The 114,980-nt window shown below is 60.7% G+C and carries 108 protein-coding genes, 4 tRNA genes, 3 pseudogenes and 2 riboswitches (2 of these 117 running past the window's edge); of the genes and pseudogenes, 78 read left to right on the top strand and 37 right to left on the bottom strand.

The genetic code is table 11. The features are described from left to right. The 3 genes in view from FYJ43_RS03230 to FYJ43_RS03240 are tightly spaced (each overlapping or abutting the next) and all read left to right on the top strand, a layout consistent with a single transcriptional unit that may run on beyond the window. Positions 1-79: the end of an energy-coupling factor ABC transporter substrate-binding protein gene (locus FYJ43_RS03230; RefSeq protein WP_154561854.1), read on the top strand. The gene continues 356 nt to the left of window position 1, outside the view; the window shows 79 of its 435 coding nt (coding positions 357-435); the start codon falls outside the window, past its left edge; its stop codon occupies positions 77-79. Continuing rightward, positions 76-921, top strand: a complete 846-nt coding sequence (cbiQ, locus tag FYJ43_RS03235; RefSeq protein ID WP_154561856.1) for a cobalt ECF transporter T component CbiQ — start codon at positions 76-78, stop codon at positions 919-921. Before FYJ43_RS03230 ends, cbiQ begins: the two co-directional genes overlap by 4 nt. Beyond that, positions 918-1,754 carry an energy-coupling factor ABC transporter ATP-binding protein gene (locus FYJ43_RS03240; RefSeq protein WP_154561858.1) on the top strand — a complete coding sequence of 279 codons (837 nt, stop codon included), beginning with the start codon at positions 918-920 and terminating at the stop codon, positions 1,752-1,754. Before cbiQ ends, FYJ43_RS03240 begins: the two co-directional genes overlap by 4 nt. A 43-nt stretch (positions 1,755-1,797) precedes the next feature. On the opposite strand, the gene cbiT is transcribed toward FYJ43_RS03240, so the two are convergent. Continuing rightward, positions 1,798-2,394 carry a precorrin-6Y C5,15-methyltransferase (decarboxylating) subunit CbiT gene (gene cbiT, locus FYJ43_RS03245; RefSeq protein ID WP_154561860.1) on the bottom strand — a complete coding sequence of 199 codons (597 nt, stop codon included), beginning with the start codon at positions 2,392-2,394 and terminating at the stop codon, positions 1,798-1,800. Positions 2,395-2,455: 61 nt separating this feature from the next. Further along, positions 2,456-2,541: riboswitch (adenosylcobalamin (AdoCbl) riboswitch) on the top strand. Positions 2,542-2,594: 53 nt separating this feature from the next. Here cbiT and cobO point away from each other — a divergent pair. Genes cobO through cobA form a run of 3 tightly spaced genes read left to right on the top strand, consistent with a single transcriptional unit; the run spans position 2,595 to position 6,415 of the window. Continuing rightward, a complete protein-coding gene (gene cobO / locus FYJ43_RS03250; RefSeq protein WP_154561862.1) occupies positions 2,595-3,206 on the top strand; it encodes a cob(I)yrinic acid a,c-diamide adenosyltransferase in 612 nt (203 codons plus the stop codon). Then, on the top strand, positions 3,206-5,629 hold the full coding sequence (locus tag FYJ43_RS03255; protein WP_154562218.1) for a cobyrinate a,c-diamide synthase: 2,424 nt from the start codon (positions 3,206-3,208) through the stop codon (positions 5,627-5,629). The genes cobO and FYJ43_RS03255 overlap by 1 nt, the downstream gene beginning before the upstream one ends. Positions 5,630-5,638: 9 nt before the next feature. Beyond that, a complete protein-coding gene (cobA, locus tag FYJ43_RS03260; protein WP_154561864.1) occupies positions 5,639-6,415 on the top strand; it encodes a uroporphyrinogen-III C-methyltransferase in 777 nt (258 codons plus the stop codon). Positions 6,416-6,419: 4 nt separating this feature from the next. Here cobA and FYJ43_RS03265 read toward each other — a convergent pair whose 3' ends face one another. Continuing rightward, the gene (locus FYJ43_RS03265) at positions 6,420-7,172 is read right to left on the bottom strand and encodes a cobalt-precorrin-6A reductase (RefSeq protein ID WP_154561866.1); all 753 of its coding nucleotides are present in this window, start codon (positions 7,170-7,172) and stop codon (positions 6,420-6,422) included. Positions 7,173-7,198: 26 nt separating this feature from the next. Then, positions 7,199-7,319, top strand: a riboswitch (adenosylcobalamin (AdoCbl) riboswitch). A 76-nt stretch (positions 7,320-7,395) separates the two neighbouring features. Here FYJ43_RS03265 and cobT point away from each other — a divergent pair. From cobT to FYJ43_RS03310, 8 genes and pseudogenes are all read left to right on the top strand, one after another. After that, positions 7,396-9,066, top strand: coding sequence for a nicotinate-nucleotide--dimethylbenzimidazole phosphoribosyltransferase (gene cobT / locus FYJ43_RS03270; RefSeq protein WP_154562220.1), 1,671 nt, complete (start codon positions 7,396-7,398; stop codon positions 9,064-9,066). Then, a complete protein-coding gene (locus FYJ43_RS03275) occupies positions 9,063-9,902 on the top strand; it encodes an adenosylcobinamide-GDP ribazoletransferase (protein ID WP_154561868.1) in 840 nt (279 codons plus the stop codon). Before cobT ends, FYJ43_RS03275 begins: the two co-directional genes overlap by 4 nt. Then, on the top strand, positions 9,899-10,681 hold the full coding sequence (locus FYJ43_RS03280; RefSeq protein ID WP_154561870.1) for a helical backbone metal receptor: 783 nt from the start codon (positions 9,899-9,901) through the stop codon (positions 10,679-10,681). The genes FYJ43_RS03275 and FYJ43_RS03280 overlap by 4 nt, the downstream gene beginning before the upstream one ends. A 51-nt stretch (positions 10,682-10,732) precedes the next feature. Further along, a tRNA-Thr gene (locus FYJ43_RS03285) sits at positions 10,733-10,808 on the top strand. 264 nt (positions 10,809-11,072) lie between these two features. Beyond that, the gene (locus tag FYJ43_RS03290; RefSeq protein WP_326833268.1) at positions 11,073-11,399 is read left to right on the top strand and encodes a PadR family transcriptional regulator; all 327 of its coding nucleotides are present in this window, start codon (positions 11,073-11,075) and stop codon (positions 11,397-11,399) included. A gap of 2 nt (positions 11,400-11,401) precedes the next feature. Continuing rightward, the gene (locus FYJ43_RS03295; RefSeq protein WP_154561872.1) at positions 11,402-12,118 is read left to right on the top strand and encodes a DUF5808 domain-containing protein; all 717 of its coding nucleotides are present in this window, start codon (positions 11,402-11,404) and stop codon (positions 12,116-12,118) included. Positions 12,119-12,618: 500 nt separating this feature from the next. Continuing rightward, positions 12,619-12,998: pseudogene (locus FYJ43_RS12205) on the top strand (hypothetical protein); the annotation flags it as partial. A 74-nt stretch (positions 12,999-13,072) separates the two neighbouring features. Continuing rightward, positions 13,073-13,552 carry a hypothetical protein gene (locus FYJ43_RS03310; protein ID WP_154561874.1) on the top strand — a complete coding sequence of 160 codons (480 nt, stop codon included), beginning with the start codon at positions 13,073-13,075 and terminating at the stop codon, positions 13,550-13,552. Between the two features lie 151 nt (positions 13,553-13,703). Here the strand turns inward: FYJ43_RS03310 and FYJ43_RS03315 are convergent, their stop codons facing one another. Genes FYJ43_RS03315 through FYJ43_RS12210 form a run of 3 tightly spaced genes read right to left on the bottom strand, consistent with a single transcriptional unit; the run spans position 13,704 to position 15,738 of the window. Beyond that, the gene (locus FYJ43_RS03315; RefSeq protein WP_195839868.1) at positions 13,704-14,186 is read right to left on the bottom strand and encodes an S-ribosylhomocysteine lyase; all 483 of its coding nucleotides are present in this window, start codon (positions 14,184-14,186) and stop codon (positions 13,704-13,706) included. A 37-nt stretch (positions 14,187-14,223) separates the two neighbouring features. After that, positions 14,224-15,405 (bottom strand): mannose-6-phosphate isomerase, class I, encoded by a 1,182-nt coding sequence (gene manA, locus FYJ43_RS03320; protein WP_154561878.1) that lies wholly within the window; start codon positions 15,403-15,405, stop codon positions 14,224-14,226. A 48-nt stretch (positions 15,406-15,453) separates the two neighbouring features. After that, entirely contained in the window at positions 15,454-15,738 is a 285-nt protein-coding gene (locus FYJ43_RS12210) for a DUF3263 domain-containing protein (protein WP_326833269.1), read from the bottom strand. A 99-nt stretch (positions 15,739-15,837) separates the two neighbouring features. Between FYJ43_RS12210 and FYJ43_RS12560 the strand changes: the two are divergent. Both FYJ43_RS12560 and groL read left to right on the top strand, forming a co-directional pair. Further along, a pseudogene (locus FYJ43_RS12560) lies at positions 15,838-16,101 on the top strand (hypothetical protein); the annotation flags it as partial. Continuing rightward, the gene (groL, locus tag FYJ43_RS03335) at positions 16,056-17,690 is read left to right on the top strand and encodes a chaperonin GroEL (protein WP_154561884.1); all 1,635 of its coding nucleotides are present in this window, start codon (positions 16,056-16,058) and stop codon (positions 17,688-17,690) included. The pseudogene FYJ43_RS12560 and the gene groL, both read left to right, overlap by 46 nt. 178 nt (positions 17,691-17,868) lie before the next feature. Here the strand turns inward: groL and FYJ43_RS03340 are convergent, their stop codons facing one another. Together FYJ43_RS03340 and FYJ43_RS03345 are read right to left on the bottom strand one after the other, a co-directional pair. Beyond that, positions 17,869-18,945: a transaldolase family protein gene (locus FYJ43_RS03340; protein WP_154561886.1), complete on the bottom strand. Its 1,077-nt coding sequence runs from the start codon at positions 18,943-18,945 to the stop codon at positions 17,869-17,871. A 100-nt stretch (positions 18,946-19,045) separates the two neighbouring features. After that, positions 19,046-19,789 (bottom strand): GntR family transcriptional regulator, encoded by a 744-nt coding sequence (locus FYJ43_RS03345; RefSeq protein WP_326833270.1) that lies wholly within the window; start codon positions 19,787-19,789, stop codon positions 19,046-19,048. 211 nt (positions 19,790-20,000) lie between these two features. Between FYJ43_RS03345 and iolC the strand changes: the two genes are divergently transcribed. From iolC to iolD, 4 genes are read left to right on the top strand one after another with little or no spacing between them, the layout of a single operon-like run. Further along, positions 20,001-20,990 carry a 5-dehydro-2-deoxygluconokinase gene (gene iolC, locus FYJ43_RS03350; RefSeq protein WP_154561888.1) on the top strand — a complete coding sequence of 330 codons (990 nt, stop codon included), beginning with the start codon at positions 20,001-20,003 and terminating at the stop codon, positions 20,988-20,990. Then, positions 20,987-21,874 (top strand): Cgl0159 family (beta/alpha)8-fold protein, encoded by an 888-nt coding sequence (locus FYJ43_RS03355; protein ID WP_154561890.1) that lies wholly within the window; start codon positions 20,987-20,989, stop codon positions 21,872-21,874. Before iolC ends, FYJ43_RS03355 begins: the two co-directional genes overlap by 4 nt. Further along, positions 21,871-22,743, top strand: a complete 873-nt coding sequence (gene iolB, locus FYJ43_RS03360; RefSeq protein WP_154561892.1) for a 5-deoxy-glucuronate isomerase — start codon at positions 21,871-21,873, stop codon at positions 22,741-22,743. The genes FYJ43_RS03355 and iolB overlap by 4 nt, the downstream gene beginning before the upstream one ends. 2 nt (positions 22,744-22,745) lie before the next feature. Further along, positions 22,746-24,644, top strand: coding sequence for a 3D-(3,5/4)-trihydroxycyclohexane-1,2-dione acylhydrolase (decyclizing) (gene iolD, locus FYJ43_RS03365; RefSeq protein WP_154561894.1), 1,899 nt, complete (start codon positions 22,746-22,748; stop codon positions 24,642-24,644). A 132-nt stretch (positions 24,645-24,776) separates the two neighbouring features. Here the strand turns inward: iolD and FYJ43_RS03370 are convergent, their stop codons facing one another. Next, complete coding sequence (locus FYJ43_RS03370) at positions 24,777-25,004, bottom strand: hypothetical protein (RefSeq protein ID WP_154562226.1); 228 nt, start codon at positions 25,002-25,004, stop codon at positions 24,777-24,779. 287 nt (positions 25,005-25,291) lie between these two features. Here FYJ43_RS03370 and FYJ43_RS03375 point away from each other — a divergent pair, with 287 nt between their 5' ends. The 4 genes from FYJ43_RS03375 to FYJ43_RS03390 all read left to right on the top strand — a co-directional run bounded on the left by FYJ43_RS03375 (position 25,292) and on the right by FYJ43_RS03390 (position 31,455). Then, the gene (locus FYJ43_RS03375; RefSeq protein ID WP_154561896.1) at positions 25,292-26,785 is read left to right on the top strand and encodes a CoA-acylating methylmalonate-semialdehyde dehydrogenase; all 1,494 of its coding nucleotides are present in this window, start codon (positions 25,292-25,294) and stop codon (positions 26,783-26,785) included. A gap of 361 nt (positions 26,786-27,146) precedes the next feature. Continuing rightward, positions 27,147-28,358 carry a Gfo/Idh/MocA family protein gene (locus tag FYJ43_RS03380; RefSeq protein WP_154561899.1) on the top strand — a complete coding sequence of 404 codons (1,212 nt, stop codon included), beginning with the start codon at positions 27,147-27,149 and terminating at the stop codon, positions 28,356-28,358. Positions 28,359-28,502: 144 nt separating this feature from the next. Next, positions 28,503-30,110, top strand: coding sequence for an MFS transporter (locus tag FYJ43_RS03385; protein ID WP_154562228.1), 1,608 nt, complete (start codon positions 28,503-28,505; stop codon positions 30,108-30,110). Between the two features lie 214 nt (positions 30,111-30,324). Next, the gene (locus FYJ43_RS03390; protein WP_154561901.1) at positions 30,325-31,455 is read left to right on the top strand and encodes a zinc-binding dehydrogenase; all 1,131 of its coding nucleotides are present in this window, start codon (positions 30,325-30,327) and stop codon (positions 31,453-31,455) included. A gap of 149 nt (positions 31,456-31,604) precedes the next feature. Here the strand turns inward: FYJ43_RS03390 and FYJ43_RS03395 are convergent, their stop codons facing one another. Then, positions 31,605-32,468, bottom strand: a complete 864-nt coding sequence (locus FYJ43_RS03395) for a TIM barrel protein (RefSeq protein ID WP_154561903.1) — start codon at positions 32,466-32,468, stop codon at positions 31,605-31,607. Positions 32,469-32,666: 198 nt separating this feature from the next. Between FYJ43_RS03395 and iolG the strand changes: the two genes are divergently transcribed. From iolG to FYJ43_RS03410, 3 genes are all read left to right on the top strand, one after another. Then, a complete protein-coding gene (iolG, locus tag FYJ43_RS03400; RefSeq protein ID WP_154561905.1) occupies positions 32,667-33,653 on the top strand; it encodes an inositol 2-dehydrogenase in 987 nt (328 codons plus the stop codon). 212 nt (positions 33,654-33,865) lie between these two features. After that, on the top strand, positions 33,866-34,657 hold the full coding sequence (locus FYJ43_RS03405; protein WP_154562230.1) for a CPBP family intramembrane glutamic endopeptidase: 792 nt from the start codon (positions 33,866-33,868) through the stop codon (positions 34,655-34,657). A 4-nt stretch (positions 34,658-34,661) separates the two neighbouring features. Then, a complete protein-coding gene (locus FYJ43_RS03410) occupies positions 34,662-35,348 on the top strand; it encodes a copper homeostasis protein CutC (RefSeq protein WP_154561907.1) in 687 nt (228 codons plus the stop codon). A gap of 13 nt (positions 35,349-35,361) precedes the next feature. Here the strand turns inward: FYJ43_RS03410 and FYJ43_RS03415 are convergent, their stop codons facing one another. From FYJ43_RS03415 to FYJ43_RS12460, 4 genes are all read right to left on the bottom strand, one after another. Next, positions 35,362-36,189 (bottom strand): serine hydrolase, encoded by an 828-nt coding sequence (locus FYJ43_RS03415; protein WP_326833271.1) that lies wholly within the window; start codon positions 36,187-36,189, stop codon positions 35,362-35,364. Positions 36,190-36,399: 210 nt separating this feature from the next. Next, positions 36,400-38,058 carry a DNA repair helicase XPB gene (locus FYJ43_RS03420; RefSeq protein ID WP_154562234.1) on the bottom strand — a complete coding sequence of 553 codons (1,659 nt, stop codon included), beginning with the start codon at positions 38,056-38,058 and terminating at the stop codon, positions 36,400-36,402. Between the two features lie 121 nt (positions 38,059-38,179). Then, positions 38,180-40,309 (bottom strand): helicase-associated domain-containing protein, encoded by a 2,130-nt coding sequence (locus FYJ43_RS03425; protein ID WP_154561909.1) that lies wholly within the window; start codon positions 40,307-40,309, stop codon positions 38,180-38,182. Then, positions 40,306-41,061, bottom strand: coding sequence for a hypothetical protein (locus FYJ43_RS12460; RefSeq protein ID WP_326833272.1), 756 nt, complete (start codon positions 41,059-41,061; stop codon positions 40,306-40,308). The genes FYJ43_RS03425 and FYJ43_RS12460 overlap by 4 nt, the downstream gene beginning before the upstream one ends. Positions 41,062-41,223: 162 nt before the next feature. On the opposite strand from FYJ43_RS12460, the gene nagB reads away from it, so the two are divergent. The 3 genes from nagB to FYJ43_RS03445 all read left to right on the top strand — a co-directional run bounded on the left by nagB (position 41,224) and on the right by FYJ43_RS03445 (position 43,321). Further along, positions 41,224-42,009, top strand: a complete 786-nt coding sequence (nagB, locus tag FYJ43_RS03435) for a glucosamine-6-phosphate deaminase (protein ID WP_154561911.1) — start codon at positions 41,224-41,226, stop codon at positions 42,007-42,009. Positions 42,010-42,137: 128 nt separating this feature from the next. Then, the gene (locus FYJ43_RS03440; protein WP_195839870.1) at positions 42,138-42,521 is read left to right on the top strand and encodes a cold-shock protein; all 384 of its coding nucleotides are present in this window, start codon (positions 42,138-42,140) and stop codon (positions 42,519-42,521) included. Next, positions 42,521-43,321: a DUF3027 domain-containing protein gene (locus tag FYJ43_RS03445; protein ID WP_154561915.1), complete on the top strand. Its 801-nt coding sequence runs from the start codon at positions 42,521-42,523 to the stop codon at positions 43,319-43,321. The genes FYJ43_RS03440 and FYJ43_RS03445 overlap by 1 nt, the downstream gene beginning before the upstream one ends. Positions 43,322-43,349: 28 nt before the next feature. Here the strand turns inward: FYJ43_RS03445 and FYJ43_RS03450 are convergent. Further along, positions 43,350-43,614, bottom strand: a pseudogene (locus FYJ43_RS03450) (DUF2530 domain-containing protein). A 15-nt stretch (positions 43,615-43,629) separates the two neighbouring features. On the opposite strand from FYJ43_RS03450, the gene FYJ43_RS03455 reads away from it, so the two are divergent. Continuing rightward, positions 43,630-45,141, top strand: a complete 1,512-nt coding sequence (locus FYJ43_RS03455) for an NCS2 family permease (protein WP_326833274.1) — start codon at positions 43,630-43,632, stop codon at positions 45,139-45,141. Here FYJ43_RS03455 and FYJ43_RS03460 read toward each other — a convergent pair. Continuing rightward, positions 45,116-45,826, bottom strand: coding sequence for a hypothetical protein (locus FYJ43_RS03460; protein WP_154561917.1), 711 nt, complete (start codon positions 45,824-45,826; stop codon positions 45,116-45,118). The two genes, FYJ43_RS03455 and FYJ43_RS03460, sit on opposite strands and share 26 nt — an antisense overlap. A gap of 309 nt (positions 45,827-46,135) precedes the next feature. Between FYJ43_RS03460 and FYJ43_RS03465 the strand changes: the two genes are divergently transcribed. Next, on the top strand, positions 46,136-46,975 hold the full coding sequence (locus FYJ43_RS03465) for a hypothetical protein (protein ID WP_154562242.1): 840 nt from the start codon (positions 46,136-46,138) through the stop codon (positions 46,973-46,975). Here the strand turns inward: FYJ43_RS03465 and serC are convergent. After that, on the bottom strand, positions 46,972-48,135 hold the full coding sequence (serC, locus tag FYJ43_RS03470; RefSeq protein ID WP_326833275.1) for a phosphoserine transaminase: 1,164 nt from the start codon (positions 48,133-48,135) through the stop codon (positions 46,972-46,974). The genes FYJ43_RS03465 and serC overlap by 4 nt on opposite strands. A gap of 47 nt (positions 48,136-48,182) precedes the next feature. On the opposite strand from serC, the gene FYJ43_RS03475 reads away from it, so the two are divergent. The 5 genes from FYJ43_RS03475 (at position 48,183) to FYJ43_RS03495 (ending at position 53,517) form a co-directional block, all read left to right on the top strand. After that, complete coding sequence (locus FYJ43_RS03475; RefSeq protein ID WP_154561919.1) at positions 48,183-49,313, top strand: N-acetylglucosamine-6-phosphate deacetylase; 1,131 nt, start codon at positions 48,183-48,185, stop codon at positions 49,311-49,313. 125 nt (positions 49,314-49,438) lie between these two features. Further along, complete coding sequence (locus FYJ43_RS03480) at positions 49,439-50,161, top strand: metal-dependent transcriptional regulator (RefSeq protein ID WP_326833314.1); 723 nt, start codon at positions 49,439-49,441, stop codon at positions 50,159-50,161. Positions 50,162-50,181: 20 nt separating this feature from the next. Further along, positions 50,182-51,258, top strand: a complete 1,077-nt coding sequence (locus tag FYJ43_RS03485; protein WP_154561921.1) for a hypothetical protein — start codon at positions 50,182-50,184, stop codon at positions 51,256-51,258. 50 nt (positions 51,259-51,308) lie between these two features. After that, positions 51,309-51,746, top strand: a complete 438-nt coding sequence (gene trxA, locus FYJ43_RS03490; RefSeq protein ID WP_154561923.1) for a thioredoxin — start codon at positions 51,309-51,311, stop codon at positions 51,744-51,746. Between the two features lie 166 nt (positions 51,747-51,912). Continuing rightward, positions 51,913-53,517 carry an MFS transporter gene (locus FYJ43_RS03495; protein WP_326833315.1) on the top strand — a complete coding sequence of 535 codons (1,605 nt, stop codon included), beginning with the start codon at positions 51,913-51,915 and terminating at the stop codon, positions 53,515-53,517. Between the two features lie 64 nt (positions 53,518-53,581). On the opposite strand, the gene FYJ43_RS03500 is transcribed toward FYJ43_RS03495, so the two are convergent. Further along, positions 53,582-53,654: transfer RNA gene (locus FYJ43_RS03500), tRNA-Arg, on the bottom strand. Between the two features lie 204 nt (positions 53,655-53,858). Here FYJ43_RS03500 and FYJ43_RS03505 point away from each other — a divergent pair. Both FYJ43_RS03505 and FYJ43_RS03510 read left to right on the top strand, forming a co-directional pair. After that, positions 53,859-55,256 (top strand): UTP--glucose-1-phosphate uridylyltransferase, encoded by a 1,398-nt coding sequence (locus FYJ43_RS03505; RefSeq protein WP_154561925.1) that lies wholly within the window; start codon positions 53,859-53,861, stop codon positions 55,254-55,256. Further along, positions 55,253-55,624: a hypothetical protein gene (locus tag FYJ43_RS03510; protein ID WP_326833276.1), complete on the top strand. Its 372-nt coding sequence runs from the start codon at positions 55,253-55,255 to the stop codon at positions 55,622-55,624. Before FYJ43_RS03505 ends, FYJ43_RS03510 begins: the two co-directional genes overlap by 4 nt. Positions 55,625-55,717: 93 nt before the next feature. On the opposite strand, the gene FYJ43_RS03515 is transcribed toward FYJ43_RS03510, so the two are convergent. From FYJ43_RS03515 to FYJ43_RS03530, 4 genes are all read right to left on the bottom strand, one after another. Continuing rightward, positions 55,718-56,086, bottom strand: coding sequence for an MscL family protein (locus FYJ43_RS03515; protein WP_154561927.1), 369 nt, complete (start codon positions 56,084-56,086; stop codon positions 55,718-55,720). Positions 56,087-56,188: 102 nt separating this feature from the next. Continuing rightward, positions 56,189-56,758, bottom strand: coding sequence for an SAF domain-containing protein (locus tag FYJ43_RS03520; protein WP_326833316.1), 570 nt, complete (start codon positions 56,756-56,758; stop codon positions 56,189-56,191). Between the two features lie 163 nt (positions 56,759-56,921). Next, positions 56,922-57,224: an FmdB family zinc ribbon protein gene (locus tag FYJ43_RS03525; RefSeq protein ID WP_154561930.1), complete on the bottom strand. Its 303-nt coding sequence runs from the start codon at positions 57,222-57,224 to the stop codon at positions 56,922-56,924. Between the two features lie 77 nt (positions 57,225-57,301). Next, positions 57,302-57,889 (bottom strand): 5-formyltetrahydrofolate cyclo-ligase, encoded by a 588-nt coding sequence (locus FYJ43_RS03530; protein ID WP_326833317.1) that lies wholly within the window; start codon positions 57,887-57,889, stop codon positions 57,302-57,304. Positions 57,890-57,999: 110 nt separating this feature from the next. Here FYJ43_RS03530 and FYJ43_RS03535 point away from each other — a divergent pair, with 110 nt between their 5' ends. From FYJ43_RS03535 to FYJ43_RS03555, 5 genes are all read left to right on the top strand, one after another. Continuing rightward, positions 58,000-59,307, top strand: coding sequence for a MoeA family protein (locus tag FYJ43_RS03535; RefSeq protein ID WP_154561931.1), 1,308 nt, complete (start codon positions 58,000-58,002; stop codon positions 59,305-59,307). Positions 59,308-59,374: 67 nt separating this feature from the next. Beyond that, positions 59,375-60,019: a GNAT family N-acetyltransferase gene (locus FYJ43_RS03540; RefSeq protein WP_195839891.1), complete on the top strand. Its 645-nt coding sequence runs from the start codon at positions 59,375-59,377 to the stop codon at positions 60,017-60,019. 81 nt (positions 60,020-60,100) lie between these two features. Then, positions 60,101-60,895 (top strand): hypothetical protein, encoded by a 795-nt coding sequence (locus FYJ43_RS03545; protein ID WP_326833277.1) that lies wholly within the window; start codon positions 60,101-60,103, stop codon positions 60,893-60,895. A 23-nt stretch (positions 60,896-60,918) separates the two neighbouring features. Then, positions 60,919-61,932, top strand: coding sequence for a TlpA family protein disulfide reductase (locus FYJ43_RS03550; protein WP_154561932.1), 1,014 nt, complete (start codon positions 60,919-60,921; stop codon positions 61,930-61,932). 48 nt (positions 61,933-61,980) lie between these two features. Next, a tRNA-Ala gene (locus FYJ43_RS03555) sits at positions 61,981-62,053 on the top strand. On the opposite strand, the gene FYJ43_RS03560 is transcribed toward FYJ43_RS03555, so the two are convergent. From FYJ43_RS03560 to FYJ43_RS03585, 6 genes are all read right to left on the bottom strand, one after another. Then, complete coding sequence (locus FYJ43_RS03560) at positions 62,027-63,736, bottom strand: recombinase family protein (RefSeq protein ID WP_154561933.1); 1,710 nt, start codon at positions 63,734-63,736, stop codon at positions 62,027-62,029. The genes FYJ43_RS03555 and FYJ43_RS03560 overlap by 27 nt on opposite strands. A gap of 343 nt (positions 63,737-64,079) precedes the next feature. Beyond that, positions 64,080-64,688: a hypothetical protein gene (locus FYJ43_RS03565; RefSeq protein WP_407643718.1), complete on the bottom strand. Its 609-nt coding sequence runs from the start codon at positions 64,686-64,688 to the stop codon at positions 64,080-64,082. A gap of 12 nt (positions 64,689-64,700) precedes the next feature. Beyond that, entirely contained in the window at positions 64,701-65,144 is a 444-nt protein-coding gene (locus FYJ43_RS03570) for a single-stranded DNA-binding protein (protein ID WP_154561934.1), read from the bottom strand. Between the two features lie 93 nt (positions 65,145-65,237). Then, entirely contained in the window at positions 65,238-66,989 is a 1,752-nt protein-coding gene (locus tag FYJ43_RS03575) for a TraM recognition domain-containing protein (protein ID WP_154561935.1), read from the bottom strand. A 26-nt stretch (positions 66,990-67,015) separates the two neighbouring features. Then, positions 67,016-67,561 carry a hypothetical protein gene (locus tag FYJ43_RS03580; RefSeq protein WP_154561936.1) on the bottom strand — a complete coding sequence of 182 codons (546 nt, stop codon included), beginning with the start codon at positions 67,559-67,561 and terminating at the stop codon, positions 67,016-67,018. Then, positions 67,561-69,045, bottom strand: a complete 1,485-nt coding sequence (locus tag FYJ43_RS03585) for an ATP-binding protein (protein ID WP_326833278.1) — start codon at positions 69,043-69,045, stop codon at positions 67,561-67,563. Before FYJ43_RS03585 ends, FYJ43_RS03580 begins: the two co-directional genes overlap by 1 nt. On the opposite strand from FYJ43_RS03585, the gene FYJ43_RS03590 reads away from it, so the two are divergent. The 7 genes from FYJ43_RS03590 (at position 69,019) to FYJ43_RS03615 (ending at position 77,367) form a co-directional block, all read left to right on the top strand. After that, on the top strand, positions 69,019-69,546 hold the full coding sequence (locus tag FYJ43_RS03590; RefSeq protein ID WP_326833279.1) for a helix-turn-helix transcriptional regulator: 528 nt from the start codon (positions 69,019-69,021) through the stop codon (positions 69,544-69,546). The two genes, FYJ43_RS03585 and FYJ43_RS03590, sit on opposite strands and share 27 nt — an antisense overlap. 199 nt (positions 69,547-69,745) lie before the next feature. Further along, complete coding sequence (locus tag FYJ43_RS12415; RefSeq protein ID WP_326833280.1) at positions 69,746-70,111, top strand: relaxase domain-containing protein; 366 nt, start codon at positions 69,746-69,748, stop codon at positions 70,109-70,111. Next, the gene (gene mobF, locus FYJ43_RS12420) at positions 70,098-73,244 is read left to right on the top strand and encodes a MobF family relaxase (protein WP_326833281.1); all 3,147 of its coding nucleotides are present in this window, start codon (positions 70,098-70,100) and stop codon (positions 73,242-73,244) included. The genes FYJ43_RS12415 and mobF overlap by 14 nt, the downstream gene beginning before the upstream one ends. A gap of 251 nt (positions 73,245-73,495) precedes the next feature. Next, the gene (locus tag FYJ43_RS03600) at positions 73,496-74,239 is read left to right on the top strand and encodes a hypothetical protein (RefSeq protein ID WP_154561937.1); all 744 of its coding nucleotides are present in this window, start codon (positions 73,496-73,498) and stop codon (positions 74,237-74,239) included. A 2-nt stretch (positions 74,240-74,241) separates the two neighbouring features. Next, positions 74,242-75,423, top strand: coding sequence for a helix-turn-helix domain-containing protein (locus tag FYJ43_RS03605; RefSeq protein WP_154561938.1), 1,182 nt, complete (start codon positions 74,242-74,244; stop codon positions 75,421-75,423). 18 nt (positions 75,424-75,441) lie between these two features. Continuing rightward, positions 75,442-75,681 (top strand): DUF2188 domain-containing protein, encoded by a 240-nt coding sequence (locus FYJ43_RS03610; protein ID WP_154561939.1) that lies wholly within the window; start codon positions 75,442-75,444, stop codon positions 75,679-75,681. Positions 75,682-75,756: 75 nt separating this feature from the next. Further along, the gene (locus FYJ43_RS03615) at positions 75,757-77,367 is read left to right on the top strand and encodes a DUF6119 family protein (RefSeq protein WP_154561940.1); all 1,611 of its coding nucleotides are present in this window, start codon (positions 75,757-75,759) and stop codon (positions 77,365-77,367) included. A gap of 42 nt (positions 77,368-77,409) precedes the next feature. Here FYJ43_RS03615 and FYJ43_RS03620 read toward each other — a convergent pair whose 3' ends face one another. Beyond that, positions 77,410-77,847, bottom strand: a complete 438-nt coding sequence (locus FYJ43_RS03620; protein WP_154561941.1) for a hypothetical protein — start codon at positions 77,845-77,847, stop codon at positions 77,410-77,412. 148 nt (positions 77,848-77,995) lie between these two features. Here FYJ43_RS03620 and FYJ43_RS03625 point away from each other — a divergent pair, with 148 nt between their 5' ends. After that, positions 77,996-79,207, top strand: a complete 1,212-nt coding sequence (locus FYJ43_RS03625) for a metal-dependent hydrolase family protein (protein WP_154561942.1) — start codon at positions 77,996-77,998, stop codon at positions 79,205-79,207. Between the two features lie 279 nt (positions 79,208-79,486). Then, on the top strand, positions 79,487-80,701 hold the full coding sequence (locus tag FYJ43_RS03630; RefSeq protein WP_154561943.1) for an amidohydrolase: 1,215 nt from the start codon (positions 79,487-79,489) through the stop codon (positions 80,699-80,701). Positions 80,702-80,749: 48 nt separating this feature from the next. Here the strand turns inward: FYJ43_RS03630 and FYJ43_RS03635 are convergent, their stop codons facing one another. Further along, the gene (locus tag FYJ43_RS03635; protein WP_154561944.1) at positions 80,750-82,156 is read right to left on the bottom strand and encodes an MFS transporter; all 1,407 of its coding nucleotides are present in this window, start codon (positions 82,154-82,156) and stop codon (positions 80,750-80,752) included. A 32-nt stretch (positions 82,157-82,188) separates the two neighbouring features. Between FYJ43_RS03635 and FYJ43_RS03640 the strand changes: the two genes are divergently transcribed. Next, entirely contained in the window at positions 82,189-82,653 is a 465-nt protein-coding gene (locus tag FYJ43_RS03640) for an RrF2 family transcriptional regulator (RefSeq protein ID WP_154561945.1), read from the top strand. 7 nt (positions 82,654-82,660) lie between these two features. Here the strand turns inward: FYJ43_RS03640 and FYJ43_RS03645 are convergent, their stop codons facing one another. From FYJ43_RS03645 to FYJ43_RS03655, 3 genes are all read right to left on the bottom strand, one after another. Then, positions 82,661-83,680 (bottom strand): magnesium and cobalt transport protein CorA, encoded by a 1,020-nt coding sequence (locus FYJ43_RS03645; RefSeq protein ID WP_154562266.1) that lies wholly within the window; start codon positions 83,678-83,680, stop codon positions 82,661-82,663. 101 nt (positions 83,681-83,781) lie between these two features. Continuing rightward, a complete protein-coding gene (locus tag FYJ43_RS03650) occupies positions 83,782-85,266 on the bottom strand; it encodes a uracil-xanthine permease family protein (protein WP_154561946.1) in 1,485 nt (494 codons plus the stop codon). An 80-nt stretch (positions 85,267-85,346) separates the two neighbouring features. Further along, positions 85,347-86,876, bottom strand: coding sequence for a dolichyl-phosphate-mannose--protein mannosyltransferase (locus FYJ43_RS03655; RefSeq protein WP_154562262.1), 1,530 nt, complete (start codon positions 86,874-86,876; stop codon positions 85,347-85,349). A 108-nt stretch (positions 86,877-86,984) separates the two neighbouring features. Here FYJ43_RS03655 and rsmI point away from each other — a divergent pair, with 108 nt between their 5' ends. Genes rsmI through FYJ43_RS03680 form a run of 5 tightly spaced genes read left to right on the top strand, consistent with a single transcriptional unit; the run spans position 86,985 to position 91,204 of the window. After that, positions 86,985-87,857 (top strand): 16S rRNA (cytidine(1402)-2'-O)-methyltransferase, encoded by an 873-nt coding sequence (rsmI, locus tag FYJ43_RS03660; protein WP_326833282.1) that lies wholly within the window; start codon positions 86,985-86,987, stop codon positions 87,855-87,857. After that, positions 87,857-88,765 carry a TatD family hydrolase gene (locus FYJ43_RS03665; protein ID WP_326833283.1) on the top strand — a complete coding sequence of 303 codons (909 nt, stop codon included), beginning with the start codon at positions 87,857-87,859 and terminating at the stop codon, positions 88,763-88,765. Before rsmI ends, FYJ43_RS03665 begins: the two co-directional genes overlap by 1 nt. Continuing rightward, positions 88,762-89,658, top strand: a complete 897-nt coding sequence (rsmA, locus tag FYJ43_RS03670; protein WP_326833284.1) for a 16S rRNA (adenine(1518)-N(6)/adenine(1519)-N(6))-dimethyltransferase RsmA — start codon at positions 88,762-88,764, stop codon at positions 89,656-89,658. The genes FYJ43_RS03665 and rsmA overlap by 4 nt, the downstream gene beginning before the upstream one ends. A gap of 23 nt (positions 89,659-89,681) precedes the next feature. Then, positions 89,682-90,653 (top strand): 4-(cytidine 5'-diphospho)-2-C-methyl-D-erythritol kinase, encoded by a 972-nt coding sequence (locus FYJ43_RS03675; protein WP_154561948.1) that lies wholly within the window; start codon positions 89,682-89,684, stop codon positions 90,651-90,653. Then, complete coding sequence (locus tag FYJ43_RS03680; RefSeq protein WP_154561949.1) at positions 90,650-91,204, top strand: MarR family winged helix-turn-helix transcriptional regulator; 555 nt, start codon at positions 90,650-90,652, stop codon at positions 91,202-91,204. Before FYJ43_RS03675 ends, FYJ43_RS03680 begins: the two co-directional genes overlap by 4 nt. On the opposite strand, the gene FYJ43_RS03685 is transcribed toward FYJ43_RS03680, so the two are convergent. Next, positions 91,186-91,818, bottom strand: a complete 633-nt coding sequence (locus tag FYJ43_RS03685) for a TetR/AcrR family transcriptional regulator (protein WP_154562270.1) — start codon at positions 91,816-91,818, stop codon at positions 91,186-91,188. The genes FYJ43_RS03680 and FYJ43_RS03685 overlap by 19 nt on opposite strands. Positions 91,819-91,960: 142 nt before the next feature. Here FYJ43_RS03685 and FYJ43_RS03690 point away from each other — a divergent pair. The 8 genes from FYJ43_RS03690 to pth all read left to right on the top strand — a co-directional run bounded on the left by FYJ43_RS03690 (position 91,961) and on the right by pth (position 98,427). Beyond that, a tRNA-Gln gene (locus FYJ43_RS03690) sits at positions 91,961-92,039 on the top strand. Positions 92,040-92,127: 88 nt separating this feature from the next. Then, positions 92,128-93,426, top strand: a complete 1,299-nt coding sequence (gene glmU, locus FYJ43_RS03695) for a bifunctional UDP-N-acetylglucosamine diphosphorylase/glucosamine-1-phosphate N-acetyltransferase GlmU (protein WP_326833285.1) — start codon at positions 92,128-92,130, stop codon at positions 93,424-93,426. Further along, a complete protein-coding gene (locus FYJ43_RS03700) occupies positions 93,423-94,391 on the top strand; it encodes a ribose-phosphate diphosphokinase (RefSeq protein ID WP_326833286.1) in 969 nt (322 codons plus the stop codon). The genes glmU and FYJ43_RS03700 overlap by 4 nt, the downstream gene beginning before the upstream one ends. Before the next feature lie 148 nt (positions 94,392-94,539). Continuing rightward, a complete protein-coding gene (locus tag FYJ43_RS03705) occupies positions 94,540-95,817 on the top strand; it encodes a hypothetical protein (protein ID WP_154561950.1) in 1,278 nt (425 codons plus the stop codon). A gap of 31 nt (positions 95,818-95,848) precedes the next feature. After that, on the top strand, positions 95,849-96,418 hold the full coding sequence (locus tag FYJ43_RS03710; RefSeq protein ID WP_154561951.1) for a hypothetical protein: 570 nt from the start codon (positions 95,849-95,851) through the stop codon (positions 96,416-96,418). A gap of 1 nt (position 96,419) precedes the next feature. Further along, positions 96,420-97,034, top strand: coding sequence for a hypothetical protein (locus FYJ43_RS03715; RefSeq protein WP_154562276.1), 615 nt, complete (start codon positions 96,420-96,422; stop codon positions 97,032-97,034). Positions 97,035-97,213: 179 nt separating this feature from the next. Next, positions 97,214-97,828 (top strand): 50S ribosomal protein L25/general stress protein Ctc, encoded by a 615-nt coding sequence (locus tag FYJ43_RS03720; protein ID WP_154561953.1) that lies wholly within the window; start codon positions 97,214-97,216, stop codon positions 97,826-97,828. Then, positions 97,825-98,427, top strand: a complete 603-nt coding sequence (pth, locus tag FYJ43_RS03725; protein ID WP_326833287.1) for an aminoacyl-tRNA hydrolase — start codon at positions 97,825-97,827, stop codon at positions 98,425-98,427. Before FYJ43_RS03720 ends, pth begins: the two co-directional genes overlap by 4 nt. Here pth and FYJ43_RS03730 read toward each other — a convergent pair. From FYJ43_RS03730 to FYJ43_RS03745, 4 genes are all read right to left on the bottom strand, one after another. Further along, entirely contained in the window at positions 98,395-98,937 is a 543-nt protein-coding gene (locus tag FYJ43_RS03730) for an NAD(P)-dependent oxidoreductase (RefSeq protein ID WP_154561955.1), read from the bottom strand. The two genes, pth and FYJ43_RS03730, sit on opposite strands and share 33 nt — an antisense overlap. A gap of 199 nt (positions 98,938-99,136) precedes the next feature. Then, a complete protein-coding gene (locus FYJ43_RS03735) occupies positions 99,137-100,192 on the bottom strand; it encodes a zinc-dependent alcohol dehydrogenase family protein (protein ID WP_154561957.1) in 1,056 nt (351 codons plus the stop codon). Between the two features lie 389 nt (positions 100,193-100,581). After that, on the bottom strand, positions 100,582-101,721 hold the full coding sequence (locus FYJ43_RS03740) for a PrsW family intramembrane metalloprotease (RefSeq protein ID WP_154562278.1): 1,140 nt from the start codon (positions 101,719-101,721) through the stop codon (positions 100,582-100,584). 150 nt (positions 101,722-101,871) lie between these two features. Continuing rightward, a complete protein-coding gene (locus FYJ43_RS03745) occupies positions 101,872-102,555 on the bottom strand; it encodes a GntR family transcriptional regulator (RefSeq protein ID WP_195839872.1) in 684 nt (227 codons plus the stop codon). Between the two features lie 139 nt (positions 102,556-102,694). Here FYJ43_RS03745 and FYJ43_RS03750 point away from each other — a divergent pair, with 139 nt between their 5' ends. The 11 genes from FYJ43_RS03750 to FYJ43_RS03800 form a co-directional block, all read left to right on the top strand. After that, on the top strand, positions 102,695-103,657 hold the full coding sequence (locus FYJ43_RS03750; RefSeq protein ID WP_195839873.1) for an ROK family protein: 963 nt from the start codon (positions 102,695-102,697) through the stop codon (positions 103,655-103,657). 15 nt (positions 103,658-103,672) lie between these two features. Next, positions 103,673-105,037 carry a sugar porter family MFS transporter gene (locus FYJ43_RS03755; protein WP_154561963.1) on the top strand — a complete coding sequence of 455 codons (1,365 nt, stop codon included), beginning with the start codon at positions 103,673-103,675 and terminating at the stop codon, positions 105,035-105,037. Beyond that, positions 105,034-105,837, top strand: a complete 804-nt coding sequence (locus tag FYJ43_RS03760; protein WP_154561965.1) for an alpha/beta fold hydrolase — start codon at positions 105,034-105,036, stop codon at positions 105,835-105,837. The genes FYJ43_RS03755 and FYJ43_RS03760 overlap by 4 nt, the downstream gene beginning before the upstream one ends. Further along, complete coding sequence (locus tag FYJ43_RS03765; RefSeq protein ID WP_229771622.1) at positions 105,837-106,775, top strand: alpha/beta hydrolase; 939 nt, start codon at positions 105,837-105,839, stop codon at positions 106,773-106,775. Before FYJ43_RS03760 ends, FYJ43_RS03765 begins: the two co-directional genes overlap by 1 nt. Then, a complete protein-coding gene (locus FYJ43_RS03770; protein ID WP_154561969.1) occupies positions 106,768-107,481 on the top strand; it encodes an N-acetylmannosamine-6-phosphate 2-epimerase in 714 nt (237 codons plus the stop codon). Before FYJ43_RS03765 ends, FYJ43_RS03770 begins: the two co-directional genes overlap by 8 nt. An 89-nt stretch (positions 107,482-107,570) precedes the next feature. Then, positions 107,571-111,158: a transcription-repair coupling factor gene (gene mfd, locus FYJ43_RS03775; RefSeq protein ID WP_326833288.1), complete on the top strand. Its 3,588-nt coding sequence runs from the start codon at positions 107,571-107,573 to the stop codon at positions 111,156-111,158. A 403-nt stretch (positions 111,159-111,561) separates the two neighbouring features. After that, positions 111,562-112,284 carry an ATP-binding cassette domain-containing protein gene (locus FYJ43_RS03780; RefSeq protein ID WP_154561971.1) on the top strand — a complete coding sequence of 241 codons (723 nt, stop codon included), beginning with the start codon at positions 111,562-111,564 and terminating at the stop codon, positions 112,282-112,284. Further along, positions 112,281-113,549: a DUF7224 domain-containing protein gene (locus FYJ43_RS03785; protein WP_154561973.1), complete on the top strand. Its 1,269-nt coding sequence runs from the start codon at positions 112,281-112,283 to the stop codon at positions 113,547-113,549. Before FYJ43_RS03780 ends, FYJ43_RS03785 begins: the two co-directional genes overlap by 4 nt. A 28-nt stretch (positions 113,550-113,577) precedes the next feature. Then, positions 113,578-114,165 carry a hypothetical protein gene (locus FYJ43_RS03790; RefSeq protein ID WP_154561975.1) on the top strand — a complete coding sequence of 196 codons (588 nt, stop codon included), beginning with the start codon at positions 113,578-113,580 and terminating at the stop codon, positions 114,163-114,165. Between the two features lie 64 nt (positions 114,166-114,229). Continuing rightward, complete coding sequence (locus FYJ43_RS03795; protein WP_154561977.1) at positions 114,230-114,754, top strand: hypothetical protein; 525 nt, start codon at positions 114,230-114,232, stop codon at positions 114,752-114,754. A gap of 8 nt (positions 114,755-114,762) precedes the next feature. Beyond that, a protein-coding gene (locus FYJ43_RS03800; protein ID WP_326833319.1) for a MazG family protein crosses the window boundary here: on the top strand, positions 114,763-114,980 show its start. The gene runs 421 nt beyond the window's last position; 218 of the gene's 639 nt are visible here — the first part of the coding sequence; its start codon is at positions 114,763-114,765; its stop codon lies off the right edge, out of view.

A 114,980-nucleotide genomic window follows, 5' to 3' on the forward strand; every position in this document is an offset into this window, starting at 1 on the left:
CTCCGACCTCCATAGTGTTGACGATGTGCCTGAGGCCGCCGTCATCACATCGGAAGCCAATGCGACTACCAAGTCATGACGATTACCTCTCTCGACGACGCCGCCTGGGATTCCCCCTGGCGGCGTCGTCCAGTCGGGGAAAAGGTTGCTCTGTCGGCAGCTCTTCTTCTGACTGCTCTGTGCACCCCATCAATGGAGTCCTCGCGGTGGGTAAGCCCGGTCGTGGGATCTGGTATTTGGCCTGGTGCCTTACTGGCTGGGATCGTCAGCGTCATTGTTATTTTGGGTCCAGCCCGCATTGCTGGACGAGTGCTGTGGCAGGCAGTCGTGGCCCCGCTCGTCTTCCTCATCATCGGCGGAATATCCGTTCTTGTTAGCCTTGGTTCCACCCCGGTCGGGACGGTCTGGTGGCATGCCGGATGGTTCAGTATTGGACCGGTCTCCACTGCCCAGGCGATGTCGCTGGTTGAACATGGCGTATGCGGCACCCTCACCCTCATGGTGCTGGCGGTCACCACCCCGATGGTCGACCTTCTGACGTGGCTGCGGAAGTTCCATATCCCTGATCCGTTGCTAGAGATCGCCTCCCTGACATATCGGCTTATTTTTGTGCTGCTTGACACCGTTGTGACGGCCAGCGAAGCCCAGCACGCCCGCCTCGGCGATTCCCCGGCTGGACGATTCGGTGGCCTCAACCGGCGTATGAATAACACGGCGGCATTGATGGGATCAGTGGGAATCCGGGCATGGACGAGGGCTAACCGCCTCAACGACGGATTGGTCAACCGAGGCTTTGAGTCCGCACTAGTCACCCTACCCATTACGCGCACCGGTTCGGTGCGCTACAAGATCGTCGTCGTCATTGTCGTTGTTGCCGTGTGGGCGATCAGCTGGACGACGACCGGAAGGATTTTCAGATGAGTGCCGACGTCTTGTTGTCCACTGACCACCTGTACGCCACCCACCCGGGCCGTCCTATGGTGCTCACCGACGTCAATGTCTCATTCAGCGCCGGGGTTCGCGTTGCGATTCTGGGAGCTAATGGGTCTGGAAAGACGACCCTCATGCGTTGCCTGTCCGGTTCACTTAAGCCTGCCAAGGGCTGCGTCATGAGGGGCAATACCGTGCTCGGCTACGGGCGTGCTCACCTGCGCGAGCATCGACGAGCCGTTCAGCTCGTCCTGCAAGACCCCGACGATCAGCTATTTAGTGCTGATGTCAGCCAGGACGTCTCTTTCGGCCCGATGAATATGGGCTTGGATGTTGACGAGGTGCGCGACCGGGTGTCCGAAGCCTTAGACCTACTTGGGGCAAGTCACTTGGCCGAGCGTGCGACGTATCAGCTGTCTTATGGTGAGCGCAAACGGATAGCGGTGGCCGGTGCTGTGGCCATGCGTCCTGATTTGTTGCTCCTTGATGAGCCCACCGCTGGACTTGATCCAGTCGGAGTTACTCAAATGCTCGAAGCTTTGGATAGGTTGCGCGATCACGGAACGACAGTGGCAATGGCTACCCACGACGTCGACCTGGCTTTGGCTTGGGCGGATGAGGCTCTCATCGTTGTTGATGGCGGAGTGCGTCAAGGTCCGATTGACGAATTGCTGGCGGATGCGTCCATTGTGAAGAAGGCTCATTTGCACCTGCCATGGCCCCTCGAGTTGGCTCGCCGCCTTGGCCTAGACGAGCGGCCCCGAACTATGGGCGAGGTCGCGGCGATGCTCTCACGTAGGCCTTCACCGAGCGTCGCACATTAACGCAGTTATCCCTAGCGGCCAGGATGATGCAGTATCGCCGCTGTCATTGTGTGCACTGCCATGTCCACGCCACGACGGTGCGGGCCGGCTTCCAGCCGCGCAGCCGACCGATGCTGTCAGCGGTCTCAACTCCAAGTCTCATCAGATCGCCGCCCAGATCGCGGTGTAAAGCCTCGATCAGCATCTCGGCTTCCATCGTCACCCCATGGACGACGAGGCGCCCCCCGATAGGGAGGCGAGCTCGACACTGGGTGACGAGGGTTTCGGTGACACCGCCACCGATGAAGATCGCGTCTGGGTCTGGCAGCCCGTCGGGTAGTCCCTGTGTCAGGTCGGCATCCACGACCTTGAACTGACCGGGCAAGGTGAGTGCAGCCGCATTGGTACGAGCGTTGGCGGCTCGTTCCGCCTTGCGCTCTACCCCGAGGGCCCGGCAACTCGGATCAGTGCGGCACCATTCCACTGCGATTGACCCGGCACCAGTCCCCAGATCCCACAGCAGCTGCCCTGGCATCGGCCGCAGGGCAGCCAGCGCAACCGCGCGTATTGGGTGTTTGGTGATGAGGCCGTCGTGAACGAAATGCTGTTCGTCCAAGCCAGGGGTACGTCCGAGAAGGGTGGTGTCAGGATCATGGGTCATGTGGGAAGCCTAGGGCAGTGTGGTGTGAGGACAACACGGCCCATATGACAGAATCGGATACGACCCGCGGGGAGGAATCCGGTGTGAATCCGGAGCGGTCCCGCCACTGTGAGCGCCTCAGCGCAAGCCAGGTCGATCCCGCTGGTCAGGTCGCGGAAGTCCCGCGACGCGACGGGCGCGGACCCGCAAGGAGGTTATTCATGCCGCACGCGCGCACTGGCGCCGAACCCAACGACGGACTGTCCACAAGGCAACGGCGGCTACGCCCGGTTTTGGCGGTGAACACCGGTGACGGCAAAGGAAAGACAACGGCAGCCGTAGGAACCGCCCTGCGTGCCTGGCATCAGGGATGGCGAGTTGGCGTCTTTCAGTTCGTGAAGTCCGGGCGCTGGCATGTCGGTGAGGAAGATGCTCTTCGGGCGCTCGGACAGCTGCACGACGAGACCGGCGTCGGGGGGCCTGTTACGTGGGAAGTGATGGGTACCGGGTGGTCGTGGGCGCGGTCTTTTGATGCTGGCAACCCTGAAGCTGCCGCCCGGGAAGGATGGCGTCACGTTGCTGGCCTGTTGGCTGACGAGGCGCTCGACTTTTACCTTCTTGATGAGTTCACGTATCCGATGGACTGGGGATGGCTTGACGTCGACGAGGTTGTCAAGGCCCTCGTTAATCGTCCGGGAATCCAGCATGTCGTCATTACTGGTCGTCGAGCACCCGATGCGCTCATCGACGCGGCCGACATCGTCACCGAGATGACGAAAATTAAGCACCCGTTTGACCTCGGCCAACGTGGCCAGGCAGGAATCGAGTGGTGATGCACCTTCCACGGATTCTCGTTGCTGCTCCGGCCTCAGGCGGCGGAAAGACAACCGTTGCTACCGGCCTCATGGCAGCGCTTCGTGCCAGTGGCCGGCGGGTTGCACCGTTCAAGGTCGGGCCAGACTACATTGATCCTGGATACCACTCGATGGCGAGCGGACGTCCTGGTCGCAACCTCGACTCCGTGATGTGCGGTGACGAGCTTATGGCACCTCTGTTAGCCCACGGGTTCATCACCCCCGACCCGGCCGATATTGCGGTCATTGAGGGGGTGATGGGGCTGTTTGACGGTCAGCTTGGGACTGGCCGAGGTTCAAGCGCCGAGATTGCCACAACGACGAAAACCCCGGTCGTTGTGGTCGTTGATACCGCTCATGCATCGCTTACCCATGCTGCCGTCGTCTCCGGGTTGGCGACGTTTGACCCCGACGTCACCGTCGCGGGAGTAATCCTTAACCGGGTGGCCTCTGCCCGTCACGGTGCCGAAGTCGCTCGCGGCCTGGACCGACTAGGCATTCCAGTACTCGGCCAGATCCCGCGCACTGAGTCGATCTTTGTGCCGTCACGTCATCTCGGCTTGGTGCCCGCAGCGGAATGGGAGGATTCCGCCGCCAAAGTTGCCGGATTGGGAGACCTCATTGCTGAGCATGTGGATCTCGACGCGGTGATGGACCTGGCTGCCGCTGCTGCGGACCTCGACGTCGAGCCGTGGGATCCGATGGCCGCGCTGGAATCTGTCGACTGGCACGCTCATTCTTTCGACGAGCCGCCACTAGTGGGTATTTTTGCCGGACGCGCCTTCACGTTCCGCTATCCCGAGACCACCGAGATGCTGACCGCTGCAGGATTCCGGGTCGTCGACGTCGATCCACTCAACGATCGACGCCTTCCTGACGGCATTCGCGGGCTGTATCTGGGGGGAGGCTTCCCCGAAATGCACGCAGCCGATCTGGAAACTAACTCGGAGCTGGCGGCCGATGTGCGGCGCCGCGCAGAGGCCGGGATGCCGATCGTCGCTGAGTGCGCCGGATTGCTGTATCTGTGTCGCCATCTTGACGGACACGAGATGGCTGGCGTGCTACCGATGGATGCGGCTATGGCAAAGCGGCTTACGATGGGGTACCGCGTCGCGACACGTGACTCCATCAGCGTCGTTGGCCACGAATTCCACCGCACCACGACGACTCTGCTGTCCGGTCTTGAGCCGGCGTGGCACATCACAATGCCCGACGGAGCCGATCGCGCCGAAGGAGCCTTGGCTGACCCAGCAGGAGTAGGACGGCCCACCATCCAGGCGTCGTACCTGCACCTGCATTGGGCCGGCCAGCCTGCCCAAGCAGCGTGGTTTTCTCGCGAGGTGGCCAGGTTCCACGCGAGCCGACGTGGCCGAGACGGTGAACCCGATCTCAACCATCACGGGGATCGCGACATTGCCGATGGTCTCATCGACCTGGCCGTCAACGTCCGCGTGGCCGAGCCTCCGCAGTGGCTGCGCGACGCCGTCACCTCTACCGAGCATGAGTGGGCTCGTTACCCTGACGCCACACCAGCTCGCGATGCCCTAGCCGTCATGCATGGGGTGCCAACCGACATGGTGCTGCCCACCGCTGGTGCCGCAGAGGCCTTCCCACTCATCGCGGCTCTTGAACCGCGTCGCGCAGTGATCGTCCACCCCCAATTTACCGAGCCAGAGGTTGCTCTGAGAGGGGCGGGCGTCAGCGTCAACCGGTACATTCTCAAAGCTTCCGACGGGTTCACTCTCGATCCGGCCCTGGTGCCCGATGACGCCGACCTTGTCATTATCGGGAATCCTACGAATCCCACTGGCAGGCTTCACCCTGCCACTGATCTCACAGCCCTGCGTCGTCCAGGAAGGATCCTCGTCGTGGACGAGGCCTTCATGGACGCTACCGATGAGTCCCAGTCTCTCATTGGAGGCGATATGGGTGATCTCCTCGTCCTACGTTCCCTGACGAAGACCTACGGGCTAGCTGGAATCCGGGCAGGATATGTCGTTGGCGATCGGCGACTCATCGCGCGACTGGCGGACCACCAGACTCCATGGTCGGTGTCAACCCCAGCTGTTGCAGCCATGATCGCCTGCACTAGTGACGAGGCCAGACGCTTCCGGGCCCAGCTACGCGATGATATCCCGGCCGCCCGCGCCGACCTCGTTGAGAGGCTCACAAATCTTGGATTGAGCGTCGTCGACTCCGAGGCCCCCTTCGTTCTTGTCAACACAGCATCCCTCAGCGGGAGCTCGATACGCCAACCCCTTGCTGACCGTGGTTTCGCGGTGAGACGGGGGGAGACGTTCCCTGGGCTAGGACCTACCTGGATCAGGCTCGCAGTGCGTGACTCGAACATCCACGCTGGGCTTGCTCACGCCATCTCCGATCTGACAACACACCGCAACTAAGGAAGACCAATGACCTATTCCGCAGATCTCGTTCCCGGCACTGTCACCCTTGTTGGTGGTGGCCCTGGTGATCCCGGATTGTTGACCGTCGCAGGGCTAGAGGCGGTGCGTCAGGCTGACGTCATCCTCTACGATCGGCTCGCCCCAGTGGCTGTCATGGATGAGAACCCCCACGCCGAGCGAGTTCCGGTCGGCAAAGTGCCGCGCGGGCCTTACGTTCCCCAGGAGCGCACCAACGAACTGCTCATCGAGCACGCTCAGGCTGGGCGGAAGGTCGTGCGCCTCAAAGGTGGTGATTCGTTCGTCTTTGGTCGCGGTGGAGAGGAGTGGCAGGCCTGTGCAGCTGCCGGTGTTCCGGTGCGCATCATCCCCGGTGTCACCTCATGTGTGGCTGGCCCCGAGCTCATGGGGGTTCCGCTGACCCACCGCCACATGGTGCAGGGATTCACCGTCGTGTCGGGCCACGTTGCACCTGGTGATACCCGTTCGGAGTTGGATTGGGCCCAAATCGCCAAAACCGGAACCACCCTAGTCATACTCATGGGCGTGGCCCATATTGATGACATCGCCGCGCGTCTCATCGACGGTGGGCTGGCCGGGGACACCCCAGTCGCTGTCATCGCTGACGCCTCTTTGCCCACTCAGCGCTCCCTGACGACGACTCTCGAAAAAGCCGCTGAGGATATGGCAACCGCCGGGATCAAACCGCCGGCTATCAGCATCGTCGGTGATGTTGCTGGGCTTGGCCTCGACGAGACCCGGATCCACGAACCATCTGATCACTGAGGCGTTACTTTTCGGCAGATGACGGCTCGTGATCGCGTACCCACTGCACCGCGTCATCGATCGTGCTGAGTTCATCCCCCCAACCGGGGGCTGAGCCACGTGACACCATGACGACGTGGACGCCGGTTTGCGCCGCCAACGTGAGTTTCGGGTCGAGGTCGGTGCCTCCGGAGTCCTTGGAGACGAGTGTGGCTACTCCCTGCGAAAAGATTTCGCGCTCGCGGTCGAGGGTGAATGGCCCGCGTTCCTGCAACACCGTCCAGCCGTCGGGAAGGTCCTCGGTCGGGGCGTCGACGCAGCGGACGATCACGTGGCGGGGGCCGAGTGGCAGGTAGTGGCTGATGGGTTGGCGTCCCACTGTCAACAAGATGGTGTCAGGCATCTCGACGAGAATTTGAGCAGCGCCATCGTGGTCGTTAACCCAATGCCAGCTGGCCGCTTCGGGTTGGGTTCGCCAACTTGGCGGTGCCAGTCGAGCTAGCGGAAGGTTGAGGTCGCGGCATGCGCGGGCGGCGTGGTCGTGCATTGTTGCGGCGAAGGGGTGGGAGGCGTCCACCATGACCTTGACCTCGTGGTGAGTCAGGAATTCCTTGAGCCCGTCGATGCCGCCGAAACCACCCAGCCGGGTTGGGCCAGGAATTGGGCGAGGAGATTTCGTGCGTCCCGCCAACGAGGTGCATAGGCTCACTCCTTCACCGATCAGTCGGGTTGCCAGCTGCCGGGCCTTCGTCGTACCGCCGAGAATGAGGACGTCCATGCGTCCATCAAACCAGCCTGTGGAACAATGAGCCTCAATCGCGGTGGAACACCGGTGAGAATCCGGGACGGTCCCGCCACTGTGACGCTCTTGGGCGAAGTCAGACCAGAACCGCGCACACCTGTCCCAGCCGGGGCAGGGACCACTACGGCGCACGTGCGTGGCGCCCGGGCTTGCGAGGACACAGGCTTGGGGGATGCGGCGGCGTCCCCGACGATGGAGCATGATGGCCCACTTGCCCGAATCCGTATCCACCGAGAGCCTGCTCGCACGCACAGTGCGAAGCATCCGAGGAGCTGACGCTAAAGCCGTGGAGGCGGCTCGAGCCCGTCAACAAGTACTTACCAAGCCCGAGGGGTCACTGGGGTTATTGGAGGACCTGTCGATTCGGTTGGCTGGAATGTACGGACAGGTGCCGGTCACTGTGCCGAGCAATCCCGTTGTCGGGCTGTTCGCCGGTGACCACGGGGTATGGGCGCAAGGTGTATCCCCGGATCCTCAGGAGATCACGACTCAGCAGATGGTCAATATGGCGGCTGGCGGGGCTGCTATCAGCGTGTTGTCGCGCCAGATGGGTGCGCAGTTGTGGATTACTGACGTCGGTGCTCGTCACGAAGTGGACGCCCCGATCCGCCAGCGGTGTGTGCGCCGCAGCACCGATGACATGTCTCAGGGACCGGCGATGAGCCTCGACGAGGCTGTCCAAGCCCTTGAGGTCGGCATTGAGACCGGGCTGGAAGCTGTCGGGGAGGGGGCGGACATCCTCGTCACTGGAGAGATGGGTATCGCCAACACCACCCCGGCATCGGCCCTCATTAGCGTCTTCACTGGATTGCCGCCTGCTGAGGTGACTGGTAGGGGAGCTGGGTCGGATGACCGCCGTCATCAACATAAGATCGGTGTTGTCGCTCGCTCCCTGCAGGTAAACCGGCCCGAGGCCGAGCATCCGGTCGAGGCGTTGGCCAAGGTGGGAGGCTTCGAGCATGCCGCTATGGCCGGTTTTATCTTGGCTGCGGCCGCGTCACGAATTCCCGTGCTTATTGATGGTGTTATTGCCTGTTCTGCTGCCTTGACGGCGACCGCTATCTGTCCCGAGGCGCGAGATTTTATTATCACTAGCCACGCTGGTGCCGAGCCGGGAATCACGGCGTCAACTGCTGCCCTCGGTTTGCCCGCTTTGCTGGACCTTGGCATGCGGCTAGGAGAGGGATCTGGTGCCATCTTGGCTCTGCCGATCGTGCAGGCAAGCGCCCACATCCTCAATGAGATGGCCACCTTCGACGACGCTGAGGTCACCGATATCAAGGTGACTGGGGAAACCGACATTCCTGACGATGTCGACACGAGTACTCCACCTTGTCGGGTACTCGTCCTGGGTGGCGCAAGGTCGGGTAAGTCGACATTTGCTGAGTCGCGGCTGCCCCGCGATTCTCGCGTGACGTATGTTGCGACGTCACAGCGCAATCCCGCAGACCCTGAGTGGGAGGAGAGAATCCGCCTGCACCAGGCCCGACGCCCGGCGGCGTGGCAAACCGTTGAGACCACCGACATTGCGTCGGTCTTACTGGCCGATGATGACGCCCCGGTGTTGGTGGATTGCCTTGGAGTATGGATCACGCGGATTCTTGACGAGGTTGGGGCTTGGGCTGCTGACGCCGACGACCGAAGCTGGCAAAACGACCTGGAAAGCCACGTCGACGAATTCATTGATGCCATCCGTCGTACCGGCCGTGACGTCATCTTCGTTTCCAACGAGGTCGGTATGGGGGTTGTGCCTGACACGCCGGCTGGACGACTCTTCCGCGACGAGCTGGGTCGACTCAATGCCGCCGTTGGTCAGGCCTGCGACGAAGTGTGGATGTGTGTCGCCGGGATTCCCAAGAGGTGGGCATGACCGACGACCGGCATACGAATCTTGAGAGGCTTGGGCCGCTGCGTGGAATCGCCGAGGCGGTGTCCCTCTTCACGATCTTGCCTGGACCGTACTTGAGCGACGTCGACCGTCCTCTGGCCCGCCGCGCCATTACTGCATTTCCGTGGTTGGGGCTGTGCCTGGGCGTCGTGGCGGGAGGAATCGTCGCCCTCGTGCTTGGGTTAGGGGCTGGGTCCTGGCTTGCTGGGATATTGGCGCTGTGCTGGCTGGCCGGGGCGACGGGTGGTTTCCATCTAGACGGGGTCGCTGACACTGCCGACGGTCTGGGGTCGAGGGCAACGTCGGAGAAAGCTCTGGCAATTATGAAGAAGTCTGATATTGGGCCGATGGGCGTCATCAGCATTGTGTTGGTGCTACTCATCGACGCCGCCGCGGTGGTGAGTCTGGCTGGAACAGCTGGGCCGGGGGCATGGTGGCGCGTGGCGATTGTGGTGGGACTGGGCCCGGCGTTGGGTCGTGCTGCCATTCTTTTTGCGACGATGACCGCAGTGCCATGTGCGCGCCCGGGAGGGTTTGGATCTTTAGTTGCGGGAGTGACGACGCCGAGGTCCGCAGCGATTAATCTCACCGCGTTAGGGTGCGTGTGTGCCTTGGCCGGGTTATTGGCCGGAGGCTGGGTGTGGTGTCTGGTGGCGATCGGTTGTGCCGGGGCGACCTTGCTCATCGCGCAAGGATGGATCCATCACTTGGTGAGACGCCTGTCCGGGATGACAGGCGACACCTTTGGAAGTATTAATGAGGTGACGCAAATGACGTTTTGGGTATTGACCTCGTTGACTTTGGCGGCCGTGTCATGATCGACGATCTCGGTGTCGAAGTGCCGGTGGCGGGGACTGTGCAACGGGTAGTGAGCTTGGTGCCGTCGATTACCGAAGCCATCGCAATGACGTGTCCGCATGTCTTGGTCGGATGTACCGATTACTGCATTCGTCCGGCCAATCTCACTGAGGTCGTGGGACATGACGTCGTGCGAGTCAGGGGGACGAAGAACCCCGACCGGGCGGCCATCATCGACCTAAAGCCTGACCTTGTCGTCGCCAATCAGGAGGAAAATCGCGAGCACGACGTGACCCTGCTACGCGAGGCAGGGGTGCCGGTGTGGGTAACGCGGATCGGCACCGTGCTAGAGGCGGTTTCCAGCATGAAACGGATGTTTGAGGAGGGACTCGGTAGCGAGCAACCACAGTGGCTTCGCGATGCTGACGAGGAGTGGGCACAGCCGTGGCATGGCGCGATCTGCAGTGCAGTTGTCGCGGTGTGGCGGGATCCCTGGATCTGTGTGGGGAAGGACACGTATATTGCCGATGTACTCAAGCGAGTGGGGGTGGAGCTCATTGACCTTCCGGGGGAGTCTCGGTATCCCCACGCCGAGTTGCCCCTGATCACGTCGGCTCATCCTGACCGCGTCATTCTTCCCGACGAGCCGTATCACTTTGGGCCCGACGATGTATCTGCTTTCCCTGGTCTTGATGTGCGACTGGTTGATGGCCAGAAGCTTGCCTGGTATGGCCCGTCCATGGTCGGTGCGCGGCAGTATTTAGCCCAGGCATTAGCCTGCGATACGGCGGTTAAATGACGCGCTCCCGGTAAATGTGCCACAATGTCCCACGTCGCCGTGAGGCGGCAGGCCTCTGTAGCTCAGTTGGTAGAGCGCCGCTCTTGTAAAGCGATGGTCGCGGGTTCGATTCCTGTCAGAGGCTCCACTGATCTTGGGCGTTGATACTGCTGCGCTGGTGTAGTGGTTTTCACGGGATTTGTTTTTCTCCGGGTATCTTGCGCCATGACCACAGCCCAGCGCGTGCCCTAGTGCGCCTGCGCCATACGACCTACTGCGGTGTCGTGCCAGATTGCGTCGGGTGCTTTCGGCGTCTGAGCGGGAGCGTTGTGGTAAGGTATCATGTAATACAAGTTACCTGGCTATACAAGTTTCTGATTAGACGAATCTCTGCTGATACAAGGAGGACCTGGTGACGGAGTCCCAGCTGCGTAAGGGAACTGTCGAGTTGATTGTGCTCGATTTGCTGGATTCTTCCTCGTCGTACGGCGGTCAGCTTCTCGATCGTCTTGTTGAGGAAGCTGGTGTGGAGGTGTCGTCTGGCACGCTCTACCCGCTGCTTGGCAGGCTGCGCAAGTCGGGGTTGGTGACGACGACATGGGAGGAGTCTCCGATCGGTCCTCCTCGAAAAATCTACGAGCTTACGCCTGCTGGTACGAAACGATTGAGTCAACTCAAAGCTGAATGGGACGTACTAGCCCAAGCAGTCACACGAATAACAGTACAAAAAGGGAGCTAGTGATGGCGTGGTTCACTAAAGGCGACGATGATCGCACATACATTTTCGGGCTTCCCCTTTCGAAATTATGGGAGGGGGATGCGAACGCACTTCTTGACACGTTCGAACCGGAAAATCCGCATCTTTTTGTCCCTAGAAGCTATGGCTTAGGTTGGACGATCAATTTTGGAAAGATCGCAGTCAAGGCTGGTTGGATTCGCCCGGATGACTCTATCCCTGATTTAGTTGACTTTATTCCAGATTCTGTACGCCGCTCAATAGTGTTGGCGCAAGTTGCTGGGAACGTCGCGCTCATAGCTAGCGCAGCGCAGGTAGCCAGACACGACTTTGTGGCAACAGGTTGGAGCCTAGGTGGGCTACCGAAAAGATACTCTCGGGGAAAGAATCTCGCCCTCGCAATGATTCTGACTGCCGGGGTTCTCACGGCTCTTCCCAGTGTCGTGAGGTGCCACGAAGCCGAGTCGCATGAGGCAATCAAGCTCAGCTATCACGCAGATCAATTGGGTTTCACTTCGGCGTCGGTAGTTGGGCTGGTGGCCGCTAATAGGAGCGCCGGTGCTTCAAACCAACGCCAGTTTGTCGCCGTTGTAGCGCCATTTTTAGGCTTGCTCGTCAGCGGAGGGGTGAAACTCACCTGCGTCAAAACTGCACTTCGTAACCTCAACAAGCAATTGCGAGCCGGGGTAGTAGGAGATGGAGGCATTGGCGAGCAACAGTGATGGTCTCACAATCGTCGGTGCGCTTAGTAGTCACGCGCGTTACGCTCATGGGGGCATTGGCGAGGGTTGTCGTTCTCCTGACCCGGTGGGGCGTTTTGGCGTTTTCTATGCACTGCACCAACGCGGCGAGCACGTCCTCGCTGCAGCAGAGGACGTGCCGAGCCCGAGCCGGACGCCCGCTACGTGCTGGCGGATCATCGTGCGGGCATGGTCGGCCAGCCCGTGACTTAGCCAATTGTGCCCACGATCTCGCCCTTCTCCTGCTTGGGCTACGTCGCCACTTGTGAGGACAGGATTGCCTTGCGCTGAGCCACCGTCAACTCCATCCATTCATCCTGAACCCACACGGGAACTTTGGGGTGACTCAACGAAGCACTCCACGCGGGCATGGTGGATAGCCAATGCGAAGCGTTGAAAAATCTTTGGATAGGGATAGCCTAGCACCTGGTAGATATTTCATATTCAAGTAGCGCAATTCAACTCACAATGAAGGTATCGATATGAGGATAAGGAAGTCCGTCTCGGCTGTGGTGGCGACGGTTATCGTTGCGGCCCTTTCAGTGGCACTGCTGGCTCGATGACTGTAGTTGCACATGCGGAGCCGATATCTAACAAGAGTCAAACGGTTACTTTAGCGACGCAGGCCTTGTTGGATCGCAACGATCTGGCCCATGGCGGCGGTGGTCGTGAAGTTGCGCGATGGCATGGTGGAATGCCAGTAGCGGAAGTGGCCAATTCTCACCAAGTATCCACGTATAGTTGGACATCATGGGGGCGCAGAGCCGCCCTTTTTGTGCTGCGCCATTCCGTGCACAAACTACCAGCCAAAATCAGGCCTTGGGCCAACAAAATCGCAGATGTTCTTGAGCAAACAGAGATATGGGAAAAGGCTCCTATTATTTTCACCTTGGGTAAAGCCGGGATCCCGTACGACGTTGCCAAGGCGGCTGCAGATTGGATCATTTTCTTCCTAGGCTGAGGTTCGACGTGGTAGTATCTAAGAAATTCGATGATTTGCTGGGGATGTTAGGCGCAATTGTCTTTTTTCTCGTCATCGTTATTCTTGTTATGTCCCCCTTCATTATGATTCCAGCGTTGTTCGCCTTGGTATTTCAGGAGTGCTATCTAGATTCGCCGTGGACGTGGGAGACTGTTGTCCTGGGCGGATTAGTGCTGTTCGCACTGGGGATGGGTGTTTCCTTGCTCATGGGGGTGTTGGCGAGGGTCGTCGCCCCCTTGACTCATCCTGTGGTTAACAAGGTCTTTAAAGGGGTTCTTGAGTTCCTTGTGCTGTGGTGGTTTTATTCTACTCTCATGCACCCAACTAGCTATGCCTTTTGGGCGAGCATTGTGGTGATGATTATGACCACTGCTACCGAACCCATTCTCGATAGGGCCATCGAACGGCAGAAGCACGCCTCCAACCAGTCTTGACCCGGTAGGGGCACTGGGTGCTTTCTGTGCGCCGAGAAATCCATGCCGATTTTCTACTGCTGTGGGGAAGGCAGCCCGATATCTTCGTAGTTGAGGGCGGTAGACGATGCAAGCGGTGTGTCTCGACGAGCTCGGTGTGGTGGCCGAATTGTCAGGCCATTACCTGTTCCCATTCGTCGCGGTGGTGCAGCATGGTGCGGGCGGCTTTTTGGGCACCGTCGATGGAATGGTTGGCTCCCCATCCGCACTGCACTTCGTTAGCGGCGGGGGTGGCGTCGAGTTCGAGGATGTCACGCAGGGTGGTCTCGACGAGTTCGCATGTGCCGGGGATATCTGGCTCGCCGACCATGATGAGGTAGAACCCGGTCTGGCATCCCATCGGCCCGAAGTCGACAACGGATTGTGAGTGGTTTCGTACGCACTCGGCGAAGGAATGTTCAAGCGAGTGCACCGCAGGCATCTCGAGATGGTCCTTATTGGGCTGGCAGAACCTCACGTCGTACTTGGTAAGGGTGTCACCAGCCGGCAGATGCTTCACATCGGCGACCCGGATAAATGGTGCCGCTACCTTGGTGTGGTCCAGGTTGAAACTTTCGACGTTCATCTTGTGTGCCATGAGCCCATCCTCTCGCATCGGTGCGAATTCCACATAGGTAACCAGTCAGCGACGGTCACAGCCCGGCTGCAGCAACAAATCCGTCGCAATTTCCGTCAACTTGCACTTGCTCGCCTGCCGGAATCCACATGGCCTGACCACGGACGATCTCGTCAGTGTTGTGAGAGCTTGAGCAAACCGCATACCCATCTGTAATGAGGAGTATTCGAGCTAAGTCGCTGGCCGGCATCATGACGGGACAGGTGGTGTCGAGGTCGAGCTGCCAGAGTCGGAACTGGTTGTCGACGCCCGGGAATACTCGCATTCCTGGGGCTACCTCCTGCGCCGCAATCATCCGTGGCTCCTGGGTCTGGAACGAGACAATGTGGATGAGGGAGTCGACGTCAATGTGCTTATTGGTGAGTCCGCCACGCACAACATTGTCGGAATCGGCCATGATCTCAATGCCCGTACCCGAAAGGTATGAGTGCATGAGTCCTGGGGGTACAGACAACGCCTGTCCCGGTTTCACATGAACGCGGTTGAGCATCAGTGCCGCAAGGATCGATGGATCTCCGGGGAAATACTCGTCGAGCTCGACGGCAGTGCGCGCGAACTCGCCCAGCGGTGTGTCTTCTCCCACATGGTTAACGGCTCCTGACACTACTTCGGTAACGATCTGACGCCGTAGGTCGTCGCCGGCGAGGCAGTCGAGAAAAGTTTCGGCGAGAGCGGCAGAGCCAGAACGTTCAGTGAGCGATCCCAATACGGGGTCTGTTGGTGTGCGGACGTCAAGCCCGTCAAAGAGTTGACGGGTCTCGTGGGGATCACGGAACCCACACAGCCCCTCGAAATCGGTGAGGGCGACGAGAATTTCGGGCTTGGGCCAGTCGTCGACGAAGGTGCGACGGGGGTCGTCAACATCGATACCGGCCTGGTTCTCGCGCAGGAATCCTGCTCGTGCCATCGCAGCGTCAGGATGAGCCTGCAGACTTAGCGGATGCCGTGCCGAGAGGATTTTGAGGAGAAAAGGTAAACGGGTGCCGAAGGCGTCGCGACTGCGATCCCCGAGTTCGTCGGGGTGGGCGTGGATGTAGTCAATGAGCGGTGTGCCGTCGAGGGTCGACGGTGAGGTTTCATGAGCCCCCAACCAGTACTCGGCCCAGGGCTTTCCATCAGTATCTTTCCCGAGGATGTCTGGGATCGCGTCGTAGGAGCCCCAGGAGTACGTCCGGACCGTTCCGGTCAGGCGTTTCATAGTCTGCCTCTCGTCTATGGTGTCGCATCGTTGGAGACGCCGTAGGTGTTATCCGAGTAATTGTGCGCTACGGGAGCGGCGTTGCTGGCTGCGAACCCGCTGGAGCCGTCCCACCAGGGACGGTGCGTACCGTGCGGCCCTCTCGTCGTCGATGAGCTCGTTGAGCCGCAGGTGGTATCGAGGCGATGACAGGCCAAGTCTGTCGCGAATGACGGCCTCCTTATCGACGCCCAGATTCCCGGTTTGCCAGGATCCCTCGAGGTCCAAAATCGCGCGGTCCGAGGCACACAGCTCGTCGGGTTCTGCGGATTCGGGGGTGCTGGAATCTGACACAGTGCCAGTGTAGGTGTCACTTCGCAGGTACGGCGTCGTTGCGGTCTCCAGGATCAGCAGAGTGAGCCATTTTCCGCCATGAAATCTTTGCACTCGTAGGGTGTGAGTGCTAAACATGTCATTGGCACTCGACAAGCGAGAGTGCTACCGCCCGAATCGGTGTTGCGAGCGCCGGTACGAGTGGTCGTCCCGGTGATGAGATCACCAGATCGTCCGTCGCGGGCATCACGGGGAATCACAACGCGGGGTCGCTCCCGCCACACCTATCTGACGTCCACGGGCTGCGAAGCCCACCGGAGCGGAGGAATCCCCCAAATATGGCAAAGCTCATCGAATTCAACATTGAGGCCCGCCGCGGGCTAGAGGCGGGTATGAATACCCTCGCCGACGCGGTCAAGGTCACCCTCGGCCCTAAGGGCCGCAACGTCGTCCTCGAAAAGTCGTGGGGCGCCCCCACCATCACCAATGATGGTGTCTCCATCGCCAAGGAGATTGAGCTCGACGATCCCTACGAAAAGATCGGCGCCGAGCTCGTCAAGGAGGTCGCTAAGAAGACCGACGATGTCGCTGGCGACGGCACCACTACTGCCACCGTGTTGGCCCAGGCCATGGTCCGTGAAGGTCTGCGCAATGTTACGGCTGGTGCTAACCCGATGGGCCTGAAGAAGGGCATCGAAACCGCCGTTGAGGCCATCAGCGCTCGTCTTTCCGATATGGCCATCGACATCGAAACCAAGGATCAGATTGCTTCCACCGCCTCGATCTCGGCCGCCGATCCCACCGTCGGTGAGATCATCGCCGAGGCCATGGATAAGGTCGGCAAGGAAGGCGTCATCACCGTTGAGGAGTCCAACACCTTCGGCCTGGAGCTTGAGCTCACCGAGGGCATGCGCTTTGACAAGGGCTACATCTCGCCCTACTTCGTCACTGACACCGAGCGTATGGAGGCTATCCTCGAGGATCCCTACATCCTTATTGTCAATTCCAAGATCTCGTCGCTGAAGGATCTCCTTCCCGTTCTCGAGAAGGTCATGCAGTCGGGCAAGCCGCTGTTCGTCATTGCAGAGGACGTCGAGGGCGAGGCTCTGGCTGGCCTCATCGTCAACAAGATCCGTGGCACCTTCAAGTCCGTTGCTGTTAAGGCTCCAGGCTTTGGTGACCGTCGTAAGGCCATGCTTAACGACATCGCCATCCTCACCGGCGGCCAGGTTATCTCCGAAGAGGTTGGCCTGTCTCTCGACGCCGTGACTCTTGACCTGCTCGGCCACGCCCGTCAGGTTGTCGTCACCAAGGACGAGGCGACCATTGTTGATGGTGCCGGGGATTCCGAGCAGATCGCCGGGCGCGTGAGCCAGATCCGTAAGGAGATTGAGAACTCCGACTCCGACTACGACCGCGAGAAGTTGCAGGAGCGCCTCGCTAAGCTCGCCGGTGGCGTTGCTGTCATTAAGGTGGGTGCTGCTACTGAGGTTGAGCTTAAGGAGCGTAAGCACCGCATCGAGGACGCAGTGCGCAACGCTAAGGCTGCCGTCGAGGAGGGCATCATCCCCGGTGGTGGTGTCGCCCTGCTGCAGGCCTCCAAGGCTGCCGAAATCGAGGGTCTGGAGGGTGATGAGCTCACAGGTGCACAGATCGTTCTGGCCGCCTGCGCTGCCCCGCTCAAGCAAATCGCTATCAATGCTGGTCTTGAGGGTGGAGTCGTAGCCGAGAAGGTTGCCGGTCTGCCCGCAGGACAGGGTCTCAACGCAGCCAGCGGCGAGTACGTCGACATGGTCGATAGCGGCATCATCGACCCGGCCAAGGTCACTCGTTCTGCTCTGCAGAACGCGGCCTCTATTGCGGCCCTATTCCTTACCACCGAAGCTGTCATCGCTGACAAGCCTGAGCCTGTCAAGGCTCCTGCTGGCGGCGGCGATATGGATGGTATGGGCGGCATGGGCGGAATGATGTGATCTCGCATCGCCTTCGCTGACGTGAAGTGGGGTGGTCCTCGTGGCCGCCCCACTTTGCTGTCTTGTCATAACTGTGCTGTCTTGGCATAAGCGTGGTGGCTGCCCGTGCGGTGCCCGTATACGTGAGCTGACCGTGGCAACCGCCACGGTCAGCTCAGCGTCGATCAGCTAAATCCCGTCAGATGGCCGGGGTGATGATGTCACGCACCAACGCGTCGAGATCAGCATCGGCTTGCAGGAACTGTCGAAGAGTCTTGCGAGTGGCGCCAAAGGTGTCGAACTCCTCGATCGTCATTCCGTCTGGTTCGTAGGCGCGCATGAACTCCGGGATCTTCTTAAGAGCATCGAGATGCTCAGCAGCAACTGGTTCGTCAATGCGTGGGACGGTCTGGTAGTCGGAGTCGTTGATGCGCTTCTGCCATTTGAACGGCGGGGAGACGACGAGGTCGCCACCGATGAGTTCGGACCACTGCAAGACGTTGCGGAATGCGGCGCACAGCACCCGGGAGTGGAACCCGCGCTCGACGAAGATCTGGTGGGCTCGTTTGATCGCGGCAATTCCGGCCCATTCCAGGTGTCCAGGGTCGATGAACAGCCGGTCACGCTCGGCTACCACCTTGAGCCAGTCGTCAAGGCGGCCAGCCATGATCGTCACCACAGGTCCCATCGTGTCGATGGGTTTGCCCTCGGCTATGCGGCGCTGCAGTCCCCGTTCGATGGCCTCTGCTGAATTGACTGCCTGAGCCACGGTGAAGGAGACCGTCACATTGACCGAAACGCCACGGTAAGTGGCCTCTTCGATGGCCTCGATGCCCACTGAGGTGCAGGGGATCTTGACGATAATGTTTGGCGCAAGGTTGCTGAACTCTTCGGCTTGGTCTGCCAGAGCTGTGGCATCGCGGTGCAGCCGCGGATCGGTTTGGATGGAGAGGCGCCCGTTTCGGCCCTTGTGCTCGACGAAAATCGGTTCAAGGAGCTTTGCGGCTTCGACCGACATATCTTTGATGGCCTGCCACCCGATCTGGGATTCTCCCCACGTGGGATTGTTCTCGGCAATAGCGCGAATGCGGTCTTCCCAGATGTCTGGGTGCTTCTTGATCGTCGTGTAACCGATAACTGGGTTGCACGTGGCACCGACACCGCCGAATGCAATGGACTGACGAAGTTCGTCTAGATCGGCTGAGTCGTTCCACAGCGCCGTCGGGGTGGTGCGGCACGCGTCAAGGAGTGGACCTGGGGTGTACTCGATGTTCATGGCAACTCCTGTGCGAGGTCTTTACCGGCGCCTCGTCGTCGCCGGCACAGCACTAGCCAACACCTGACTATTTGTCCTGTCAAATGACCTCACTGTGGAGTCAGGCATACACCGTGTTCTCGTAGGCGTAGATGGAGGCGCGGTATACGTGCTGCCCGAACTCGATAACGCGGTTGGATTCGTCGCACGCTGTGCGTTGCATCGTGAGCAGGGCAGCGCCGGGTGGTTCGTTGAGTAGACGTGCCTCCTCGGGGAGGGCGAGGCGTGCGCTGAATCGCTGATGGCCAACTGCGATGACGATGTCCCTGCTGCGCAAATAGTCATAAAAACCAGTCGTTGCAAGCTCTTCGGCGCTGGGTGCGAGCTCTACGGGCACCCAGTTCGTCATAATTGCCAGCGGTTCGTCTTGGGACATCCGTAACCGGCGGAAATGGGTCACTTCGGAGTTGCTGGGCAGGCCTAGTGCTGCGGCGACAGCTGGTGGGGCGATCTCCACTTTCCAGTCGAGCACACTGGTGCGTGGTCGCTGTCCAGATGCTTGTAAGTCGTCGTACAGACTTGTGAGGTTCATGGAGCGATGTACCCGAGTGGGGGTTACTTGGGTCCCGACTCCACGGCGACGGATGACGAGGCCACGTTGGGTGAGGGTCTCGAAAGCACGGCGTGCGGTTGGACGCGATACATGCAGGCGTGTCGCCATGGAAATCTCGTCTTCGATGCGTGTACCGGGCGGGAGCTCCCCAGACTCGATGAGTTGCGCCAGTGGCTCGGCAATCTGAGTGTGGAGCGGTTCCGGGCGCGACCGGTCGATGGTGATGTCAGCGATATAGGGCTCGTTCTCCACTGCCGTTCCTCGTCTGTGTGCGTTTACTGACGCACAGTCTATTGGTGGTCAGGGACGTCGGCCGACTGATTGTGTGGGTTATGTCGGGATGTGGTTCTTTCTTTTGCGGCCATGGCAGGGGGCATCCGACAGTGTCGTTAAATGTATTGACAAATGCGTCGTAGTTGGTAGCATTTGTGGGGTCAGACATCCTCGATGAAGTGGAGTTGTCATGGTATCCAGCCGCCGTCGTGACCTTGATGTCCTTACGATGGGACGAATCGGTGTCGACATCTATCCGCTGCAGTATGGGGTCGGGTTGGAAGACGTCACATCATTCGGAAAGTTTCTTGGTGGTAGCCCCACGAATGTGGCCGTCGCCGCTGCCAGACTGCGGAATTCTGCTGCGGTCATCACGGCAGTAGGAGACGATCCCTTCGGGCGATTCTGTCGCCGTGAGATGGCCAGGCTAGGCGTGTATGACGACTATGTGCTCGTTAATTCCGAGCTGCCCACTCCGGTGACATTTTGTGAGATCTTTCCACCCGACGACTTCCCGCTGTACTTCTACCGACAGCCCACCGCTCCGGACCTCAAGATCACCCCGGACGACGTGCCAGAAGATGCCGTGAAGAATGCGAAGATCCTGTGGCTGTCGGTGACCGGCCTTTGCCAACAACCCTCATACGATGCCCATTGCCGGGCTCTTGAGGTGCGCGGTAAAGCTGAGCACACCGTTCTTGACCTCGACTACCGGTCGATGTTCTGGGATTCTGCTGCAAAAGCCCATGAGGCTGTCTCAGCGATACTGCCTCACGTGACGGTGGCGGTCGGAAACCGCGAGGAGTGCGAGGTAGCCGTCGGAGAGACTGACCCCGATAAGGCCGCACGCGCACTGCTCGACGCTGGGGTCGAACTTGCCGTCGTGAAGCAAGGGCCTAAAGGGACGTTAGCGATGACTCGTGAGGAACGTGTGGAGGTCGCTCCCACTCCCATTGACGTTACCAATGGTCTTGGAGCCGGGGACTCTTTTGGTGGCAGTCTGTGTCATGGACTCCTTGAGGGGTGGAGCCTTACCGAGACAATTCAGGCGGCCTCCGCCGCCGGAGCCCTCGTCGCGACACGGTTGGAATGCTCCACCGCGATGCCTTCAGAGCCGGAACTGTTCGCCATGATGGCGAAGCACCCAGACATTGCTATCAAAGAGGAGCATATGTCATGACGAGCACACCACTTATCGACACATTGCTGGACCGACGACTCGCTGATCCAGTGCGGTTCGCCGACTGCGTCAGGAACCGTACCCGAGCGACGTGGAACCTCACCGAACCCCTTATGGTCGTCGCGGCTGATCATCCCGCTCGCGGAGCACTCGCAGCCGGTGGACGCGACGATGCTATGGCCGACCGGGAACAACTCCTCGAGCGCTGTGTGACCGCATTGGGGCGTCCCGGAGTCAATGGATTCCTGGGAACGGCTGACATGGTCGCTGATCTGGCGAACCTCGGAGCTCTAGACGGCAAGGTCGTGTTCGGATCGATGAACAGAGGAGGGTTCGCTGGCGCTTCCTTTGAACTCGATGACCGAATGACTGGCTATGACCTGCAGGGGATCCTTGAAGAGGACTTGGCCGGCGGCAAGATGCTGTTGAGGTTCGACCTCTCCGATCCTGGGACGGTCGCTACGACGCAGACTTGTGCCGAGGCTGTCACCGCATTAGCCAGGGCGAGGCGAATTGCCATGGTGGAACCGTTCATCTCCTATCGCGCTGGTGATGGCAAAGTCGTCAATGACCTTTCCACCGACGCGGTCGTCAAATCGGTGGCCATGGCTTCAGCTCTGGGTGCCAACACGTCGTGGACGTGGCTTAAATTGCCTGCGGTTGACGACATGGAACGGGTGGCACGAGCGACCTCGTTGCCCATTCTCCTCCTGGGAGGAGAAGTAAGTGCAGATCCGGATGAAACTCGGCGTCGCTGGGCCAGAGCTCTTGGCCCACGTAACGTTCGTGGACTCGTATTGGGGCGGTCGGTCCTCTACCCACCGGACTCAGATGTGGCAGCTGCCATTGACAACGCTGTTCAATTGTTGGGAGCACAAGCATGACGCAATTAGTTCTTCGATCTGGGAGCACTGCTTCGGGCTGCTGCGACGTCGTCGTCGACCCTGAGCGGGCTGGCTGGACGTATTCCGGCCTGACTATCGCGACGCTGGCGAAAGGTGAGACTCTCGAGTTGGTCACTGAGGGCCATGAATACCTCGTTTTGCCGATGGAAGGATCATTCATCGTGCAGAGCGAGGGGTTCCGGGCCGACCTCGCCGGACGCAGCACTATCTGGGGTGAGGTCACCGACTATGCCTTCGTGCCTCACCGTAGTGTGCTTACCGTCACTGCCGTCAGTGGTGGACGAGTAGCCCTGCCTAACGCCCTTGCCAGTGAAGACCTCGAGGCCAGGTATTGCCCATCGGAGGAGGTACGTGTCGAACTGCGCGGAGCAGGCAACTGTTCTCGGCAAGTCGTGAACTACGCGGTCGCCAATCCTCTGCACACGTCGCGCCTACTGGCATGCGAAGTTCTTACCCCAGGGGGCAACTGGTCGTCGTACCCGCCGCACAAGCACGATGAAGAATCGCAGGTCGAGCATGAGCTCGAGGAGATCTACTATTTCGAGATCCGTGGGGACGAGCACGGCCCTGGCATGGCCTTCCACGGGACCTACGGGACTGCGGAGCGTCCGATCCATGTGGCGGAGATGGTGGCGAACGGAGACGTGGCACTCGTTCCGCACGGTTGGCACGGCCCCTGCGCCGCCGCTCCGGGGTATGACCTCTACTACCTCAACGTGATGGCAGGGCCAGGTACCGCTGAATGGAAATCGGTCGACGATCCGCACTACGGGTGGATCCGTCAGACATGGGAGGACCACGGCATCGATCCCCGTCTGCCGTTGGCAGTGGACGGCTCAAAGGAGTGATTATGACAGAGCAGACTGTGAGGCTCAGCGTCGGGCAGGCCATCGTACGCTATCTAACCCATCAGTACACCGAACGAGACGGGGTCGAGCGTCGCTTTATACGTGGCGTCTTTGGGATCTTCGGCCATGGGAATGCTACCGGTTTAGGCCAGGCGCTGTTGCAGAACGAGGTAGACCCCGACGATGAGGAGGGTCGCCTCGAATACTGGATGGGCCGGAATGAGCAAGGCATGGTTCACGCCTGTGCCGCCTATGCGCGAGCTACTAACCGGTTACAGGCGTTGGCTGCTACGGCGTCTGTCGGGCCGGGCTCACTGAACATGGTTACTGGTGCGGCCCTCGCGACGACAAACCGGGTACCGGTGTTGCTCTTCCCAGCCGATATCTTCGCCAATCGAGCACCAGACCCCGTCCTCCAACAGCTGGAGGATCCTACTAATCCCGATGTGTCGTGTAATGACGCGTTTCGTCCAGTCTCAAAGTTCTGGGATCGAGTGAATCGTCCCGAGCAGCTCATGGTGTCGCTGCCTCGTGCGATGCGCGTGCTCACCGACCCTGTAGATACCGGCGCTGCCGTCATATGTCTGCCAGAGGACGTACAGACAGAGGTTTACGACTGGCCAGTGTCTTTTTTTGCTAAAAAAGTGTGGCACGTTGACCGCCGGATGCCTGATCGTGCCGCCCTGGCGCGTGCAGCAGAGGCCATCCGTGATGCGCGCCGTCCACTGATTATCTCTGGCGGCGGAACAATCTACTCGGAAGCTAGCCAGGAGCTGCGTGACTTCGCATCTGCTACTGGTATCCCGGTTGCCGACACTCAGGCAGGCAAGGGTGCTATCAATTGGGATCATCCGTGTGCCGTCGGTGGCGTTGGTGCGACAGGCTCTGATTCAGCGAATGCGCTGGCGGCTCGGGCTGATCTCGTCATCGGCATCGGCACTCGGTATTCCGATTTCACCACCGGGTCGCAGACAGCTTTCAAGAATCCAGACGTGACATTCGTCAACGTCAATGTGGGATCCTTTGACGCCGCCAAGCAGGGTGCGCAGATGGTAGTGGCTGATGCGCGTGAGGCACTCGTGGCCTTGTCAGAAGCTCTTGACGGCTACCGCGTTTCCCAGGAATGGAGTGACTTCGCCAGCACACAGGTCAAGGCGTGGGCAGAAGTGACTGACCGTTGCTACCATCTGGGGCACGGCCCGCTCCCGGCGCAGACGGAGGTGTTCGGAGCGCTCAACGAGCTCATGGGTGACGATGATGTGGTCATCAATGCTGCCGGTTCGATGCCCGGGGACTTGCAATGCTTGTGGCGTGCTCGCACCCCCGTGCAGTATCACGTCGAGTACGCGTTCTCATGCATGGGTTACGAAATTCCGGCGTCACTGGGTGTGAAGATGGCATTGCCGGACTCTGAGGTTGTTGCCATCGTCGGTGATGGCACCTATCAGATGCTGCCGATGGAGTTGGCAACGATTGTCCAGGAGGGCGCGAAGGTCATCCTCGTATTGCTTCAGAACTACGGGTTCGCCTCCATTGGGGCGCTCTCGGAGTCCCACGGCTCCCAGCGGTTCGCGACGAAATATCGTCGCCATGATGACGGTCAGGGACATGTCGTGGGTGACGACACCCTGCTGCCCCTTGATATTGCCGCCAATGCGCGGTCGTGGGGCATCGACGTCATTGAGGTTCACACCATCGAGGAGTTTAAGGAGGCTTACCGTAAAGCGGAGGCGTCTGATCGTGCCACGATGATCCACATCGAGACTGATCTGTATGGGCCTAACCCGCCTGCATCGGGATGGTGGGATGTCCCGGTCACGTCGCAGTCGCGCTTGGAGTCGACGCAAAAAGCCCATGACGAATACACCGAACACGTCGCTGCACAGCGTCGGTTCTTTTGACGGTGCTCGCGCCAGGTGACCGGGGCCGTTGAGCTTGGGTGACACTGACTCGGGTCATGCCGAAAGGGGTTCCAGTTCTGCTGGAACCCCTCGCGAGCTCGTTTTGTCACCGTGACGGCGTCCAGCTGTGGCTCAGTCGTTGTCGAAGAAATGCACCATGCTCAGTGTGATCGTCAGGGCGACGGTGATGAGGCCGGAGACGATGGTCAGGATCGGGGCTTCGTTAATGATGCCCGCGATAGCTAGAGCGAAGAGGACCAGTGCTGCCGGAATAAAGCGAAGAAGGATAGCTGCCTGGCTGTGCCTGATCGCAGGTGGGGTGCGCGGAATGATTCCAGAGTCAATGTAACTCAAGGACATGTGTGGTGTCTTAACTCCCTCTCGGGTGCCGAGGCATGGCCGTACGGTCGTGCTCGGCACGACCGTGTGCATAACTCGAGGCTCCTCGAGCGGTTGGGAACTGTCCCAACGCACAGAATGTTAGCACAATAAGACGGGGCTCTGCATCATCTGTGGAGCGCCAGCTGATTGTGCTGACGGCGTGGCTATTTGTTAGTACAAATGACGTCATATGAGCTACTATGAGATGCGTTGGGCACCGAGTTGGTTAGCCCTGATGTTCATCGACAACGAAGGAGTTCTCGAATATGAAGACCATTAAGCATTGGGTTGGCGGTGAGTACTACGAGGGGTCCCCGCTGGGTGTAATTCCCGTGGAGAATCCCGCAACTGGCGAGATCACAGCAGAGCTGTTGCAGGCATCCAAGCAAGACTTGGACCACACTGTTGAGGTGGCCCGCAATGCGCAGAAGGAGTGGGCGAGCTACTCGCTGTCGAAACGGGTAGCGATCATGTTTAAGATGCGTCAGCTCGTGCTCGACCATCAAGACGAGATGGCGCGGCTTATCGTCGAGGAGCATGGCAAGAACTACTCCGACGCCATTGGCGAAATTCAGCGTGGTCGAGAGACCCTTGACTTCGCAACAGCGATCAACGTTGCCCTCAAGGGCGAGTATTCTCACGACGTTTCCACCGGAGTCGACATCCATACCACCCGTCAACCGGTTGGTGTGGTTGCCGGCATTTGTCCGTTTAACTTCCCGGCCATGGTCCCGATGTGGATGCACCCGCTAGCCATTGCTACTGGGAATGCCTTCATTCTTAAGCCGGCATCTCCCACGCCATCAGCCTCGCTTCTCACTGCAGAGCTCTACAAAGAGGCCGGACTTCCCGACGGCGTGTTCAATGTGCTTTCGGGGGATCGCCGCAGCGTTCAGGACATCTTGGTTCATCCAGGCATCGACGCGATTTCTTTCGTTGGCTCGACGCCGGTGGCCCACATCGTCCAGGACACTGGCGTAAGCCACGGCAAGCGCGTCCAGGCTCTTGGCGGCGCGAATAACCATGCCATTGTTATGCCCGACAGTGATCTGGACTTCGCAGCCCAGCACATCAGCGCATCTGCCTTCGGTGCTGCTGGTGAGCGTTGCATGGCCCTTCCTGTGGTTGTCGCTGTCGGTGGTTGTGGTCCGGAATTGGCCGAGAAGGTCAAGAAGCACGCTGAAGCCATCAAGGTCGGCGAGGGTATGGGCGAGGGCGTCGAGATGGGACCTGTCATCTCCGCCAAGGCCAAGGATCGTATTGTCGGCCTCATTGATGATGCGCAGAAGCGTGGATCGACAGTCGTCCTTGACGGACGCGGCCTTGTCGTTCCCGGTTACGAGAACGGGCACTTCCTCGGACCGACGATCCTTGACGACGTCCCGCTGGATGCTCCGGTCTACACCGAAGAGGTTTTCGGCCCCGTGCTAGCCATCGTCCACGCTGACAGCTATGACGAGGCGCTGAAGATCGTCAACGCTCAGCCTTTCGGTAACGGCTCTGCGATTTTCACCAATGACGGCGGTGTGGCCCGTCGCTTTACCCTCGACGTGGAGGCTGGCATGGTTGGCGTCAATGTTCCGATCCCGACCCCAGTCGCGTTCTATTCATTCGGCGGTTGGAAGGAATCGTTGTTGGGCGATACCCATATCCATGGCCCCGAGGGCGTCACGTTCTACACCCGCGCTAAGGCCATCACTGAGCGTTGGCCAACTGAGAAGACCTACGCAGCAACGATGTCGTTCCAGCGTGAGGAGTGACACTGCGTGTCTCATCGAGGCGGTCGGGGTCCCCGGCCGCCTCGTTTATTCTTGGGGGGTTGATCGGCCGAGCCCACGCGTCATCATATGCGCTGTATATCGGGTGCGTGGGAACTGTGAGCCGTCCATGCAGTGCCGATCCGCATCCTCCTGCGAGTGGCTTGTCCTAGCCACCGCCGTGAGTGTCTAAATCACTGGTCCCGTGGGCCGGTCGGTCATCCCGTTGCTGGCACTAGCGGGGTGGCACAAAAACTCGATGGTGTAGACGCTGGACACCGGTGGTCAACGTGCTATCCTTTTGACAGGACAAACACACGAGGTTGTGTGCGGGTCCGTCGGCCACGGGAGCTGACGGTGATTCATGGGAGTCGTGATGGATATGGGTCGAACCATTGGTGTAGGTGTGGTTTCACTGGGATGGATGGGGAGGCTACATACGCGCGCATATAAGGCGCTTGCTGAGAAGTTTCCAGAAGTTGACGCAGATATTCAATTGGTATCGTGCTGTGACGTGGTAGAGGAGAACCGAAAACAAGCTGTAGAAAGGCTTGGATTCTCTACTGCAGTTGAGGACTATAGGGAGCTAATCAACAACCCAGATGTGGACGTCGTGTCTATATGCGCTCCGAACTTCTTGCACCGAGATATTGCCCTTACTGCAGCTGAGGCTGGAAAGCCATTCTGGATCGAAAAACCGATGGGAATTAATGCTGCACAGTCTCGTGAGATCGCCGAAGCAGCGGAGGCTAAAGGTCTCGTCACCTCGGTTGGGTTTAATTACCGACACACTCCAGCTATTGAGTTCGCGCGTCAGCTGATCTCTGAGGGACGTCTAGGTGTAGTGACTAATGCCAGAGTGTGGCTTATTGCAGACTATGCATCTGACCCCCGCGGTCCGTTGACGTGGCGTTATGACACCGAGCGTGCTGGTGCCGGCGTAGTACTCGATCTCATGGGGCACGGAGAAGATCTTGTTCAGTATTTATTAAAGAAACGATTCACCGAGGTATCCGCTGTCTCTGAGACATTCATTCGCCAGCGGCCTAAGCCACTTAAAGAGGGTATTGGACACACAGGCTGGGTCGTCTCTGACGAGCTTGGGCCGGTAGGCAATGAGGATTACTGCGCCGTCATAGCACGTATGGAAAATGGCGTGATGTGCACATTGGAGTCCAGTCGGGTCAGTGTGGGGCCGCGTGCAGAGTACATCGTCGAAATCTATGGAACCGATGGATCTATTAGATGGAACTTCGAGGATCTCAACCATCTACAAGTCTGTCTGGGACGAAATAACGGCGCCTTGCAGGGATACGTCAACTGCATGGCCGGACCTGATTTTCCCGAGTTTATGCGTTTTCAACCGGGAGCCGGAACATCTATGGGCTTCGACGACATGAAGGTCATTGAAGCTGCGAAATTCGTTCAAGGAGTTTTAGACGGGCAACAACACGGCCCATCCGTCGCTGACGGTTGGGCCTCAGCAGAGGTCAACGACGCCATCGTTGCCTCCTGCGGAGACCGTGCCTGGCATGACGTCAAGCCAGTAACGGGGAGAACCACATTTGATAAGTGACCGCGTCATCGCGTGTCTGTGAATAGGCCCGGCAGCATATTCGGGCCACTGGTGGGGAATTAACCCCCCGGATGGGCTGAAGCTGCCCCTGACTGAAAGGGTGACATGGGTACACCTTCACACATCAGAGAAGACATTCGCCGGATGGTCGATGAGACTCCTCCGTCCGGCAAGCATCGGGGCATTGGCGCTCTCGCTGCTGTAGCAACTCTGGGATCGTTGCTTTTTGGATATGACACAGGTGTTATTTCTGGAGCGCTTCCCTATTTGTATATGCCCCAACTGGCTGGTGGGCTCGCCCTAACTCCAGTGCAGGAGGGTGCCATCGGCGGCACGCTCCTTATCGGGGCCGCAATTGGCGCGGTAACCGGCGGCATTATGTCGGACCGGTGGGGGCGTCGTCACAACATCACGATCCTCGCGGTGGTTTTCCTGCTCGGGGCTTTGGGGACGACGTTCTCCCCGAATGTCTTTGTGATGTACGTGTTTCGCTTTGTGCTGGGGTTTGCTGTTGGCGCGGCATCAGCCACTGTTCCGGTGTATCTCGCCGAAAATGCGCCCAAACGCATTAGAGGGTCGATTGTTGCTATCGACCAGCTCATGATTGTCACCGGTCAGCTCCTGGCGTTCTCTATGAACGCCATCATCAACGCCGCCCATGGTGGTCCGCAGCTGGTCGTCAAGGCTAACAACAACTCCGACAGCCTTGGCATCACGCAGGGCACCTATTCATGGGATCAGATCCTGGCCTTACAGGCTTCGAAGGGCGGCCCTTTGGAGGGAGACCAGTACCGCGCATTTGTGGATAATCTCGTCATTCAGTCTGGCAACGGTGCAGCGTGGCGCTGGATGTTGGTGCTGTGCTCAATTCCGGCTATTGCGTTGTGGATTGGTATTCGCTTGATGCCGGAGTCGGCGCGCTGGTACTTGGCAAAGGGTCGGATTGCTGATGCCGTTGGGGCGCTTAAACGGGTGCGCGATCCTAAGAAAGATGGCCCCCTGGATGCTGAGGTCGAGGAGATGCTCATCTCCCAGCAACGCGAGCTGGAAAATAAGTATCAAGGCAATGCCTTTGCGCACGTGTGGCGCACACCGTGGCTGCGCAAACTCATGCTGGTGGGCATCTTCTTAGCCATCGTCAATCAGACGACGGGTGTCAACACCGTGATGTATTACGCGCCGAAGGTACTGGAATACGCGGGTATGACGACCTCGGCATCGATTACTGCACAAGTGGCTAATGGCATTATGTCCGTCATCGGCTCCGTTGCTGGTCTGTGGCTTATTCTCAAGTTTAGCCGACGCAGTTTGCTCATTTTCGATGTGTCTGCCGTAGGTGTCACTCTGCTCGTCATTGCGGCGACTTTCCAATTCACGATCGCTCCACATATTAATGACAAGACCACACCACCGGCCTGGGCACCATATCTCATCCTCGGCCTCATGGCGGTGTTTATGCTCATTGTGCAGTCCACCAACGGGACGGTGGTATGGACGATGCTCGGCGAGATGTTCCCATCGAATGTTCGCGGTATTATGAATGGAACGGCTATCTTCTTCATGTGGGTGGTAAACGCCATCATAACCTTTACATTCCCGTCCATGATGGCCGGTCTGGGAGGCGGACTCACATACACCATTTACGGCATCATGAACATTGTTATCGCTGTGATTCTCTTCAAGATCATGCCGGAGACTCGGAACAAGTCTCTTGAGCAAATTGAAACGTACATGGAGGAGCGCTATTCCTGAGTTTTCCTGTAGCGTGCTAAGTGGGGTGCATGGATTTTCTGGCCATGCACCCCACTTTCGCGCCTGAGGATGGGGGATTGCTCGGATTATGGCGGCGAAATAACGTCAATGTATAAGTGGTGGGGATTTCGCACTGTGGTGCGGTTGGGTCTTGCGCAACATGTGGGCTTGTGATGTAATGACATTTAATGTACGGACAAAGGGGTGAAAGGTTATGGCCTCCTTACCAACAACTATGCGTGCCGCCGTGCTACGGGAGCCCGGTGAACCGCTTGTCATCGAAACCCTCAACGTTCCCAAACCACGTCACGGCGAGGTTCTTCTTAAAGTCATCGCGTGCGGCTTGTGTCACTCGGACCTACATGTCTTAGGTGGGGCGATCAGCTTTCCGGTCCCGGCCGTCCTCGGGCATGAGGTCAGCGGCGTCATTGTCGAACTCGGTGATGGCCTAGATCATTCCGGCCTCAGCATTGGACAACGCGTCTCGGGTGGATTCCTCATGCCTTGCGGTGAGTGTGACGCGTGTCGTCGGGGACGTGACGACCTGTGCGGGCCGTTCTTCGAGATGAACCGGCTAAACGGGACCCTCTACGACGGGCAAACCCGGTTGTTTACCCCAAGCGGCGATCCGGTGGCTATGTATTCGATGGGTGCTCTCGCGCAGTACTGCGTGGTTCCAGCTACTGCCGTCGTGCCGCTGCCTGATGGGCTTGATCCGCGCAATTCCGCCATTCTCGGGTGCGCAGCTATGACTGCCTATGGGGCGGTTCGACGTGGCGCAGACCTGAGGTATGGCGAGTCTGTGGCAGTCGTCGCCACAGGGGGAGTGGGGTCGAATATCTTGCAATTCGCCAGTGTGATGGGCGCCAATCCCATTATTGCTATTGACGTCAAGGAAGAGAAACTGGCAGAAGCCAAGGAGCTTGGCGCCACCCATACCGTCAACTCTGCTCAGGAAGACGTCAGGCAGAGAGTGCTCGAGATTACGGGCGGACGAGGTGTTGAGATCGCCTTCGAGGCGTTAGGTATTCCCGCCACGTGGACAACAGCTTTGGATGTTCTAGCTGATGGCGGACGCATGGTTCCCGTGGGGCTAGGGGCGGGAGTACAGACCGCCGGCGTGGAGATCAATAGGACGGTCCGGCGCGGCCAGTCGATTCTGGGGTCGTATGGTGCCCGCACTCGAGTGGACTTGCCTGCAGTCGTCGCCATGGCTGCGCGCGGCGTCATTGATGTCAACAGAGTTGTCCACAAAGTCTTTAGCCTCGATGAGGTCAATGACGGTTATGCCATGCTTCGGGATGGTTCGATGGTTGGTCGTGGCGTGATTGACATGTCCTTGTGAGGACCTGATGTAGGCCCGGGACCGAGTGACGGTCCCGGGCCTGTTGCTGACAACGGTGGTGATCGCTTGCCAGTGTCAGGTGGCCCATCTCAGCGTCAGGTGGCCCGTCCTCGATGGAGAACGGGCCACCTATCGCTGAGTTTCAGGGCTTACCGTCCCAACGATGCCAATGCTTGGTAAGACTTCTTCGCATTGATGATCGGGCCGCCGCCAGCGGGTGGTTCCTCGTCGATCATGATGTCTTGCTCTAGGACGTAGTAGCCGTCAAAGCCGGCCTCATCGAGGAGTTTCACGATGGTGCCGAAGTCGATGTCTCCGTCACCGATAGGCGCGAACATCCCGGCACGGATGCCTTCTGACCAGGTGATCTCGCCAGGTAGAAGCTTGTCGGTCATGTCCTTATGAACGTCTTTGGCGTGGACGATGTCGACGCGGTCGGCGTACTCGCTGACTAGCTCGACGACGTCCGTGCCACCACAGGCCAGGTGGCCTGTATCGAGGCACAGCCCAATCGAGGAGCCCTCGAGCACCCGGACCACCTCGTCACGGTTTTGGACCATCGTTCCCCAGTGGGGATGTAGACAGGCGGTGACGTTGCGGTGGGCGCAGACGTCGCGGATGCGGTCAAGGTTGGTGAACAGCGTCTTCCAGCCTGCCTCGTCGAGGACTGGGCGGTTATCGTATCCGTCGCGTCCAGAATCCGTGGCGAGGATGAGGTAGTCGCCTCCAGCGGCTTCGAAGGCGTCAAGCTCCTTGTTCACCATAGGGATCGGATCGAAATTCGGATCGTGCATGACGGCCAGGAAGAATGCTCCTACGGGTTTGAGGCCGTACTTTTTCACTTCAGTGGCGCGGGCCTCAGCCTCGATGGGTAGCCAGCCTTGGGGGCCAAACTCGGTGGCGGTAAGGCCGATTTGTTTCATCTCGGTGAGGACGCGCTCTGGAGTCATCTGGTAACCCCAGTTCGGGACCTCGCAGACGCCCCAGCTGATGGGCGCTCCGGCAATCTTCATTGATGTGCTCCTCATGTCTCGGAGGCCTGAGCCTCTGTGCGTCAGGCCGCTTCTAGAAGTATATGTCCTGTCAAATGAAGGAGCAAGAACTGCTTTTGGTGGGTGGTATCGGTGTCACGTGTGTTAATTGTGCTAACATAATAGAATCTTACCGTCAGTGGTGAGGTCTCAGCTTTGTCGAACACGGGGGTTCACAGCATGATCAATATCGCCATTATTGGAGCCGGACGCATCGGGCACGTCCACGCTCGAGCTCTCGGGGCCCGTGACGACGTCACGTTGACGCTCGTGTGCGATCCATTCGAGCAGAACGCGCGTGCTCTCGCCGAGAAATACCACGTGAAGTACTGCCTGGATCCTGATGAGGTATTCGACGACGCTACCGTCGACGCCGTCGTCATTGGATCTCCCACTCAGTTTCACGTTGACCACATACTCAAGGCGGTCAACAGCGGAAAACGAGTGATGTGTGAGAAGCCGATTGCACTCGACCTCGAGTCTGCCAAGCGCTGCATCGACGAGCTCGGCGATCGCGCCGATCATGTCATGATGGGCTTTAACCGTCGCTTTGATCCGACGTTCAGTGCCTTGAAAGATCGCCTCGACGATGGGGAGATTGGCGATCTGCAACAACTCACTGTGGTGTCTCGAGACCCGGCAGCTCCGCCGGCGTCGTACATTGCAGGTTCTGGAGGCATCTTTAAGGACATGACGATCCACGACTTTGACATGGTGCGGAACTTCCTCGGCGACATCGCCGAGGTCAATGCTGTGGGCACTAATGTCTCTCCGGAGATTGCTGAACAGGGAGACTTCGATCAGGTGATCGTCACGTTGAAGTCCCGTGACGGCAAGCTCGCTACCATCATCAACTCGCGGACCTGCGCCTTTGGGTACGACCAGCGCATTGAGGCCTTCGGTGCCGACGGCATGCTCAGTGCCGACAACCTGACGGCAACTGCGGTTCGTAAAGCCACCAGCACCCAGACTGAGGCGAAGACCGCAGTCATGGACTTTTTCCTTGAGCGTTACGAGGATGCATACCGTATCGAGTTGGACGCATTCCTTGACTCGATCACCATTGGCGGCGCGGTCTGTCCGTCAGTGCGCGACGGCTACCAGGCCCTAGTCCTGGCCGAGGCAGCAGCGCGCAGCGCCAAGGAGCATCGCGCCGTCACTGTGTAATGCCGCTCGGTACGATCACCTAGGTGAGCACTGACAATCAACACGTCGCGGATTCAGAATCGCCTACCGAGGGCGCTGAATCCGCGAAAGTGCCGTCTAGTGCAGGTGCGTCCGGTGTATCTGCGAAGCCATCTGGTGCTCGCAAGCGACCTGTTGATGAGTTCCTTGCCGGAGCCGGAACACTCCACCCACTGCTGTCGTTATTAGCCGCAATGGTCATCTTTGGGGTGGGGCAAGCTGGATTCGGCGTGGTATTGACCGCATTGTTCGGCGGTCACCCAGATGCCCATACTTCGACGGTCTTGCTCTTGGCGTCCTTCGCTGGAGTTTGGCTGACGCTATGGGCATGGATGCGCTTCGTCGAGCAGCGGCCCATGAGCTGTCTTGGATTTCGCGGGCGTGGCCGCGACGTCTGGGTTGGGGTGGCAATCGCGGTCGCAATCCTTGTGATTGATGTTGTCGTCATGACAGCTACTGGCCAGGTGACGATGTTGTGGGCACACCCGAACGTCATGGCTGCGGGACTCATCGTTGCCGCGATCGTGCTGTTTGTCGTGCAAGGATGTGCCGAAGAAGCTGTGCTGCGCGGCTACCTCATGCAGTCGCTGGCGGCAAGATGGGGGATTCCTGCCGGAGTGGCCATACAAGCTGTCGTCTTCGCTGCGTTGCATGGTGCGAATCCCGGAACGACATGGGTGGCCCTGGTCAACATCGCAGGATTCGGTGTTATGTCGGGACTGCTGGTGATCTGGCGAGGCAATTTACTCGCGGCGATGGGTTTCCACACTGTCTGGAATTGGTTACAGGGCATGGTGTTGGGATTCGACGTTTCGGGCCTGGAATTGGACCAGAGCGTCATGACGACCACGGGCACGACTGGCTCGCGTCCTTGGCTCACCGGGGGAACCTTCGGCGCGGAAGGATCCATCATTAATACGATCGCCTTAGCCGTGCTGATTGCCGTTCTTCTCGTGACGATTCAGCGCGACTGGCGCAACAATTAGGTCCATGGCATTGCTCGAGGTCATCTGTCTGCACGAAAACGACGCCAAACGGGCAGCTCAGGGAGGTGCCGATCGCATCGAGCTGGTCGGTACGATGGACGACGGCGGGTTGGCACCCAGCCCCGAACTGTTGGCGCGCGTCCTTACTGCCGTTGATATTCCGGTGCGACCCATGCTGCGTCTTGACGGCGGGTTTCGGGCCGACCCCGGTCGACGCGACGAGATCCTCCGTCTGGCCAGTATTTACCGGGATTTAGGGGCTGACGGGCCAGTGCTCGGTTTCCTCGACGAGGCGACCGGAGTTGACGTCGACACTGTTATCGAATTGACGGACGATTTCCCACGCTGGACCTTCCACCGCGCCATTGACAGCAGTTTGGAGCCGGATAAAGCATGGGTGCAATTGCTCGGGTTACCCGGGCTCGACCAAGTGCTGACGGCCGGATCGCCACGAGGTGTAGAGCATGGTATTGACGACCTCATTGAGCGGGCCAATGCCGATCCTCGAGTAGCAGCACTCATCATGGCTGGGGGCGGATTGCGAGCCGAGCACGTTCCGTGGCTATACCAGGCTGGCGTGAGGGCTTTTCATATTGGCAGCCCTGCTCGGCCTCAGGGGTCATGGAAGGCGTGGGTTGATGCTGATCTGGTGAGGTCGTGGCGAGAACTCCTCGACCGTTTGACCAGGTAATGCCAGGTTCGCGTCAGAACCCTTGGATCCACACATCCCGGGTGCCCGGTGCCCGTACCGGAATATGCCCATGATCGCTCACCGTCTGGCTGGCCGGTGCGTCGGTCTGTCTGCGGGCCGATGAAGAAGAAGCCGTGACATTGTGTCGCTGATGGCGGGCAATGATGCGTGCCATTCCCTCGATGGTTTCGACGAGGTCATCCATGGACGCCGTGGAGGAATGGGCGAGACCGACAGCGGTGTAGCCGTTGACCCCGGTGGAGGCTACTGAATTCACATGCCAACCGTCGTCGCGCGGCAGCCACCCATTCTTGACGAAGGGAGTTGCCATGCCCGCTGTCATGCCCCAGTCTTGATCGTCTTCGACGTTGGACATGAGTTTGCGAGCGTACGCACGCATGGACGCGGGAATGATGGTGTTGGGGCAGAAGATGTGGTCAGCAAGTACGACTTGATCGGCGGCAGTCGTTGACGTCAGGCCCCAACGGTTCTGAGGATCGAAAGTCGTATGGGTGGCTCCCATCCGACGCATTGCAGTGCGAACACCGTCAGCTTTGCCAACCTTTCTCCACAACGCAGTTGCGGCGTCATTGCTCGAGTTCTCGATCATGGGGACGAGAAGGTCTTTTTCCTCCTCAGTGAGCTGACGTTTCTTACCGGCAGCTTGGATCATGACAGTTTCCATAATCGCCAATTTGATGATGGACGCTGTGATGTAGGTGGTAGCTCCGTGGTTGAGAACGTGGATATTACGCTGCCCATGCACCCTCATCGCCACAGACTGCTCTCCGCTACGCGTTTTGAGGTATTTCGTCAGTTCACTGTGGTAAGGAAATGGCACGTATGGTCCTGGAGCCGCAGGGCTCGCGACCTTAGTCGGGGCGGGTTTGCGTGGTGCAGAAGTCTTTGTCCTATTGGCTGCTCGCACTACGGGCATCCCGATGGCAGCTCCGGTAGCGACAATCAAACCCCCGAGTGCCGTACGTCTGGAGATGATCGCTTTCGCAGACAAAACCATGTCCTCCTATACGTGGACTATTCAACCTTATTGTCACGTCGCTCGGTCCAATGCGTCCAGATCGTCTGCATCAATAATGCGATATGAGTATCCCTGTTCGGCGAGGAACCGCTGACGATGGCTAGCAAAATCGGCGTCAACAGTATCGCGAGAGACGACCGCATAAAAACGCGCGACCAGGCCGTCCTTGGGGCGCAGTAGACGGCCCAAACGTTGAGCCTCTTCTTGGCGTGATCCAAATGCTCCAGAGACCTGGATAGCGACTTCAGCACTCGGTAAGTCAATAGAGAAATTAGCGACTTTAGAGACCACGAGCAGATCAATCTCACCGTCGCGGAAATTCTGGTAGATCTCTTGACGCCGGGCGGGTGTCGTTGAGCCGGTGATAATCGGGCACGATAACTCCTCGGCCAATTCTTCCAGCTGATCGACGTACTGGCCGATGATGAGAGTGGGCTGGCCGCGGTGACGCTCGACGAGGTCTCTGACAACCCGATTTTTAATCGGAAGGGTCGCGGCCATCCGGTAACGGACATCGGGTTCGGCCATGGCGCAGGCCATTCGATCGGATTCAGACAAACTCACCCGCACCTCGACGCAGTCAGCAGGCGCGATCCACCCCTGGGCCTCGATTTCCTTCCACGGGGCGTCGTAGCGCTTGGGCCCAATGAGGGTAAATACATCGTCCTCATGCCCGTCCTCGCGCACCAGGGTAGCCGTCAAGCCGAGACGACGGCGTGCCTGCAAGTCAGCCGTCATGCGGAAGACCGGGGCTGGCAGCAAGTGAACCTCGTCATAGATGACCAAACCCCAGTCACGGGCCTCGAAGAGCTCTAGATGTGGATGCACGCCGTGACGTTTGGTCGTGATGACCTGATACGTGGCGATTGTTACTGGGCGCACCTGTTTGCGCGACCCGGAATACTCTCCGATCTCGTCAGGGGTGAGTGAGGTGCGGCGAACAAGCTCCTCTTTCCACTGCCGAGCCGAGACCGTGTTGGTGACGAGGATCAGAGTGGTGCAGCGGGCGAGGCTCATCGCGGTGGCTCCGACAATCGTCTTGCCAGCACCGCACGGCAGTACAACAACTCCCGATCCGCCGTCCCAGAATGACTCTGCGGCCACGCGTTGATACGGCCGCAGATCCCACCCATCCTCGTTGAGGTCGATGTCGTGGTGCTCACCATCGACGTACCCGGCGAGGTCCTCTGCGGGCCAGCCGAGCTTCAACAGAGCCTGTTTCAGTGTGCCGCGCTGTGACGGATGAACTACTGCCGTTTCATCGTCGATCTGGTCGCCAACAAGTCCGCGTACCGACTTCGAGCGCAACACTTCGGTGAGCACAGCCCGGTCAGTCGATACCAGCACGAGTCCGTGGCTGGGGTGCTTTTCAATGCGCAACCGGCCATACCGTGACATCGTCTCGGTAACGTCGATCAGCAGGCCAGAGGCTACCGGGTAGCGTGAATACTTCATGAGAATGTCAACAACCTGCTCAGCGTCGTGGCCGGCGGCCATGGCGTTCCATAGCCCTAACGGGGTAAGCCGATAGGTGTGGATGTGCTCGGGGGCACGCTCCAATTCCGCGAACGGAGCTATAGCGTGACGACACTCATCTGCTAAGGAGTGATCTACCTCCAGTAGAAGAGTGTGGTCGGACTGGACGATGAGTGGGCCGGGTTCAGAAGTCATCATGACAAGTATCGTCCTGCAGCGTGTGTTTGTTCCCGAGCGGGGTGCGTCGGTGTCGTCGTCCGAAGCGCTGCGGCAATCGACCATACAGAAGGCAGGGATATATGCGACGTCGACTGCCTCAGGCGGGCTGGCAAGAAGTGATTCGAGAAACGGGAACGATGGCTACCCCGCCCCCGCCTCGAATAACGCAGCGCACTGCTCCGGCGGCTACCGCCATGATCCGTACGGTTTGACGCACCGTCGTGCCGTCGTCAATGACTCGTTCGATGTGCATCCACGAGCCATCGTGGTGGGCTTGGTGTAATTGGGCGATGAGTTGTCGTCGATCGGAGAATCCGCGTCCCCGATTGTCCAGCAGGCACGCAGCTAATTCATCGGGGTTAGAGTGGGGAGCCGAGGATGCCGGTGCCTCTGCCTTTGCTCGTGGCGGCGGAGGAGTCGAGAACACGTCACCGTGAGCGTCGCGGGCTACCGGTGACATCCCCAACTCGCGCAGCCCAGCCAGCACTTGGTCGGGTTCTGCCTGGGCTACGAGTACTTGGGGGCCGATGCGACGAAGACCGACATCGTTGGCCAGCGAGCTTCGCAAAATTGCTTCGACGGCGGCTGGATCGTCGTCCTCCAAGAGCGCCCCGGCAGCCGCTACTGACACCCGACCGTGGTCGCGTACAACGTCGTCGAGGAGCACGAGAAGGCTCTGTGGAACATCACCAAGGGAGTGTTCAGTCCACCATTGGCGCACTCGCTCACCGGTCCATCCGGCGTCGAGAGCACGGCGCAGGCTTGCGCGGTTGAACCGCCGTACTCCGGCGATACCAGTAGATTCTCGATCGGCCAGCAGAGCCAGATCGGCGGCGGTATCGGGGGTTAGCGGGCCAGGGGCAATCGCGGTGAGGTCAGATTGCAAGATGACGTCGTCAGTGCGTTCTGGCATGTCTGCACGGGTGCGTGCGTCAACGAGATCGGTGCGCGCGTCGAGTGCGACCATCCCGAGCACCCGGCACTCGTCGAGGACGGCCTCCACTAAGGCGTCGTCGACGGTTGTGCCAGGCTGACGCCACCGGATCCGATCCGCGACGGCCGTTGCCGTAATGGGGGTGCCTGGCTCGGCGGTGCGCAGCTCCTGATGCACTAGTCGACGCCATGCTTGAGCAGTTGCCGGTGCTGACGCGTCGAGAGTGTTATCGAGGCTGCCGGGCATCTGCGGAATATGCCGCCACGCATGTCGCAGGCTCACCCATTGCCCCCATAGCGAGTCAGTACGCCAACGGTCGGCCAACGGTGTCGGAAGCCAGCTGCGCCCGTCAGCGCCAATGAGGCCTCCTGCGGCAGCCAGAGCCAGGTAAACCCAACCGTCACCCTCGGGTGCGACCCGGGATAGCACGATGCGTGCGTCCCGTTTGGCGATGCCACCGTTGGCTAGCAGAGCACAGTTGTGGCGTTCCACCCCTTCCAAGAGAGCAGACATTGCGCTGACAGCTTCAAGAGCGGTGCCCAGCCCGGCCCGGTTCACCAACGTGACCTGACTCGGCTCGGGCCATGGTGGCGGAGTGGGGCGTGGTTGTTCGGTAAAGAGGCGGTTCTCTCGCAGCACCAGAGCCACTTCGCGGGGCAATATAACGGTGTCGTCGTCGAGGGGACGCAAGAGGCGATAGGCCAGAGCGGTTTCGACGGGGGTGGTGGCTGTTTCGGGGGTAACTGCGCGACGAGCATTGGGGACATGACCCGTGGGGGACCACACCAGACGCTCGAGCACCGAGCGGGCCTTGGAACCAGCTGCTGCTAGTTTCTCGGTGACCTCGTCAGGATTCATAGGCATGACGGATGCTGGAGCAAGCCCCGCAGGGTATTGAGACAGATGAGTGGTGACGATCTGGATGACGTGTAGCTGTCCGGAGTCCTCTAAGACGAGGGCCATATCGAGGAGATCTGAGATTCCGGCGGCGACGTCAGCCTGGATGTCTTCTGGAGAGGTAAGCCAGCCTCGACACAATGCTTCGGCTAATTCAGTAAGGCTGAGGTCCCCCAATGCAGCTAATGAGGTTAGCAGACTCAATCGCCAACGATCCAGACTGGAGATGGCAGCATTGATGGACGCATGGGTGCTTGCGCGCGACGACACCTCAGCCAAATCTCTGGGGGCGGGGTTGGCTAGGTCGGGGCGCAGGGCTAATAGCCGGGACAAACTCTGCTTATCGAGATTTCGGATAGTGGAGGCAAGGGTCGTCGGCTCCTCGGCCGCGCTCATCGGGAGGGCCTCGGATCTTGAGGTGTGAGCTGACGGTCAATGAGGAGGAACCCTAGGCCAAGCATGATGAGGCAACCGAGCCGAGACATCCACGCACATTGCTCCAGCACGGTGCGTACCGGTGATGTGATCGCTCCGCCAATAATGACGGCTACCGTCACGGCAGTGAGAGCTTTGGTGAGGTGTCCTGCCGCAAAGGGGTGACGCCATGCCAGCCACCATGCGATGACGAGGGCCGGTATGGATAACGGAGTCCACACGGATCCCACCGCGAGGATGACGATCCATGGCCACCCCAACCCTCGACACAGGTCGAGGAAGGATCGGCTACCGGCTTTCGCAGGGGGCCGCGGATCGAGGCGGGTAAGCATTTTGGGTGACGAGATGCGGGGCGGTGGTGTCGTTGACACCGGCGTCTCAGTCGGCGCCGACCAAGTGGAATACCCACGAGCTAGTCGACTGGTGCGGATCGGTTCATGCGGATCGCGGTGCTCGATGCGTGGTCCTGTCAGCCCGGCCTGCGTGGAGAACGGGTCCAGAGGCTGACGGCAACTGCGCCGACGTGGCAGCAGCTCTGCGAGCGGACGGCGATCGCCCCCCTGATATTCGCGTGGGGCGGTAACGGGCTTTCCGGCAGCGGGATTGGCGGGTTGGGTCGGCGTCTCCAATGGTTCGATCCGAGGTGCCTGGAAGGCGCGCGGGGCAGGCCGTGATCCGACGACGTCGACGGGTGCGGTGATGCTGCGTGCCATAACTCCATGGTAGGGGGTGGGTCCGACGATGCGGCACGCTCACCTTGGCCGGGCCAACGCTCATGGCTGGTGAGTGTGATCGCTCATAAGCACTCACGTAGCCCTAGTCTCAATCAGGCACGTCGAGGACGTTACCCGTGGTCCCGTCAAGGAGGGTTCGACATGGAGGTCATCATCTGCTCCGATGAGCAGGCCGTCGGGCGGATCGCCGCCAACCGGATTGCGAAGGTGCTAGGCCGGGAAAAGAATCCGGTGTTGGGGGTGGCGACTGGATCGACGCCGCTGACGACGTACGCCAGCCTGGCCGCTCTCGCGGCGGAGGGTAAGGCTGATTTCACGGGGCTGCGCGCATTCGCACTCGACGAATATGTGGGGCTCCCCGCAGACGATGAGCGCTCTTACGCGGCCACGATCCGTCACACCGTCACTGAGCAGCTTGGACTCGATCCAGCAAACGTCCACACCCCCGACGGCATGGCCGATGACCTTGACTCCGCCTGTGCTGCCTATGAGGCGGCCATCCAGGAAGCTCACGGGATTGACGTTCAGATTCTTGGCATTGGGGCTAATGGTCATATCGGTTTCAACGAGCCCACTAGCTCGCTGTCGTCGCGCACCCGCGTCAAGACTCTCGCGGAGCGCACTAAGGCCGATAACGCCCGGTTCTTTGAGGCGGGCGAAACGGTGCCGAGCCACTGCGTCACCCAAGGGCTTGGCACGATCATGGCTGCCCGCAATGTTGTGCTACTAGCGATCGGGGCCAACAAGGCTGATGCGCTAGCTAAGGCTGTTGAAGGGCCGGTTTCAGCGATGTGCCCGGCATCGGTGCTGCAATTCCACCCGCACGTGTTGGTTATCGCTGACGAGGCTGCCGGAGCGAAGCTCACTATGGCTGAGTATTTCCGGTGGACCGATTCTCAGCGAGGCGAGCTTTCCGGAGCGATGTGAGATCTGACGCCCCGGACCGATGAGTGTCCTCGGGGTGATGATCGAAAGTGAGTGGTGGACCGTCGTCAAGGCTTGTAACCTTGTATGGCGGTCCATTGGCCGTCATGACCGGAAGGAGTGAGCCAGAGATGCCAACCGGAAGGGTGCGTTTCTACGATGCCACCAAGGGGTTCGGTTTCCTGACGAAGGACGGTGGCGGCGACGTGTACGTCAACGCTTCCGCCTTACCCGCAGGGGTGAATACCCTGAAGCCCGGTCAGAAGGTTGACTTCGGGGTTGTTGAGGGTCGTCGAGGAGAGCAGGCCCTGTCCCTGCAGATCGTCGAGACTCCTGCCTCGCTGTCCAAGGCTAGTCGCAAGAAGCCGCAAGAGATGGCAGTGATCTGCGAAGACCTCATCAAGATGCTCGACAAGATGGGTAATGGTTACCGGCACGGGCGCTATCCTGATCCGCGCACGTCCGTCGCGGTGGCCAAGATGCTGCGCGCAGTCGCTGACGAGTTGGAGCTGTAATGACACCGGTGACGTCGAAGTCGCGCACGGCGACCCGAGCTATCAAGGCTGATGCGACCATCGCGAAAGCTGTGGACCAGGCGCGGGAAGCTGCCGAACACCGCGCTGGTGATTTCGGTGTGGGTGAGCACGTCGGGACCATCACCGAGAGCGAGCGTGTCCTTACTCACCTCTTCGAGTGTCCGCATCCCGGTTATCGAGGGTGGCGTTGGGCTGTGACGATGTCGCGTGCTCTGCGTGGCCGTAACGTCACCGTCAATGAGGTTGTCCTCATCCCTGGCGAGGATTCCCTGCTGGCCCCTGAATGGGTGCCGTGGCGTGACCGGGTGCGGGCGGGTGACATCGCTGCTGGCACCCTCATGCCGACTGCCGACAATGACCCACGTCTGGAGCCTGGATACACCGGCGGTGAATTAGCCCCAGATGAGGATCCAGCCGAATGGGCTGCCACTCGTGCCGTCGCCTCTGAGTTAGGGCTGGGGCGTGAGCGGCTGCTGTCGCGAGAGGGCCGTGACTCCACCGCTGAGCGCTGGCTCGCCGGTGAGGGTGGCCCAGACAATGCGACGAGTCGTCATGCGCCGGCCAGTTGCGTGACGTGCGGGTACTTCGTGCGCCTTGAGCATTCGCTGGGGCGAGTTTTTGGGGTGTGCTCGAACGAGTACTCTCCCTCTGACGGCTCGGTGGTCCACGTTGATCACGGTTGCGGAGGTCACTCTGATGTCGTTGAGAAGCGGCGGGGAATTGAACTCCCCGAGCCGGTTTTCGACACAATCTCGATTGACGAGTCGCTGTTTGACTGAGCCCTCTCTCGCCGTCCTGCCAGAGAGCTCAGGAACGTCGCCAACAGTATGCTGTGCCGGTAATTCCTAGGCCGGTACCCGTGAGGCAGATCCATAGCCAGTCGCGGTAACCAGACACAGTGAGGCGGTCGAGCATCATCCAGCAGATAAGCGATGCCACGGCGAAGGCGATGGTGCCCACGATGCCGACCGTCACGCCGTTTTCGTCTATTGGAGCGACGTTCGCCTGAGTAAGCAGATGACGGTTGGACACGGCTCTATCGTAATGCCCCCCGCAAGCCGTGACACGTTATCTCTAGAATGCCTGCGTGCCTAGCAATACCGCATCAGCAAGACTCGATCATTGGTTTCATCTGACAGAACGGGGCTCGACGAGATCTCGTGAAGTTCGTGGCGGCATCGTCACCTTCTTCACGATGGCCTACATCCTGGCCCTCAATCCCCTCATTATCGGCACCGCTGCCGATAAAAATGGCAAGCTCCTCAACGGCGCTCCGAAATTCCTTGATGCTGCCGGGACCACCCTTAATACCGTCGGCATTGATGACAACAAAATCATGGTAATGGCGGTGACAGCCTTTGTGGCTGCCATTATGACGATTGCGATGGGCATTTGGGGACGATTCCCGATGGGTATCGCGACAGGCCTAGGTATTAACTCTCTGCTTGCCTACGTTGTCGCTCCGACGATGACGTGGTCTCAGGCTATGGGCTTGGTCGTCTGGGAGGGCGTCCTCATTTTGGTGTTCGTTCTTACAGGGGTCCGGGAGATGATCTTCCGAGCTGTGCCCGATTCTTTGCGGGCGGCGATCAGCGTAGGAATAGGCCTGTTCATCGCGTTTGTCGGGTTCGTCGATTCTGGTGTTATTCGCCCCGGTTCGGGTACCCCCGTCACTTTGGGAGTTGGTGGCAGCTTAGTGGGTTGGCCCATCTTTCTGTGCCTATTCGGTTTTCTGCTGCTGGTGGTGTTGCATCAGCGTCACGTTAAAGGGTCCATGCTCATAGCAATCATCGGTACCTCACTTGTCGGAGTGATCATTGAGGCCATAGGAAACATCGGTGCCCAGAGCGACAAGAATCCGACCGGCTGGGCCCTTAACGTCCCCCGGCTACCCGCAGCCTCAGATTTCCGCTGGCCCGACCTGGGGCTACTCGGTCATGTTGACCTTGTTGGCGGGTTTCTTGTCGACGGTCATTTCCGTATTGGAGTCTTCTTGGGCACCCTGCTCGTGGTGTTTTCCCTGATGCTCGCTGATTTCTTCGACACCATGGGGACGGTTGTCGCGATCGGTGACCAAGCCGGCATCCTTGACGAGACCGGTAACCCTGAGCATCTCAAGGGAATCCTCGTCGTCGACGCCTTGGCTGCAGTAGCCGGCGGTCTTGGCTCAGCGTCGTCGGCAACCGGGTACGTCGAGTCGGCCGCTGGTGTAGGGGAGGGGGCCCGTACCGGTATCGCCTCCATCGTCACCGGGCTGGGCTTCTTGCTCGCGATGTTCCTGTCTCCGATCGTGTCCATCATCCCGTCTGAGGCAGCCGCTCCGGTGCTCGTTTTTGTCGGATTCCTTATGATGGCTCAGGTCACGCACATTGACTGGAAGCACGCAGAGGAAGGTCTACCAGCTTTTCTGGGCATGGTACTCATGCCTTTCGCCTACTCGATTACGACCGGTATTGGTGCTGGCCTCATCATGTTCTGCATCGCCAAGGCCATTTCTGGTAAGGCTCGCAGCGTGCATCCCCTGCTGTGGGTTGTTGCTCTGCTCTTTGTGGTGTACTTCAGCCAGTCCCTTCTTATGAAGCTGTTTGGCCAGCTCTGAGACCAGCGGAATGGGTGCATTCGAGGGTGTCCGGCTGCCAGGCTACGAAGAGGTTTGGCGCCGGGCGGCCCAGGTCGACGGCCAGCTGATTCCAGCCCGGATATGAGTTGAGGAAGGTGAGCACGGCGCTCGCTTCACCTCGTCGTGTAGACGGTATTGCTCCGATGACCTTCGACAGTTCAACCCGCGTGGCCAATATTTGTCCGGTCCCTGCATAACCGATTTGCATTCCGGGTGCTGGCCGCAGCGGAATCTGGGGGTCCCTGGCCATGAGCCGTTGAAGCGAGTAGGCGCTGGGTAGCCCGGCGGATGCGAGATCACGATCGAGCTCTTCGAAGCGTGCCACCGTCATGGGGATCTCCGTCCATCCCCATGACATATGGGTGAGCCAGTGATTGACAAGCCGCCAGCATCGCGTCAACCGCTCGGTTTCGATAGAGCGTCCGCGGACGAGGTCTTCGACGTCGTTGGGGGTTGGCCAGCCGGTTGGTAGCATCGGGCCTTCAACGTTAGGCCTGTAGAGCGGGTGGAACGGGCTATGCCACCGTGCCCGACGATGATGGTGAACAGGCACGTTGAACCGAGCTTCCGTCCACCTACGTAGTTTCATGGCGAGGCCCTCGTCGGCCTCGAAAATGTCGCGAACTTCGTCGATCGCGATGGCGTTGAGTCTCAACCCACCCATAGTGACAGGGTATAAGACTGCGGGTCGGCATAAGGTGTCGTCCATGAATCCACGCTCCAGGCAACACATCATTAGCGGGGTTCTCATCATCCTCGTACTTCTCGTCGTGGTGGGATCCCTGCTGTGATTGGTCGATCCGGCATGGCAGGATGTGACATTGTGACCCACCGATCCCGGACTCGACGCCGCGCATCCCAAGCTGCGAGCGCATTGCTGGCACTCGGATGCGCTTGGGGATTGTCGGTCGGCCCGGCAGCAGCTGCTGACCTCACCATCGCCACAGGTAAAAAGCTCGGGAATCCCGTTGGTATGGCTGCTGACCTTTCTCATGACTGGTATTGGATAACCGATGGTTCCTCATCGACGGTCCACTCGCTACTTGCTCTTGACACCTCAGGAAAAGAGGTTCACCGGGTGGCATGGGAGCCGGCCTTTCATGATGTCGAGGCGATGTCGTGGGCTAATGGGGCGCTGTACGTTGCAGACATTGGCGACAAGAAAGCCCAGCGTCGCGGGATTCGGGTGATATCCCCGACCTCAACAACAGCGAAGCAATCGACGTATTACGAGTGGATGTTCACCTATCCAGACGGCGCTCACGATGCCAAAGCGTTGTCCGTCAGTCCCAAGGGGACTTTTTACATCATTACCGATGGTCCACATCCTGCGATTTACCGGGGCGGCCCACAGGTGAGTCGCACTGAATCGAATCCACTAGAAAAGGTCGCTGACGCGCCAGCTGGAGTCAAAGACGCCACATTTCTGCCGGACGGGTCACGAATGGCCATCCTTACCGACCGTGAAGTGCGTGTTGTTGACGCTTATTCCTGGAAGACGGTCGCCAATGCCGCCTTCTCTGGTGGCCAAGCCATCACGACGGACACCACTCAAAAAACTCTGCAGATTGCGACCTCAGGGAACAAGGTGAAGGGGATCGCATTCCCGACCACGTTGACGTCGATCACGCCGTCCCCGTCACATTCCGCAAAATCTATCTCGGCGGCCTCTCAGGCCAAGGGCACACCGACGTCAAAGGCGCGGTCAGGCACCCTCACCGCGGTGGTCGGGGCTGTCGCCATTGCGGTGTGCGCCGGCGTCGTCACTTTTTTCTACGGCCGCTCCCGGGATACCACCTGGCGTCACCGCTAGTCGTGGTGTTCAAGCAGCCAGTCCAGACATGCTGACAACGCTTCAACGTCGCTCGGTTCAATCGAGCTGAAGGTTGCGACTCGGATCTGATTGCGACCCAGTTTGCGATACGGCTCAATGTCGAGGATGCCGTTGGCTCGAGCACGAGCGCACAGCTGTGCGGCGTCGACGGACTCGTCGATGTCGATGGTCACGACCACCGGGCTACGTAGCGCCGGATCGGTGACGAACGGGGTCGTCAGGGGGTTGTCTTCGGCCCAGCGATAGAGGGTTCCCGACGTCGACGCGGTACGCAATGCTGCCCACGCCATGCCGCCTTGGTCGAGGAGCCAACGGCACTGCGCCTCTAACATGATGAGGGTCGCCAAAGCCGGAGTATTGAGGGTCTGATCGGCTCGAGAGTTCGTCACGGCAAGGCTGAGGTCCAGCATCTGAGGCACCCAACGAGCCGAGGACGTCATTTTATTCGAGCGTTCGATCGCTGCAGGTGACAGAATCGCAAGCCATAATCCACCATCCGAGGACAGATTTTTCTGCGGCGAAAAGTAGTAGGCGTCGGTGGTTGAGACATCTGCTGCGATGCCGCCGGCGGCCGAAGTGGCGTCAATGAGGACGAGAGAATCGTCGTCGGTGTCGTCAGGTCGTCGGATGGGGGCGACGACGCCGGTAGACGTTTCGTTGTGGGCCCATGCATAGGTATCGACCCCGCTGACGGCCTGGGGCAGGCGGAGTTTGCCAGGTTCGGCGTGAAATACGGCGGGGTCGGCGAGGAAGGGGGCGCGCTGCAGGGCCGAGGAGAATTTTCGCGTGAACTCGCCGTAAACGCCAGTGGCAGCTCGTTTTTCGACGAGACAGACGGTTGCCATATCCCAGAACAAGGTGGCCCCACCATTGCCGAGTGCTACCTCATAACCGGCGGGCAGGTCATACAGCTCCCTCAACTCTTCGCGAATCGCCGCGACGACATGACGGACCGGTGGCTGGCGGTGAGAGGTGCCCATCACTGATCCTGGTTCGGCGAGGCTGGCTACCACGTCCCGGCGGATTCGAGACGGCCCACTCCCGAATCGGGGGTCAGCGGGCAAAAGGTCACGGGGGATTTTTGGCTCAGCCATACCCCGATACTCCCAGATCATGGAGTGCACAACGGCACAGTTCACGCTGTGATCGTGTGGCAGGATGAGGGAAACCGGGCTAGGAGGCATAGATGATCACCCGCATTGCTTCTCACCACGTCGTCGACCGTGATGGCAATGATTCACCAGCGACGATCACTGTTGAGGCTGGACGCATTAGGACAATCAGCGAGGGTATTGATCCAGAGGCTGAACTCGTCGACGAATGGATTTTGCCCGGATACGTCGATACTCACTGCCATGGTGGTGCCGGAGCTGACTTCACCGATCCCGACCACGAGGCCGCGTTGCGGGCGGTCCGCTATCACCGCAGCCAGGGATCGACGACTTTGTTCGCGTCGACGGTGACCGCAGCGATTGACGACGTCGTCACGCAGATTGGGCGACTTCGCCGGCTCGTCGATAGTGATGAGGTTGCCGGTATTCACCTGGAGGGTCCGTTCCTGGCTGAGTCGCGCAAAGGTGCTCACGCTGTTGAGCTGCTGTGTGATCCAGATCCGGTGTCCGTGGACCGTCTCATCGAGGCTGGCGGATCCGCTCTGAAGATGGTGACAATTGCGCCGGAACGTGCCCATGGCTTAGAGGCGGTGGCTACCTTTAGCCGCGCGGGAGTTCACGCTGCCATTGGTCATACCGAGTGCGACAATGTTACGGCTAGCGCTGCAGTCAACGCTGGGGCAGACGTCGTCACCCATCTATTCAACGCGATGCCATCCATTCATCATCGCCAGCCCGGTCCAGTGCCACCGATGCTCACTGATACGCGGGTGGTCTGTGAACTCATTTGCGACGGCGTCCATCTGGCCCCAGACGTCATTCGGATGGCGATGTCTACTGCCGGCCCACAGCGCATTGCTCTCGTGACCGATGCTATGAGCGCGACTGGACAACCCGACGGCGACTACATCCTGGGTAGCTTGCCGGTAAAGGTTCTTGACGGAAAAGCCCGCTTGGTGGCTGCTGATGGTTCGCTGGGAGCGATCGCGGGATCGACTCTCACGATGGGTCGAGCGGTCGAGTTCGTCACGTCTGTCGTGGGTATCCCGTTGGGGCAGGCTGCCGTGATGGCGGCCACCACACCCGCCAAACTGCACGGTTTGGACGCGGTTGGCGTCATCGAGGAGGGCCGCTGGGCTGATTTGTGTCTGACTGACGCGAAAGGTCATCTGGTGCGTGTCATTCGTCGTGGTGAAGCGGTCTGAGAGTCGGCGCGGGTGATTGAGCACTAAGCTCTAGGCAGGTCGCTCGGGCGTGAGTCATGGCGCCTAAGGGATTGTTGGGAGGTTAGCTTGCCCAGTGGGCAGGCGGCTAGTGTCGCCCCTTGGCTGTGAGGGCGAGGAAGAGGTGCACCGTGAGTAGTGAGCTCGTCGACACGACGGAGATGTATCTGCGGACCTTCTATGAGCTACTCGAAGAGGGCGTCGAATTGCGTCGGGCTCGTATCGTTGAGCGGCTGCACCAGTCCGGCCCGACGGTCTCCCAAACGGTTGCCCGCATGGAGCGTGACGGCCTTGTCGTGGTCGAGTCCAATCGCTCGATCTCGTTGACCCAGCAAGGTCACGACGTAGCTCAGACCGTCATGCGCAAGCATCGTTTGGCCGAGTGTCTGCTTACCGAGGTCATTGGGCTGCGTCCCGATTTGGTGCATGACGAAGCCTGCCGGTGGGAACACGTCATCTCCGGCGAGGTCGAGAAGCGACTCACAGAACTCCTCAAGAACCCTGATGTGTCCCCATATGGCTGCCCGTTGCCGCCGGAACGGACCGGGTGTCGTCCAGACGATTCCGCCCGTTTTCGCGACGACTCCAAGCCTCTGGACGAGGTTATTGCTGAGGCTGGGTGTCCGGTCCGTGTGACCATCATGAGGTTGTCGGAGTTTTTCCAAGCTACCGAAGGAAATCTTGCCGACGTCTACGCTGCCGGGCTATTGCCGGGTAAGAGCATCGAGGTCGACGACGACGCCGACGGCATCCGATTGACCGGAGCCGACGGCTCGGTCGTTGTCGATCCGGAGATCCTTTCGGGTCTGTTTGTTGCCCGGAACTCCTGAGCCGCGGTGACGACGCCACTATGGGTGTGCTTCAAACATTGCGGCCCAGTGAGCCTCTGGACCTGGATCAGATTGCCATTTTATGCGAGTCAGGCTGGTACGACACCGCCGATTCCATGTTGAGGATGGCGCGCGCATCTGAGTCCGAGAATCCGCACCTCGTGCAGGCCGCTGCCGTGACGGCGGTCGCTCGCCGAGTATTGACGTTGGACGCCGAAGATTTCGAAGAAATCGGTGACGTCCTGCCTGCCGATTTGCGATCGCGCCTCGTTGATGCCGGGTTTCCGCACCAGCCGCGGTCTGTCGCCAGAGGAGCGCTTGGTAACCTCGTTCCGCTATACGAGCTCATGCTTGAGGTCCTCGACATCCGGATGCATCGTGAGGAGCCTCAGCAAGTCGTCGTAGCATGTCACATCCTGGGAGAATACTTGCCGCAGCTAGCGTGGCAGTCGACGCTAGGCGACGGCGGGGACCCTCTTACCCTGCCTGACAAGGTTGGCGAGAAGTGGGGTGGCGATGGCCAAGGGTGTGCCCACACATCTGCGATGAATGCCACGGCGCGACGCAGCCTGCACGCCGCTCTGGGAGACGAGGAGGGGTATACCTCGTATCTTGACAAGTTTCACTCCCGGCTGGGAGAGGCCCTCGGGGTGTGCGCGATGAACCATGCCACTGTTGACGCGGGGGAGCGTCCCGACGTGGGTATCACCTGCCCCGATCCGTGCCAATGGGTTTTGTCTGGAACGAGGGAAGAACGCAGAGCTTTAGACGCTCGGGTGCGTCTGGCTCGGATATTCCAAGAGTCTGGTTTGGTGGCTTTGCGGCATCATGCCCCGGTGGGTCACTTCTTTGGGGTGCCGTCGGGCAGCGAGATCGGGAACGCCTGGGTGACGACGTGGAACAAGCTCAACGAGCAATGGGCTGATGGTTCTAACCCGATGCTCGAGGAGGCCCCCGGCTATGACGTCGATGTCTGCGACGAGGCACTTCCGGGGCTATCTCGGTTGGTATCGGTGATCGCCGCGCGTCCGATGAGAGCTGGCCATCTGCTTCGAGATCTGGGTGCCACCGCTATCGCCGAATTGAGAGCAGCCTGAGATTTCGTCACGTGTCGGAGCATCGGGAATAGTTCGGTCCTTGGTGCTGTTTGACGGCATATGGGCCGAGGCGCCACGGCGTTGCGGTCGACCGAACCCAAGCAATTACCGGGAGGTATAACGTGGCTACCGTCGCATTGACCAAGGACAATTTTTCCTCGACCATCGATTCTAACGATGTTGTTCTGATCGACTTTTGGGCGTCCTGGTGTGGGCCGTGCCAGCGGTTCTCGCCGATCTATGACGACGCTAGCGGGCGTCATACCGACGTGACCTTCGCCAAGGTCGATACCGAGGACCAGCAGGAACTGTCTGCCGGTTTGGAGATCACGTCCATCCCGACGATTATGGCCTTCCGCGCTGGATACCTGGTATTCCGTCAGTCTGGCCTGTTACAGGGTCGTCAGCTCGATGAGCTGATCGAGAAGGTTAAGGCGATCGATGTCGAGGATCTCAAGAAGCAGGCTGAGGCTCAGGCTCAGAGCTGATGTAGCAATGTGAACCGCAAATCTGCGGGCCGACGGCAGGATGGTAACGTCCTGCCGTCGGCCCGTCTTTCGTCATATCTAACGACAGTCGATAGGGCGGGGCGTGGGGCTGAGCGCAGAGGTGCGTAGGCCGACAAGCTGTTCCTAGGAGTTATCCGTGACATCAATTGAGGTGGCTGAGCTCGTCGAGACGACGCAGCCGGCCGGTCCGAAGCGCCGGATAGGGGTGGTTGCCGCCGTCGCTACTCTGGGCTCACTGCTCTTTGGCTACGATACCGGAGTCATTTCTGGTGCGCTGCCCTTCATGTATCTACCCCATGGCGCCGGTGGGCTGGCTTTGACAGTGGGCCATGAGGGTGCCATCGGTGGCACGCTCACCCTGGGTGCCGCGTTCGGTGGCCTTATCGGCGGCATGATGAGCGATCGCTGGGGTCGTCGTCATAATCTCCTGACCCTGGCTGTCCTCTTCATCGTGGGAGCGCTGGGGACTGCCGTCGCTCCCAGCGTGTGGGTGATGTACCCATTCCGTCTGGTACTCGGATTCGCCGTGGGAGCGGCCTCAGCGACAGTGCCAGTCTATTTGTCAGAGACCTCGCCGAAACGGATGCGGGGTCGGATCGTCGCACTCGACCAGTTCATGATCGTTTTCGGTCAGCTACTCGCCTTTTCCGTCAACGCTGCCATTTCAGCGGCTCACGGTGGCCCGACGCTGACGGTGACGGCCGATCCATCCGGGCGGCTGGCGCCGGGGACGTATACCTGGGACACGTTGCAGGCCATGACGATCTCCCACGGCGGGCAGATGAACGACGAGGCATTCCACGCCTTCCTCACTCAGCTGTCGGTGTCTGCAGGATCTGGTGGAGCATGGCGATGGATGCTCGTAGTGTGCACGCTGCCCGCTATCGCGCTGTGGATCGGTATGAGGAGGATGCCCGAGTCGGCTCGCTGGCATCTGAGCCACGGCCAGCTCACGGAAGCTATCGCATGTCTTAAGCAGGTGCGTGTCGAGGGGGTTGACGAGCCCATCGTCGATGAGGTCACTGAGATGGTTGAACTCAATGGCGAGGGTGGCAGGCTGACTCATCGTCAGCAATGGGCCGTCGTGCTGGAGTCGCGATGGGCGCGTCGCCTGCTGCTGGTTGGGGTCTTCCTGGCGGCGGTGAACCAGACCACTGGCGTCAATACCGTCATGTACTACGCACCGAAGGTGCTGGAGTTTGCGGGAATGAGCACCCAGGCGTCAATTATCGCTCAGGTGGCCAATGGCGTTATGTCCGTGATTGGTGCCGCAGCAGGCTTGTGGCTCATCGAACGGTTCGACCGCCGCCACCTGCTCATTTTCGACGTCACCGCGGTCGGAGTGTGCCTTCTCGGTATTGCAGCCACGTTCGGGTTGGTGATTGCTCCTCACGCAGGTAAGGGGGTCCCGAAGTGGGCGCCGATCCTCGTGCTCGTCCTCATGAGCATCTTCATGCTCATCGTGCAATCCACTAACGGCACAGTGGTGTGGACGATGCTAGGTGAGATGTTTCCGACACGAATGCGCGGGGCGATGAACGGTGCCGCAGTGTTTTGCGGGTGGCTGGCTAATGCGACGATTACGTGGACATTTCCGGCCATGCTCGCGGGGCTTGGTGGTGCAGGAACGTACCTGACGTACGGCCTGGTAAACCTCGTGATTGCCGTGATACTCGTTAAGGTCATGCCCGAGACGAAGGGACGCTCGCTAGAAGAGATCGAGGTCGAGATGAAGCGACGCTATGCCTGAGGCCGGCTCGATTGTTGATAGGTCTCGCGTGAACTGGGGTTCCGTCCCCAGAAGTGGTGTGATGCGGCCCCGATAGGATTCGAACCTACGACACATGGTTTAGGAAACCACTGCTCTATCCCCTGAGCTACGGGGCCATGCCCATAAAGGGCCCTCCTAGATTAGTCCGGTCAGGCCATCTGGACCAACCTTGGCCCCCCATGACGGAAGTGGACCTGACGAGTTGTGCGCCCGCGTTGAAGATTGGCCGGGACGGCGGTCACCGTCAGTGCGTGCTCTGGCTCACTCGTGAATTGTCCTCGATAGACTGACCGCACCTATGGATATGCAAGGGGGCCAGGATGAGTGAAGAAGGGCTTGCGGCCGCACGCCAGAAAATGACCGAGGCAGGCGTCGATCCCGTCGCCGTCGAGGTCTTTACCTCCTACTACCACCAGCTGGAAACCGGCGATACTGGGCTCATTCGCGAGGACACCATTTCCCCGCTCACTGATCCACCGATGCTTGACGACGTTGAGGTCAGCGAGGAGCAGGCTGCTCAGGCCCTCGACAAGACCGTTATTATCAAGCTCAACGGCGGGCTTGGAACCTCCATGGGACTCGACCGCGCTAAGTCACTGCTTGAGGTGCGTGACGGCAAGTCTTTCCTTGACATTATCGCCACGCAGGTACTCTCGGCGCGCAAGACCTTCGGTGCCCGGCTGCCGCTGATGTTTATGAACTCTTTCAATACCCGCGAGGACACCCTCAAGGCCCTCAAAAAGTACCCGGATTTGGTTGTCGACGGTCTGGAGCTCGATTTCCTTCAGGATCAGGAACCGAAGCTCGATGCTGAAACTCTTGCGCCGGTGACGTGGCCGAAGAATCCTTCCCTCGAGTGGTGCCCGCCGGGCCACGGCGACCTCTACACCGCCTTGCTCGGATCCGGCGTCCTGGACCATCTGCTCGAAGCTGGATACAAGTACGCGTCGGTGTCCAACGGTGACAATCTCGGCGCTGTCCCGGATGGTCGCCTCGCAGGCTGGTTTGCGGCGTCTGGCGCCCCCTACGCCGCCGAGCTGTGCCGTCGCACTGTTAACGACAAGAAGGGCGGCCATCTTGCCATTCGCAAATCCGACGGCCAACTCATCCTGCGCGATACCGCACAGACGCCCGCCGAAGAGATGGATTACTTTACCGACGAGCATCGGCACCCGTTCTTTCACACCAACAATCTGTGGTTCGACCTTGAGGCCCTCAAGAGAGTGCTCGATCAGCGCCATGGCGTGATGGGCTTGCAGCTTATTCGCAACGAGAAGGCGGTCGACCCGAAGGATTCCTCTTCGACCCCGGTTATTCAGATTGAGTCCGCTATGGGTGGGGCTATCGAGGTTTTCGAAGGCGCCACGTGCATCTGCGTCGATCGGTCGCGATTCTTGCCGGTCAAAACGACCAATGAGCTGCTGCTGCTTCGCTCCGATGTCTACGATCTTGACGACTCGGGCCACCTCGTCAAGACCACTGACGAGACGTGCGCTATTGATCTTGACAAGGCGTTTTACAAGAAGCTCGGCGATTTCACCGAACGTATCCCTGAACCGCCGTCCCTGCGTCGCGCCACGTCGCTCACCGTCACAGGAGACTGGACGTTTGGCGCGGGGGTTGTCGTCGACGGGGATGCCTCGCTGGTCACCGAGACCCCCAAAATCATCCCCGATGGGACTGTCCTCACGGGCGACATTCCCGGTGGGGCACAGTGACACCGGATCGACAGTGCTGGGAGGCGGTAGCCGCAGTTCTGACTGGACAGCGACTGACCGCCCCCACCTCGCCAGGGTGGCGGGCTACCGACCTTGTAGCGTGGCTGGCTGAAGAAGGATGGTCGGCACCGCGATTGGTCGACAGGCGTGCCAGATTCCAGCAGGCTGGACAATCGTGGCCTGAGCCGATCCCCGACGATTTATCCACAGGCTTAGAGTTTGCTCGCTATGGGGCAGTGCTTGCCGAGGTTCGTCGGATCGTTGGGCTCGATGGTTTGAGCGCCACAGTGCACCGGGGCGCAGTGGTTATTGGGCCAGACGAAGCTCGCTTGTTGGCCGAACGTCCGCCTCACAGCGTGTTGCACTGAACTCAATGACGCCGACCCTCACGACAGTGACTCGAAATAACACTGACTCTCATAGCCCTGGGTAAGAAGGCGGTGCCGTGACTCCCAGCCCTCTCAATGGATCTGACGGGACCGTAGCTCGTCGCGGATCTCGACAAGCAGGTCGGTAGTGGTCGGGGCAGGCACTGGTTCGGCCTCGGTGTGTGTGAGCTTCGCCGTTGTCAACTCAATGGGCTTGATTAGCCCGGCATAGATCACGAGGGACATGACGAAGAACGAGATGACGTCGGTGATGAATGCGCCGACGTGGACCCCGCCCGGAACCCAGCCTGAAAAGTTCGGGGTGCCGCCCAGTTTGCCGATCAGATCCATGATGATTGTCGTCAATGATGTGACGACGGTCGAGAACGCGCCGCCGAGGATAAATGCGACGGCGAGTTCCATGAGGTTGCCGCGCATGAGAAAATCCTTGAATCCCTTCATCGGGCTCCTTTCACGTTGGTTACTGCCCTCACACCGGGCCCGGTAATGGACGGTATCGCAGCGCCCTGACTAGTTCACCTGCCGATCTGGGTAGTCGTCCTGTCATTCCACCACCAATCCCAAAGGCTGTCCTTGGCCAGCCACCGCGATCGCTGCGGCATCGGCTGACCCGGTGGACACGACGACGAGCTCCGTTGACGGGGAACCCTGAATGAGACCGCCTCCGCTACTAGGCAAGCTCCGAATGATGGCGCCGCGCGTCAGAATGCGCGGGGTCCCATCCTCGCTAGGAGATACCACGGACACTCGCTGGCCCACCTGCAGCATTCCGACCATCGAGGAGTCAGCAACATGGATGCCGACGAGGGCTTTGCCAGGACCGATCGCGGACCCGGAGAGCACCGCTGACGTCGTCAAGATTGTTCCCTCGGTGATTCGCACTGACGCTTGGTGCCCTTCCACTTGCGCAAGGCTGGCCGTCTCATGGGGAAGAATGCCCGGATCAATCCGAACGATGCGCACGTCAGTAGGCTGGATGACGCGACCGCCTTCAATAGCATGCGCGGCGACGACGACTTCACGCCCAGACGCCGAGGTTGCTGGGGATGCCACCAGAAGTACTGCGATGGCCGCGAGAATGGCAGCTAGCCCGCGCCGGTGGCGGGCTACCAGGATATGTACGCGTCGCCGCACGGTGGTTTTATGGGTGTGGGCTGGGCGTCGAGGGTCCTTGGTGTTCTTCGATGTCAGTCTCATACCCACAGTTATCGTCGCGGGAGAGCGAATAATTCAGTTATCCACAGGGCAATTGTGTTCTGGTTGAGGCGCGCCCATGTCACGATGCGCTATCAGAGGCCTTCGTTGATGACGATGGTGACGAGGAGGTCGACTCAGATTTCGGTGTGGACTCCGAGGATGCCGATGAGGAGCTGTCCCCTGTGGCTGCCCTTGAGGCGCCCTTCGTGTGGTTATCGGTGGAGTAGAACCCTGAGCCTTTAAAAACCACGCCGACCGCGCTGAAGACCTTGCGCAGGGATCCCTCGCAGGACGGGCAGACGGTCAGCGCGGGGTCACTGAACTTTTGCACGACCTCGAGGTCACGGCCACAGTCATTGCATTGGTACTGGTAGGTGGGCATAATCTCCTCGTTCTGGCGGTATCGGGCGCCTGTCGAATGATAGGCGCGTCACCGAGTACCAGGAAATCCCGCGCCGCCTACTGGCCCAGTGGGTGCAATCCGCTGGGGGTGAGAGCTGCAGTGACGGGCTCGTCCCATGGCTCGTGGGGCACCTCGTCGACAATCTCGTCGTCATTGACGACTGCCCACACGGGAGTGTCACATGCCCGGTAGGTAAGGACACGGTCATACCAGCCGCCGCCGACCCCGACGCGGTATCCGGATCGGTCGACGAGCAGCGCAGAGCACAGCACCACCTCGACCTGATCGATGGCCGAGGCGGGTAGAATCGGAGCTATCGGTTCAGGGATCTGCCACAGGCCAGTTCGTACGTTCTTGCTGTCGTACCATGCCCACGCCGGTTCGTGGAGAGAGTGGCCATGGCCGTCGGTGAGAACGGGTGCCAAGACTCTCTTACCCATCATGACAAGGGTGTCAGCAAGATCCATGGTGTCGGGCTCGTCGCCACGAGATAGATAAAGGGCGATCTTGCGGGCCCACAACAATCGGCTCATGGCGTGCTCAGTACGCCGATCGTCGCGGCTCATTCGTGTTCGGTGATCCAACGCGGCACGATGAGCGAGGCATCGACGTCGCAACTCCTCCTTGCTGACTTGAGGATCCACTCCGGCGGGTCTCCCATCTGACGGAACATGGTCTGTCGTCATTACTTCATGCTATGCCCTAGCCGAGTCGCTGCCGGGCAGACGCCGTCATGCCCTCTAGGGTGATGCCCATGGCGTTGTTTCACAGGAAGAAGCAGGTCGAGGCCGCTGAACCCGACGTCGAGCCTCTCGGCTTGCCGGGAGCGCCGGAGACGGATATGTCAGGTCGTCGGTCTATCGACGATCATCGTGATTACCTATGCAGCCTGGTGCAAGCCGTCCCGCCAGTAGCTGTTGAGGTTCCCAAGGCTGTTGGTCTGGCTGTGTGTGAGGACGTCCATGCGCCCCATGACGTCCCAATCGTGACGACGGCGATCAGTGACGGCTATGCCCTTGATTCGGCATCGACCCGAATGGCTGGACGGCCTGGTGCTATCACAATTCAGGTTGACCGACGTCCGCCTAGCCCAGTCGTCTCTGGTACTGCTGTGCGCGTCACGGCTGGATCGCTGCTTCCTGAGGGGACCGACTGTGTTATTCCATTGGAGCTGCGTGATGCCGGTGGCGACATCGTGCTGTTCTCTGCGGTGAAGAGGTGGGCTGGGGCTCGATTAGCGGGCTCTGATTACGGTGCTGGCGAAGTTTTGGTACGTAACGGGACCATCCTTCACCCCGGCATCATCTCGATGCTCGCTTCGGCCGGAATCAACGAGGTGTTCGCCCGTCCACACCCCAAGGTTGTCATTGTTGCGGTGCGTGCTGACGAGGACCATCGCGAGGAGATGATGCGAAGGGCTCGGGCCAATGGTGCTGAGGACGTCGCACCCCTTGACGCTACGGCTGCCGCTATCGAGTCTGCTACCCGAGCCCTCGACGTCAATGTCACCGTCGTGTCCACCAGTACCTCCAACGAGACCGAGTTGACGCGTCTGCTAGCGAATGCCGCGCATGGTGCTGACCTCGTCATCGCCACCAGCGACCGGATAGCTGTAGGTCGGCCCGACCCTGTGTCCTCGGTGCTGCCGCGAATGGGGGCCACCGATTTCGCCAGGGTGGCAATGGAGCCGGGCTCAAATCAAGGGTTCGCCCTGATAGACCCGGGCTTGGTTCCCCTCATCGTCTTGCCGGTGGGGCCTGGGCCAGCTCTGGTCTCCTTTTTGGCCTTTGTACGGCCACTGCTACGCAAATTGTCGGGACTCCCGCCAGCCGAAAGTCTTTCCGCCGAGACGGATCGACCGATTGCGCGGCACCCGGAATCGACCACCTTCATCCCGGTACGTTTAGCGCGGGTAGGCGGCCGTCCGGTGCTCTCACGAGCTGGGATGGGGGACGTTACCCATGTCGTCGATTTGTCGATGGCAGACGCCATCGCTGTTGTCGGGGCAGGGGATGAGCCAGTTCCCACCGGAATGCCGCTCACCTGCTGGCGGTTGAGGTGATGGCGTGACGTCATCTCGTCTGCCGTGGGGGGTGTCGATGCCTCGCCATCACCACTGGCCAGTGACGTTGCAGGCCGGTGGGGTGGTGCTGCGTCCGTTGCGGCGTGCTGACGAGGTGAGGTGGACGACGATGCGGGAACGTGATTGGGATTGGTTGGGCCCATGGGAAGCCACCAAGCCCCCCGGCTCTCGCGAGCGAGTCGGAGGCTACGGCGCGATGATTTCGCGAAACCGCCGACGAGCCAGGGAAGGCGCATCGTTGCCGTGGGCAATTGGATGGGACGATGGTTGGCCCGATCATCCCGCCATGAACCGAGCCACCACACCCCTCATTGGACAACTGACGGTGTCGGCGATTTCGCTGGGATCTGCGATGTCGTGCTCGATGGGCTATTGGGTGGCTTCTGCCTATGCCGGTATAGGTATCGCACCGACCGCAGTGGCGCTGGCCTGCGATTACGTATTCCAGGTTATGGGATTGCACCGCGTCGAGATTTGTGTGCGGCCGGAAAACAGCAAGAGCTTGCGGGTTGTCGACAAACTCGGCATGGCGGAGGAGGGCATGAGGCCGTCATATCTGCATATCGATGGCCAGTGGCGCGATCATCGAGTATTCCGCCTACTAGCTGACGATTACCCCGACGGCGTTCTGCGTAATTACCTTGTTAACCACCTTCTTCCAGGGGCTGAGCTGGGGGAAGACGAGGGCTGAACCACATCATTGTGATTCGTTTCCCGACACTCCGTGTGTGGTCCCCGCGACACGCCGAGGCATCCCCGTAGCGTGTCCTTCGTGCAAGCCCTCCAAGCTGTTCTCATCGCCATTGTTCTCGTGGGATGGATCGCCTATCTCGTCCCGATGGTCGTCAATCGACGACGGAATCACGAGGTATCTGACGATAAGCGCCAGGATTTTCCCGACACCATGAGCGTGGTGTCTCGGGGGTCATGCACAGTCACTCCTAACGACATCGACGAGGGCCCCGAGGTGGAGTTGTCCACCCCATACACCAGGTCTTATGCACGTTGGGATCTGAGGCGGTCCTGGGCGGGGGCAGCCCGACGCCGAATGACGACCATGCTTGTGCTACTAGGACTGACGGTGCTGTCGATAGTGTTCGCCGTTGTTGGCATGACGCCGTGGTGGCTGGTGGCTGTCTTCGCGCTGCTGTTGGTTGGCTTCTTTGTTCTAGCGCGCTGGTCCGTGGTGGCCATGGCTAAGCGTTTCGACCGTAGATACGCGCTGATCGATAGCGGATGGGACGAGGATACCGTGGTGCTGGAGGTGAGTACAGAACCCTTTCGTTGCCAGAACGAGCCCACGTCCTGGAGAGTCGACCTCGACCGTCCGGTGACGGCGTCGGAAGGTTCGCTGTGGGATGACGTCGTTGTCACTGCTCCGACCTATGTCTCGACGCCACTGAGCGCTCGGACCGTCCGCACCATCGACTTATCCGCTCCCGGGCCAGTTCCCGGCCAGGTCGACACCCCTGTTGTCGCCGAGGAACCGGTCGAGAAGTCCGACGGTGAGCAGGTTGCGGGGGCTCACGAGGGGCCGTCGGGGGTTTTAGGAGTCGCGTCGGCCTGAACGATCTGGCGCGGCCTGGCACAATGGCACCCGTGTTATCCGGTTTGACGCTGTGTGCTGTTCTCCTTGCTGTTGTGCTTGTCGTTTCGGGCGTCAGCAAGGTTCAGTCACGCGATGCTGTTGGTGACGCACTCGACGCGCTGGGCCTTCCTGGTTCTCAGTTGCCGTCGAGGGTGTTGTCGACGTTGCCATGGGCAGAGGTCGCGTTGGGAGTCCTGTTAGTGGTCGCGGGCGGTACGTTTGGTGTCGTCGTTGCCGCATGTGCTGTCGGGTTGTTTTGCGCGTACCTCATCATTATCGTTCGGGCGGTCGCGACGATTCCTGACCCGGTTGACTGCCACTGTTTTGGCGATGTGGCTCCCGGTGACATCGGAGCTCGGACTATCGTGCGCAACGTCCTTCTCGTCGTGGCGTCCGTGTTGGCTCTCCTTGTAGCGATTGATGATCGTCGTCCGGTGGTTGTAAGGGTAATTAGGGCTCCCGAGGCGGACTTGTGGTGGTGGTTGGCGGCGGTGCTAACGGCTGCCGTCGTCGCTCTCATCCTCTATCGGCCGGCGGGTGAACGAAAAAAGGTTACTGACGCCGAAGATCTCGCCGATTACGAATCCACCCCAATCCCTCTCGCGTCAGTTGTTGACGTCGATGGCGCCACAAAAACTCTTCGCGCGCTAGTGCGGGAACGCCCTGTTCTGCTGCTGTTTATTAAGCCTGGCTGCGCGCCATGCGAGCAGGTGTTGTCGAAAGCTCTGGGATGGGTGCGGTTGCTGCCAGAGGTCGATGTGCGGTGCGTGGTCACGAGTGAATCTGTTCGCGAGAACCTGCCAGAAGCGTTGGGTTCGCTGTGCTTGGTAGATAAGGCAGGCTCGGCCACACTCGTTTTTGAGGTGGATAGATACCCGACGGCATGGCTGCTGGGCGTTGACGGTCGTATCGCTGGGGGTCCGCAGATGGGACCACCAAACATTGAGACGATGATCCATGACATGCGTCGTGCTCTCGATGACGTCGCTAACGAACGAGAAATCCCCGCAGAATGATGAGCATGGCGCGTGACTGTCTGGGTGTGGTAACGTAACCGCGTTGTTGGGGCATTGGCGCAGTTGGTAGCGCGTCTCGTTCGCAATGAGAAGGTCAGGGGTTCGAATCCCCTATGCTCCACGTAAGATGAGAAAATCGAAACTTGCCCCGCCTGATGGCGGGGCAGTTTTGTTTCTGCGGTGACTTTGGCCGGGGCGTCGATGCTGGCGTGGGCAAGGACGCTGGCGGTGGTCTCGTCGGGTGTGTAGGTGGCGTTCTCTTCGTCGTCGATGGTGATGCGGGTGAACAGGGCGCGGTTGAGGATGCGTCGTTCGGCTGTTCGCACTTGTTGTAGAGGTCGTCGAGGTCGACCAGGAGTTCGGTGAGCCGGTCCAAGCCCGTTCGGGCCTCGGCGTAGGTGTCGGTTAGGTTGTCGATCCGTGTGTTGATCTGGTCGAGGCTGGCGCGGATGCGGTCTTGCTCGCTCTTGAGGAGGTCGAGGGGGATCGCGTCGGCGTAGTGGGCCTGGACGAGCTTGAGGCGTTCGGCTTCGAGCTTGTCGCGCTGGGCAGTGAGGAGCTTGCGTTCGTCCTCGCTGGATCCTTCGAGCTGGTCGAACACGTCGTTGAGGACCTTCCGGACCTGTGCGGCCTGGGTTGGGCTCAGGGAGTTGCGCTGGTAGGTACGTTCGATCTCGGCTTCGGCGCGTTCGGCGAGGATCGCGGAGCGAGTGCAGTTGGTGGTCTTGCGTCGTCGTCCGGAGCAGGTGAAGTACTCGTAGCGGTCCCCGGTCTTGTCGCGGGGGCGTTCGATCATGAGCTTGGCTCCACAGGCGCAATACAGGGTGCCTTTGAGGTAGTGGTCGTACTTCTGGGGTCGTTCGCCGCGGGCGTTGTTGGCGTCGAGGTTGGTTTGGGCGCGCAGCCAGGTCTCTGCGTCGACGAGAGGTTCGTGGGTGCCGTCGTAGGTGACGCCGCGGAAGGTGACGGTGCCCTGGTAGTAGGGGTTGGTCAGGATCTTGTGCAGTCCGGTGGTGGTGACTGGTTTGGCGGGCTGCGAGGGGGTGGGTCGGGTGGTCAGGCCACGGGCTGTGAGTTCTTTGGCCAGGCGCGACAGGGACCAGTCCCCGGTGGCGTAGGCGGTGAACGCGAAACGGACGAGGTCGGCGCGTTCGGGGTCGACTTGGATCTCGCGGGACTCGCGTCCTCGGGCGTCGGTGGTGCGGACGTTGAGGTAGCCCAGAGGCGCTTTGGTGGGGGTGCCGCCGATGGCCGCTTTCTGGGTCATGCCTTTGAGGACTTCCTGGGCCAGGTTCAGCGAGTAGAACTCGGCCATAGAGGCCAGGATGCCGTGCATCAGCATCCCTGAGGGGGTCTCGTCGATGTTCTCGGTGACCGACACCAGGCTGATGTTCGCATCTCGCAGCGCGGCGTGGATCATGGCGTCATCGAGCCGGTTGCGGGCGAGGCGGTCGACCTTGTTGATGATGCAGTACCGCACCGGGTGCGTGGTCGCGTAGTCGAGCATCTCTTGGAGCGCGCGTCGTTGGGCGGTCTTGGCGGACTCGTCGGGCTCGATGAACTCCTTGATGATGACCGCGCCGAGCTGTTCGGCCTTGCGCTGCGCGGCTTCGCGCTGGGCCGAGATCGACAGACCCTCTTCCAGCCCGTTGCGGGTGGCCTGATCCTTGGTCGAGACCCGCAGGTAGCTGATCGCCGCCACCTGTCCCTCTCCCTCGGGTGCTGCGGCGTCTGGGCGTGGTGTGGTGCGGGCGAGGCGTCGAAGGCCTGAGATGTCGAGGCCGGAGAGCTGATCGAGTGTCATGGTGACCGCCTTTCACAAGCCCCCACATAACCGGGGACGGGTGGGGCGCCGGAGGCGGTCACGTCAGAGTCGAAAAGAACACCCCGCGAACGGGGCTTAGCAAGGCAGGTGCCAACGGCACCGAAACTTGATGTGAGCCCAGTCTAGCGACCGGCTACGAGCAGGCGACGAAGATGGGCACCGGACTGACTGCCGGGCTGGTCGCCAGCGGTGCGCAGCGCGATCCGGATCAACACCTCCGCAACCTTCGCGGCATCGATCTCCTCACGCGGCTCATACCGGACGCGCAGGGGCCGATCCGCCTCGACTCGGGCCGTGGCGCGGCGGTACCGGCGCACCATCCTCAACCACTCTCCCGGCCCGACACGTTGTCACGAACCTCACCGGTCGCCGGCTCGATCCGGTCATCGAGGCTGGCGTAGAAGGCGTCCTCAGCAGCCTCTCGTTCGTTGACTTGGTCGATGACGAACTGAACGAAGTCGGCATCCCGGTCGGTGATCACCGACTTCTCGTGGGTGGGTTGGGGTTCTTCGCCGGGCCAGGTGGTCTGGCGGGTGGGTCGGTCTCGATCGAGGCGGGTGCCGGAGGCGGTGACCCAGTCGCGCAGGCGGTGGCGGGCGTCGGCGAAGTCGCGGTGCCAGCCCAGGGGTGCGGAACTTTTTTGTTCGGGGTCGTAGGCGCACAGCCAGTGCAGGTGCAGCGCAGACAGTTCCCAGACCAGTTCGGGATGGCGGTGCCAGTACGGCGGGATCACCGAGGCAGGCAGCCCGTAGGTATGGCGCAGCCAGTCGACCCACCGGTTCAGCTCCAGCAGCTCTGCTTCCAGATCCTGCGCGGACAGCAGGTTCCAGTTGATCGGGCGCGGGGGTTCGGGCAGCGCGTTTGCGTCGAACCTGTCGGGCTGGTCGTCGAGGATGCCGGGATCATCGGGTTCGGGAACGAAGTCACTCACGTCAGGCCCCTGTCACATGCTCAGGCTGGTGGTTGCTGGAGCGCTTTGCCGGGGCGGTTCGAAGGCCTGCCCAGTGGCGTCGCGGTTCATGGCTTGGCGGGGTGTGCGGTCAACGTCGTAGCGGGTGCGGGCGGTGTCGTGCCCGATCTTCTTGGCGACAAACTCTTCGCCCGCGATGGACTGTCTGTCGCGCTCGTAGGTGTACTCGTGGGCGTAGCCTTCCGCGACGAACTGGTCGCCCTTGGTGAAGCGTTCGAAAGCCCGCTCGGCGGTGGCGCGGTAGAGCACGAGGTTGCCGAAAGATGGCTCCAGCTTGGTGAAGCTGCCGTCCTCTTCGCGCTGGAAATTCTCCTGACCGAAGCGGGCGTAGAAACGGGCATCGCCGCGTTCGGTGTAGGTCAGCTGCGGGTCGGATGCGATGAACCCGGACAGGGATTCCTGGGTGCGGATAGCCATGACGCGGTACCTCTCAACTCGTGGACTGCAGCCCGCTCGTGGTGTGGGCTGCTGGTACCGGTCAGGTGCACCCACCGTCCCGGACTATGCGTCCTATGTCGGTCCGGTCAGGAGGAGCTGTTCCAGGTCACGCCGGTCGTGTTTGAGGGTGGCGGCGTCGGGGCGGGTGGGCCAGGCGGTCAGGTCGGTGATGATCGGCGGCGCGGAGCGGAGCAGGGTGACGCCGGTGCCGAAGGGGAGGGTGCGGATGCGGTCGGGTGGCAGGATCGGCACCCGCCGCACGGAGCGCTGATTCGACCTGGTCCCGTGGTCACCCAGCGTGACAGAGTCGGTGTATTCGTCGCGTTCCCCGATGAGGGTGGTGAGGTCTTGGAGGTCGCGGCTGTTGGATGCGCCGCCGAGGATGAGTTTGACGATGGCGGCGTCCCAGATCGCTCCGGCTTGGTGTTCGGACCACTTGTCGCGTGCCTGGGCGAGCGATTGGAGGACGGGCAGGGTGGTGATGCCGGTGCCGCCGCCTTCGGCCATCAACGTCGGCAGGGATGGCAGGGGCGCGAGATTGCCGATCTCATCAAGTGCCAGGAGCAGGGGCGGGTCGAGGCGTGCGCCGGGTGAGCGGGCGGCGAGGCGGCGGGCGGTTTCGATGAGGTCTTCGATGAACGCTGCCACCAACGCCGCGGACGCCCCGGCGCCGGCTCCGGTGGCGAGTAGGTAGAGGGTCCCGGACTCGCGTAGGAAGGTCTCGGGATCGAACGGGGTCTCGCCGTCGCGGGGTGTGACCGCGTCGAGGACGCGGGGGTCGGCGAGGGCTCCGAGGGCGAGGGCGACGCCTTGCCAGATGGAGTCACGGGTTTTGGGGTCGGCGTCGATCATCGCTCCGAGGGAGTCGGCCCATCCGGCTGCTGCGTCGGGGTGGTTGGTGAGGATGGCGACGGTTTCGGCTGCGGCGGCGGGGTCGAGGGTCCACCGGAACAAATCCGCCGGCTTTCGAGAGTCCAATGCGGCGGCGTGGAGGAGGGCTTGGAGGGCGGTGCGGGTTTTGCCTTCCCAGAACCCACCCGACTCCACGCCGCCGGCGGACAGGCCGGTGGCAGAGGCCAGGCCGGTGGCGCGGATCATCGCCGTCAACGGGTCTTCGCAGCCGCGGACGGGTGACCAGCGCATCCCCGCCGGGAGCCCTTCGGCCAGGTGTTGGGGGTCGAACACCGCCACCGGACCGCGGCGCTGCCGGGCGCGGAGGGTGGCGGTGAGGTTGTCGGGCCTGGTGGAGGTGGTGACCACGGGGCCGGGGGCATCGAGGATGGCGGGGATGACGATGTGCAGGCCCTTGCCGGAGCGGGGTGGGCCGATCAGCAGAATCGAGTCCTCCACGCTGGCCCACACCCCGACGCCTTTCGATGTCCCGAGCCGATACCCCACCTCACCCGGGGCGGGGTCCTTCAGCGACGGCCGCAACGTGGATGCCCGTTTCAGAAGGGCCTTCTCGGAGGCGACCTGCGCGATCTCGTGGCGAGTCGCGATCCCAGCCAGACGGTGCGGATTCACCTCCTGAGCATGAGAACGGCGCCGCCAGGCGACCCATCCCCAGCCCACGAGCGCGACCAGACCGCCCAGAATCAAAACGGTCGTAGCCCAGTACGCGACCGGGCTGAGACCAGGGGCTGCGAGGGCTTCGGCGGGGTCACCGGAGTTGAACAACACACCGGCGCCGGCGGCCCAGCTCGCTGTGGGCTGGGGTGCTCCGGTGAGGAACGCGGCCACCGACCCGGTCGCGCGCAGGACGAGGGTGAGGAGGAACAGGCTGATGAGGCCGATGAGGGCGGCGTTGGTCAGTTCCTCACCCATCGACCCACTCTGCCGCTGCTGCGCACTCACGACGCCCCCTGCACGATCAGGGTTCCGGACGTCCGCCCGACCACCACCACCGGACCCAAGGCAGTGTCGGGTGGGGTGATGGTGCCGTTTTCATCAGCCGCCACTTCCTCGGTGACCTGGGCGACGAGCACCGTCTCACCGGGCAAGAACCCCACCAACCGCTCCGATTCCACGGCCCGAGTCGCTTCCTCAGGTTCAAAGCCATCATCGGCAGCTTCCGGACCATTAGGGGCCGCGTCATCCGGCTCGGGTTCGGGGTTTCGGCGCGGTCGGTGGGCGTGGATGATGTCGGTGAAGTGACTGCCGTCGGACTCATAGACATCCACTCGCACGGGAACACGGCGCTGCTCGGTAAGGTCATCGAGGATGGCCGCGAAGTCACCCCGACCCCACACCTCACCCGCCGACGGAAGATGCGGTTGCTGGTCGGCGGTCACCGTCAGGGTGCCGGTGATGTCGACGGTGATGACCACGTGCCGCAGCACCACCGGCACCTCGCTACTTTCGTTGCGGCGGTGGCGTCGGGCGGGGAGCTTGGGCATTACTTGACTCCTGCGGTGAGACGGCGGCTGGTGTCGAACAGCTCCAGCTCGCCAGGGTGGAGCTGGTGCTGGATCACGAACGAGCGGTTCTTGATCCGCCACAGTCCTTGGCCCACTCCAAGGTTCGGCAGCAGAGCTTGTTCGGTTCCGGTCAGGCCGAGCGCGGTGGCGGTGGGGCCGAGCTGATCAGATTCCTGGCGGTAGACGATCCGCGTCTCCGCATTCGCCAACAGCGAGTTGGCGAGGGAACGCATGGCGGAGCCTTCGTCGCCGACGTTGTCGAGGTCAGAGAGTTTGTGGAAGATCAGCATGTTCGCGATCCCGTAATGCCGGGCCAGACGCCAATGCGCATCCATCCGCTTCAACAACGCCGGATGGGACATCAGCCGCCAGGCCTCGTCATAGATCACCCACCGCTGTCCACCATTGGGGTCCAGCAGCGCCGATTCCATCCACGCCGAGCTACAGGTCATCAGTACTGAAATGAGGGTGGAGTTCTCGGTCACCCGGGACAGGTCCAGGCTGATCATCGGCAGATCCGGATCGAACGCCACGGTCGAGAGACCGTCGAACAGACCAGCGAGGTCACCAGCGACCAGACGCCGCAAGGCGTGTCCGACCAGGCGTCCGTCTTCCGCCAGACGGCCGTCGGGGTCGTGGCTGGGGGTGAGGATGTGGTCGACAACCATCGGCAGGATCGGCACCTCGTTCTCTGCCACGGTGGCGGTGAGGGCGAGGTCGATCGCGGTGTGCTCCAACGGCGTCAATCCCCGCGCCAACACTGTTTCGGCCAGCGCGCCGATCAGGTCCCGGCGCCGGGAAGCGACGGTGCTCGCCCACTCTTGGTCGGTGAGTCCGCCGGGGCGGTGTCCCTCATCGAGCGGGTTCAGGCGAGTGTGGAGGCCGTGGCCGAGCACGATCGCCTTCCCACCCACCGCTTCGGCGACCGCGGTGTGTTCGCCCTTGGGGTCGCCGGGGACGTAGACGCGGCGCCCGAACGGCAACGACCGCGTATACAGCGATTTCGCCAGCGATGACTTCCCCGACCCGACGATCCCCGCAAGCACCAGGTTCGGGGCGGTGATGATCCCGCGGGCGTAGAGGACCCACGGGTCGTAGACGAAACTGCCACCCGAATACAGGTCCTGGCCGACGAACACCCCATCCGACCCCAGACCGCCTTCTGCCATGAACGGATACGCCCCGGCCAGCGTGGCCGAGGTGTCCTGATGCCGCGGCACCCGCAACCTGCCCGGCGACCGCAACGCCGCCGGCCCAGCCTCACCGGCCGCCGGCAGAAACGTCGTCGACTTGCGCTCCTCCCGTTCCGCCAGCGCTTTCGCCTTCGCCGCCTCCCGCTCGACCCTGGCCTGCTCAGCCTGCAGGCGGGCAGCAGCCTGCCGACGAGCCTTACGGGCCTTGCGTCGCTCCGCAGCCGGGGAGACCAACACCGCAGCGTGCAGGCGTTCCTTCTCGCCACTCACAGCGACCGCCCCACCGAAGACGACGCCCCACGCGCGCAAGAGCTGGTCGTGGAGCCGCATGGTCTGGTGTCGGCCGGCAGCGACTGGTATCTATGCGCCAGCACCGAGGGAACGGTGCGGTTCTTCAAAGCAGTCCGTATCGAGCACGCCGCCCTGCTGGCTGAACCGTGCTCCGGACCTGACCTGGATGTGGCCCAAGCATGGCGAGACCACCGCGGCCGGTTTCTCGACCAGTTCACTCCTGTGAGTGTTGATGCCTGGCTTCGGGCCGAGCGGTGGGACGACGCGCGCGAGTGGAGTATCTGCACCAGCCCGATGGATGCGTCCGGGAGCCCACCGGGTGAGGGGTGGCGGCCCGTGCGCCTGGAGTTCATGGACGACCTGCACGCGGTCACCGTCCTGCTACGCCTCGGCTCGGACGTGCGCATCGAAGCCCCCGACGACATCAAAGCCAAGCTCCTGGACCAGATCGACCAGGTCGCCACGCTCTACCGCTCGTGATCCTGCTCCGTACGGCCGCCTCTGAGCACCCGGATCTCAGCCAGCTGTAGCCACCATCTTGCGCTGCCACGCGTCTTGCAGATCGAGGTTGGGAGGATGCCGGCTCACCTGTGTGACGACCAGGTGAGGGGTGATTCGGGTGACGGTGTCGATGCGGGTGATGTCGGCCGGCGATGGCTACAAGTACCTGCTGCGCACGGTGGCGGCCGGCGACGGCGACCGGTCGTTGTCGACGCCCCTGACCCGTTACCACGCCGAGGCGGGCACCCCACCCGGACGCTGGCTTGGCTCGGGCGTGGCCGCTCTGGGGCATGGTGAACTCACCACTGGCGCCCAGGTCTCAGAGGCACAGCTTCAGCTGCTGGTCGGGATGGGACGCGACCCGATCACGGGTGACCCGCTGGGGCGGGCGTATCCGGTGTACAGCTCGACGGCTGATCGGGTTGCGGATCGTGTCGCGCAACTTGACTCGCCGCTGGGGGCGGTGGAGCGGGGTCGGAGGGTTGCGCAGATCAAGGCGGAGGAGGCTGGGCGGGGGGTCGCGGCGTGCGGTGGCGGGGTTTGATTTCACGTTCAGTGTGCCGAAGTCGGCGTCGGTGTTGTGGGCGGTTGCGGACGCGGGGACGCAGGCGTTGATTGCGCAAGCTCATCACGAGGCGGTTGCGGCGGTGGTTGCGTTCATGGAGCGCGAGGTTGCAGCCACCCGCACGGGGGCAACTGCTGGGGATGGCGCGGTTGCACAGGTTGATGTCACGGGTTTGATCGCGACGGCGTTTGATCACTTCGATTCTCGCGCCGGGGACCCGCACTTGCATACGCATGTGGTGATCAGCAACAAGGTCCGCACGGTGTTGGATGGGAAGTGGCGGAGTTTGGATGGGCGTCCGATGCATGCCGCGGTCGTGGCGTTGTCGGAGCTGCACGAGGCCGTGTTCGCCGATCACATGACCCGCACGTTCGGCGTGAGCTGGGAGGCGCGGGAGATGGGCCGGGACCGGAACCCGTCATGGGCGATCACCGACATCCCCGAACAGTTGGTGGCGGAGTTCTCCACGCGGGCGCGGCAGATCGAGGTGGAGAAGGACCGGCTGGTGGCCGAGTACGTAGCCTCCTACGGCCGGCAGCCATCGGATGCCACCGTGATCCGGTTGCGTGCCCAGGCCACGCTCGCGACGCGTCCGGACAAGCAGGTCCGCTCGTTGGCGGAGCTGACCGAACAGTGGCGCACTCGCGCCAGCAGAGTCCTCGGCAGCGATACGACGGTGTGGGCGCGGAGCGTCACGGGTGGGGAGCGGCAGCTGTTGTTGCGGGCTGATGATGTGCCGTTGGATCTGATCGAGCAGGTGGGGCGGTCGGTGGTGGAGGTGGTCGGTGAGAAGCGCTCGACGTGGCGGCGCTGGAACCTGATGGCCGAAGCCGTCCGCCAGACGATGGGGTGGCGGTTCGCCACCGTCGAGGACCGCGAAGTCATCACCACCATGGTTGCCGACACCGCCGAACAGGCGTCCCTACGCCTGACCCCACCCGAACTGACCACGAGCCCGGTGGAGTTCCGCCGCCCGGACGGCACCAGCGTGGTCCGCCCGAAGCACTCGACCGTGTTCTCCTCCGACACTGTCCTCGCCGCCGAAGATCGCCTCCTCACCCGTGCCCGCACCACCACCGGCCCGAGCATCGACCTGACCACCGTCGAGACCATTACGAGCAAGCCCGATGCCGAGGGTCGGATGCTCGGTCCAGACCAGGCAGCAGCCTTGGCCTCGGTTGCGGTGTCGGGTCGGGTGGTGGATGTGTTGGTGGGGCCGGCGGGGGCTGGGAAGACGACCGCGATGAACGCACTCCGCCGGGCGTGGGAAACTGAGCATGGTGCTGGGTCGGTAGTGGGGCTGGCACCGTCGGCGGTGGCGGCGCAAGTGCTGGCCGACGATCTGGGCATTCAGACGGAAAACACGGCGAAGTGGTGGACCACCCACCAACACACCGGCGCCACCTTCCAGCCCGGGCAGCTGGTCATCATCGACGAAGCCTCCCTCGCCGGCACCCTCTCCTTGGACCGGATCACGCAGGCAGCGGAGGGGGCCGGGGCGAAGGTGCTGCTGGTCGGCGACTACGCACAGCTCCAGTCCGTCGATGCCGGGGGTGCGTTCAACCTGTTGATCCACGACCGCCACGATGCCCCCGAACTGGTCGATGTCCACCGCTTCACCCACGCCTGGGAGAAGACCGCATCCCTGGAGCTACGGCACGGCCGCACCCCAGTCATCGACACCTACCTCGACCACGACCGCATCCACGACGGCGACGCCGAGGCCATGACCGATGCCGCCTACACCGCCTGGCGACACGACCGGCAGCAGGGTTTGGTGTCGGTGTTGATCGCCGAAACCCGTGAGAACGTCACCGCGCTCAACGTCCGCGCCCGCGCCGACCTCATCCTGGACGGCGCGCTGAAGCCCGGCACCGAAATCGCCCTGTCCGACGGATCGGCAGCGGGCGTGGGTGACACGATCATCACCCGCCGTAACGACCGTCGGCTGCGGAACCGGCACGGCTGGGTCCGCAACGGCCAAACCTGGACCGTCACCGCCGTGCGCGGCGATGGGTCTGTCATGATTCGTCCATCCGGTGCCCGGTTCGGCAACAGCATCGTCCTGCCCGCCGACTATGTGGCTGAGCACGTCGACCTCGGCTACGCCGTCACCGCCCACCGGGCCCAAGGCATCACCACCGATACCGCCCACGTCCTCGTCGAACCCACCACCACGCGGGAGAACCTGTATGTGGCGATGACGCGCGGTCGGGAGTCGAATCAGGCTTACGTTATCCTGGACCGGCCGGAGGATCACGCCACGGCGCATCCGGGCGACAATCCTGACGCCACTGCCCGCACGGTCCTCTACGGCGTCCTGCAGCATTCGGGTGCTGAGCTGTCGGCGCACGAGACCATTAGCGCCGAGCAGGACCGGTGGGGCTCGATCGCCCAACTCGCTGCCGAGTACGAGACCATCGCCGCCGCAGCCCAACACGACCGCTGGACCACCCTGGTCCGCGGCTCCGGGCTCACGGGCGAGCAAGCGCAAGCCGTCATCGACTCCGACGCCTTCGGCGCGTTGACTGCGGAACTGCGACGGGCCGAAGCCAACCACCACAACGTCGACACCCTCCTGCCACGCCTCATCCAGGCTCGTGGGTTCGCCGACGCCGACGACATCGCCTCCGTCATCCACCACCGCCTCGCCAACGCCACCACCCGCCCCGCAGGATCAGGCCGCACCCGGCAGGTCCCGCGTCTCATCGCCGGGCTGATCCCTGAAGCCGGCGGCCCCATGACCCCCGACATGCAGCAAGCCCTGGCCGAACGCCGCCACCTCATCGAAACCCGAGCAGAAGCCGTCCTTGACACCGCCCTCCACACCCACGAGCCGTGGGTTACGGCACTCGGTCCGATACCTCCCAGCGGGCGGGAGCGGCAGCAGTGGCGACGCCGCGCCCTGGTTGTCGCTGCCTACCGTGACCGGTACCAGATCACCGACCCCACCCCGTTCGGCACCCATCCGGAAGCCGCGGTGCAGAAGATCGACCGCGCCCGTGCGCGGGTTGCTGCGAAACGAGCACAGGCGCTCGGGCCGCCGCGCAGCTCCAGCACCGCTCCAAGATCCGTGGCTGTCGAGAGGAAGCCCGTAGGTCCGACCATGTGATCGGCTTCTCCGGCCGGGCGGCATGTCACGTGACCTGTTCTGGCCGCGGAGTCGAGCCGTACCCCGAGAACGCGGAGTCGGGCTCACTGGCGGTACCCGAGGCGACACGAACGCGGAGCGAATTGACCCCGGGAGGTCCGAAGCTCCTGCTTTTACGAGCGATCACATGGCCACGACATACGCGAGATTGACCGATTTGTGCGTGCAGCTAAAGTTTAGGGTAGTCTGGAGCCACCACCGAGAGGAGTCCCATGATCGGGCAGCACGAACGCCAGGACTGGCGCGGCGAGTTCACACGAGAGGAACTATCTGCAATCCGCCGGGAAGTTCCGCATGCGATCCAGAGGAGCCAGGAGCGTTCCGCCCGAGCCCACACGGAGTACGACGACCCTGATGGCGACCAAGACGTCTACGGCGCCGGCATGTCCCGTGGTGTGCAGAAGGAACTCCGTACGCTTCTCGCGAACTTCCCCTCCTATCGCGAGGTGCAGGTACCCAGGAGTCGCCGCACGCTGACTTTCCTCGGCGATGCACTGATCTTCCCACTTCGGGTGGGTAAGCAGATGCCTCGAAACCACCGCCGCATCAGACTCAACTATCTCTCGGAGTCGCGTCGCGAACTCTTGGCGCAGGCCAGCAACACCAAGTACGTCGATGCCGGACTGTTCGAGCTTGACGAGGCTCTCGGTGTCGAGCAGCCCGCCCGACTCGGCGATGCGCTCGCCGCCCTCAGCGAAGGTGACACGCGCGCAACACTGTTCGTGCCTTACTACAGCAGCTCGCCCCAGGGCGTCGGCACGATCTACTTCGCTCCGGCACGGCTGAACGGTCGCTACCTGGGGTTCACCGACCCCGAACGCCTCACTTATCAGGTGCCTGTTGCGGGTGAGACGCCCGCAGCCGTGCTCGCGCCTGTTGGCAGCTTCGCGGAAGGTGATCGCCCCCGCACTACCGTGAAGCTTCGCCCTCGCCCGGTCGAGAAGGAAGGCAGTTAACGATGGGCGACCCCCGTAGTCAGTCCGCAGACACGGCTGATGTTGCACGACTTTTCGACCCAGCCCGACTCACCCAAGCTCGACGCATCAACAAGATGTCCAAGGCAGAGCTCCACCGCAAAGTCGGCGTCTCCGCCGCCGCTATCGGACAATACGAACGCGGGGAGGTCCGCCCTCGCGCCGAAACTGTAGCCGCGCTGGCCGACGCTCTTCGCGTTCCGCCGGGATTCTTCACCCTTGGGCGCCCTCGCGCCCAGGTCGACATCGCCGAGGCTTCCTTCCGGCGTCTACGCTCCACCAGCGTCGCTCAACAACAGCAGGCCACTGCTTACGTCGAGCAAGCCTGGGAACTGGCGTGCTATCTCGAAGAGAGCGTCGAGTTTCCGGAAGTCGACCTTCCGGAGTGGGCCAGCGTTGACTCAGCCGATGTTCCGGACCCCGTGACTGCGGCACAAGCTGTTCGGCGACACTGGTCCTTGGGGAGCGAACCCATCCGGCATCTTGTGTACCAGATCGAGCAGCACGGAATCCTGACGGTCTTCTTCTCCATGAAGCAGGACGACAGCTTGGACGAGAAGAGCCGTATTGACGCGTTCTCGACCACGGCACTCCCTCGCCCGATGATCGTGCTCACACCTGACAAGGCGAACGACGTGATGCGGCACCGCTTTTCCGCAGCGCACGAACTGGGGCACATCGTGCTACATCACGGCCGACATGGGACCGACAGCCAGCTAGAACGTCAAGCGGATATGTTCGCCGCAGAGTTCCTAACCCCGCGCGACGTGATCGCCAACGAGCTACCGAGGCGGGTCAACTTCAACCGCTACGAACAAATCAGTCAGCGGTGGGGTGTCTCGGTGGCATCGCTGCTCTATCGATCCCGTGAACTTGATCTACTCTCCGAGTCCACGGTTCGCCGCGGCTACATCACGCTGAACAGCCTTCCGCGACGGCCCATGCCTATTGGCGACTTCCCCGGAGAGCGTCCGGAGTTGCTGAAGTCAGCGATCGACCTTCTTGATGGCTCTGGGATCAGCCTCGCCAAGATCGCAGCTGACCTCCAGATGACCCCCCGTCACGTACGACGCCTGGCAGGCATTGACGATCCGCAGCCGAAATTGACTCTCGTGCCGAATCGGCTGAATGACCCGAACTCGGCACTCCCGCACGAGTTCATGTAGAAGAAGGGAAAGAGCATCATGGGAAAGCCCAACAAGCGCGTGGTGCAACAACGCGACGACGGCGACTGGGAGGTCCGGAAGCCAGGCGCTTCGCGGGCCAGTGCGGTCACGCTAACGCAGGCCGCCGGTATCGGTAGGGCGCGCACCATCCTTGGCAATGACGGGGGTGGCGAGTTACAGGTACGTTCTAGGAAGGGAACCATCCGTGCGCAGGACACTATCGCCCCTGGTAGCGACCCACGGTCTTCAAAGGGATGATTGCCGTGCCTGTCCGCGGAGTCCGATAGGTGATCTGGCTCCGCAGGCAGCTCCGTCACCGCCGACAGGAGCATCATGAAAACGAGACGGCTCACGTTCTACCTCCTGCGAGAGGGCATCGCCGACTTCGACGACGCCCTCGACCCGGACAAGCCAAGTCTGACCGTCGAGATCGACCCATCCACCGGTATCGACGGCCGCTTCTTCTACGTTAAGCCCCAGCCATCCGTGCCGGCATGGGTTGGATTCGTGCAACCTCTACTGACGGACCAACTCAGTGGCATCCGCTCAGTCTCCACATCGGCCCTGCTGCTCCTCCGGACGAGCGGCCGCATCTTCGCGCTCACCTTCGGATACGGGCGATCATTGGTCGACCTCTCGAAGATCGAGTACCAATTCGGTCTACGCGTCGCGCTCAACCGCATCGATCCTCGCCAGATCCGCAGCCTCGACACCAAGACGTTCGAGGATCTTGTCGTGTCAACCAACACTCAAGTGAGCAAGAGTGCTGAGCTGCCGACCTTTGGTGTCGACATCTCCCGAGACATTCTGCGCGCGGTAACCGGCGAACCCCGCGACCAAACATTCTCCAAGAGAATCGCTGGAGCGGACTCACTTGTCATGGGTGTCAAGACCCCATCGTTGGAACTTCCTGCCATCTGCGACGACCTCTTGGCTGCGTTCGCCGCGGATGACTACAAGACGGACTTCGGCTGGATCGACCAGCTCTCACTCGTGCGGGATGACGCTACTGTCGACGCACTAAACGACCTTCTTGTAGCGCAACTGCGGACTGGGTCAACTGGGTCGACACACCTCGCCATGCCAGAGACGATCGACTGGGAGGACATCGACGGATTCACGATCGCCGGAACTCGCAGCCACGTCTACGAAGACCTGGACCTCGATGATTACCTGAGCCGACTTGGCGAAGCCCGCACCACAATCACGCTGAAGCACCTAAAGACTAGGTCTGTCTCCGTCCGGTTCGGACGCTCAGGGAACTTCGACAAGCGATGGAACCTCTATCAATGCATCGTGACCGAACAGCGGCTCGATAGCCGCCTTCATGTCCTCATCGAAGGACGCTGGTTCGCTGTCAGCTCCACGCTCGTCGAGGAAGTAGACGCGTTTGCTGCTGGCCTACCAGACACGCACGTGACCCTTCCGCCGGCACGTTCAGGTGAAATCGAAGCCGACTACAACACTCGCCTGGCGGCGTCCTCGCCACAGCACCTGCTGAAATTGGACGCACGCATCAAACGGCCTGGCGGTGCTAGCAGCGGCATAGAGTTCTGTGACGTCCTCTCCGACCAGGGTGACCTGATCCACGTCAAGCGTAAGTCCCGCTCCGCAACATTGAGCCACCTCTTCGCGCAAGGAAGCGTCTCCGCCTCCACCTTCATCAACGACGGGGCGTTCCGAACCCAAGTCCGCCAACTGATTGAGGATGAGGTCGCGGCGGAGTCGCGCGAGACATGGCTCCGGCTCGTGCCGAGAGCCGACGAGACGGTAGATAGATCACGGTACCGCGTCACGTACGCAGTAATCGCTAACTCGACTCGCGAGGGACGCGACTGGCTCCCGTTCTTCAGCAAGCTGAACCTGATGCAGCAAGGCCGTCAACTAGTCACCATGGGATTCAGTGTCGCTGTGGCCCGTGTACCGATCGCTGACTCCAAGTAGGGCGTCACCCTGAGGCACCCACAGCCCAACTCGTTGCCTCCTTTATCGAACACGGGCCTGTGGGCTACGCAGAGTCACGCCGGCGGTGAGCAAGTGGTTCCGAATCGTGCCAGCTGAGAACCCCAAGCCCCCACCAATGCGTTTGAGTGATTCGCCGGCACGGTAGAGCCGGGCCATCTCTCGAACTTCTGCGGAAGAAGGAGACGCTCCGCGGATACGGACGCCTCGCCCCCGAAGCAGTGACGCCAGCCGGTGACGGCTCATACCGACATCGTTCGCGATCGCGCGCAGCGCCTCGCCATCGTGATACCGCCGTTCCAGAGTGTCGAGTGTCTCGCTACCGATGCTGCGGTGTGCACTTGCCGGTGCTGACTCACGTTGGGTAGGCCGCCCTGCGCGACTGCGGATCGTTCGGTGCAGTGACCTCATGTAACCCAGCGGCGGGGCAAGTTTCGACAAGCCTCCCGCCAGGTCCACCATCAAGAAACCTCGCTGACAAAGATGAACAGGTCTGGCGAGGCGGATGGGATGTAGGGGCGTAGCAGGATGCCCCGGTGATTCAGGATCGATGAGCGCACGGGCCAATCATTTCGTGACATGGACCTGAGTTGTGAGAAAGACTCTTGTCATGACCGGTTTCGTGGTGAAGTGTGCTGGTGTTTTTGACGGCTGGTCGCCTGACGTGGGTGGTCTGACGGAAATCCTGATCCGTGATGGGCGTATCGCGGATATTGGTCACCAGGTGAAGCGATCGGCTGGCGTCGACGTTATCGACTTGGGTGACCGAGTCGTGGCACCTGGCTTCATCGACAGTCATGTCCACTTGACAATGGACGCTCCGACGTTGGCCATGCAGTCGTTGGGCTCGACGGCGACGAAGGCCCTGACTGGGCTGGGGTTAGCAAACGAATACCTGCAGCACGGGTTCACCGCCCTGCGAGACCTGGGCACGATGGACCCAGAGAATCCCACAATCGATCTGCGCAATGCCTTGGACGCCGGCACGGTATCAGGGCCGCGTCTCGTAGTTGCGTCCCACATTCTCAGCTCTACCGGTGGCCACGGTGATCTGAGCGGCTTCTACCCGTCGCGGTGGAACCTGCCGCTGTCGGCGACCGCTGATGGGCCGGATGCAGTTCGCCGTCTGGTGCGCCACGAACACTCAGTTGGTTCAGACTGGGTCAAGACGGTCAACGCCGGGGGATATTTCAGTGTGGCGGACGACCCCACTCATGTCACGTGGTTCGATGACGAGTTCGAAGCACTGTGCGCCACGGCTACACAGCTCGGTATGCCGGTCGCGGTGCATACCGGTAGCGCGCAGGCGTGTCGCCAGGCGATTCGAGCTGGCGTACGGAGTTTGGAGCATGCCTATCTCATCGACCAAGAGGCCATTGACATGGCCGTCGAAGCCGGGGTGTACGTCGTACCGACGATGCAGATGACCCAAGAGGATCTAGCCCAGCTTGAAGCTGGCACGCTGCCAGATCAGGCCGTCTGGAAGTTCCAACGAGACGCTGATCAGATTCTCGCCTCACAACGGTTGCTGGCCGCGAGCAGGGTGAAGATCGTGTACGGCACCGACTGTGGCATGTTCCCGTTTAGTTACGGCGTGCTTGAGTTTCAAGCGATGGTCAATGCCGGACTGACACCGCTGCGCGCGTTGCAGGCCGCGACGTCGACTGCAGCAGAGATGCTGGGACGTGACGACCTCGGCGTCGTGCGCGTCGGTGCCGCTGCCGACCTGGTGGCGATGCCCGGCAACCCTGTCGATGACATTAGCCTGACTGAGCGTGTGGACTTCGTGATGTGCCGCGGCGTGATACATCGACGCCCGTGAGAAGGGTCGACCCTGGAACGGACTGGGTGATATTCATGAGGGGAACAGGGTGCTGTAGAGGGGAGGCATGGCTCCGATCACCACTGCACAGGTCGACAGCCCGTTGCACCTTGCGAGCGTATGCGGTAATGCCCTGGTCGTGTATGTGGCCCTGGCGAGATGCCGTGTCTGGAATACGGTCGTCTATCACGGGGCGACACCCGGTTGCCGGGTTCGAGCTTGACCACTAGCGACTCTGAGGCGGACCGCTCACAATAAGAATTCAGAAAAAGGGAAACTATGACGATCGACGACGTCCTCGCATCCGCCGAGGCCATTACCTCATGGCAAGAGGACTTGTACAAGGACCTTCATCGTCACCCTGAACTGAGTATGCAGGAGCAGCGCACGCGTACAGTCATCGCCAACAAGCTTGCCGAATTCGGCTATGACGTGCACGAGGTCGGTGGGGGTCTCGTCGGCGTGCTTGCGAACGGTCCCGGCAAGACGGTGCTATTTCGCGCCGATTTCGACGCCCTGCCGGTGAAGGAGAACACCGGCTTGGACTACGCCTCCACCGATACCGGCACCACGATAGACGGCGAGACCACCCCTGTGATGCATGCCTGCGGACACGACATGCACACTGCCGCAGCCCTGGGCGCAGCGAGCCTGATGGCCAACCATCGCGATGCCTGGTCTGGCACCTACATCGCACTGTTCCAGCCCGGTGAGGAGATCGCTGCTGGCGCGAAGGCGATGGTCGACGACAACCTTGGCGGCGTGATTCCCAAACCCGACGTCGCCCTAGGGCAGCACGTACTAGGCGACCTTGTCTCGGGTCATGTCGGTACGGCAGCTGGCCCTGTGCTATCCACTGCAGCCAGCCTTCGGATCACAGTCTTCGGGAAGGGCTCTCACGGGTCTATGCCGCACCTGGGTATAGACCCTGTGCTGCTGGCTAGCAACATCGTGGTACGGCTGCAGTCGATCGTCGCCCGTGAGATCGCTCCCAGCGACTTCGGCGTGGTCACCGTCGGCAGCCTGCACGCCGGCAACTCCGCCAATGTCATTCCCGCCGAGGCCACCCTGCAGGTTAATGTGCGGGCCTACGATGAGGACATCCGTGACCACATCATCGAGGCGATTACACGCATCGTCGATAGCGAATGTGAGGGGATGCGGGCACCTCAGCAACCGAGAATCGAGGTTTTCGACACGTACCCGCTGACTGATAATGACCAGGCAGTGTACGAAACGGTTACCAAGGGGCTGGTGCGGGGCCTGGGCGAGGGGCGTGTTGAGACGCTCAACCCGCAAACTGCCTCCGAAGATTTCTCCATCATTCCCGATGCGCTTGGTGCGCCTTACTGTTACTGGGGATTCGGTGCTTTCACTGCTGACCAGGATGTGCTCCCCAACCACAACCCGGGATTCGCCCCGGCGCTGCAGCCGACCCTGACGACGGGTACCCAGGCCGCAGTCGCCGCGGCTCTCGCCTTCTTGGGACATTGACTGGCGGGCACCGGGGCGTCGCGTGGAGGACCCACTTCACCACCGCACCTATCCTCGGGTCTGTACCGGGTGACGACGGGTCGCCGTCAGGCAGGTCGCGCCAACGATAACAAGGAGGGCTAGATGCACGAGTACGGCAGCCGCCATGCCTTGGCGTAGCGACGCCGCGCCCGCGATGGCATAGAACAGAGCTGCGACTGCGGCGACTCCCAGGGATGCCCCGAACTGTTGCAAGGTGGTGACGACGCCACTGGCCATTCCCGCGCGGTTAGGGTCCACCTCGGATAGGGATAACCCGGTGAGGGTGGGCAGCACGAAGCCGTTGCCGAATCCGGTGAGGCTGACGGCGACGACGAGCCACCAAGGCAGGTCATCGGCGGGCACCCCGGTTGTCGTGGCGGCGAGCGTCACCGTCAATCCCAGCCCGGTCATGGCGCAGCCACTGATGAGTCCTTGCCGTAAATGCTGCGGAATCCAGCGAGATCCCGTCAGAGAGCCGAGCATAAAGGTGGCGCCGGACGGAACGAACACCAGACCAGCGGCGATCGGGTCTAAGCCGCTATGCCGTTGCAAGACCACCGTCAGCACGAACATGAAGCTTGCAAAGTAGGCCATGAAGGCGGCGCAGGCGATGCCTCCCCACCGCATCGAGCGGATCATGAACAGTGTGGGGTCCAGCGTTACTGTCTTGCCGCGCTGCACTCGCACCACCTGCCACCGAATCGCTGCGAGAAGGATCGCGATCCCAGCAACCCCGGCGGTGACGGCTGCTGGGCCACGATGATGCTGGGTGAGCAGGGCGGCTCCCATGAGACCAGCCATGCCGACGAAGATCGCCGTTGCCCCGCCCACATCGACAGCGTCGTCGATCCGTCGCGGCGTTGGAGGAACGCACGTTAGCGTCGCCACGATAGCGATGACCATGATGGGTACGTTTACCAGGAAGACCAGGCGCCAACGGAGGTGCCACAGGTTAGCCTCGACGAGGAACCCTCCTAGCCCTTGGCCTGCAATCGACCCGATTCCCGATGCGACGCCGAACCATCCCATGGCCCATCCCCGCCGGGGAGCGGGAATAGCGGTGCTGATGAAGGCAAGCACCTGAGGCAACAACACCGCGGCGCTCAGCCCTTGCAACGCCCGGCAGACGATGAGAGTCATGACGTTGGGGGCCAGCCCGCACAGTGTCGACGTTATGGCGAATGCCACCAGCCCTGTGATGAATACCCGCCGCCTCCCGTGAAGATCGCCGAGGCGCCCGCCAGTAATCAGCCCGGACGCATACATAAAGGCATACCCGGCTACCACTAATTCCAATTGCGTGTTGGTTGCTGCCAGGTCTGACTGAATATCGGGGGCGGCCACATTAACCACGAAGAAGTCGAACTGCCCGATGAACGTGGCGGTGAGGACGGTGGCCAGGAGCCAACCATCCGTCTTTATCGTGGATGTCATATGTCCATAATAGCCACGGTTATGCTGGGCTTATGACGATGTCGGCTGGAGTCGAATGGGGCGTCCACGTCTGCCTGCTTCTCGCTCAGGCCAATGGTGGTTTGGTGAGGCGACGAGCGATTGCAGATCACTTCGGATTGCCGGAGGCATACCTGGCCAAGCAGCTCACCAAGCTGGTTGCGGCGGGAGTCCTAGATGCTGTGCCAGGGCCAGCCGGCGGGTACAGGCTGGCGTCCGATCCCAAACGCATTACCCTGCTCAACATTGTTGAAGCCATCGAAGGCACCCGGTCAAGTTTTGTCTGCACGGAGATCCGGCGGCAGGGAACAGGTGCAGCTGACCCGAGCGAGTGTGTGGCGGATTGCACTGTCAAGTCGGCCATGCTCGCCGCGGACAACGCTTGGCGGCAAGCGCTACGCGCGCAGACAGTGAACGATCTTTCCAGTAGGCTGAGCGATTCCGTTCGACGCCGATATGCATCCACGGCTCGACGGTAAGTTCTAGTTACAACCAATTATTCTTGCGGAATATGGCGTACAGGATAGCGCTGCTTCCGATCATTGCGAGTATGCAGAAAAGATAACCGAATCGCCAATGTAACTCCGGCATGTAGTCGAAGTTCATGCCATAAATCGACCCGATGAGAGTGGGGACGACGAGAATAGCCGCCCAGCCAGAGATGATCTTGAGGTCCTCGTTCGAGCGTTGGTCGACGAGGGTTGCGTTGACGGTGAGGATCTGGGTAAGGAGCTCACGAATGTCAGTGATTTGTGAGGAGATCCGGGCTAGGTGGTCGGCGACGTCAGCCAGGTAAGCCTGCAACTCTGGCGGGACTTGATGTTTGGCCGATCCCGCTCTGAGCGCGGCAATGATCGGAATGAGGGGGTTGGTGGCGTGTTGCAGGTCGATGGCCTCCCGCGACAGACGGTAGATGCGTTCGGGGGCTGCAGAGTCCCCGCTGAACACCTGCCTCTCGATTTGCTCGATGTCGAACTGGATGCCGCTGATGACGGGGAACGTCTGATCGACCACGCCGTCAAGGATCGTGTACAGCACTGACTCGGGGCCGTGACGCAGGAGCTCCTCATCCTTAGGTAGGCGAGGGGTCCACCGTAGGCTCGACAACTCGTCGGGTATGCGCTGCACGATGACAACCACGCAGTTGCGCCGCTTAATGACTTCGGCTTCAACAAAGGCGACGTCCTCGATTGAATCAATGTAGAACGGCGGGTGCAGTACGAGAAATAAGGCCTCTCCGTGGCGCTCCAGTTTGGGCCGTTGATGGCCTTCGACGAGATCCTCCGCTAGCAGTGGATCCAGGCTCATGAGGTCAACTAACCGTTTTATCTGGGTGCGGTTGGGGCTCTGCTCGACAATGATCCCGAGACGCTCTGGGTGGCCATCTAGCCACGACAGCGTGGTTTCGACGTCCGGCTGATGCTCCGGGTCAGCCGGAGCTCCTTGCTCGAACCATCTGATGTCGACGATGCCAGGTTTGGTGTCGGCAATTGGTCCGGTCGCCAGTGGTGAGGTTCCGCCATGGGTCCTTGCACTCGTTGACGCGGTGCTCCTGGGCTGGAATGGTGCTGACATTGATCGCCTCCTCTGACATCTGCGCGGTAAGCCTACTGCGTACGGCGTCGCTCATTCTCGTTGTTATTGCGGTGACTGGGGGCGTCCTCGTCGACATACATCCCGGGGGTATCAAGGATGATGGTGGTGCCGCCCGCCGCGTCAGACAGCTCGTCTGGTGCCAGCCATTTAGCTAGGTGGTAGACGCCGACGGTGACAATGGTGCCGAGGGCGATGCCGCCCAAGGTGAAGGACTCGCTGAACTGCAGCGACACGTCGCCGACGCCGATGATGATCCCAGCCGCGACCGGGACGAGGTTTACCGGGTTACCGAAATCGACCTCGTTTTCCTTCCAGATCTTCGCCCCGAGTAGACCGATCATCCCGTAGAGGACGACGGTGATGCCGCCCAAGACACCGCCAGGTGTTGCCGAGATGACGGCGCCGAATTTCGGGGAAAAACCGAAAAGGATCGCTACGACGGCGGCTACGACATATGCAGCCGTCGAGTACACTCTCGTCGCGGCCATGACGCCGATGTTTTCCGAGTATGTGGTCGTTGGTCCTGCCCCGAGAAAGGTCGCCAACATCGAGGTTGCGCCATCGGCAGCTACCGCTCGCCCAACCTGATGGTCGAGATTCTTGCCGGTCATCTCAGCGACGGCCTTGACGTGGCCGGTGTTCTCCGCGATGAGGGCGATGACGACCGGCAGGGCTAGCAAAATGAAGGCCAGATGGAAGGCGGGCAGGTGAAACCCGACGACATTCGTCGACGCGTAGTGGGAGCCGTTGTGAGCCTGAGGCAGGTATTGCCAGGTGTCCAGGTTCGTCACAGGAGGCAGACCGATCCACGCGGAATCATGCACTGCAGACCAGTCCACTCGTGGGGCGACGCTGCCATCAGGGTGGTGCAGCGGACCAAGAACCAGATCTTCGATCCACGACAGCACATAGCCGATCACCAGAGCAAGGAAAATGGCGATCCGGGACACAAATCCACGCGGCCCGACTGACAGCCCAATAACGAGCACCATGACGATGAGCGCGGTCCACTGATCGGTGGGCCAGTAGGTTTTGGCGACGACCGGGGCGAGGTTGAACCCGATGAGCATGACGACCGCGCCGGTCACTGTCGGCGGCAGAACCTTATGAACGACCCGAGATCCGGCGGCCTGGATGATGATGCCGCACATTAACAGAGTCAGGCCGACACACAGTAGGGCACCTGAAACGTCATTGGGTTTACCGCCCGAGGCATAGATAGCAGTCGCCACTCCAGGAAACGCTGCCGAGGAGCCGAGATAGGACGGCACCTCATGTTTGGTAACGAAGATAAATATCAGCGTTGCCACGCCCGACATCATGACCGCCAACTGCGGATTGAGCCCCATAAGAACGGGGAAAACGAAGGTCGCTCCGAACATGGCAACCACGTGCTGGGCTCCTAGGCCGATGGTACGGCCCCAGCTGAGTCTTTCGTCGGGGGCCACCACCTCGCCTGGTTCCAGTACACCGTGATTGTGCAGTTTCCAGATCATTGGCGTCCTTCCAGGGTTGGGTCCCTTCCGGAGCCTCAGCGTATCGGTCCGGCAGCATCTGTCTGCTCCCGGTGGGCTGCTTAGATCCAGGAGCGGAACCACATTCTCGCCAACCATGCCTTACGGGTTATGAGGCCGTCAGTAAGGATCGGATAGATGAAGGCAAAATTCGCGGCAACCAGAACCATGACGGTGCCGACCACCATCGCACCGATACGGCGTCGACTTGTGGCTTTGGCTGGTCCAAGGATCCGGCCGAGCCAGATCGCCAGGATCGTGACGGTGAATGGGATGATGCAGATCGCGTAGAAGAAAAACAGCGGGCGGTCGTCATAACGGAACCACGGAATCCACGTCGACATCATGGCGACGATCGGTAGCGTGAACCGCCAATCACGGGCGAAGACCCACCAGATCACAGCAGCTACCAGGCCGACAGCTGCGAACCACCACAGCACCGGGGTTCCTGTCGCGGAGATGACACGCAGACAGGTGTCACCGACAGCTTCGCAGCCCTGCTGGCCGGGCTTGATGTCGTTGACGGCGTCGACGCCCAGCGGCCGCTGGTTTATCAGCCACCCGGACGGATTCGCGGCATAGGTATGGGTTTGGGTCATCATGTACGAACCGGTGTGAAAGTCGTACATCTGCCTGTGGTAGTCCCATAGCGCGGCCAATGGTGTTCCGACCACCTTTGAGAGGCCCGGATCCGGATTGGGGCCTGCCCACGATGTTCCGAAGACGATGCGCGGGTAGGTGGCTAGCCACTTCGCCCACGTGGCGAGGTACGTCAGGACGGCGACGATGACGAGGTACCCGAAGGCCGGTACCCCATCGCGCAGAAACGACCACCAGGCCTTTCGTCCGGAACCGGCTAAACGGCGTGCCGACCAATCCCACACGACGGAGACGATGCCCATTGTTGCCAGCACAAACACTGAGTTCCACTTTGTGCCACAGGCTAGGCCGAACATGATGCCAGCGACGAGGCGCCAGGGTCGCCACCCCAGCGCCGGGCCAAATTCTGCGTCGAGGTGTGGTTTGCCGATGGTGCGTAAATGATCGGCCAGCCGGTGACGGAACCAATCTCGGTCAGCGGCCACAGCGCAGACCCCCGCCATCAGGAAGAACGCTTGGAAGATATCGAGGAGACCGATTCGACTCATGACGAAGGCCAAACCATCGAGGGTTAGCAAGATACCGGCAATTGCGCCAACCATGGTGGAGCGAGAGAGACGCCGAGCCAGTCGGATCGTCACGAGGACGAGCAGGGACCCGAAAACCACGGAGGCGAATCGCCAACCGAAGGAATTAAAGCCGAACAGCTGCTCTCCGACTGCGATAAGCCATTTACCGGCAGGCGGATGGACGACAAACTCGGCATCCGGCGTCCAGGTATTCGTGACCCCGCGGACAATGTCAGCATTGGCTGTGGCTGCGTCGGGCCAGCTGCCCTCGTAGCCTTGATGGAGCATTGTCCAGGCATCTTTGGGGTAATAGGTTTCGTCAAAGACGAGGTTATTGGGGAATCCGACGTTCCACACCCGCAGCAGGAAGGCGAGGAGTGTGATGAGGGCCGTGATAATCCAGCTCGGGTACTCGTCGGTCATTCGACCGTCGTCAAGGCGTTCGATCGTCGATCTTCTCGTTGCTGGCACGGTGCCATCGTAAAGGGTTGGTAGGACACTCTCGTCGGCCCGGCGTGGGACGATGGCTCGGTGAGCACGACACAACCGGGACGAGTTATCTTGGCAGGCACCCCCATCGGTGACCGCCGCAGCGCCTCGCCCGCACTTATTGACACCTTGCGAGATGCCCGCATTATCGCTGCCGAAGATACCCGTCGGCTGCGTGATCTGCTGCGCAGCCTTGACATCGAGACCTCCGCCCATGTGGTGTCTTATTTTGAAGGCAACGAGTCCGCGCGCACCTCCGAACTTATCGACTGTCTGCTAGACGGCGACGACGTCGTCGTTGCTACCGATGCCGGAATGCCGTCGGTGTCAGATCCGGGATATCGACTTGTCAGCGCCGCGATCGAGCACGGCATCGTCGTCACGGCGGTTCCCGGACCTACTGCCGTCACAACGGCCCTCGCTATTTCCGGTATGCCCACTGACCGGTTCTGCTTCGAGGGATTTTTGCCACGCAAGTCGGGGGAGAGGCGTCGTCGATTAGCCGAGCTGGCTGAAGAGCCGCGCACCGCAGTTCTCTATGAGGCTCCCCACCGGCTCGCTGATCTCCTTGACGATGCTGCCGATATCCTCGGCTCTGATCGACGCGCCGCGGTGTGTCGAGAGCTGACGAAGACCTATGAGGAGGTTCGGCGTGGCGGGTTGGGTGAGTTGGCCGACTGGGCCCGCGACCACGCCCGTGGGGAAATCACGGTTGTCATTGAGGGAGCGCACGCTGTCGTTATGAGCCTCGACGAGGCTGTCACGATGGTCGCAGAACTCACCACCGATGGTATGAAACGATCCAAAGCCGTCGCTCAGGTGGCCCGAGCGACCGGCGTTGACCGACACGACCTCTACGACGCAACGCAGAATGCCGTGGCAACTGACAAGGTGGCCGCTGACAAGGAGGAATAGTGAACGAAGCTATCCGCGAGGTGTTGGACGAGGCTGGACTGCCGCCTCTACCCGAGCCACTGGCGTACCCGATCGTGGATTGTCACACCCACCTTGATACCGTGCAGGACGTCGCCGGCATCGAACCGGCGATCAGCTTGGCAGCCGCACGCGAGGTCGGCGTGACTCGTATTGCCCAGATTGGGTGCGACGTCGAGGGGTCCGAGTTCGCCGAGGAGTTGGCCCGGACACACCACAACGTCATCGCTGCGGTCGCCATTCACCCTAATGACGCTGTGCATCTGGGGAGGGCAAAGATCGCTGATACTTTAAAGCGGATCGACGAGCTCGCTAGTACCGGCGACCATGTTCGCGCTATAGGTGAGACAGGCATCGACCATTTCGGCACCACTGACGCTGCCGGTCATGCGTTGCAGCGCGAGGTCTTTGCCGCTCACATTGCGATGGCCCACGCCCACGGGCTCACCTTGGCCATCCACATGCGCGACGCCCGCAATGGGGGTGAGGGTGACGGGCCGACGTCGGGGCGTCAAGCCCACGATGACGTCGTCGACATTCTCAACGCGGAAGGCTGGCCTGATCGGGTCATCATGCATTGCTACTCCGGTGACGCCGAGCTGGCTCGGGTCTGTCTCGACCACGGAGCGTATCTGTCATTTTCAGGGACCATCACCTTCAATTCAGCTGGTCCACAACGACAGGCACTGGCGATTGCGCCGGACGACCGCATTCTCGTCGAGACTGACGCGCCGTTCCTCACCCCTGCGCCACGCCGTGGTAAACGCAACGGACCGTATCTGCTGCCTTACACTGCGCGCTTTGTCGCACAGCAGCGTGGCTGGGATGAAGTCCGTGCGTGTCAGCAATTCACCGATAACGCTTTTGCCGCTTACGGAGGTGCCTGGTGAGTGATACCGGACTGCTCAATCCGGCGTCGGTGCGAAGCATTGCCCACCAGATTGGCTTGCGACCGACCAAAACCCGGGGACAAAATTTCGTCCACGACGCCAATACCGTGCGTCGGATCGTCTCGCTGGCGCAGGTGAGCGCCCAGGATCGGATCATTGAGATCGGCCCCGGATTGGGGTCGCTCACCTTGGGGTTGTTGGAGACCGGTGCCCACGTCGTCGCTATTGAGATCGACGAGGTGCTGGCCAATCAGCTTCCCGACACCGTCTTCCAGCGGATGCCTGAGGCTGCACATAGGTTAGATGTCGTGGTCGCCGACGCCCTCGACGTCACGACTATTCCCGGCGCAGAACCTACCGCCCTGGTGGCGAATTTGCCCTATAACGTTGCGGTTCCGGTGCTGTTGCACATGCTGGAAATCTGCCCGCAGTGGCGCACCGGCGTCGTCATGGTGCAGTCGGAGGTCGCTGACCGGCTCGTTGCTGCTCCGGGCTCCAAGATCTACGGGGTCCCCAGCGCCAAGCTTGCGTGGTATGCCGAGGCAGTCCGGGTCGGAAGTGTTCCACCGACAGTCTTTTGGCCGGTGCCCAATGTGGATTCTGGACTAGTTCGGATGACGAGACGATGCCCCCCTCAGATCGACCGACGTGGCCCGCACGCGACCCGCTCCCAAGTCTTCCGGGTTGTCGACGCAGCGTTCGCCTCCCGACGCAAAATGTTGCGCTCAGCTCTGGCCGGATTGTGCGGTGGATCATCGGCGGCGTCCGCTCTCATTACTGCGGCTGGAATTGATCCGACGGCACGTGGTGAAGCACTCGATATCGGCGATCTCGCCCGGGTTGCAGAAGCTCTCGCGCAGGCTGGTGTCCTTGGCAGCCTCGATCAGGTGTGAACTTCTGCCGGTACTGTAAGCACATGGTGATGATGGACGATCCGTTCGACTTGCTCCGGCCAACGACCGTGACGGTGCGGGTCAGCGCCAAGGTCAATTTGGCGCTCGGGGTCGGTAGCCGTGCGCCCGACGGTTTTCACCCATTGGCGACGATCTTTGAGGCGATCAGTATCTACGATGAGGTGACGCTGACTCGCCGCGACGATTCGCGCATCACCCTCACCGTCTCGGGAGAAGACGCTGACCAGGTTCCCACGGACGAGACGAATTTGGCATGGCAGGCAGTTGACCTTATCCGCAACGAATGTGCTGCAGAATGGGGGGACCGCCGTCACGGCGTTGATATTCACGTCGATAAGTCGATTCCGGTGGCCGGGGGGATGGCTGGCGGATCAGCTGATGCTGCTGGCGCCCTTGTCGCTGCAGCCGCGCTGTGCCGACTCCCCGATTCTCCCGAGGAATTACAACCGCTAGCTGCCCGACTCGGTTCTGACGTGCCGTTTTGCCTAACCGGTGGTGTGGCGCTCGGGCGAGGCCGAGGAGACCGTCTTGCGCCGGTCATCTGCCGGGGACGCCATCGCTGGGTTTTCGCAACATCGACTCGCGGGCTATCCACCCCGGCCGTCTACCGTCGTTTCGACGAGCTGGGTGGCAGCCGGGCGGGGGAAATAGTGCCCAATGACCTCATTTCGGCCTTGACGCGCGGTGATATTGACGCTGTTGCTGACAGTCTGAGCAATGATTTACAGGCCGCCGCCATTGACCTTCGACCCGAGCTTGAGGAGGTGCTCACGGTTGGGCGGCAAGCTGGTGCGCTGACCGGCCTGGTGTCTGGATCAGGGCCGACGTGTGCTTTCCTCGTCCCGGATGCCGCTAGTGCCAAGATAGTCAGCGCTGCGCTGTCTCGCCTTTCCCAGGTTGATCGCACACGAATAGCCCGTGGTCCAGCCGCTGGAGCGCAACTGTTGCCCGGTCCTGTGGGGAGTTTCGCATGACAGACCGGTCGCATCAGAACACGTCTCAGCAGCACACGTCACGCCAGGATTCGCCGCGCAAAGACGCGGTTGACGGCATTATCGCGGCGTGGGCCAGGGAGCGTCCTGACTTGCCTGTCGAGGTGATGGAGGTGTGGTCGCGTGTCACGAGACTTGCCCGTCGCCTGGATCGTGATCGCGCTAAGGCGTTTTCGCAGTGGGACCTCGAAGGTTGGGAGTTTGACGTATTAGCAGCGTTACGGCGTTCCGGTGAGCCTTATCAGCTCAGCCCAGGCCAACTCCTTAATGAACTTGAGGTGGCGTCGGGGACGATGACAAATCGCATCACTAGGCTGTCAGATCGCGGTCTGGTGCGTCGGCTTCCCCATCCTAACGACGGCCGCGGAGTCATCGTCGAACTCACTGACGAGGGGCGTGACCGGGTCGATGGGGCCTTGGCGGCGCTGCTGGAGTCAGAGGGTCGCTTACTCGACTCAATGGATCCTCACGTCGTCGAACAGCTTGGACATGGTTTGCGCGCTGTGCTAGCCCGTCAAGAAGAGCTGGGATGAGGGTTGTCGTGCTCGGTGCGGCGGCTGAGACGGGGGCTTTCTGACAGACGGGCCAGTCCGTTGAAAGCCAGATCGACGAGATGGGCAGCGACAACCTCTTTGGCCGGTTGCCGGGTGTCGAGCCACGCCTGACCGGCCATGCCGACCATGCCGGTGAGGGCTTGGGCGTACAGGTAAGAGTACGAGGCGTCGAAGCCGTGGTGGTTGAAGTTCTCGGCCAGGATTCCCTCGGCCCACGAGGCGACGTCAGACAGGATTGATGCGTAGGAACCGGTCGTTGAGCCGACCGAGGAGTCTCGCGAAATGATCCGAAACCCGTCGGGACGGTCGTCGATGTAGTCCAGCAATGCCAAGACCGCTGATTCGAGGGTGCGTTTTGGGCCTTGCCGTGGCTGGGTCATGGCGATGTTAAGGGAATCTTGCAGGTGGCGCACTTCGCGGTCTACGACGACGGCATACAGTCCGTCTTTGGATCCAAAGTGCTCGTAAATGACCGGCTTGGAGACTCCTGCGGTGGCGGCGATCTCTTCGACGGAAGTTCCAGCCATGCCATTATCCGCGAAGAGTCGACGGGACACGTTGATGAGTTGTTCACGACGCTGGCCGCTGGTCATCCGTGCGCGGCGTTGCGGGGACGATGGTTGTGAAGGTGATGGGTCGAACTCCGGCGTCATGACACTGAGGGTACCCAGCGTGGCCACATGGCCGAATTGCCGCTGATGCTCTATGGTAATGGGGACTCGGTTCGCCGAGCGTTCCCCGGTTGGTCTGTCGGCAGGGCCCGCCTGACTTTGAATCAGGACTAGCGACGCAGGTTCGACTCCTGCCCGGGGAGCCCGCTTAATCCGCTCGCGACGGTGCGGTCTCACCAAGTGGCGGCTAGAGTAAATCCTGCATGCCACATTCGAACCTGGGGGAGCACCGTGACGCCGAGCCCGTCTACTGACCGAGCCGAGATCGACGGAGTAGCCGCTGTCATCGTGTTGGCCGCTGGCGGTGGCACTCGCATGAAATCGACGAAGTCCAAGCTGCTGCACGAGGTTGCAGGTCGGCCAATGCTGTCGTGGGCAGTTGGGGCAGCTCGTGGACTCAACCCGAAGCATCTCGTCGTGGTTGTCGGGCATCGTCGCGATCAGGTCGAGGCTCATCTGGCTGAGGATGCCCCAGACGTCACGACGGCCGTCCAGGCGGAGCAAAAGGGGACCGGCCATGCCGTTGCATGTGGTCTCGAGGGGTTGGGTGAGCTTCAGGGCGAAGTCGTTGTCACCTATGGCGACGTTCCTATGCTCACTGGTGAGACCCTGCAACGAATGGTTGACGTTCACCGCGAACGCCGCAACCTCGTCACGGTTCTGACCGCCGAGGTCGACGATCCCACCGGGTATGGGCGCATCCTGCGCGACGGCGAGGACGTGGTCGGCATCGTCGAGCATAAAGACGCCGACGAGGTTCAGCGAACAATTCGCGAGATCAATTCCGGTATTTATGTTTTCGACGCCGAAGCCTTGCGCGCCGGCGTCGCACAGCTTTCTAACGACAACGCCCAGGGTGAGTATTACCTGACCGACGTCGTCACGATGGCTGCTGACGGCACTGTCGAGGTTCCTGGACGCGGTCGCGTCGGTGCATTCCGGATCGACGATGTGTGGCAGACCGAGGGGGTCAATGACCGGGTCCAGCTGGCTCGTATGAACGCTGAGGTCAATCGCCGCATCGTCACTGGATGGATGCGCGCCGGGGTTACCGTCCTCGATCCTTCGGCGACGTGGATTCAACCCGATGTTGACCTTGCTAATGACGTCACGTTGTATCCCGGGGTTTTCCTCAATGGGGCCACCACTATTGGTGCTGGGGCCACTGTCGGTCCGGACGTCACCGTGACAGACTCCGAAATTCGTTCGGGAGCTACCGTCACCCGCTCCGAGGTCACCCTTGCCGTCGTCGGTGAGGGTGTGCGGGTCGGTCCGTTCTCCAATATCCGTCCTGGTTCGGTCCTTGACCGCGACGTCAAAGTTGGAGCCTTCGTCGAAACTAAGAACACTCACGTCGGAACAGAAGCAGCCATACCCCACATGGCTTATGTTGGCGATTCCGAAGTGACCGCAGGATCCTCCATCGTTGCCGGATCCGTCCTTTCCCGGGAGTGCGCCGCTCCCGCCACCGACTCGGACGTCACGTCCGACAGCCAAGACGACATCCAGACCCCGGAGGCTGACCAGTGAGTGGAACCACCCGTCCGAACAACAAGCACCTCATGATCTGCTCAGGACGGGCTTATCCCGAACTTGCTGAGCAAATCGCTGCTGAACTTGGCGTTGATCTTGTCCCGTCGCGTCAGGTGACGTATGCGAACTCGGAGATTTACGTGCAGTTCCAGGAATCCGTGCGAGGCTGTGACGCTTTCGTCATCCAGTCCCACAGTGCGCCGGTGAACGAGGCCATGATGGAGCAGCTCATCATGATCGACGCTCTCAAGAGGGCTTCGGCCAAGCGCATTACGGTGGTTTCGCCGTTCTACCCCTACGCCCGGCAGGACAAGAAGCACCTGGGTCGCGAGCCCATTTCCGCCCGACTCATGGCTGATCTCTATCAGGCTGCCGGTGCCGATCGCATCATGTCAGTCGATCTGCACGCCGCCCAGATCCAGGGATTCTTTGATGGCCCGGTGGACCACCTGTGGGCGCTCCCGGTGCTCGCTGATTACGTCGCTTCCAAGTACGACAATTCCGACATGGTTGTGGTGTCTCCCGACGCCGGTCGGGTGCGTCTGGCTGACATGTGGACCGACAAGCTCGGCTGCCAGCTGGCCATTATCCATAAGCGTCGTGATCCGAATAAGGCCAATGAAACAACCACTCATGAGGTTGTCGGTGAGGTCGAGGGCAAGACATGCCTGTTGGTAGACGACATGGTTGACACTGCAGGCACGATGTGTCAGGCGGCTTTGGCCCTCAAGAAGCACGGTGCCAAGCGGGTCATCGCGGCTGCTACCCACCCGATTTTGTCTGATCCGGCTGCTGAGCGCATCAATAACTCTCCTATTGAGGAGCTGATCGTCACGAATACCCTTAAGATTCGCGACGACATCAACATTCCCGCCATGACGCTGTTGTCCATCGCTCCGCTTATCGCTAAGGCGATTCAGGAGGTCTTCGAGGACGGGTCGGTGACGAGTCTGTTCCGCTGAAAATTGCCTCTGACAAGGGACGCAATGTCGCGTCCCTTGAGGTTGGTCGAGGTGACCCTCCCGGTTGATACGGTTCATCCGTAAAGATCAGATCTTGGCCGGGAGCGTGCCGATGCTACGAGCCCGACCTGCCTCGATTGGAGGAAATATGTGGCCCATCAGGACGGTGAGGGCCTGTTGCGCGGGTGCGCTGGCGACAGTTGTCGCATTAGCAGCGTGTGCCACGAGCGGGGCTCACGCCGCAGGGGCCAGGGAAACGAGTAAGCCTCAAGCTTATCCAGTTCCTGGCCTCTTTCATCCGTGTAGCGGTTCCGTGATCCCTGACTGGCACTACGGCGAGACGAGCCGCCACTACCAGTCTGACGGGACCTTGCAGTTCACGAACCGAACCAATCAGGTTGTCAACTACAGCGCCAGCGTGAAGACGTCTACAAATCACAAGATCGATTCCAACTCGGCATCCAAGCTTCCTCCGAACTGGAACACCACCCTTAAGACGGAGTTGGGGATCGTCGCCTCTAACGGGTGGGAAGATAAGGAGACTTTCGGTCCCGTCAAACTTGGCCCTGGAGAGTCGTTCCGCGTTGAGTACGGTGTGACCGTCAAGAACTTTGTCGGCATGTTCCTGGGGTGCCGAGACGGATACCTTCAGCCGAGCGGGGGTGCGGGCGTCATCCAGGGCACCGCGCCAGCAGAGCGATACGCGTACGCGCTCGTCATCCACAAGGATGGCTCCATCTCAGATCGTGCCCTGTCTATCCCGTCGCGAGGCTCGGGCAAGACCAGTCGAGTCGTTGATGATCGAGATATTCGCATGGCCGGTCCGAACCTAGAGAAACTGGCTGACCCCAGCAAGGATGTTCCCGTCGAACCGACTAGCCCATTGTGGCGCGATCCATCCTGGCCCAAGCAGGGCGAGCGGTGCTCGGCGAGCGGTTGGTATCCGTTGGACATCTCCGGTATTGATCCTCTTGTCCGCCAGCCTGGGTACTCCCAGGATTTCCTCAACTGGTCGAAAGGCCAGTACCACTTCACTCCAGTTACTGACACTGTCGTAGGGGCGCAATACGCCGGATATGTGAACTGGAACCCCTCCTCGTATGGCCCACCACGTGGATGGTTGGAGTCCGTGGGGGCGATTTACCGCGCCTACCTGCCGGTCAAGACCGAGCTCAAAGGCGTCGATCTTGCTCCTGGCGAGAAGGTTCACGTCGAATATGGCACGTTGCTGCGTCGCGTGAACTACCACGAGGTCGCGTGTAAGAACGGCGTCGCCTCTATCATCTCCAACTACGGCTTGGCCTCTGCGCCTGCCGGATTCTGGGCTGAGGCCACCATCACCGGCACCGACGGAAGTAAACGCACCGTCGACGTCACCCCTGATGCGTGGAAGAACCTTCCCGTCCCCACTCAAACCACTCGCTGATCGTCATTTCTGCTTTTTGGAAGGAACAACAATGATTCGCTCAGTCGTTGCCACTCTCGCTACCGGGGCCATTGTCGCCGCTGGCGCTCAGATGCCTGCCCAGGCTCTGCCGGTGCAGCACCAGAATGCCGCCAATCCGACCACCATTGGTGCCGCGTGTTCCAATCCTGGTGACACTGGCCAGACCGTCCACGTGGTGCGCAGCTACTTCGATGGCTCCGCTGGAACGTGGACTATTTCTAACTACAACGACACCCCGCTTCCGGTGACGCGCTCCATCACGGAGACGAAGACGAAGAACTGGTCAATTTCTGCAGGTATCGACTTCCCGCTGCTCGATGTGATCCACATTTCCATTTCCAGCAGCTACAGCACGTCGTCTACCTATGAGGTGGGAGAGACTGTCGGTCCTTACGACATTGCCCCGGGCAAGACCGCTGTTCTGCAGGCCGGATGGATCGTTTCTGACTTCGAGGGGGAGCACACGGTCTGCGGCGCTGACAAGAAGTGGCAGGGCCGCGGGGACCATTTCACCGCCACCCTGCCGCGGGAGCATCACGTGAGGATCAGCACCCGCGACAATGAGCAGTACGACGTCTGAGATGCCAAGGAGGATCAGTGTGTTGCGGCGCGCAGTAATGGGCGGGGTGACCGCAGCTGTGGCGTTGACCACCGTGCTCTCGGCAGCTCCTGCTCATGCCGTCGATGAGTCATCGAGCACCGGCATCAATTTCGAGTTGCCACAGCGGTGGAATGACGACTACAAGCCCGGCACCCGTTGTACTCCGCAGGGGACGCGAGGCGTGTATGTCACGGCTTCTCGCCGGTGGTTTAAGCAGACTGACGGGGCCAGCGTCGAGAACAGCACCAATGCCACTGTGCCCGTGACTCATACCGTCACGGTCAAGCGCAGTGAGACGACGGAGGTCAAAGCCGAGATTAAGGCTGAGGGTACGTTGGCCACGTATCTTAATCAGTCCTATGGTTTCGACTACGTTGACGCCGTGTCGTGGGAGCTGTCACAAAAGGTAGGGCCTTACGACCTTGCTCCGCACACCCAGGGCCGTCTGGTCTGGGGATTCGTCATGCTAGATGTTGACGCTCAGAACGTTACGTGTGGGGCTGATCTCACCTGGCATGCTGTCGGGAAGCCATTCTCGGGGACTAACCCGGAGTCCCGGTACGCTGAATTGACATCCGAAGGCGCGATCGACTGATTAGCCTGAATATGTCTGGCGGGGGTCGCAACCTGGGTCGCTCAGGTTGTGACCCCCGCATTGTATGAAGTAGGCTTCGTTGAGCTTGGCGAGGGACCGTGAGGTCCGTAATCGACTGGCCGCCCATCCGGGTTTCCTCTCGTCGAGCCGTTCTACGTCAACGAGAAGGAGACGCCACTATGGCAGATATCATTCACCTCAAGGCAGAGCAGCGTACCGAGTTTGGTAAGGGTGCCGCGCGTCGTATCCGTCGTGAGGATAAGGTTCCTGCGGTGATGTACGGTCACGACCACGATCCGATTCACGTGACCCTTGAAGGCCACGCCACCTTGTTGGCTCTACGTACCGAGAACCCGCTGCTGTCGATCGAGGTCGAGGGTCAGGAGCCTGTGCTCGCTTTGCCGAAAGACATCCAGCGCGACGTTCTCAAGGGATTCGTCCGTCACGTCGACCTCCTGACTGTGCGCCGTGGTGAGAAGGTTGACGTTAACGTTGCTCTGCGGATCACCGGCGAGTCGGCCCCCGGCACCATCGCTATGACCGAGTTCAACGAGATTGAGGTTCAGGCCGATCTGCTCAATATCCCTGAGGTTATCGAGATTGACGTCACGGATCTCGAGGCTGGCTCCACCATCTACCTTGGTGACGTCAAGCTCCCCGAAGGCACCAGTCTGCTGGGCGATGCCGAGGCTGTTGCCGCCACTGTTGTATTCCCGGAGTCCGAGCCCGCCGATGAGGAGTCCGAGGGAGAGGGCGCTGAAGGCGAGTCTGAGGACAAGGTCGCAGACGAGTGAGCCCATCGTGGCTCGTCATCGGGCTCGGCAATCCGGGTCCACGATATGACGGCACCCGGCACAATGCCGGGGTAGACGTCGTAGCCGAGTTATGTCGTCGGGCCGGCGAAAAGCTCTCGCCGGCCCGCAGCCAGCGGGCAGAACTCGTTCGCACCCGTGTAGGTTCGGCGGGTTTAGGTATACCGGCTGCCGATGCCCAGATCGTCACCTTGATGCGCAGTCGTACCTACATGAATGAGTCGGGCATTGCCGTTCGCAAGGTCGCGGACTTTGCCGGAATCACCCCTGACCATCTCATTGTTGTCCACGACGAAATCGATCTTGACCCAGGTCAGTTGCGCCTCAAAAAGGGAGGCGGAGATAATGGCCATAATGGGCTGAAATCCATTCGAGCCCACTTACGCACTGGTGATTTTATTCGGGTGAGATTCGGCGTCGGGCGTCCCCCAGGCCACCAAGATCCGGCGGTCTGGGTGCTGGCCCGGGTGCCCGCCAGACAGCGCGCTGAAATGGCTGCTCAGGTGGCTGTGGCCGCTGACGCCGTCGAGTCGATCATTACCCAAGGGCTAGCTGCGGCCCAGAACCGTTTCAATTCTTGAGTGTTTCGTCTCGGCTGCCTGCAACAGACGTGCGATCGTCGAGCCAATTCTGCCGACACCGATGATGCCAACGGTCATCTCCGAGAGCTGTCGGCCATCGGATCCCTCTAATGAATAATCCTGTATCCCGCCACGGCCAAGGATGAGTTTCATACGCCTGATCGTCATGAGAAGCATCATGAGGGTGTACTCAGCGACGCTCTTCGGAGAGTAGAGGATGTGAGACACACGTATGCCAGCCGCATTCGCGGCGGCGATATCAATGTTGTCGTAACCGATGGATCGGGTGGACAGGAATTTCACGCCTCGTTCTGCTAGGGCTTCGGATAGCACATGATCGACGGGGTAAATGCCCAGCACAGAGACGGCATCGGCCCCGCGGCACTCGCCCAGGTTATCAAGCGTCAGTGATTCTTCGTGAAGACCGATGCTGACGGAAAGGTCTCGTTGGCAGGCCTCAAAATGTGTCACTTCATCGGATCGAACATCGAATGCTTCAATCCGGGTCATGGGGCTTTCCTTTCGTTGACACGGTGCCAAATGTAGCCAAGCCCAAAATCTAGGAAATGTGGTCGTGCGTCGCGATATTTCAGGTTTGGGTGATATGACACATTAGACGTGCAACAGCCATATGCCGTCCCATTCCACGTTGTGAACCGACACAAACGCGGTTGGGTGCTCAGCGTGCACCCAACCGCGAAGGTTTGGCTCAGTGTGTGAAGTCGGTGATGACGGTTGTCCCCACCGTGTTGTAGGTGGACATGGCGGTGAGAGCGTCGTTCACCTCACTCAGTGCGATGGTTTTGGTGACGAGCTGGCCTGGTTTCATCTTGCCGGCAGCAACCTGATTGAGTAGGTAACGGAATTCGACGGCGGGCATTCCGAAGGATCCCCGGAAATCAATCTCCTTGGCGATGAGGTCGTTGATCGTCAACGCGACGTCACCATCTGGTCCCTCTGGGGTCATGCCGATCTGAATATGGGTTCCGCGCGAGCGCAATGAGCTGACCGCGTTGTGCAGGGTTTCAGAGATGCCCAGAGCGTCGACGCTCTTGTCCGCGCCTCCGTCGGTCAGCTCACGAACTGCCTCCACCGGGTCTGCTTCGCGCGAATTGATGGTCGCGACGGCCCCGACCTTGCGTGCTAACTCAAGCTTGTCATCGGCGATGTCGACGGCGATGACGTTCGCCCCTGCACTGGTAGCTACTAGGGTGGCCGACAATCCCACGCCGCCTGCGCCATAGACGACTAGCCAGTCACCGGGGTGGATCTGCCCCACCTCGACGACGCCGTGGTAGGCGGTCATGAGGCGGCAGCCCATACCCGCAGCATCGGTGAAATCGATGGCGTCGGGAAGCTTGACCAGGTTGGCATCGGCGTCGGGGACGGCGACATATTGTGCGAATCCGCCGTCATAGCTGAAACCGGGCATGGACACGGCAGGGCAGACGTTTGAATGACCGCTCCGGCAGTATTCGCAGTGACCGCAACCCAGTGTGAAGGGGACAATCACTCGGTCTCCGACGCGGTATCGGCTCACGTTGCTGCCGATGTCACTGACCAGCCCGACGAATTCGTGTCCGAAGATGTGAGGCAACGAGCCGCCGGTAAATCCCGGCCACTCGCCCTGCCAGCCGTGCCAGTCGCTTCGACAAACGCCGCAGGCTTTTACCTCGACGATCACGCCGTCTGAATCATGAGTTGGCTCAGGAATATCCCTGATGGCCAGTGGTTCGTGGTACTGCTCAACTAGTGCTGCCTTCATTGCTAGTGCCGCTTTCTGTTGATCCCGTTATGGCCTATGTCACAAATCAGTGCGACGTAGACATGGCGATACACCCGGGCTGTCCGGCGCCCTGCCGGTTCTGCTCTGAGTGAATCTTCCTTATGAGAATAAAGCGGTGGGGGTTCGTTTCTACTAGGCGAGGTCGCTTTATTTATGTGAATTATTACGCATATCTACGGCGACTTTTTGTGCGGCAGGGCGGCTGCATGAGTGTCATATTCCCGGCGCCGAGTGGATGCTGTGCAAGATTGTGCATAGAAGCCTGTCAAAGTATTTATTTTCGAAAAACGGAATTGCGGTGCTTACAAGGGCTATCGCTGTCAGGATCGCCGCGGTTCACGACTGCTGCGGCTCACGATCGTCGAGGCTTACCATGCCGTCGGTGGTTGCATCGGCGGGAGTGGCGGCATCAGCGGTCGTTGTCCCAGCTTGTCGGGTCGTGATCGCAGCCATTCGGACAGTTGGTCGCGACGTTTGACGAGCTCGGGACCGCCTTCTCCGGCGGCAATACGGTGTTGTGCCAGCGCAGCCTCGGTTACAGCAGTAATCGTGCGTTTCTGATTCCGTTTTGCGGCACGGCCATACTTACCGGACTCAGCGAGGGCGGCGCGCCGCTTACGCGGATCCGCAATCATGTCAGCCTCAATCGGAGTCACTAAGCCAGCTTCTACCATGAGGGGTAGCTGGGATCGCACCGCTTCATATTCGTTGCGTCGATTACGAGTCGTCATGGTGATGGTTCCGATGAACACCGGTACGAAGAGCACAATGTAAACCAGGATCATCGCAGTTAACTGGCCGGCGTCGTCAAGGCCGAGGCTGTCCGCCAACAATGTGGGGCCGCCATTCCACAGACCATGAAGCAGGCAGGCGACGATGTAGCCAGCAGCGGCTTTCCAGAGTCCACCCTTAGTGCGCCATGCCCAGATACCGACTGCGGTTGCCGTGGTGTAAAGCGGATGTCCGAATACCCCAAAACCGGTGCGCACTATCACCATGGCGACAAAATCGCCGGTACTTGATGACAAAGCGAAATAGCCAAGATTCTCGACGAACGCGAAGCCCAATGCACAGATTCCGGCGTAATAGATGTGATCGGTTAGCGAGGTGAGCTCACGTTTGCGGATTCCCGTGGCAACGATCACGAAAACAGAGGCTTTGGCGAATTCCTCGACGATTGGCGCGACGATGGCCGTGGTGGCGAACTCACTGGCGGGGATAGCCATTTCGACGAGGAACGAGAAGATGACGGCGGCCGATCCTCCCCATATCAGCGCCATGACGGTGAGACGGATAGGTTCGGGCTCCCATCTGTCGAGCCAGCGGTAGCACAGTAGGCACACGATAAGGGCAGCGGTCGATGGGATCGCACCGGCAATGAAGGTTGCCGGTGAACCTGCGCCGATGAGGGCGACAATAAAAAGGATCGTAACCACTCCCAATACGGTGATGACGATGGGCACGGCTCCGCCGCGTCGAACCGGCTTGGAAGTGAGTGGTTGCTGCATAGGCCGGGTGCTCACCTCTATATGCTATGGGCTCCAGAGTCGCGGGAAGCAATTCGATGGTGGTACCACGTACGCTGTGCCGCAGCGGCCTGGGCGCGACTGGTCAGGCGCTAGGTGGTTCTGGTACGGCTGCTGGCGGGCTCAGGGGCGTCAGATTTTGACCTCGTACATGTCAGCTCTAAACAGTGACACAGTGCGTTCAAGACTGGCGGATGTTTGTTCCGTCGATGTGACGATTGTCTGGAGGCAAGGGATTTCGGAGGGCATCTCCAGAAGGTCTGCCTCTTGCGGTGAGGGCATGCGGCTTGAGACGACGATACCCGTGCGCTGGACCTCCAGACCATATGCCCGTTCGAGCAGTTCGTAAAGGGATCCTGTGAGGTCGTGGCCGAGTATTCCTGGGACTAGGGGTTCGTTGAGAACAGCTGTTTCGAGTCCGATGGGAACTCCGTCGCTCAGGCGTACCCGACGGATCTCGATGACGAACCCGCTATCAAGGGAAAAGAAGGACCTCTCCTGCTGGTTTGCGGGATGGCGCATCGTCGCGCTGACGAGCCGGCTGCCGGGTTCCCCGCCAGAGGCTCGGATGGCTTCACTGAATGATCGTGAGGAACTCACGAGCTTGGTCACTCGGGGTTGTGACACGAAGGTGCCATTTCCGGGAATTCCGTGTATCCGGCCTTCTGAAGTGAGCAGTTGCAGGGCTCGGCGAACAGTCATGGGAGACACATCGAACTCGTGTGCAAGCGTCTTTTCCGTCGGTAGCTTGCCTCCCGCCGGGACTGTCTCGATCAGTTCCAGGAGCTTATCCCTGACCTGTTCGTACTTGTACATGGAGCCCAGCATCGCACAGCAGAACACTCCGACCTATAACCCTATGGCAAAGACTAAAACCATAGGGTTATAGTGGAATCACGCACTGCTGCACAAGGGCAGCGAGATGACGTCTCGAAGAGGAGAAGGACTTGTGAACATGCCTGAGGGACAGGGGCAACCACACAAGGTCGTCGCCGTCGATCTCGGCGGCACCAAGATCAGAGCAGCCTGCGTATCGATCACCGGTCAACAAGCGACGGTTGACGATGTGGTCTCAGAACCGACGCCGACGTCCGGGACGGCAGACGACGTCCTGAGAGCCTGCACTCATGCAGTCGGTCAGGTACTGGAACGTCATTCGCAGGTGGTGGCCGTCGGTATGGCGGCTGGTGGTGTCATTGACACCACCGGGCGAAAGGTGACACACGCGACCACGACCATCAAGGGTTGGGCCGGAGCTGAGATAGGGCTGTGGTTCGACAATGCTTTCGGTCTTCCCTTCGCCGTGCTCAATGATGCTCATGCTCACGGGCTGGGGGAGGCGCTATTCGGATCGGGGCGTGGTCACCACTCGATGCTGATGGTTGCCGTGGGTACGGGCATTGGTGGTGCGGTGATCCTTGACGGCGTCCCATTGGAGGGCGTGCGGGGCGCGGCGGGCCATGTCGGTCATGTGTCGGTGGCCGAGGCTGATGACATCGAATGCACCTGCGGACGTGTGGGGCACTTGGAGGGCTTGGCGTCGGGTCCGGGGATCCTCCGGCTGGCAAAGCGGCTCGGAGTCGGGTCCGAAAGTTGTGTTGACGGCCCCACTTTGGCGGCGGCAGCGGCGCGAGGGGATCACGGTGCTGAAGAGGCTTACCGGCTGGCGGGATTTGCGACGGGACGGGTTATCGGCGGATTGCTCAATACCTTGGATGTCGACGTTGTCAGCCTTGCCGGTGGAGTGGTTGACGCGTCTGCGCTATGGATGGACGCCGTCCGGTCGGGGATCATGCACGACGCGATGGATGTCGTCGCCTCGACGCCCGTTGTCGCTGCCGTACGCGGCTCCCATGCCGCCCTTCTCGGGGCCGCCGCCTACGCGCTGAAAAGTGGTCGCAATAATTCTTCGAATTAACTGAAAGAAATAGGAATGTCGAAATCAGAATCGTCCTATAAACCGGGACGAGTTATTTGGGCTGCCCTGGTGATTGCTCTGGGTGGACTGCTGTTCGGATACGACACCGGCGTCATTTCTGGAGCCCTTCCTTCCATGACGGGTTATTTCGAACTGAGTGACCTGAGTTCGGGCGTTGTTGTGAGTGCGCTCGTCGTCGGCGCGGCAGTAGGCGCGTTGACGTCTGGGCGCATGTCAGACCGTTTTGGCCGTCGACCTGTTCTGCTCTCAGCATCAGCAATTTTCATTGTCGGTGCGATTCTGGCCGCCGTTTCGGTGAGCGTGCCTATGATCGTCGCCGCTAGGATCATCATCGGTTTCGGTGTTGGGGTGGCTTCGAGTATTGTCCCCGTTTTCATCTCTGAACTGGCCCCTGCGCATCTGCGAGGTCGGCTAGTTGCCCTCAATCAGTTGATGATCGTCTCTGGCATCATGCTGGCCTACCTGTCCAACTATGCGCTGCATGGAGTGTCTGACGACTGGCGGTGGATGGTGGGGCTGGCTGTGGTCCCATCGGTGTTATTCGGCATTGGAATCCTGTCTCTTGACGAGTCTCCTCGCTGGTTGGCTCTCAACGGACAGACGGATCGCGCGAGGGAGGTGCTCCGTAAGTTCCGCCCGGCTGACGACGTCATGACGGAGCTGGCTGATATTCAACGCACCGAGGAGTCAGCCAGCGCGGAGGAAGGCTGGGGAGGCCTTAGGGACCCCGCGCTGCGGCGAGTGCTCGTAGCCGGGATTGGCCTTCAGATTCTCGGTCAGCTGACGGGGGTCAACGCAGTCGTCTACTACGCACCATCCATCTTCGAGGGTGCCGGCTTGGGGGCATCGAGCGCGCTGCTCGCCACCGTCGGGGTTGGCGTCGTGAACCTCGTATTCACCGTCATCGGTATGGCGCTCGTCGACAAGGTCGGTCGCACCAAGCTGTTGGGCGTCTGCACGATCTTTACGGTGCTGTCCCTTGCTGTGTTCGCCTTCCTTTTGGCCAACGGTGCCCCTTCCGGTGCCGCTTCGGTAGTCGGGGTGGCTTGTGTTTTCATCTATATCGCCTCTGTTGCTACTGGCCTCGACGTCGTCGTCTTCATCATTCCCTCGGAGCTCTATCCGCTTCGTGTCCGTGGTACGGCCATGAGTTTGACTATTGGGGTCAACTGGACGATGAGCTTCATCGTCTCGCTGACATTCCTCAGTATTTTCAACGCATTGGGTGGAGCTGTCACATTCGGGATCTACGCGTTGGTTGCGCTCGCCCTTGTGGTTTTCGCGTTCACAGTGATCCCAGAGACGAAGGGGAAATCACTCGAAGAAATTGAAAGGGAATTTTCAGGAGGTGCTCGATGATGCAGGAATACGGGACTCTTGCGACATATAAAATGCCACTTGCCGGGAGGCCAACACTGATCCTCGGCCATGGTGTTACTGACAATGCTGCCTCGTTGTGTGAGGAGCAGAAACACTGGTGCGGCCGGTATTCCTCTATTGCCGTTGACGCTAGAGGCCACGGGCTGTCTCCGCATTTTTCGCCGGAGCAAATGGCCGATCCGGTTGGTGTGATGGTGGATGACCTCGAATCTATTGCGGAGGCGGCCGCAGAAACAGGCCCCGTGATTCTCCTCGCACACTCCATGGGAGGGGCGGTTGCTGCAGCGGTTGCGGCGAGACGGCCAGACCTCGTCGCTGCACTCGTGCTCGAAGAACCTGCGTGGCTCAGCCCCGATCAGGCTCGCGCCTATCGCGACGGTGCGCCAGAGCTAGTCCGACGACTGCAGTGGATGCGGGAGCACCCAGCGGATGCCCTCGCTGAGAATCGCCGGGACTATTCGACGTGGCCATTGGCAGAGGCATGTGCTTGGTTACAGGGAAAGATCCAGGTTGATCTCGACTTTGTGGCCACGGGTCAAGTCTGTCCACAAATACCGTGGCGAGAGGTGGCTCGGGCCCTGACGATACCCACCCTCGTTGTGACGTCGGATGGTTCGGACGTCCTCGTCGGCCCCGAGGGGAAGGACCAGATCACGAGTCTTGGCAATGCTCATCTTCACGCCGATGTGATTCCGGGGGCACGTCACTGTGTTCGCAGGGAGAAGCACGAGCAGTTTATGGCAGTGGTGGACTCCTTCTTGACAGAGGTGATCGCGTGATGGACCCCGATCTCCTGCTCGATAGTTCTCTCAGAGAGGCGCTCCGGACGGTACCGCCGCAAGAATGTTGGAACCCAGGTCCGATGCGGGCGTCCGGTGCTGCTCTTCTCGACGCTGCCCCAGCTGACCACTCTGGAGTTGACTTAGCGGTTCATCACATTAATGACGATGCAGGGCTCGAGGTTCGTGTCCTGACACCCGCCGCCTCACCGAGACCCCATGCTCTCATCCTCTCTGTGCACGGCGGGGGCCTCGTGGCCGGGCGAGCCCGGTACGACGACGCGTGGAACGCTGAGATTTCACGAAGAACCGGTGCAATCGTCATCAGCCCGGAATACCGACTTGCACCGGAATACCCGTACCCTGCGGCGCTTGACGACTGTCTTGAGGCGTGGACATGGGCTCTCCACGAGTTCAACCCGTCCATGAGCCTCATCTATGGGGACTCAGCCGGCGGAAACCTGGCGGCAGGCCTCGCGCTCCGCCTCCGAGACCAAGGCGCCATTGGTGCTGTCGATGCGCTGTTCCTCATCGAGCCGGTTCTCGATGACAGGTTGGACACTCCGTCAATGAGGGCAGGTATCAACACGCCGGTGTGGGATCTTCCCAATGCTCGTGCGAGCTGGGCTGCCTACCTTGGTCCCGGGCAGGCCGACCGGTATGCCGCTCCCGCGCGCGCCACCGAGCTGAGTGGGTTGCCTGAGGTATTCCTTCTGGTCAATCAGTGCGATCCCCTCCGAGACGAAGGAATCCGGTTCGCCCAAAACCTCACTGATTCCAATGTGCCGACAGAACTGGCCATGTTGGCCAAAAGCTGTCATGGGGTTCTGGGGATGGCCGGGGTAGGTATCGCAGATCGCGCCCGAGAAATGGTTCTCGGAAAGCTGCGCGAGAGTCTGGACACAATAAGGCGTCGAAAAGGGGGAATCGTTGACTGACGCAGCGGACGTCCTCTCCCGGCTACGGGGCAGGCTCATCGTGTCGTGCCAGGCGTACGAGGCAGAGCCCATGCTCGATCCACGGACTATGACTCAGGTGGCGCAATCCGTCGTACGAGGAGGTGCCGCAGCGGTGAGGCTCAAAGGCCTGGAGGATCTACGGCTGGCCCGCAACGTGCTCGACGTTCCGATCATAGGCTTGGTCAAGATCGGCCATGAGGGTGTCTACATCACACTTACTCTCGCTGACGCCATTCATGTCGCTGAGACGGGATGCGAGATTGTGGCTCTTGATGGAACCCGGCGAGCCCGCCCTGATGGCCTCAGCTTGGGCCAAACGATCAGCGAGCTCAAGGCGAGATTTCCTGAGATCCTCGTGATGGCTGACTGCGGCTCGGTCCAAGACTCGCGGGCTGCGGCGTCGGCGGGTGCCGACATCGTGGCTACGACCCTTGCCGGAACGACGCCGGAACGGCCTGTAACTGTCGGTCCTGACTGGCAGCTCGTCCACGAAATGATCCGTGACGCGGACCGTCCGGTATTCGTTGAGGGTCGAGTCAGAAGCCCTGAGGACGCGGCTATGGCCATTCGTGCGGGGGCGTGGAGCGTCGTCGTAGGTACGGCGATCACCCACCCCACGACGATGACGGGGTGCTTCTCGCAGGCGGTGGAAAGCGTCAGAGAGGCGATTTCCGGCGCGTGCTGACCTGTGGCAGCGGCGGTACACCGCGCTCTTCGCCGAGGGCGTAGGTGGGGGCCATAACTTCCGTACACCGGGGCATATAGGCTGTTCCGGTGGGTTGTGACGGTCTTGTTAGCTTGGTCGCACGTGAGGCCGTCGTCGCGGAGTCGGTCGACGATGCCCTCACGGGCCGGTCTCCAATTCTCGACGTCAGAGTCGCGGCACCGGCACGACCAGCAGCCGTCGCCGCGCTGGCACAGGCTCTGGCTGGCACCGGCCATACGCCGATCCTGCTGGTGACGAGTACCTTTCGGGAAGCCGAGGAGTCGGTTGCTACTCTCGAATCCTGGCTCGGTGCCGACGCCGTCTGCTATTACCCGTCGTGGGAGACCCTGCCTCATGAGCGCCTCAGCCCACGCACTGACACTGTCGGGCGACGCATGGAGGTGTTGCGTCGGCTGTGTGGCACTGAAGGCGAGATGCCACGCGTCGTTGTTGCTCCAGTCCGCTCTTTGTTACAACCTCAAGTGGCCGGTTTGGGACGCATCAAGCCGGTGCGCCTGGTCGTCGGGGAAGAACACGACCTTTCTGAGCTATCGACGGAGCTGGTAAACGCCGCCTATAACCGTGTTGACATGGTGGAACGTCGTGGCGAATTTGCAGTACGCGGCGGCATTGTTGACGTGTTCCCGCCAGTGCTGGAACATCCCGTCCGTATTGATTTCTTCGGTGACGAAATTGAGGAAATGACCTCCTTTGCGGTAGCCGATCAGCGATCCACCGATGAGACTCACGAAGAACTGATCTGCGCTCCTTGCCGTGAGCTCATTCTCACTGACGAGGTGCGTTCCCGAGCTAAGAGGCTGTTGCCCGATCATCCCGAGCTAGCTGACATGTTGGAGCGGGTTGGCGACGGTCAGGCTGTCGAGGGTATGGAGGCTCTCATGCCAGCCTTGGTCGACGATATGGAGTTGCTCGTCGATGTGCTGCCTGAGCGCGCCATGGTCATCGTGTCGGACCCGGAAATGGTGCGTTCTCGCGCTGCGGATCTGGTTCGTACGTCTGAGGAGTTCCTTGGTGCTGGATGGGCAGCTGCCGCCGGTGGCGGACAAGCTCCCATCGACTTGGCGGCCTCGGGGTATCGCAGCTTGGCCCACGTGAGATCACACTGCCTGGAACGCGGAATGGCGTGGTGGTCAATGTCGTCGTTTGCTCTCGATGCTCCCGCAACCGATGCCCTCGATACCGACGAGCACTTCACGAGTGCTCCGCAGACTGTCGATCCTCAGTTGGTGGCAGTGGATTCCTGGCATGGCGACATCGAGAAAGCTGTCGAGGACCTCAGAGCTCGCCTCAAGGATGGTTGGACGGTTGTCCTGTGCGCCGAGGGCGAGGGCATGGCCAAACGCATGACCGAGCTGCTGAATGAGCACCACGTCGCTGCCAGGCAGGTCGTCGATGTCGACCCCGATGTCACCGAACCCTGTGTCCAGGTCGTCCGACTTCACCAGCGGCATGGGTTCGCTGCCAATTCTCTCAAGTTGCTCGTGACCTCTACCGGTGACCTCTCTGAATCGCAAGATTCTATGGCGACCGGTGAGCGCCGCATGCCTCGACGACGCCGCAATCAGATCCAGCCTCTAGAGCTCAAGTCCGGCGACCTCGTCGTGCATGAGCAGCATGGGGTGGGACGATACGTGGAAATGGTGCAGCGCACAGTCGGTGGTGCTACCCGTGAGTACCTCGTCATCGAGTACGCGCCGTCAAAGAAGGGCCAGCCCGGCGACCGTCTCTTCGTGCCGGTGAATTCGCTGGATCAAGTGACTCGCTATGTCGGTGGAGATGCCCCCAGCCTCGACCGCATGGGTGGAGGGGACTGGCGAAAGCGCAAGGCGCGTGCCCGCAAAGCAGTTCGAGAGATTGCCGCCGAGCTCATCAAGCTCTACGCTGCTCGGCAGGCGACTAAGGGACATGCGTTCGGTCCTGATACCGCGTGGCAGCGAGAGCTGGAAGACGCCTTCGCCTATGTTGAGACCCCGGACCAACTTACGACTATCGCCGATGTCAAGCACGATATGGAGCAGGTCGTTCCGATGGATCGACTGGTTTGTGGCGACGTCGGTTATGGCAAGACTGAAATTGCGGTACGTGCTGCGTTCAAGGCTGTGCAGGACGGTAAGCAGGTGGCAGTGCTTGTACCCACCACGCTATTGGTGCAGCAGCATTTCCAGACCTTTACCGAGCGTTATTCGGGTTTTCCTGTCAAGGTGGCTGCCCTATCTCGTTTCCAGACTGACGCCGAAGCCCGCCAGACCCTCGAAGGGCTTAAACGTGGCACTGTCGATGTCGTCGTCGGTACTCACCGGTTGTTGGCGAAGGAGGTCGAGTTCAAGGATCTTGGCCTGGTCATCGTTGACGAGGAGCAGCGTTTCGGTGTGGAGCATAAAGAGGCCCTCAAACAGATGAGGGTCAACGTCGATGTACTTGCTATGAGTGCCACACCGATTCCGCGCACCTTGGAAATGGCGATAACCGGTATTCGCGAAATGAGTACGATCGCCACCCCGCCTGAAGAACGTCATCCGGTGCTCACGTTCGCCGGCCCCTATGATGAGGGACAGGTCGTTGCGGCCATCCGTCGCGAGTTGGCTCGTGAGGGTCAGGTCTTCTACATCCACAACCGGGTGCAATCTATTGAGAAAACGGCTGCCAAGTTGCGCGAGCTCGTGCCGGAGGCGCGAATCGTCACTGCCCACGGACAGATGAACGAGAAACAGCTTGAGCAGATCATGGTGGATTTCTGGGAGCGGCGCGCCGACGTTCTTGTCTGCACGACGATCGTCGAATCAGGTATTGACATCTCTACTGCAAATACACTGCTCATTGATCGCGCTGACCTCATGGGGCTGTCCCAGCTACACCAGTTACGCGGGCGTGTCGGCCGTTCCCGTGAGCGTGGCTATGCCTACTTCCTCTACCCGGCTGATAAGCCGCTCTCCCAGACGGCTCACGATCGCTTGGCGACGATGGCCGCCCATACCGATCTGGGTGCTGGTATGGCCATCGCCATGAAGGACCTCGAGATTCGCGGCGCCGGAAACCTGTTGGGCGGCGAGCAGTCCGGTCACATCGCTGACGTCGGATTCGATCTCTACATCCGTCTGGTGGGTGACGCCGTCGCGGAGTTCCGTGGCGACGCCAGTGCTGCCGACGAACCCGAAATGCGCATCGAACTCCCGGTTGACGCCAACCTGCCAGTTGAGTATGTCGAGACCGAGAGGCTTCGTCTGGAGATGTACAAGAGGTTGGCTGAGGTGCGCAGCGACGAGGAGGTCGACGCCATCGCTGCCGAGCTCGTCGATCGCTACGGTCCGATGCCCGAGCCCGTTCAAGCTCTACTCGGTGTGGCAAGATTCCGCCTGCTGTGTCGTCGGGCAGGTGTCCATGAGGTGGTTCCGTCCGGCCGCAACATCCGCTTCTCCCCGGTCCATCTGCCGGAGTCGCGCGTGATGCGACTCAAGAGGCTGTACCCGGGGTCAGTGGTCAAGCAGGCGGCAGGTATCGTTATGGTTCCCAAACCGACTACCGCGCGGATCGGAGGGCAGTCTCTGACGGGTCAGGAACTGCTCGACTGGGCGGGAGAATTCGTCAGGGGTGTGTTGGGGGTGCAGGAGGCACCAACCCAAAGCGCAAAGAGTTGACAAGACGCCAAAGCATTCGTTACCCTGCGCGGGACGATGATTGGGTGTGATTGTCAACTCAAGTACCCCTTGATCGAGGGGGATTTCGGTGAACAACCTAGTGCACGCCGGACGGGTGATGCCTGCGGTTGTTTGGCACAATGGTAAGTGTTCCGCGAAATCCATCACTTGAGGCTTGTACAAGGAGATCTCGGTTCTTCCAGATATTTCAAGGGGAGCAAGGCGTTATTGTGCAAGTATTCAGCTACTCATACGGTTTGGGGGGTACAGCCTGCTGGTAAACATCATTTGACGGTGAAGGGGATTGATGGCAGCTCGGTGGTGTCGCTGCCTTCGATGACGATCAGCTATTGATGTTTCATCATGGGCGAATGTCATGAAACGTGGACTATTGGAATCTGAAATGAAGATCGAAGGAGTTTATTTTTCCTATGGTCGACACGGTGAGATTTTCCATGGTCTCGACTGCGAGTTTCATGGTGGGAAAACCGTCCTTCTGGGCCCCAATGGGGCTGGGAAGTCGACGCTGTTTCGAATCATGGCAGGAATACTTAAACCATCTACTAGACTGGTAGTCCTGCCTGATTCCCCGGGACTGGTGTCGCCCTCGTGGTCGCGGGTCGCACTCATGCCCCAGGATGTACCACCGATACCCGGACTCCGTGTCGATGAACAGGTGGCCTATTCCGGCTGGCTAGCGGGCCTGTCGCGTCGGGATGCGCAGAGTCGAGCTGTGGAGGTGCTGGCGGCGGTCAACCTCTCCGACAAGGCGTCCTCGCGGGTGTCGCGCTTGTCAGGAGGGCAGTTGCGCCGTGTCGGTCTTGCCCAAGCCTTGGTGGCGAACCCGCAGGTTCTCCTGCTGGACGAGCCAACCGCAGGTCTCGACCCAGCCCAACGCCATTCCTTCCGAGAGGTCCTCAAGTCGGTGCCATCTGAAGACCAGGTCGTCGTCGTGTCAACACATCTGGTCGACGACATCGAGGACCTCTACGACCATGTGGTCGTCATGAATGAGGGCTGCGTCATCTTCACAGGAACGCCCGATGAGTTCATCAATCTTTCGGAACCGGGTCCCAACCGTGCCGAACGTTCCTACCTTGGCCTCGTCGAATCGGTGCGGGCATGACCTGGTTGACGCGCATCCGGGTCTCACCAGGCATCTGGCTGGCGCCGGTCATGGCTCTCATCTCCATGACACACTTCGACGTCCCGGCCACCAGGGGATACGCCCTCGCATCGGCCACCCGCGACGCCTACAGTCTGCTGCTCGTTGCTGCACTCTCTTGTGCTGCCGGTGCCTGGGAAGGTCATCGGCTCCAAACCGGTGGGGTGCTTTCCGGAGTAGCGCGTCGGTCTCGGTTCGCCATCATGGCAGCACCATGGGCCTCTGCGGTGGTCGTTCCCACCGCCTTGGACATAGTGATCTTCATCCGTGATGGGGCGTTTACCAGCATTGACGCCGTGCCCGTCATCGTGACGACCATTGCTACTGCGTGGGTGTGGGCCTTGGCCGGAATGGCAGTCGGAGTCGCTGTGCGTCCCGCGCTGTCGGTGCCACTGAGTCTCATAGTTCCGGTCTTGTGGCTCATCATGCTTCCAGCCAGCCAGACCTTGTGGCTGCGACATTTGACCGGAGGCTGGCCCTCGTGTTGCAGCGTCAACAGTACGCTGTCGTGGCGTGCCATTTTGGCGACGTGGACGGTGCTCGCCAGTATGCTGGCGGCAAGTCTCCTCGTGTTGTGGACACGTGGTCGTGCCATGGGTCCCCGTCCTCGTATAGTCGCCGGACTAGTGGCCGTTCTGGTCGCGGGTGGCCTGGTGGGTGGTGCCAGCATGGTTCGGGGGATGGGCCCCGATCCCATCGCGCCGCGAACCCATGGTTTGCGTTGTGACATGGTGGCCAAGGCAAAGGTCTGTGTGTGGCCCGAGCACGAGGCTGCCGCCGCCAGGTTCAAGCCCGTTGTGGCCACGGTGTTTCCGGTCTGGCGGCAGGCAGGCGTTACACTGCCCGAGGTCATCACCGAGGCGAGCCTCCCGGATTCCGCATCATCGGGTTCGCGCGATGACCGGATCGAGTACATCTATCTTGGGCGATCATCCCCAGCTCCGGACGACTTGCTGGGGTCCTTGACGAGTGATCTTGCCACGGCACCATGTCTGGAACGTGAGAACGTCGAGACCCCGGCGTGGGCCACGGTCGCCCAAGGGCGTTACCGAGCGTGGCTGCAGTTGTCGGGTGCACGGGCCTTGGGGCTATCGGAGAAAGACGTGAGGGATGGGAGTATTCCCACGGACCAGTGGCATTGGGCGCAGGAAGTCTTCGCACAGCCTGCTGCCCAGCAGACGAAGGCGGTGAACGTTGTTGCCACTAGGCTGTCCTCGTGCCGGTGAAGGAAGGTGGTCTGGGCGGTGAGGTGCGATGATTTGGTGGTGTAAAAACCGCGGCGTCGCAATTGTATTGGCGTGCTCGGTCGGTATGGCGGTCCTGGTGGTCCTCACCGGAAGGTCAATTCGCGATATTCCGGTCATCTTCGGAGGGGTCGCACTGCGGGCACCGCTGGTGTTCTTCGGTTCACTTGTCGTCATTGTGGCTCACGGCTGGTCGGTGGCCAGGAATCCGGTTGAGTTGGAGTTGAGATCTCGGCGTCCGGTGCGTTGGGCCGATGTTGGGCTTATGGTTGCCGCAGCCCTGCCGCTGCTGGCCACCATCGTGTGTCCCGGCCTCACCGAGGTGGGTTTGGTGACCTCGCGCAATGTCGTGATCGGTATGGGACTAACCCTACTGTGTGCGCGTTTCATGTCGCGGGGGCTTGCCTCGATGCCTGCTGTGAGCATGTTCTTGGTTGGAGTGCTAACGGGACGCGGATACGGCCACGAGGCGTGGTGGAACTGGGTTGTCAGCTCCGGCGCGAGTCCGGTGGGAGCGGCGTGGTTCCTCGGGTCCGTCATCGCCGGGTCGGCTGCCACACTCACGGGTCGGGCGCGGAAGCCGAGAGTCTCGTCGTAGGATGCTGCTGACAGGCTTCTTCGCCGTGCCGGAGGCGCGGCACCGAATTCAGGAGGGTTGCCCCATGGCGTTGTCGCGTCCCATACCGATCCGCATGGTCGCTGTCGCAGTGACCGGATTCCTCGGTATAGCAGGGTTGTCCGGGTGCGCGAGCTCCCCCAACACTGCGGCCACGGTGGGAAACACGACAGTGACGATGGATTCCGTGGATGATGCTGTGGAGCATTGCTCGAAGTTCATCAATCCTTCCTCCGAGATCACGCCGCGCCAGGTCATCGCTTCGACGGTGATCCGCGGAGCGGTGGCGCAAGAAGTCCTGAATAAGCGTGGAGTGAAGCTTTCCAACGCTGAACGCGATCAGATCATCACGAAGAACGGCATGGCGGCTCTGACATCCGACCAGGTATGCCACACGATGGCCCGTGACTTCGCGGGTTTGGTCTATCTTGTCAATCTCGAGGGTGCGAAGCAGGCGAGCGCTGACCTGGTTGCCGTAGACGTGAAGACCAACCCGCGCTTGGGCTCCTGGGATACGACAAATATGGTCGTTCAGGGCAGCTCGTCGCTGTCGCAACCGTTCACGTCCTGATTCCGTTGATAGCGGTTGAGGGCGATCGGCCTAGGGCCAATTTCAGCGAGCTCGTCACGGTGATGGCGAGACTGCGTGACGAGTGTCCGTGGGATCGCAGCCAGACACACCGATCTCTGGTGACCTATCTGGTCGAGGAGACTGGTGAGGTCATTGACGCTATCGAGGCGGGTACCGATCGTGATCTTGTCGAGGAACTGGGGGATCTACTCCTTCAAGTCGTTTT

The organism is Cutibacterium porci, assembly GCF_009696315.1.
In the GTDB taxonomy this organism is placed as follows: domain Bacteria; phylum Actinomycetota; class Actinomycetes; order Propionibacteriales; family Propionibacteriaceae; genus Cutibacterium; species Cutibacterium porci.

Coding starts and splice junctions, on each gene's coding strand:
- FYJ43_RS03630 (WP_154561943.1), top strand. CDS start 79,487: ATGACGATCGACGACGTCCTCGCATCCGCCGAGGCCATTACCTCATGG.
- FYJ43_RS03485 (WP_154561921.1), top strand. CDS start 50,182: ATGGGTGTGCTTCAAACATTGCGGCCCAGTGAGCCTCTGGACCTGGAT.
- FYJ43_RS03395 (WP_154561903.1), bottom strand. CDS start 32,468: ATGAAGATTGCCGGAGCGCCCATCAGCTGGGGCGTCTGCGAGGTCCCG.
- cbiT (WP_154561860.1), bottom strand. CDS start 2,394: ATGACCCATGATCCTGACACCACCCTTCTCGGACGTACCCCTGGCTTG.
- FYJ43_RS03390 (WP_154561901.1), top strand. CDS start 30,325: ATGGCCTCCTTACCAACAACTATGCGTGCCGCCGTGCTACGGGAGCCC.
- FYJ43_RS03745 (WP_195839872.1), bottom strand. CDS start 102,555: ATGTACAAGTACGAACAGGTCAGGGATAAGCTCCTGGAACTGATCGAG.
- FYJ43_RS03535 (WP_154561931.1), top strand. CDS start 58,000: ATGGCGTTGTTTCACAGGAAGAAGCAGGTCGAGGCCGCTGAACCCGAC.
- FYJ43_RS03460 (WP_154561917.1), bottom strand. CDS start 45,826: ATGGGTGGGTTGAGACTCAACGCCATCGCGATCGACGAAGTTCGCGAC.
- iolG (WP_154561905.1), top strand. CDS start 32,667: ATGATCAATATCGCCATTATTGGAGCCGGACGCATCGGGCACGTCCAC.
- FYJ43_RS03550 (WP_154561932.1), top strand. CDS start 60,919: ATGGCACCCGTGTTATCCGGTTTGACGCTGTGTGCTGTTCTCCTTGCT.
- FYJ43_RS03580 (WP_154561936.1), bottom strand. CDS start 67,561: ATGCCCAAGCTCCCCGCCCGACGCCACCGCCGCAACGAAAGTAGCGAG.
- FYJ43_RS03505 (WP_154561925.1), top strand. CDS start 53,859: ATGAGTGAAGAAGGGCTTGCGGCCGCACGCCAGAAAATGACCGAGGCA.
- FYJ43_RS03600 (WP_154561937.1), top strand. CDS start 73,496: ATGATCGGGCAGCACGAACGCCAGGACTGGCGCGGCGAGTTCACACGA.
- FYJ43_RS03465 (WP_154562242.1), top strand. CDS start 46,136: ATGGCTGCTGACCTTTCTCATGACTGGTATTGGATAACCGATGGTTCC.
- FYJ43_RS03705 (WP_154561950.1), top strand. CDS start 94,540: ATGTGGCCCATCAGGACGGTGAGGGCCTGTTGCGCGGGTGCGCTGGCG.
- groL (WP_154561884.1), top strand. CDS start 16,056: ATGGCAAAGCTCATCGAATTCAACATTGAGGCCCGCCGCGGGCTAGAG.
- FYJ43_RS03525 (WP_154561930.1), bottom strand. CDS start 57,224: ATGCCCACCTACCAGTACCAATGCAATGACTGTGGCCGTGACCTCGAG.
- FYJ43_RS03560 (WP_154561933.1), bottom strand. CDS start 63,736: ATGACACTCGATCAGCTCTCCGGCCTCGACATCTCAGGCCTTCGACGC.
- FYJ43_RS03795 (WP_154561977.1), top strand. CDS start 114,230: ATGGCGTTGTCGCGTCCCATACCGATCCGCATGGTCGCTGTCGCAGTG.
- FYJ43_RS03780 (WP_154561971.1), top strand. CDS start 111,562: ATGAAGATCGAAGGAGTTTATTTTTCCTATGGTCGACACGGTGAGATT.
- cobO (WP_154561862.1), top strand. CDS start 2,595: ATGCCGCACGCGCGCACTGGCGCCGAACCCAACGACGGACTGTCCACA.
- FYJ43_RS03410 (WP_154561907.1), top strand. CDS start 34,662: ATGGCATTGCTCGAGGTCATCTGTCTGCACGAAAACGACGCCAAACGG.
- FYJ43_RS03280 (WP_154561870.1), top strand. CDS start 9,899: ATGATCGACGATCTCGGTGTCGAAGTGCCGGTGGCGGGGACTGTGCAA.
- FYJ43_RS03340 (WP_154561886.1), bottom strand. CDS start 18,945: ATGAACATCGAGTACACCCCAGGTCCACTCCTTGACGCGTGCCGCACC.
- nagB (WP_154561911.1), top strand. CDS start 41,224: ATGGAGGTCATCATCTGCTCCGATGAGCAGGCCGTCGGGCGGATCGCC.
- FYJ43_RS03370 (WP_154562226.1), bottom strand. CDS start 25,004: ATGTCCTTGAGTTACATTGACTCTGGAATCATTCCGCGCACCCCACCT.
- FYJ43_RS03620 (WP_154561941.1), bottom strand. CDS start 77,847: ATGGTGGACCTGGCGGGAGGCTTGTCGAAACTTGCCCCGCCGCTGGGT.
- FYJ43_RS03375 (WP_154561896.1), top strand. CDS start 25,292: ATGAAGACCATTAAGCATTGGGTTGGCGGTGAGTACTACGAGGGGTCC.
- iolC (WP_154561888.1), top strand. CDS start 20,001: ATGGTATCCAGCCGCCGTCGTGACCTTGATGTCCTTACGATGGGACGA.
- FYJ43_RS03240 (WP_154561858.1), top strand. CDS start 918: ATGAGTGCCGACGTCTTGTTGTCCACTGACCACCTGTACGCCACCCAC.
- FYJ43_RS03640 (WP_154561945.1), top strand. CDS start 82,189: ATGACGATGTCGGCTGGAGTCGAATGGGGCGTCCACGTCTGCCTGCTT.
- FYJ43_RS03735 (WP_154561957.1), bottom strand. CDS start 100,192: ATGAAGGCAGCACTAGTTGAGCAGTACCACGAACCACTGGCCATCAGG.
- FYJ43_RS03790 (WP_154561975.1), top strand. CDS start 113,578: ATGATTTGGTGGTGTAAAAACCGCGGCGTCGCAATTGTATTGGCGTGC.
- FYJ43_RS03445 (WP_154561915.1), top strand. CDS start 42,521: ATGACACCGGTGACGTCGAAGTCGCGCACGGCGACCCGAGCTATCAAG.
- FYJ43_RS03475 (WP_154561919.1), top strand. CDS start 48,183: ATGATCACCCGCATTGCTTCTCACCACGTCGTCGACCGTGATGGCAAT.
- FYJ43_RS03385 (WP_154562228.1), top strand. CDS start 28,503: ATGGTCGATGAGACTCCTCCGTCCGGCAAGCATCGGGGCATTGGCGCT.
- FYJ43_RS03515 (WP_154561927.1), bottom strand. CDS start 56,086: ATGAAGGGATTCAAGGATTTTCTCATGCGCGGCAACCTCATGGAACTC.
- FYJ43_RS03355 (WP_154561890.1), top strand. CDS start 20,987: ATGACGAGCACACCACTTATCGACACATTGCTGGACCGACGACTCGCT.
- cobT (WP_154562220.1), top strand. CDS start 7,396: ATGATGGCCCACTTGCCCGAATCCGTATCCACCGAGAGCCTGCTCGCA.
- FYJ43_RS03730 (WP_154561955.1), bottom strand. CDS start 98,937: ATGACCCGGATTGAAGCATTCGATGTTCGATCCGATGAAGTGACACAT.
- FYJ43_RS03610 (WP_154561939.1), top strand. CDS start 75,442: ATGGGAAAGCCCAACAAGCGCGTGGTGCAACAACGCGACGACGGCGAC.
- FYJ43_RS03685 (WP_154562270.1), bottom strand. CDS start 91,818: ATGACCAGCGGCCAGCGTCGTGAACAACTCATCAACGTGTCCCGTCGA.
- FYJ43_RS03420 (WP_154562234.1), bottom strand. CDS start 38,058: ATGACTTCTGAACCCGGCCCACTCATCGTCCAGTCCGACCACACTCTT.
- FYJ43_RS03265 (WP_154561866.1), bottom strand. CDS start 7,172: ATGGACGTCCTCATTCTCGGCGGTACGACGAAGGCCCGGCAGCTGGCA.
- FYJ43_RS03295 (WP_154561872.1), top strand. CDS start 11,402: ATGGCGTGGTTCACTAAAGGCGACGATGATCGCACATACATTTTCGGG.
- FYJ43_RS03255 (WP_154562218.1), top strand. CDS start 3,206: ATGCACCTTCCACGGATTCTCGTTGCTGCTCCGGCCTCAGGCGGCGGA.
- FYJ43_RS03625 (WP_154561942.1), top strand. CDS start 77,996: ATGACCGGTTTCGTGGTGAAGTGTGCTGGTGTTTTTGACGGCTGGTCG.
- FYJ43_RS03440 (WP_195839870.1), top strand. CDS start 42,138: ATGCCAACCGGAAGGGTGCGTTTCTACGATGCCACCAAGGGGTTCGGT.
- FYJ43_RS03655 (WP_154562262.1), bottom strand. CDS start 86,876: ATGACCGACGAGTACCCGAGCTGGATTATCACGGCCCTCATCACACTC.
- FYJ43_RS03785 (WP_154561973.1), top strand. CDS start 112,281: ATGACCTGGTTGACGCGCATCCGGGTCTCACCAGGCATCTGGCTGGCG.
- FYJ43_RS03760 (WP_154561965.1), top strand. CDS start 105,034: ATGATGCAGGAATACGGGACTCTTGCGACATATAAAATGCCACTTGCC.
- FYJ43_RS03315 (WP_195839868.1), bottom strand. CDS start 14,186: ATGCGAGAGGATGGGCTCATGGCACACAAGATGAACGTCGAAAGTTTC.
- FYJ43_RS03675 (WP_154561948.1), top strand. CDS start 89,682: ATGGTGATGATGGACGATCCGTTCGACTTGCTCCGGCCAACGACCGTG.
- FYJ43_RS03425 (WP_154561909.1), bottom strand. CDS start 40,309: ATGAGCGCGGCCGAGGAGCCGACGACCCTTGCCTCCACTATCCGAAAT.
- FYJ43_RS03710 (WP_154561951.1), top strand. CDS start 95,849: ATGATTCGCTCAGTCGTTGCCACTCTCGCTACCGGGGCCATTGTCGCC.
- FYJ43_RS03380 (WP_154561899.1), top strand. CDS start 27,147: ATGGGAGTCGTGATGGATATGGGTCGAACCATTGGTGTAGGTGTGGTT.
- FYJ43_RS12460 (WP_326833272.1), bottom strand. CDS start 41,061: ATGGCACGCAGCATCACCGCACCCGTCGACGTCGTCGGATCACGGCCT.
- FYJ43_RS03615 (WP_154561940.1), top strand. CDS start 75,757: ATGAAAACGAGACGGCTCACGTTCTACCTCCTGCGAGAGGGCATCGCC.
- FYJ43_RS03715 (WP_154562276.1), top strand. CDS start 96,420: ATGCCAAGGAGGATCAGTGTGTTGCGGCGCGCAGTAATGGGCGGGGTG.
- FYJ43_RS03740 (WP_154562278.1), bottom strand. CDS start 101,721: ATGCAGCAACCACTCACTTCCAAGCCGGTTCGACGCGGCGGAGCCGTG.
- FYJ43_RS03570 (WP_154561934.1), bottom strand. CDS start 65,144: ATGGCTATCCGCACCCAGGAATCCCTGTCCGGGTTCATCGCATCCGAC.
- iolD (WP_154561894.1), top strand. CDS start 22,746: ATGACAGAGCAGACTGTGAGGCTCAGCGTCGGGCAGGCCATCGTACGC.
- iolB (WP_154561892.1), top strand. CDS start 21,871: ATGACGCAATTAGTTCTTCGATCTGGGAGCACTGCTTCGGGCTGCTGC.
- manA (WP_154561878.1), bottom strand. CDS start 15,405: ATGAAACGCCTGACCGGAACGGTCCGGACGTACTCCTGGGGCTCCTAC.
- FYJ43_RS03635 (WP_154561944.1), bottom strand. CDS start 82,156: ATGACATCCACGATAAAGACGGATGGTTGGCTCCTGGCCACCGTCCTC.
- cbiQ (WP_154561856.1), top strand. CDS start 76: ATGACGATTACCTCTCTCGACGACGCCGCCTGGGATTCCCCCTGGCGG.
- FYJ43_RS03750 (WP_195839873.1), top strand. CDS start 102,695: ATGCCTGAGGGACAGGGGCAACCACACAAGGTCGTCGCCGTCGATCTC.
- FYJ43_RS03575 (WP_154561935.1), bottom strand. CDS start 66,989: ATGGGTGAGGAACTGACCAACGCCGCCCTCATCGGCCTCATCAGCCTG.
- FYJ43_RS03755 (WP_154561963.1), top strand. CDS start 103,673: ATGTCGAAATCAGAATCGTCCTATAAACCGGGACGAGTTATTTGGGCT.
- cobA (WP_154561864.1), top strand. CDS start 5,639: ATGACCTATTCCGCAGATCTCGTTCCCGGCACTGTCACCCTTGTTGGT.
- FYJ43_RS03605 (WP_154561938.1), top strand. CDS start 74,242: ATGGGCGACCCCCGTAGTCAGTCCGCAGACACGGCTGATGTTGCACGA.
- FYJ43_RS03275 (WP_154561868.1), top strand. CDS start 9,063: ATGACCGACGACCGGCATACGAATCTTGAGAGGCTTGGGCCGCTGCGT.
- FYJ43_RS03720 (WP_154561953.1), top strand. CDS start 97,214: ATGGCAGATATCATTCACCTCAAGGCAGAGCAGCGTACCGAGTTTGGT.
- FYJ43_RS03650 (WP_154561946.1), bottom strand. CDS start 85,266: ATGATCTGGAAACTGCACAATCACGGTGTACTGGAACCAGGCGAGGTG.
- FYJ43_RS03765 (WP_229771622.1), top strand. CDS start 105,837: ATGGACCCCGATCTCCTGCTCGATAGTTCTCTCAGAGAGGCGCTCCGG.
- FYJ43_RS03405 (WP_154562230.1), top strand. CDS start 33,866: ATGGTCATCTTTGGGGTGGGGCAAGCTGGATTCGGCGTGGTATTGACC.
- FYJ43_RS03680 (WP_154561949.1), top strand. CDS start 90,650: ATGACAGACCGGTCGCATCAGAACACGTCTCAGCAGCACACGTCACGC.